Raw genomic sequence first — 115,343 nt, forward strand, 5'->3', positions numbered from 1 at the left:
CTTGAGTATTTAGCTGTTAGAAAGCTCAAAAAAGATAAAAAGGGTCCTATTTTGTGTCTTATTGGTCCTCCTGGGGTAGGGAAGACATCATTGGGGCGAAGTATTGCGCGTGCGCTGGGCCGTAAGTTTCATCGCATCTCTTTGGGAGGAGTGCATGATGAGGCTGCCATTCGAGGTCATCGCCGTACCTATGTGGGTGCTTTGCCCGGACAAATTATTCAGGGCATGAAAAAAGCCAGTACCATTAATCCCATCTTTATGTTGGATGAAGTAGATAAAATTGGACACGACTTCCGAGGGGATCCAGCTGCTGCTTTGCTAGAAGTGCTCGACCCAGAGCAGAACAATGTTTTTGCAGATCACTATCTAGAGATCCCTTATGATCTCTCTCATGTGATGTTTATCGCCACTGCTAATGTTGTTGATCCCATCCCTGCACCTCTGCGTGACCGAATGGAGATTTTAGAGATTCCAGGGTACACACGGCGGGAGAAATTAGCAATCGCGCAGCAACACCTGATTCCTAAGCAACTTGAAGAACATGGGATTACCCAAGAACAGCTTCAGTTAAAGGATTCAGCAATTGAGGTTATTATTGATGACTATACGAAAGAGGCAGGAGTTCGTGCGCTTGAGCGTCAAGTAGCCGCTGTGATTCGCAGTGTTGCTGTCAAAATTGCAGAAGGGGATCTAGCCCATCGCATTATCGAGACAGCAGATCAAGTCGCTGAATCGTTAGGGCCTCAGCGATATACAAGCGAAGTTGCAGAAAGAACGGAGGAAAGCGGTGTTGCGACAGGGCTCGCCTGGACAAGCGTAGGAAGTGAGATTCTATTCATTGAAGCGACGCGGATGTATGGAACTTCTAAGCTCCAGTTAACGGGTCAGTTGGGGGACGTTATGAAAGAATCTGCCCAGGCTGCTCTTTCTTACGTCCGCACCAATGCTGAAAAATACGGAATTTCTAGGGATTTCCTTGAAAAAAGCGATATCCATATCCATGTCCCTGCAGGAGCGATGCCGAAAGATGGTCCAAGTGCAGGCGTAACGATGTTCACGGCGCTTGTTTCCATGCTAACGGGTATAAGAGTCCGCCATGATGTTGGTATGACAGGAGAGATTACTCTCCGTGGTCGCGTGCTTCCTATTGGTGGTTTTAAGGAGAAGGTGCTTGCTGCTCACCGAGCTGGTATCAAACGAGTGATCGCTCCAGAGAGGAATAAAGCTGATCTCGAAGAAGTTCCTACTGAAGTTAAAAATGAACTTGAGTTCGTATTCGTCACGCATATGGATCAAGTGCTCGAGGCAGCTTTGGAAGAAAAACTTGTGCGTCATATCCATTCTGAGCCGGTTGAAAATAAAGATTCCTCTCTTCTTCCTTCCTCTTCTAACTGACAAAGAGCAGTAAATTCAGGGGAAAGAGGAGAGCTTGATATGTTCAGCGGCAGGGGCATCTTCTTGTAGGAAACGTGCCACAGTAGTGTTAAAAGCAGGAGTAATGTCGGTCGCAAAGATTTTAATTTTCCCTTTTTGGCCCCCATTCTTTTTTTTGAGGTTACAACGCATCAGCAGTTTGGATGCCTCATGAGCTACTGCGGTTGCGCTATCGATCACTTGCACGTGAGCACCGATCTGCTGTTGAGCAATTTGCTCAATCATGGGTTGGAGCAGAGGATAGTGGGTGCAGGCAAGAAGGATGACGTCTATCTGGGCTTGACGGAATGGCTTGAGGTATTCTTGTATTGTGAGCTCTGCGATCTTTCCATCTGTCCACCCTTCTTCTGCAAGCGCGACCAAGAGGGGGGCCGACTGATCGATCACCGTTACATGCGGGTTATAAGTGCTTATCATCCGAGGATACGCACCTGAACGGATTGTTGCTGCTGTCCCTAGTACTCCAATCCTGCCTGTCTTCGTAGCATAAACAGCTAGTCGAGCGGTCGATTCAATAACTCCAAGAATAGGAACATCAATTGCTCGTTTGAGCATATTTCCCGCTATCGCGCTAGCGGTATTACAGGCAATAATGATAGCTTTCGCGTTCTTGGAAACGAGACAACGAGCGCATGAGAGTGCATACTGCGCGATAGTTGTTTTGCTCTTTGTACCGTAAGGAACGTGTGCAGTATCTCCTAAATACAGGATGTCTTCTTCAGGGAGATAGGAGCGAAGCGCTCGTACCACAGTGAGTCCACCAAGGCCAGAATCGAAGACACCTAACCAGCTGTTGGATGGGAAGCGAAGAGAAGATGTAAAAAGATCGTTCATATCAGTGAACAGATAAGAGGCTCATTTCCTTCCGAGCATCTGCGACCATAGCGAGGACAGCCATGCGCACCCCTATCCCTGCTTTCGTCTGCTCTAGAATGACACTATGAGGTCCATGGATAACTTCTCTATCCAACTCGACACCAAATTGGACGGGGCCTGGATGCATTACAATCACATCTGGTTTTGCATGCTGAAGATGGAAAGGAGTAAGACAAAAAGCACGGCCATAATCTTGAAGAGAGAGAACCGCTTGATCCTGAATGCGTTCCGCTTGAACGCGGAGCATCATGATCACATCAGCACCTTGAATAGCGGACGTGAGGTTATCGTAGATTTCAATATGAGGACCAAGTCTATCTGCCTTTTTCGGTAGGAGATTTCGAGGACCACAAAGGCGCACCCTTACCCCCATACGGCTAAGCAACATCGCATCTGAACGTGCAACCCGTGAGTGAAGAATGTCTCCGCAAATAGCCACTGTGAGACCGTCTAATCTCCCTTTTTTGCGTCGAATGATGAAAGCATCGAGAAGAGCCTGCGTAGGATGTCCATGCATTCCGTCCCCCGCATTCACAATAGACATTTTTGTGTGAGAAGCGAGAAAATGAGGGGCCCCTTCTGATGGATGCCTTAGGATGATCATCTGTACATTCAGCGCCTCAAGGTTTTTGATCGTGTCGAGAAGGCTCTCCCCTTTTGTAAAGCTCGAAAATGAGCTGTTGAACGATAAAAAATGAGCTCCTAGCCCTTTTGCTGCAAGCTCAAATGAAATGCGTGTTCGCGTGGAAGCCTCAATAAAGAGAGCCATCACGGTCTTTCCCTGGAGTTTAAGCTGATGATCTTTCAATGGAATCGTGTGATCGCAATAAGACTCTGCGGTATCCAAAATACGCTGGATTTGGTCCTCAGAGAGATTCTCAATTCCCAAAAGATGATATCCGTTCCACATCGAAAAGCACCTACAAGAACAAATGTTAAGTCACGATAAGATGGTGTTTGTTTTCTAATTGAGAAAATATTTATCTTCTTTTTTTTGCTGAGGTACCCATATCGTTGCTTCCTTGTTCTTATCAGAGGCTGCTCTTTCAGAAAAAGGAGCTGCATGAAGCGTATAGACTTTTGAGGATGAAGTTTTTGCCTGTTTTTTTTTGGAGTGTCGTCTTAGAAGGAAAAGTTTTATTGATGAGAAAGGCGATCGAAGGGAAAAGGGAGAGCTATACAGAAAACCTATGAGCGCTCCTATTAGAGGAGATACAGGCCCTTCTGTTAATTCCAGAGGATAAATCAGATCAAGCAAGCTAACCCCAAGTATACACCACGCAAATTGGGCTCCTGTCATAGGGATGAAAAAGAAGAAGCGCAGAGGAGTTGTTTTATTTTCACAACCCCACGCTACAGCAGCCCCTGCCAGCGCTGCTCCTGGTCCAAAGAGAAGATCGGATGTGGAAGGGACGATAAGCCCCCAACCTATCGAAGCGGCATAACCTAAGACTAAAGTCAGCATAAGAAATCTAGCCAGTCGAAAGCTACCCCATCTTTTCTCCAGAGCAGGACAGAATAAATAGAAGCCAAATAAGGAAAAGGCAAAGTGATAGAAATGATAAGGATAAGTTAAAAAGCCTGCTGTCAATAATCTCCATAGCTCCCCATGGAGGACAGCATGTGGGCGACAGGCTAACTTCTCAAAAAAATGGTAGCCGTCTGGAAAACAACGGAAACAAAGCGTTCCCATAGGCCCAAGAATCCCTACACCAAGAAGGATAGTTTTGGTTGTAGGAAGAAGAGGAGGCAGAGTGTTCCTATCAAACATTGAATCGCTTGTACTCGGTTGGTGTTTTTTTGATTTTAGCATCATCTCATTACTTAATAATGATTAATGTGAAGAAGAAAGAGGAGAAAACGCAATGCAAGATGCAGGCACTTTCGTGTCTTTAGGATAGACAACTGAACAGGTTGTTGTACGACTTGCCTGAGCGGAAAAGTGAACAGAAGAGGGATCTTTCATCCAGGTTTCCTGCATGTGGTGTTGATCATAGTCAGACTTGGTGAACCCATCAAGACGAACAATGAGTTCTGGAGTAGATGGATTAAGATTTGTAAATATGGCATCTGCAAAGCAATCATACATACCGCTTGCGAGAAAGTTTTCTTGGGAGTCAAATACACGAACTAAATAGCGAAAAATTTGAGTCGGCTGGGTACCACATCCAACATGGGTAAAAAGAGATTCTGCCCGAATGACTATTGTTGGCTGAATTGGGGTTTCAAAGTAAGAGCGATCCCCACCCCCTCCACAGTGATTCGATAGAATAAGAGCTACCAAAAAAGACAAAGAAAAAGGTAGACGGGACCGTATTTTTTTTAAATAGAAACCAATCACATTTAAAAAAATGGATGCACTAACTTGAAAAGCGTGTTTTGGATACACGAATGAACACCGACCTGGACTTCTTAACAATGTTTTATCCATCCACTCTTTTCTCTGTTCTTTTTCTATGTTGAAAGCCGTAGGTGGTCTTCATGTTAATATCATCTCACTTTTCTCGTGACCCTCATCCCCTCGATCCTGTTGAACTTGTACTCCAAGCATCTCTCCCAGTGAAGGTGGTACTTCTCCTCCTCCTTCTTTTTTCACTATTATGTTGGTTTGTTATAGGGATGAAATCGTTTCAACTGCGTAAAATCCGATCCCAAACAGAAATGTTCATGAGTGTTGTGGATCAAACCCCCTCTCTTGTTGCGCTCAGTCATGGAGTTCATGCTCTTCCGATTTCTCCCTTTAGTCGAATTATCTCAGTCGCTGTAGAGGAATTAAAGCGGGTGAGTTCGGTGTCCACCAGTGACTGTCTTACAGAATCACAAATCGGACTCATTGAAGAGGCGATAAGAAGAGCCACTGCTCGCGAATTGGCCCATCTCGAATCGTGGATGGGACTCCTCGGAACAATCGGTTCGACTGCACCGTTCATTGGCCTTTTCGGCACTGTTTATGGGATTATGGATGCATTCTTAAGTATTGGAACAGAACAAAATGCTACGCTTGCTGTGGTCGCACCTAAGATTGCTGAAGCTTTGATTGCCACGGCAGTCGGTCTGGTTGCAGCTATCCCAAGCGTTATGGCTTTTAACTATTTTAGTCGAAAGATTCAGCTGTTGGGGGAACAGGTTGAAGATTTTACATTTGTTTTGATAGCGCACGCGTATGTAAAGGTGGACACGTGAAGGTAAAACATTCAAAAAATGGACGGCTCCATTCACGCATGCAAGCCATACATGAGATCAATGTAACTCCTTTGATTGATGTCATGCTTGTTCTTCTTGTGATTTTTATGGTGACAGCTCCTATGTTAACTGCAGGTGTTCGGGTAGACTTGCCCAAAACGAAGAGTGCACCTCTCCAAGCTGATCACACGAAAAGCATGATTACAGTGACACGCGATGAGCAAATCTATCTAGGTAAAGACGAGATTACAGATGCTTTAGAAGAAAAATTGACCACCAATTCCCGCATCCAAGAAGAAAAAGAATTATTCATTCAAGCAGATGAAGCTGTTCGCTATGGAGCTGTTTTGCGTGTCATGGCAGCAGCCCGCAGTGTAGGGGTTGAAAAGATAGGAATGGTCACCAATCCTACAAGCTCCCCCTAAGTAATGATGGATCCGCTTATTGAACAAACCTTAGAAAGACAGAAAGCAATCAAAGTAGGTATTTCTGTCACCCTGGGAATCCACGCTCTCCCTCTAGTTGGATGGCAAGTGCTTCACTTAATGCACGTGCCGCTTTCCCCTGTGCCTGATTATGTCTCTTCCTCAAAACCAAGTATTGCTGCAGCCTTGGTTCATATGGAGAGAGAACAAGCATCTCCATTAAAAGGAGAGCAGCCTGTACCTCAAACAGAACTACCTCCCGTATCTCCTTCTAATTCTGTGCTTCCCCCGGAGGAGATGGCTTCCATTCAAGCGCAAGACAATTTAAACAAAGAGCCATCGATTCATAAAATACCAGAGAAAATCATGGATGCAGGTGCTGTCAACCCCCGTGTTCTTGCAAGCCCTAAATCCACAAGTAAACCTGCACCCTCTTCTTTGCCTTCCTCTTCAGTCGCTTCTTCAGAAAAAGGGGTTACCTCTGACCTGACCAAGCTGATTGCTCACAGTAGTCTGTTCGCAGAGGAGCAAATGAAGGGGCAATGGCAGGGAGATGTCGATCGAATGGGAATTGCTCAAGGAGGAAAAGGAGGGGGAGACCCCAACGCCAAAAAACAAGGGGATGAATACTCAGCTCGACTCAGTCAGTTCTTTCATGAGCGATGGCAATATCCTATGTTGATCTCTCAAGAGCAGGCCAATCATCTATGTGTGATTTATCGCATAACCGTGAACCAGAAGATGCAAATCTCAAGGGTGGAGTCTGCTCCTATTCGGAAGAGTGGTCATGAACTTTTTGATGATTCCGCTTTGTCTATGTTAATGAAGCTGTTGGAAGGAAGGGTTGCTTTACCTGAACCTCCCTCTTCTATAGAAAATCTTTATAAGGGACGGGTAATTCAAATTGTACTTTCGGGTAACCTTCAAGGGGATACGTCATCATGCAAGTAATTCAAATTACTATTGAGAAAAAGGTGACATTAGCCATCTTCTCTCTTTTCTTTTTTGTGATGTCATTTCAATCAAAGTCTTTTGCTGCCTCAACGCCTTCATCTGCTTCGTCAAATGAGGTGCCTACCGTGATGGTAACTGGGGGGAATGCTGCACTTCTCAAAGTGGCTTTGCCACCTTTTGAAGGGGATCCCACCCTGGCGCGTAAAGCATATGATACTGTGGCTCGCGATTTGAGGTTCCTAAATTTATTTCAATTTCTTGATCCAAAGAGTTTTCTGACAACCACGATCAAAGAAGAGATCCAACCTGCTTCATGGCGTAATATAGGAGCAGAAGCGGTGGTCCACGGTATTGTATCGAAAGAAGAAAAAAGAATCCGAGTTCTATTCCGTCTGTTTCTTGTTTCTCGTGGAGGTCAGCCTATCTTTAAACAAGGATTATCTATCCCTCTCTCTGAATCTCAACTTTATATTACTACTCATGAATTTGCGAATGAAGTGGTTCGGGTGCTAACCGGGACACGTGGCTATTTTGAGACGCGCCTCGTGTATAACGAAGTTAAAGGAAAAGGGATTTCCACTGTAGCGATGCATGGGAAAATTAACAAAGAGAAGACAGTTAGTCTCGTTGCACTTATGCCTAGTTTTGGTCCAAGAGGTGCAATCTATCATATAGGTAGCATAGGAAAGGGAGCATACGCTGTCTTCCAAGTCGAAGATTTTTCAGCCAAATCACGCCCTAAGCTAGCTTTTAAGGTGGATGGCATGGTATTGGGCTTAGCGATGCACAATCGAAAGATGGCGGCTGTTACACTCACGCGACCATCCAATCAAGTACAATTGATTACAGCTGACTTTGATGGAACCATTCCATCAGGGATCACCAGAATGAAAGGACCTGTTGCGAATTATGCGCACCCTGCTTTTTCTGCTTCTGGAAAATTGGCTTATGTCTCCGATGAGCAAGGGACCCCTCAAATTTTTGTGGAAGGAAAGCGAATTAGTTGGCAGGGAACATATAATGTAGCTCCTGCATGGTGTAACTATCCCGGGGGAGAAAGAATCCTTTTTATGGGACGTGTAGAACGTGGCGTGTGGGATGTGTTTAGTGTATCTCCAGATGGAAAAGATTTAAAGCGCCTGACTCAAAATCAAGGATCGAATACTTATCCTGCCTGTTCACCAGATGGTCGGATGGTTGCATTTTTTTCAACCCGATCGGGAGGGGGTATTTTCCTAACCGATCTGGATGGAACAAATCCTCAGCTACTCTCCAAAGGAATGGGGGAGAGCTTGCGCTGGGAGCAAAAGAATTAGCCCTTGGCAAGAAGATTCTCAATCGTTCGGGTAGTCATACGCCCCTCTATGACTTCTTCCATCTCGAGAAGCCGTTGATGAAGCTCTATGTTGGTACGGATGCCACGAATGGAACACTCGCTGAGTGCTCGACGCATCCGAATAATCGCTTCCTGTCGAGTCGGCGCATGCACAATTAACTTAGCAAGAAGAGAATCGTAATAAGGAGGTACACGCCAACCCCCGCACACACCCGAATCGACACGGATTCCAATCCCTCCAGGTAGAAAGCATTCCTCAATAAAACCTGGAGAGGGCAGGAAGGTTTTAGGATCTTCAGCATTAATACGGCATTCAATTGCATGTCCCTGAAAAGAGGATGAAACAATCTCAGATAAGTTGAGCTTTTCACCGGCTGCAATTCGAATCTGTAAAGCAACCAAATCTAAACCTGTCACAAGCTCAGTGACTGGATGCTCTACTTGTAAGCGTGTATTCATTTCAAGAAAATAGAGCTTCTGATCCTCATCCATCACAAATTCTAATGTGCCAAGGGACTCATAAGATGTGCTGTTTAAAGCCTTTAAGATTTGGTTAGTCATTTGCTGGCGATTTTCAGATGTCATCACTGGGCTAGTAGCTTCTTCCATGACCTTTTGATGTCGACGCTGCAAAGAACATTCTCGCTCTCCAAGCACCCAAATTCCCTGATGTCGATCAGCAATGATCTGAAACTCAATGTGCTTGGGATATTCGATCAGTCTTTCGACATAAAGCGACGGGTTTTTAAATCCTATTTCCGCTTCTCTCGATGCGCTTGCAAAAGCATCTTCCATCTGAGCTGCAGTTCGTACGACGCGCATCCCACGCCCGCCCCCTCCTCCTGCAGCCTTGAGGAGAACAGGAAATCCAATGCGATTTGCTTCTTCAATCGCGTGATGAGCGCTCTCAAGCACTTGACTTCCAGGCAAAAGGGGGAGACCTAACCGTTCAGCATTTCTTCGTGCTGTTACTTTATCCCCCCAAGTATGCATTGCGTCTGGAGAAGGACCGATAAAAGTAACACCGCATTTTGCACAAATTTCTGCAAAGTGAGCATTCTCTGAGAGAAACCCATAGCCAGGATGAACAGCTTCAGCCCCTGTCACTTCTGCTGCGCTCATAATGCTTGGGATATTGAGGTAGCTTTGTGCAGCAGCACCAGGACCAATACATACAGCCTCATCAGCAAGGCGCACGTGAAGAGCATGAGCATCCGCTTCTGAATAGACTGCTACCGTCTTAATTCCTAACTCTCTGCAAGCCCCTAAGATACGGACTGCAACCTCACCTCGGTTTGCAATAAGAATTTTATAAAACATCCGGTTTATTCTACAGAAAGGGAATTATGCTTTGCGGATACTAAAAAGCTTCTGCCCGAATTCAACCATATGCCCATTCTTAATGCTGATCTCAGCAATTGTACCATCACATTCTGCCTCGATCTCATTCATCAATTTAAGTGCCTCAATGAAGCACAGCACTTGCCCCTTCTTGACTGCAGATCCAAGCTCTACAAAAGGAGGGGCATCGGGGCTTGGTGCTCGATAAAAGGTGCCGACTAGAGGACTTTTTACCTCTACAATTTCCTCCTGATTGAAATTCTTCTCTTTTTGAGTGCGCTTCGAAGAGGTCTCTTCGTGTCCAAGAAGAGGAGGAAGAGGAAGGGAAGGTGGAGGAGAAGACTCGGGACGACGAACAATGCGCGTACACGTGCCTTGCACCTTATATTCAAATTCAGCAATATCTTTTTGGATGAGCACATCGAGCAAACGCTCGAGCTCTTGTATATCAATTTTCATGAGCGGAGCAACTTTTTAGTTTAGCATTGGCTAAAGGAAAGAGGAACGTATATTCGACTCGATGTCCCGCATAGCGTTAACTCTCTGAGTCGAATCCACATTTTGTTAGTGTTCATAATCGCGAATCAACTTCTGAATTGAAGCCAATCCATTTTCAATAGATTCAAGCACAATGGTTTCCATAGTTGTAATTGAACCTTTCAGTGCTTCATAATATCTCTGCCTTTCTGTTGAATGGATAATAGCAGGAGGGTAACCGTTTCGTAAAAGCAATAGATTGAGAAAAAGGCGAGCCACCTTTCCGCTGTTTTGAGGGAAAGGAAAAACACGGAGAAGATCGTAGTGAGCCCGCACAGCCATCCGAAATGGACCGCGCTTTTTTAAAACGATAGGGTCGTTAACCCAATCGATGATCTGAGCCATTCTACTACTAATTTTATCAGGAGGGGCGTATTCGTGAAAATAGAGACGGTGCTGGGGTGTCTCTTTGCGGTATTTAATTGACTTTGCTTCCCCTGCCTCAGGATGAAGGGCTGCATAGATCCCTTTGATAATATCGGTAGTAACGGATAAATTGGGATCGACCACACACTGACGAATAAAATGAAGAGCAGCTCGATAATTTTTTATCTCTCCGTAGATCTGCTCCATATTTGCATCCATCGGATGGGAGGAAGATGAAGGATCGCAAGAGAAAGCTATCTCTAATTCTTCAAATGTATAAACAAAACCTTCAATAGCACTATCATGAGCTATCCAAGAAAGGTCCAAATTCCTGCTGTACTTGTGCTGCAGCTCTTTTGAGGCGTGCCGGAGCTTTGTTTCTAGATGAGTCGTTTGCTCCTGAATATGCTTGGGTGGCCTTACAAAGAAGTGACTCGACTGAGAAAAAAATCTGTTTTTTAGAGAAAGCTTAGAAGACATCTAGACTATACAAAAAAGAGAAATTGCAATCCTAGCCTGTCCGTGTTGGATACACGACCCTATGTATTGTCTGTTTGTTCGACGATTGCTATAAACAGAAACACTTATAAAAATAGGCAGACTCTAAAAGAAAAACACAGAAAAAACAAGAATGAAAATATAAATAGTCGAGTGTGCTACTAGCTGCAACAAAGAATGCTCCTTCAACTCATTATTCGAGATTTTGTACTCATTGAATACCTTGTTCTTGAGTTCCATCCTGCTTTCAACGTTATTACTGGAGAAACAGGTGCTGGGAAGTCCATAATTATTGGTGCATTAGAGCTGATCCGAGGAGGGCGTTTCCGTTCGAATATTGTACGTTCAGGAGCGCAAGCAGCAGAAGTAGAAGCGCTCTTCACAGTAGAGCCAAACTCTTCCATCACAGAACAACTTCGAGAAGCTGGGATTCCGTTAGATGAAGAGATTGTCATTCGACGTATCATTTCCAAAGAAGGCCGAAGCAAAGCCTACCTCAATGGACGCATGATTACCTTATTCCAGTTGTCAGAGATAGGATCTCAACTCTGCCATATTGCTTCTCAGCACGAGAGCATCACGCTTACAAATCCTTCTACGCATATTGAATATCTCGACGCTTTTGGAAAACTACAAACCTTGAGAGAAGATCTCGCTTTTCAAGTGGATTCTTTGAACGCTGTTTTTCATAAAATGAAATGTATTCAAGAAGCAGAAGCGAGACGGAATGAACAGCAAGGGAAACTTATTGTAGAACTTCAAGATATCCAACGCCTCCGCTTTCAATCTGGGGAGCAGCAACAACTTGAACAAGAACGGAAAAAGTTAAAAAACGCTAATAAACTGTCCGAAGTAACACAGCTCACGCTTGATCGCTTATACGAAAAGGAAAATGCCATCTGTGATGAACTCACACACCTTGGAACTATCCTCCAACAAGCTGGTTCTATCGACCCAGATCTGCTGTCTCTTGCGAGTACAATAGAAAATGCTCGCTCCGAGCTGATCGAAGTGGTTCATTCCATTCGCCGCTATCAGCAGATGATCGAAATTAACTCTATGTCTCTTGAAGACATTGAAGAACGTTTGTTTTCCATTCATCAAATAGCTCGCAAGTATGGGCTTCAACCAGACCAATTTGTAGAACGCCAACTCTTCCTTGAACAAGAACTCCAAGATTTGTCACAAGCGAATGATAAGCTTGTTGAACTAAAACATCAACAAGAAGAGCTCTACAAAAAAGCAGAAGAGACTGCCCGTATACTTTCCAACAAACGCGGATCGCTTACAAATCAACTTGCACACTCTATTACCCAAGAATTGCAGCAATTGGGTATGACAAAAGCTCAGTTTCTGATAGATATCCATCCTATTAAAGCGGGAAGTGAAGATCCGTGGCTGATTGATGGAGCAAAACTAACTCGAGCTGGTATCGATCAAGTGGAGTTTCTCATTGCACCCAATCAAGGGTCAGAGCCTAGGCCATTGCGACAAATCGCAAGCGGTGGAGAGTTATCCCGTTCTTTGCTCGCACTCAAGAGAATACTCATTATGGAAGAGACCCCTGTACTTCATGTATTCGATGAGATCGATACAGGAATAGGAGGAGGCATTGCAGAAAAACTGGGACGAGCGATCGCTGACATCTCCTTTTACAATCAGATCATCTGTATTACCCATCTCCCTCAAATCGCTTCTTTTGCAGATGCCCACTTTATGGTAACAAAAAAAGAAAAAGAAAATGCCACAATAACTCATGTAGAAAGATTGAGTGAATCGAGAAGAATAGAGGAACTCGCTCGAATGATTGGGGGCACTAAGATCACCGAGGCAACTAGAACAACTGCTGAAGAAATGCTCGACCGCAGCAGAAACCAGGGGTCAGAAAGATGGAAAGGAAAGAAAGCATAAATGTGAGAAATATTAATAAGCGGTGACCACTCCCTCGGATGAACAAAGGATTCGAGGACGGCGAGTTAATATTTCATATCCATCTACTTTTGCTACAAGCGTATGCTCGAATTGAGCGGACAGGCTCCCATCAGCGGTTCGAACCGTCCATTTATCTACTGGATCTAGAACGGTTTCAAATCGCCCTACATTGACCATAGGTTCAATCGTAAAGGTCATTCCTGCTTTAATTCTCTCACCTGTTCCATATTTTCCATAATGCTTCACTTGAGGCGCATCTTCGTGGAATTGTCGACCGATCCCGTGACCGACATAGTCCCTCACCACACTGCATCCCTGTGCTTCGACATATTCCTGAATAGCTGCTCCAATATCACCGAATCGAGCTCCCTCACGGACTTGTTCAATGCCGATCTGAAGAGCCTTTCGTGCGACCTCTGTCACATGCATCACTTCCCAACTAGGCATTCCGATATAAAATGTAGCAGACGTATCTCCGTGAAAATCTTTGTAGATTGTAGTTACATCAACATTAACAATATCCCCCTCTTTCAAAACATAGGAATTGGGGATCCCGTGACACACAACATCATTAACAGAAGTACAAACGCTTTTAGGAAATCCCCGATAATGAAGAGGTGCAGGTTCCCCTCCTCTCCGTAATGTATCTTCATGCACAATCGTATTAATTTCATCACAGGTCATCCCCGCTCGAATTTTATCTCCCACGAGACATAAGGTCTCCGCCGCCATCCGACCTACTACACGCATTGCTTCAATTTCTTTGGGGCTTTTAATTTCAATAGCCATTTGGGTTCGTACTCTCCATTGAGATGAATGCTTTCCTTGGGAAATCAATCGGTTATCAGTAAAAGAGAATCAATTGTCACCTTCGATATTGTCGCGGAGGCTGGAGATTTTTTTGAGAGTGGAGGGATGATCAGCGCCTAAATAAAAGTGAAACTCTTTTGAATTATCCAATTTTCTGTAATTTCGGATGAATGCAATAAAAGTCTTACCAACAAGCCGTCCTTGTAAACTATCCACGATTCCAAAGCCATTGTTCTTTCGGTCTATATTAAAAATAAATGCATTCATCGCAATGGGGAATCCAGCTATTCTATCGACTGGTTTTAAGACAAGCTGATACATCAGGGTGTTCCCCTTCCCGCGGCTGGTTAGCATGGTCACTTTGACTTTTACAATAGTGGAAGCTAATTGAGCGCGCTCTCGAAAGATAGCTTGTGTCTGAAGTGGATTTAGTGCGACACCAGCTTTAATATCCACTGCAAGTGGATCGATTGAATCATCAAAGAGAAGAGTATCAAAACCCTTATAGAAAGGGAGCGATTGAGACGGCGCTGGAATAGAAGAAACCGTTTTGGAGCACGATGATGAAGCCATCAGAATCATGAAGAACAGAATAGAAAAAAAATGCATCCATATCTTCCTTAGTGAAACCATGCTGTACCTAAGTTAAAAAAACAGATGCGGTTTACATTCAAATATCTTCACTGAAAGCCTTTACAATTTTATCGCATGTGCAGGCACACAATATCCTGTAGTGACACAAATCTTCACATTAGGAAATTTGTTTCTAAAGATAGGTTCAATAACGTACTGTCGAGTCCATGAGAAGCCTGGACAGCCTGCGCAATGATCGCTGAGTAAAAGATGAATAGCTTGTTCAGAAAAAGACAAGAGATAGAGAGAACCCCCATCTGACTCAATCAAGTGAGACAGCGACTGGCGACATAGCATTTGAATTTCTTTGATTGAAAACGTCATACAGAGTTACGTCGAAGGATAGATCTCAAAGAGAAGATGATCATTAAACCATTTAAAAAAAGTTTCTTAAAAAGAAAAAATGATTAGAGACCACAACAGATAGCTTCTTTAAGGATTGCACGAAATTCTTCATTTTCTACAGACATCAGCTCCCGATCAAAAGAATCTGGGAGCGGAGAACGCCTTTTTACCAGGTAAGGACGTAAACGAAAAGGAATACTCCAAGAGGGAGGGATAGGACCTACTAAAAATTTAATATCCCGCACTTTGATACCGTTTTTGTTCAACTCTTCAATCAAGAGGGGAGAGATAAAAGATAATTCGGTTGCCCAAGCATGACTTGTTACGCGTATCAACAGATTGTCGTGAAAGAGACCAATCGGGAGCGCATGGGGAGCGAATTGAGGGCCTATTACATTCTTCCAGATGTTATAAGCGTCGACAGGCAAAACAGAAGAAGGGGCCAATCGATTTTCTCCGGCTCTTTTAAGGAGAGAACCCAGTGACTCGGGAGAAAGACAAACAGGACGAGGAGAAAGAGAAGAAGGATACATCATTAAGGAAACAGCTCTGTTTTTTCTCTACCTTGTACGATCAAGTAGAGAGAATCATACGGAAGAGCCAATCAGCTTAAAATCAATTCGATGGTCAATAGATACATCTGGGGTACCGAAGGAGGGAATCGAACCCTCACGCCCTAACGGACGGCGGATTTTGAGTCCGCTGCGTCTACCAATTCCGCCACTTCGGCAAAAAATGTACTTTTCTTGTGCCCCACTAAAGCGCTCTTGGCAAGAGGAACGTGTTCAAACTTCCATAAATTTATCATTTGAGCTCGCTAACAAGCCCAAAACATCATTTAACCAATGCTCCAAAATTACACTACAGCTTTTTGAATCAGGCTACAGTTTTATCTTTTTTATCCTAAGCATAAATTATAGAAGAAAAGAGAAAGACGTCTCATAAGTAAAGCTAAAAAATGGTTTTTACTTATACGATGCTATAGAAAAAGATATTTAATATAAGATTATAGCTTGACCCTTATGTGTTAAGAGAGCATATGTCATATTGAAAGGGAGTTTATAAAATCATGTCTTCAAATCTACGCACTGCTATTGCAATGCTCGCTAGTTCTTTTGCCTCCAGTGTCTTGAATGTAATTCGTGGAGCATCTCTCCAAGAGATTCTCACAGAAACCAACGAAAACAGCAGTTTTTCAAAGCATGGGCCAGGCAGACCAAAGACGGGCGGAAAAGAAACCCATCATTTATCAAATGGAAAGAAATCCAAAATTGTCTTTTCCAAAAGACAGGCAAGCCGTCTAGGACGTCGCTCCGAAAATGATATTTGTCATTTGTTGGATCGGATTGTTGATTTGCTTAGCGCTCATCCAGAAGGACTACGTGCAGAACAGATTCGAGAACAATTAAAAGTAGAAGCAAAAGAACTACCGCGCCCTTTAGCAGAGGGCCTTGCAACTCATCAGCTTATCAAACAAGGACAGAAAAGAGCCACTACCTATTTCGTAAAGGGAAATAAGAAAGGTATAACTCGCAGCACTACAGTTAAGCGAGAACCTCATAAAAGGGTAGGTCGTCCCCATGACTTTCACCAAATTGAGGAGCAGGATCAGAGAACAGAGATGAACAGCAATCAAGAATCCAATGGATAAACGCTCATGATCGCGTTACTTGCTTACCTTCAGGAGGGATGTTCAATCCCCCTGAAAGGTAGTAATTAGTACCCTATTTATTATAATGGTAGCTTTAGGATAAAAAAGTGCTATTATGAATGCTATCTTGATCCGCCTAATGATTTATGGATAAATCGATGAAGGTTTATTCCTACAGTTTCGTAACGAAAAGATATCGTTTTAAGGAAGTATACATATGCCGAGTGATGCAATCCAATGTAAACCGCTTGAAGTCCCTGTTAATGAAAGGGGGCTGGAGAGAGCAATTAAGATGGTCAAAAGAAAGCTTGCGTCCGAAGGAGTTCTGCGTGAGTTAAAAATGCGCCGTCATTATATGAAGCCAAGTATTAAACGCCGCAATAAACAAGCAGAAGCAGCGCGAAGGCGACGTAAGCGGGCGAAGTTGGATGGGGGGCTTGCTCGATAAACTATCGGTGAAAAGCTATCAATCTAGTTTGGTTTCTTGTCTGCTCATCGTAGGCTCCTCTCATTTTTACACGTCAATCACGCATAGGATAGATGAGCCGTTTTAGAAAAGATATAGTGAAAGGATGAAACCTGATTCATGAAAATGCGGACACTGGCAAAAGAGGGAGACACTATTTTGCTCGCTTACACTGCTTGTAACACATGCAAAAAAGCCCTAAAGTGGTTGGATGCTCACGGTATTCACTATTCTGTTCGTTCAATTGTGCAAACACCTCCAACAGAAAAAGAATTGCAAGAATGGATACCTGCCAGTGGAATCAATATTCGTAAATGGCTCAATATCACCGGTCAAAGTTATCGCGCTTTAGGCAAAGAAAAAATAGATCAAGCAGATGATATGCAACTCATTAAATGGTTATCAAGTGATGGAAAACTAGTGAAGCGTCCTGTTCTCGTACAAGGGAACAAGGTGCTTGTTGGTTTTCAAGAAGATGATTATAATGTTCTCTTCTTTTCTTAAGCGAGACAAGCGGCTTCAACACTGAAGTAATTGGCACTGTTTTTTATTTTTTATAAAAGAGCTTGCGAAGCTATTTGTTTTAACGTGCTTTTTTTTGGTTTTCTTGATAAGTAGATATTTTTAAGAGTGTTCGGGGCGTGGCGCAGTCTGGCTAGCGCACTAGACTGGGGGTCTAGGGGTCGTGGGTTCGAATCCCGCCGCCCCGACTCATCTTTGATAAAGATTCTATTTTTCTTTTTTGCTTGTTTTGTTCTTCAAGATGAACGCGGGCAGCATGGCTTCCCATGATGAATCCAAGGATAAGTCCAAGAAGAAAAATAGCAGGAATAAAAATAAAATGTTCAGGTCCAGGCACATTCATGAGCGACCGGAAAGCGTATTTTCCTTTAAATTTTCCTGGAGTGCTCGTTCAATGAGTGCAATTCTTTGCTTCAAATGATTCTGCTTTTTCCAAAGCAAGAGCAGCCATGCCATCAGAATCAACCAAAGTGTGACATAAGCTTCTACGAGGAGAAGGGAACCATTTTTGGTTTCTGTCCCTCCTTCTATTGCGTGAAAAGCAGTTGAGCGTTCTTCAGGGAGATTCTTGTTTTCTTCTGGAGGGGGAAGGAGTGCTCTCATGGTTCCGTTCCATTCTATTCACTTAAACCTAAGTACATCATTATTTTTTCTTCCAGTTGTTTGCATTCACTTTTTAACTGTTCCACGCGAAGACGTATCCATAGAATCAGAAAAGCGAGCAGTGTGAAAGCGAGAAAACTGATAGAAAGAGCCAGTTTCATAGATGGATGGTGAAGACCACCTCCTGTGGAAGTAATGACAGTAGGATGCTGACCACTCCATTTTCTGACGCTAAAATGAATAATAGGGATATTAGCAGCTCCTAAAATACCCAGAGCAGCTGCGAATCGACGTTCTATTTCACTCTCTTCCACTAAAGAACGAAACCCTAAATAAGTGACGTAGATAAGCATGCTGAGGAGAGAAGTTGTCAATCGAGGATCCCACGTCCAGTAATATCCCCATGCTTTTGCGGCCCATAAGGGGCCTGTAACAAGCACAATTGAGCCAAAAACGACTGATATTTCTGCTCCTGTTTGTCCAAGAGCATCCCAGTGCTGATGGGGTTGGAGAAAGTAACCAATCGAGCCCAACAAACAAAAAAAAGCTCCTAAGTACATGCAGTAGGCACTGGGAACATGAAAATAGAAAATCTTCTGAACGATTCCCATCGTACGTTCTGTTGGAGCACTTAGAAAAACCAGATGGATCGCGCTTAGGAAAGATAGGATGGTTGCTCCAACAAGAACATACAAGAAGAGCTCTTGTTTTTGTCCAGTTCGTGACGAAGAAGAGAAAAGCATAGGATGATATCTACTGATCCTATCTCTGAACTGCAAGGAAGTTGATTCCGTTTTTTCTTTTTTAGGCTGATTCGTTGCTTTTTTGTAGAGAAGGATCAAGGCTGTGAATGACTTCATCAGACCATCGCCCTACAGGTGGTGGGGAAGGGTTACATCCATCCATAACTACCCCCTTGAAACACGAAACAATCGATCTCGACAGTGGCATAGCTCTAGGTATGCCATGCACTTCTACTTTTGTTCGGATGGTTTCAACGTAGGCTTCCCATTCTATTATAGCTCTTCCATAGATTAAGAACATAAGAAAGATAAGAAATAAATATAAAAAGTCCATCCAGAGGCCACCCATTTCTTGACGTTGACGTAAATGGAAGAGGTCACTTTTGAAAAGAAAACGGCCTGGGGCAGAGAGCAAGTCCCACGCGCCTGGAACCCACAGAATTCCGAAAAACACCGTATAATAATGTGTAAGATAAGCTTTTTGACGGCCTTCAACGCTAAGATACTGACTATAAGATACTGACTAACAGATGAATTAGCTTTTGTAGCTTACTTTCTTCTTTGTAACTGATTCGAAAGGAAGGAATTCTTGTTAGAGCTCTGCGAGGAGATGTCCAGACATCTCACGTGCAGCCTGATGATGTTCCGCGTTGATTAAGATTGATAAGAACGCAAAGCGCGAAGGCGTGATCGAACAAACCAGCCTGCAAGGGCAATGCAAATAACTACAATAACCAGATCGAACTTATGAAGCATGCGCCTCAAAAAAGACCGTTCATCGAGAAGATGAATGCCTAGTTCCTGGCCACACCAAGCTAACCCTACACACCATGGTACCGACCCTAAGAAGGTATATAGATGAAATTTAAAGCGATTCATTTTGACAACGCCCGCAGGGAAAGCAATAAACGTTCGGATAATGGGCAGAAGCCTTGCAACCAAAATGATGACTTCACCCCATCGCCGGAACCACCGCTCACTGAGAGCGATTTCATGCTTATCAATCAATACATATCGACCATATTTTTCAATAGCACGGCGACCTCCAGATGCACCTACCCAGTAGGCTACTTCACTGCCTAAATTACATCCTATTGCACCTACCAATCCTGCCAGGATTAAATTAAAAAGAGGTAAATTGATATGAAACTGGTTCGATAACTCTGCGCGGACATCCGGATGAGAGAGCGCTCCTGCGTAAGGCATAATTAACTCGCTTGGCAGGGGTACACACGCGCTCTCAATACCCATTAGGATAACAACACCAAGGTAACCTAGAGCACCCATGGTATAGAGACAGAAAGCACTAAGTACAGCAAAAATTGATTTAACCACGCTCTACTCCATATGATTATTTGGAAGCACAAAAAATCTCCTTAACACCACGCGACCACCTTCTTTTTATCCTATCGTTAATTACAGAACAATATCATTCGATGTGAATAACAATTACAGTGATATTGTCTGTGCCTCCTCGTTCGTTAGCACGTTGGACAAGCTGCTGACATGTATTTTGAATCGTCTGAGAATGAACAACGATCTGATGAATTTCTTGTTCGGACAACATACTGGACAATCCATCTGAACAGAGCAGATAAATATCGCCAGCGTGAGTGTTGTCATAGTTAAAATCTACAACCACTTGTTCCTGCATCCCAAGAGCGCGGGTAATTACATTTCTAGGCAATTCTTGCAATTGCTGTTCGGTTAAATTTGGCATGTCTACGAGATACTCGTTATAAAGAGAATGGTCGTTCGTGAGAAGCTGAATCGTACTCTTCCTTATGCGATAACAACGTGAATCTCCGACATGTCCAATCAACATACGATTTTGAATAGAATTGAACATCGCTCCCACAATTGTAGTTCCCATTCCATAGCATTGGTGAACTCGATTGCTTTTCTCAAAGATCTTCTTATTTGCGAAGTGAATACTTGCTAAAAAACGATTTTCTTTTTCAGACAATTGAGTATCAAAATAAAAAGGCCCAGTGATGTGTCCATGTGCAGTGGACTGAAAAAAAGTAGTGATTGCCTCGATCGCAAGTTGCGAAGCAACATCTCCAGCACGATGCCCTCCCATCCCATCAGCCACAATGAAGATGTCATGTTCGCGCATGATAAGAAAAGAATCTTCATTGTGATGGCGCTGAAGCCCTACATCACTTACACCAGCAGCTATGGCTCGCATGACCGCACTCATTTTATCGAAAAATGTTTAGTTTCTTCGTGTACAGGCAATAAACACTATCACTACAGAATCCTGAATCGATTGTTTTTTAATTCTAAACTTCAAGTATATCTTTCTCTTTTTTTACGACTATCACGTCGACTTCTTTGTTTGAGTCAGAAATTTTCTCCTCTACTTTTTTCTTTAATCGCCCTGCTTCATCTTCGCTTAAGACCCCATCTGTCTGCAATTGTTGCAGTTTATTTAATGCATCATGTCTAGCTTTACGAATGGATATTTTACATTCCTCTCCGTACTTTCTAACGATTTTGATTAGTTCTTTTCGGCGTTGTTCTGTGACCGGGGGGATGCGGACACGAATACAATCCGCTTCCACTTGATGATCCAATCCGAGACTAGCCTCACAGATTGCCTTTTCTATTCCTTTAATTTGGCTCCGATCAAATGGTTTAATGAGGATGGTGCGAGCTTCAGGGATGGTTAGATGAACGATTTGAACCAGTGGAGTTAATACTCCATAATAGTTCACTCTGATTCGTTCAAGAAGGCTAGCCTGAGCACGTCCCCCCTGCAGTTCCCCAAGTTCTCTTCTGAAAGCTTCATAGGCCTTTGCAATCGCCCTGCTTAATTCCTCATGGATAGTATGGCTCATTCGCGATCTCCCTGCCTCCATTTCATAATGACAAGGTCACAAAGTTGACCTTCATTCTTATTCTCTTGAATAAATAGAATGCTCTTTTCGAGTTCACAAGATAATTACGAGATCCAACGCTTTTAAATAGCATTATTAAGCAATAAAACATGAAGAAATTCAATGCTTTTAGCTTTTGAGAACCATTCTGATCCAGATATGATTCAGGGTACCCCTTAAAAGAAGCAATTCAGAGCATTCCTGGGGGGTAGCTAAACAACATCCTTGTCTCTCTCAATAAGAAGTCTCATAGAATCAAACAACCGTCTTGAAAGAAACAAGAGAATAGCATCTTTGTCAGAGACCTCGGAAGAAAAAAATGATTTCACACACAAAACAAAATGAACGCTCAAAAGAAACTGTTTTGATCACAGGGTTCCCTTCTTTTAATACCTACCGATTGTGTCAGGAAATTCTCTCTTCCCCTTATGAATTCCAAGGGAGGATTTATTTCCTCGTACACCCTAAAAAGTTGGAAGAAGCTCAAAAGATAATCAATCGCTTCTCCTCCGAAAAACAGAGTTATCTGTATCTTCTGGAGGGGGATACAACAGCAATTGATCTAGGTTTATCAGCAGCTGAGTTTGAAACGCTAACTCGTGAAATTAATCGCATTCATCACTGGAGTGAGATTCAAGATCCGCCTCACCAAGCTTCTATTGAACGCATTTGTATTGAAGGAACTCACGAGATTCTTGAATTCGCTCGGGCCTGTACCCGATTAAGATGTCTGATCTACCATTCGAGTACAGCGGTTTCAGGAGATAAAGAAGGTATTGTGTTTGAAACAGATCTTAAGATGGGACAGCGATTTCAAAACATAATGCAACAGATGCATGCAAGAGCTGAAAAAAAAGTGCGCCAAGCTATGAGCTATCTCCCAATTGCAGTCATACGTCCAAATTGGATTGTGGGGGATTCCATCCATGGCGAAGTTGATATGCAAAGTGGTCCTGGCCTGTTCATACAACAGGTCATTTCCCATCCTTTTATTTCTCCTCCTTACTTTCAAAAGGATGCTTTATTTCCAGTAGTCCCAATCGACTATGTAACACGCGCAGCAAACCAAATCGGATGTCATGATCAGGCTTATGGTCATACTTTCCACCTTATTGATCCCCAGCCTCTTCGCGCGGAACAAGCCTTTCAATTAATTGCTGAACTTGCTGGCTACCCCTCCACTAAAGCCACTGGAGAATCTCATTTCTCTCCAGTACGAATTTTGCAAAGGGAGAGCTTATGGGAAAGAACACCTCTTTTAAGGTTTTTTTTGGATTCCATGACTATTCATGTCCGTTATGATTCTACAGAAGCTGATCAATTGCTTGCGGGAAGCGGACTTCATTGCGCACCGTTTGAAAGTTATGTATCTCGCCTTGTTCATTCTATTCAACACAAAAACAGAGAAAGTCAGGAGGGAAATGCTTAGCCGTGCTTAGATTACAGAAAGAAAATTACTCCTTGGTTATTTATCATGTGACAATGTACGCTGAGAAAGTTGTATTTTTCAAAGGTATTGTCGAAGCGTCTGAAGGATTGACTCAAGCACATAGCGAAGGGGGATGGGATTTACAGATTGCATCTCCTTCTGATCGGGTAGAAGAGTTAACTCAGTGGATGCAGAAATTAAAGAAAGAACTCTGTTTTTTTGAGGCTTCTTCTCACCTTCAAGCAAAAGGAGAGAAAGAAAAAGAACATCAGCCTAAAACCTTAGTGATCACGTAGGCAGCTGGCATGGAGAGTTCAGGGGTTAGGCTTTTAATGATCTCTTCTGAAGTGAGATTGTTTGCTCAAACAGGGGGATTGGGCGATGCAGTCCTAGGACTTTCAAAGGCCCTTGCTGAATTGGGAGTTGAGGTCGCTCTTGTTACTCCTCGCTATCGGATGACGAAAATACCTATGAATGGTTCTTGGTGGCCAGACCCTTTATCGCTATCTCTCTACCATCGAAGCAATAATCAAGAGGTGGGTGTTTTTGAAGCACCTTTCCTCTCTTCTTTATCGAAAGGATCCTTACGGATTTATTTATTGGACATACCTCATCTTTTTGATCGAGAAGGGATCTATGGAGACCTGCACGGCAACTATGAAGATAATGACGTAAGATTTGCAACCCTATCCCAAGGTGCACTTGCAGTAGGTGAGCGTATATGGAATCCCTCTCTCTTAAAGGCGGATCAACCTATCTTCATTCATGCGCACGATTGGCATGCTGCTCCTGCTCTTCTCTATGCTCGTTTAGATGATAACCATTCTAAATGGCAGCAAACACCTCTCTGTTTCACCATTCACAATCTCGCCTTCCAAGGGATTTTTGAACAACATCAATATCAAAATTTAAATCTTCCGATGGCTGCCCTCAAAGAAGGAACTGTTCTCTATCACGAGAAAATTAACCTTATGAAAGGTGCTATTCTTTTGGCCAATGCGGTAACCACAGTAAGTACCACTTACGCCAAGGAAATCATGCACCCTCAGCAAGGTTGCGGTCTGGATCCTTTATTGTGTGAATACAGAAGTAAAATCACTGGCATTGTCAATGGGATTGATACTGCCTCTTTCAACCCAGAAATAGACACTTCTTTAGTCGTCCCTTACAATAGCTCGTCCGCATCCAAGGCTAAGCAGATCTGTAAAGCATCTTTTTATCAAGAGAATAGTTTTGAAGGGGAACCCGAAGAGATCCCTCTCTTTGTGTTTATTGCACGTATCGATTGGCAAAAGGGGATCGACCTCTTGCTTTCAATGGTTCCTTCTCTGCTAGCATTTCCTATAAGGCTTTTTATTACAGGGAGTGGGGATCCACATCTTGAGAATTTAGTGCTCTCCCGTGTCAAAGAGTTTCCTGGAAAGGTTGTTAGTCAGATCCCTTTTAATGAAACCCTGGCAAGGCGAGCACTCTCAGCAGCGGATTTTATTATTCTCCCTTCTCGCTACGAACCCTGTGGCCTCACTCAACTTTACGCCATGCGGTATGGAGCTATCCCCCTGGTTACTCCGACAGGAGGGCTTTACGACACAGTCGATCCCATCGACATACAAAGAGAGCAGGGAACAGGAATCATTTTTTCCAACTGTGATACAGAAGCCATCCAAAGAGGATGCATGCAGGCTATCGACCTCTTTCACTCTAAGAAATTGATGGGCACAATCAGAAAGCGGATCATGCAGCGGGATAGTTCTTGGGAGAAACCTGCTCGCGAATATATCGCACTGTACAAGAGTCTTCTAAAGTCTCATGCATAGCCTTCCATCAGATCCACCGAGGAGTTATTCCGTTGAGATATCGTGAGTTTGATGTTCCATGCGTAACTTCCTACGCCGTTCTCCCGCCTCCTGAGATGCGCGGCTTTCAGGAGTGTCCAGTTCGAGGAGAGGTACCTGAACAGGTTTTCCTGCCGCATCAGTCGCAACAAAAGTGAGGTATGTGTTAACACACGGCCACGTTCGTCTCGAGCGAGCATCTTCGCCCCTCACCACAACTTCAACCTCCATAGAAGTACAGAAGATAGCAGTTACATGAGCACGTAAAAGAACAACTTCCCCCACTTTGACTGGTGCTGTAAACCTGAGATTGTCCACAAACGCAGTGACACATTCATAACCCGAATGACGTTGCGCACAAATGGCTCCACAGAGATCGATCCAAGCCATCATCTGACCACCAAAGACTGTTCCAAATGCATTGGTATGCTGAGGAAGAACATACTCAGTCATTTCAGTCACTGAACTAGAAGAAGCACGAGTTAAACAAGCAAGAGGATCCATCATTCATTCCAAATAGGATGAGACTCATTAAGCCAATCACAGAAAAGCCTTTGTTCTTCTTTTGATGCATCCGAACGAGCAACAAGCTCGACTGACGGATTACAGCCAACCTGAATAGAAGAGATGTGAATACATCCATCGCGGCTAGTGATGAGTTCGACTTGGTCACCAGGCTGACAGGGGGCAAGAGCTCCCTCGAAGATTGCTTCCTGTTCTACTCGCTTCCCATTCAGTGCAACGATTTCATCACCTGCACTGATTCCCACTCGCTGCGCTTCACTCCCTCGTATCACATGCTTGACATAAAGCTTTTTGTTGTTGAAAGAAAGGCTCATACCGAGAATCCAATCACGTGCCTGGGCTTTTTCAACCGGAACGAGCATAAGCCCTACTTGAGCGAATGAATTCTCTACATCAAGATCCCCAGGGTTCCGAATCCACTTTTGAAACAAGTCTTTTAAAGGTACCTGTGCTTTCGATTCAAAAAACGCACAAAGCCCATCTTCAGGGACTGCAATATTCTTTTCCCCATATTCTCGCCATAAGGCAAGCAACAAAGAGTCAAGAGAACAACGCCCTTTGGTTCTTATACGTAGCTCCAGATCGAGTAAGGCACAGATAATCTCCCCCTTCTGATAGTAATTGACACTGCTATTGATACTATCTTCTGTAGAGCGATAAAATTTGATCCACGCATCCCATGAAGCCTCCTCAACCGATTGAACAAGCCTTCCAGGATTCATCAGGAGTTGACTGATCTGCATTCCAAGATGACTGATGTACTCTTGAACGGTACATAGTTTCGCCAACCGAAGCACACGCCATTCATAATAGCTTGTAGCTCCCTCAAACCACCATAAAAGCTTCGTGTAATTTTCTTCCTCGTAGCGGTAAGGAGTAAGGCCTTGCGGACGAATTCGTTTCACGTTCCAGAGATGAAACACTTCATGAGCCACAAGAGATAGAATCTCCATGTACCCCTCTTGGGTTTTAAACTGAATGGGGTCAATGAGGATCGTACTGCAGCAACGGTGCTCAAGACCTCCTTGCCGTTGAGGAGACAGATGGAATAAAAAGAGGTATTCTTCGTAGGGAAGTGTATTTCCAAAGAGACTGGCCTCAACATCCACAATGCGAGAGATATCTTCAACTAATTGATTTACAGGAACTGCATTGATCTGTTCTGCCGGCCAGATAGCTAACCGATGAAGTTTCCCTAAGATCTGAAAGCTCTCTTCACCATGAGTTCCTATCTCCAAAGGAGAGTCAACCAAAGTATCAAAATTAGTAACCTCAAATTGATTCTTCTGCTTTTGATGGAAGGGGAGGATTGTAGAAACTTGCCATCCCTCAGGAGCAACAATTTCAACAGTAGAAGAAACAGAAAGCGCATTCATGACTGTTAAAAATGTAGCTGCTCCATTTAGAAAAGCATGTGTCGAGTCCACATGATTTGTCCGCACAGTCAGTTCATGGCAATAAATGCGGTATTCCACAAGCAGGTTGCGAGCCCCTTTCGTATCTACTTCCCACGCATTTTTTCGAATCTTACGCGTCTCGATTGAGGCGTCTTCTACCTTACACGTAAGCCCTTCTACAAAGCGGGCATATTCCTGAATTAAATAAGATCCAGGAGTCCACACGGGCATCCATAGAACCAAAGGGGAAGGGAGAGTGTGGTTGGCTTGGAGATGCATCTGTACGGTCACAAGATGCGCTTCAGGTGCCTCGATAAGTACACGGTAATGGGTTTTCAGATCAACCATCATAGGCCTTTTCAACCAAAAAGCACTAGGGAGATTCAAGCAACTGAAAAATGACCTCATCTTGACGGATGAGTCCAAGCTGCTCACGCGCAACGCGCTCGATTGTAATAGGATCGTGATTGAGGCTGTTAACTTCATCCTGGAGTCTTTGGATATCTCTCCTCAAAACATCATTTTGTGCCTTAACATGAGCAAGTTCATGCTGAAGTGCATGCAAACGCGGCAAACCACTAGGAGCAAACACAAAAAGAAGGACTGACACAAATGTTACAATGAGCATTGTGATTGGCAAGACACGCGACAGAAAAGAGTGAAAAGAAAACACAATAGGATTGGTCTCTCTTGTCATACTCATGGAAAAAAAGCTAGTAATTCAGAAGGATTGTTTAAGGAACAAGCATGACTATCTCAAATTCGGATTATGAGACTACCATTGGACTTGAAGTCCACGCTCAACTTTTGACTCAAAGCAAGGCTTTTTGTTCTTGTTCTACCGCATTTGGGGCTCCGTGTAACACCCATGCTTGCCCTGTATGCTTGGGTTTGCCTGGAGCTTTGCCCATTCTCAACCAAGAGGCTGTCCATTTTGCTATACGTGCAGCGCTTGCACTTCATTGTAAAGTTCATTTGCAAAGCCGATTTTCTCGTAAGAACTACTTCTATCCCGATCTTCCAAAAGGCTATCAAATCAGCCAACACGACAAGCCGATCAGTGAACACGGTTGGATCGATCTAGAAATTCCTAAATCAGATGAAGGAAGCGCTTCCTCTCCTTCTTTTTATACGAAAAGAGCGAGAATCAATCGACTCCATATGGAAGAAGATGCAGGTAAAAATGTACACGATCGGGGAATTTACTCATGGGTAGATCTGAATCGCGCAGGCGTTCCTCTGATTGAAATTGTGAGTGAACCCGATATGCAAAGTAGTGTAGAAGCTGTTGAATATCTTCGAAGCTTAAGAGAACTGTTGATGTTTTTAGGGATTAACGATGGGAATCTAGAGGAAGGTTCTTTTCGATGTGATGTGAACATCTCACTCAGAAAAAGAGGGGACACCAAACTGGGCACCCGCGTGGAGCTCAAAAATATCAACTCATTTCGGTTTGTTCAAAAAGCGATCGAATATGAGGTAGAAAGACAAAAGGAGATACTTGAAAGCAGAGAAGCCGTTATTCAAGAGACTCGGGGATGGGATGAGAAAAAAGGTCTCACTTTCTCTATGAGAAAGAAAGAAGAGACTCAAGATTATCGCTATTTCCCTGATCCCGATCTCCCTCCTCTCTTGATTGAAGAATCAACGATTGAAGAGATCCGGGCCCATCTCCCTGAGCTCCCTTCAACCAAACGTACACGTTTTGTCAACGACTTAGGCTTAACTCCTTATGCAGCCAAAGTCCTTACCCAGCATCCCCAACTGGCTTCCTTCTTTGAAGAGGCCATCTGTCACTATCAAGAGCCAGTCAAAATAGGCAATTTTATTCAAACTGAAGTTCTCCGCGATGTGGTGACGAAAGGTCTTGAGATGAAAATTCCGATCTCAGCTACCCAAGTAGCGGAATTAATTCAACTTGTAGAGCAGAATACAATCAGTGGCAAACAGGCCAAAGAGCTCTATTCGCTTCTCCAAAATCAAACCAAAATGCCTTCAGAGCTAGTTAAAAAGTTGGGGATGAGCCAGGTATCTGATGAAAAAGCCCTGACTGAGGTGATGGAACGTCTCATCGAACAGAATCCCAAACAAGCAGCAGCCATTCGCAACGGAAAACATAGGATCATAGGCTTTTTTGTGGGGGCTGTGATGAAGGAAACCAATGGTCGAGCCAATCCTCTCATCGTGCAGCAGGTGATCAAAAAGCTACTCTATCTCTGATTCATCCAACCAAGAGCAAAGGGAATGGACTACGACTTGCTCCATCCCTTTTTTGATGTTCCATAGCTCAATCAAATTACAACAGTTAGCGACCTGGAGGCTTTAAAGGGAGAATGCCCATCGAAGAAGGAGGAGGGGGGAAAATAGGAGAGCTCTTGATTCCCCCTAAAGGGGCAGAAAGCGGTGCGCTTTCGTTAATCCCATCAAGTGCATACAATGCGTTTAAAATGCGTTCAAAACCACATGCTTGAGCAGGCTCTTTGAAAAAGAGAGAAGCAATCCGAACAAGGCGCAAAGAAGTTGTCTTCCCCAGACTGACTTCTCTTTCTAAAAAAGATTCGAAGGTTCCATATCCCTTTGCAGCGTATAACTTCCTCGATTGAATATCTTTTAAGATGGAACCGATCTCCCAAAATCGTTTCGAAAGATTCTTTCTCAGTTTCTTGATATTAATAACAGCGGTGTGAAGATCAGCGATGGTCGCTTTAAGATCCTCAGTCTGCTGAGGAGCTCGAAGAGTCGAACGCGCACTTCCTGGAAATGACAACTCATTTGCCTTGGCTTTTTCTTTTTGCTTTGCAGCATGATGAGTGATCCAAGGGGCTCCACTGCCAACCCTTGTTTTTCTCTTTTTCTTCTCCTGCCTCGGTCTCTCCTCCCTGCGAGTTGCCTTACTGGTAGCTTTGGTTTTAGAGAGCATAGTAGATTTTGCGCTCGGAGTCTGTTTGGTCTCTCCGCTTTTGGCTATCCCCATCTCGTTTACGCCTAATGGTTAGAAAGGCCCTTCATTCTTTTATAGAATTCATCTATTGGATGGAAAACTACAGAAGGAATAAGGCCTTTATTTTTAAGAAAGAATACAATAAGAAATACAAACTGCTTAGCAAAAACTATCGATGTAAGTCTATCTTCATTTTTCTTTAGCAACTCAAGCTTTAGACTTTTTCATCGAGTCATTATTTTGGGAAGAAAGCATTCTCTTCGCTGCTTATGCACAGCCTTTCGAACACCTTATCGACATGTCCTTCTACTTTGACATGGTAAAAAGCTTCTTCTATTTTTTTGTCTGGTCGGATGAGAAAAGTGCTGCGAATGACCCCTTCTGTTATCTTTCCGTACAAATTTTTCTCTCCATAAGCTCCAAAAAGTTTATGCACCGTTAAATCAGGATCGCTGGCAAGAGGGATCTCCAAACGACAGCTGACTCGAAAGCGGTGATGGCTTTCTGTGGAATCTTTGGAAACACCGAGGATAGAGGCGTGATGTTGTTCAAAGTCAGCGATTCGTGCAGAGAAGGCTTGAGCTTCTCGAGTACACCCAGGGGTTTGATCTTTAGGATAAAAGTAAAGGATCAGAAAACGATCGGAAAAATCCGATAATGTTACTGTTTCTCCTTCATCTGTAAGAAGAGTAAAAGAAGGTGCCCTATCTCCTTTTTTGAGTCTGATCGATTCCATAAAATAAACTCCTCTCCACCATCCATAAATTAGTAAGAAGATGAAAAAACATCCTTTCCACCATCCAGAGAGCTCTTTAAATATAAGAAAAACAAGTGAAAAAGAAAAGATTGCTTTTTTAATCAGTCAGTTTAAGATGCCGTTTCCAGATGATGTTCTTCTTGGCATAGGAGACGATGCGGCGATTTTGGCTCCAATCCCAGGATTTAAGCTGGTGTGGACCATTGATGAGCAAGTAGAGGGGCAGCACTTTTTGCGAGAATACCTCTCATGCCGAGATATAGGATGGCGTGCTTACATGACAGCAGCAAGCGATCTCGCTGCGATGGGTGCGCGAGGCTGGTGCGCTCTTTCATCTATAGTCCTTCCACACTTTGTATCTGATTCAGATTGGCAGGAACTTATAGCGGGGCTGCGTGAAGCTGCATATTCTTTGCACATACCGATTGTAGGAGGGAATTTATCCCAAGGTAGCGCACTCAGCCTCGCAACAACTTTTCTAGGATATACTTCTCGAGCCATTTCGAGAGGAGGGGGAGGGGCAGGAGATAAATTGTGGTTAGCTGGCCCCGTGGGGTTAGCTGCAGCAGGCTTTCGAGCGTTACAAGCAGGAAGAGGAATGGAGCCTTCCCTCCAACCAGCTGTAGCAGCATGGCAGAGGCCACAGGCACGCCTAGATACAGTTGAAGAGTTGGACAAAAAGGCTCAGGCAGCAATTGATGTGTCGGATGGCCTAGCTCAAGATGTATTTTCTATGGCAGAGGCTAGCCAATGTCAGGCCCTCCTGGATCTCGATTCGATTCTTGAATATGGAGGGAATCCACTTGCCCAAGCTGCTGAGGCATTGATGGCTGATCCCCTAGAACTCGCCCTCTACGGAGGGGAAGACTACGCCATTGTGGCAGCTTCTTCTCAGCCTCTCACTGGTTTTTCCTGCATTGGTGAACTGCAGGAAGGGGAGGGGCTTTATGGAAAAAAACAGGGAAAGAAACTTCCTCTCACCGTAAGAGGATTTGATCATTTTATATAATAAGCTGTTTATATCTGATCCAAGATAAGAGCCAAAAAATTTTTTAAGGATGAGTGGTACTTTGAGAACGATTGACTATCATATGTTAGCGTTAGCAAATAGAAATTAAAAATGCTACACACACCTTCTCATTATAAAATACTATTCCAAAATAAATTAATAGCAAAAATTTACATTTATTTGGAGTGATTGATGGCATTATCTTGTCAAAAAAATGCTTTATTTTGTTTCCTCTTTTCCCTGTTGAGCAGCTGCGAAACAACTTCTTCTGTCTCAACAGGCCCTGATGAAGAATCTAAGCAAGGTAATATACTATGGAATGACAGAAGAAACGGAAAGCAAATAGAAAATGATATTTGTAAATCAACTCTCGATTTTTCATACAATCAACTTTCTTGGAATTCAGAGAAAAGAGGCCCTTTAAAAGATCATCTCAAGAAATTCGAGAAATGCATCCAAAAGATGTATCTCAATATCGAAGGAAGAGATGATCTGGAGAAAGAAGATTGTAAAGTCATTGCCGAGTCACCCATTAATGGCATCAACCTGAAAGAAACCAATGCCGACATGGCTTGTCTTACAGAATTAGCGAAGTCCCCCTCTCTTACTCAAATCAAACTAGGATATGAACGCCATTTTAAAGGAAACCGACTTTTATCAGACACAGCAGTTCAACAGCTCGCTCCTCTCCAACTGGAGACATTTGAACTTACCGATCATTTAGAAATATTCACGGATGCAGCGATCACACCGCTCAATTTAAAAAAAGCCACTTCCGTTGTTCTCAATGCAAACAATCTGACGGGAAATGCACTCGCGAATAGTCACGAATGGAATTCATTAAAAAAGCTGCAGCTGTGGGGAAGCAAATTTGATTCTAACTCCTTACAATACGCTTCTTCATGGGGGCAGTTAACTCATCTGAACCTCTACGGTAAAAATCTCACCGAAGCACTTGCACAACACGGAGAGCAGCTTTCTTCACTTGAAGAAGTCTCTTTACACAATATGAAAGACATAGCCCTCGTTGGCTCTCACAAATGGAAACAACTCAAAGTACTTCAACTCTATTCAGAGGAATTCACATTTGAAGCGCTAAAGTTTATAGACGCGCCTCTAAAGGTTCTTAAACTGCACGGAAACAAATTTGACAGCAATCAACTGGCTATTATCCCCGCTCTTGATCTTAAGAAAAGATGCAGCCAACTCGAAAAAATAGAACTTTCTGGTGATCATTTCACTGATCAACTATTGCAATACGCAGAAGAAGCAAAAATTATAGAATTAGAGCTCTGGGGTAAACAATTTACCGATCAGGTGCTAAGATATGGTAAGAAATGGAAGTTACAAAGTTTAAGTCTTCATGGAGATAATTTTACAGAAAACGCGGTCAAAATTGCTAACCAGCAATGGCCCGCTCTTCGTTTTTTCTACACATCCGGTGCTCAATTTAAAAAGGATGGCTTTCGAATCTAAGTTGCTCTATCCAGATCAATTATCTCCATTTAAAGAATGTAAATCATGAGGTAAGTTTGCAGCGAAATCTGATTTCCTTTTGTTTGTGGGAATGATTAAGAACAACTCATTGCATTACAGCAGTTGAGGCATTTGTAGTAAGCACGGGAGGTCCGCCCATGAGGGCATCCATCCGCGCAGCAAGCCCTACGCTACAAGCGGTGTGCCCTTTAGGTATGTCCTCCTCCTAACTCTGTGACTGAAGAAGCAGGGGAACTCTCTAAAGCTTCTTGAGGAATGCGGTCAGATGATCCGCGCTATGTATCCTTCAGGCTGAATATATACAAGGTCATAGCGACACAGGTATTCAATCCTTAAGATGTGGAAGAGGTAATCGACCACAGAAGTGGCAAATTTAATATGTGGATGATCTTCCTCAACTCCTTGAAGCTCAAAACGGGTAAAGGTAAACTGATGGACATATGTCTCAAGAAGGACTCCGTACTGAAGGTCAATCAAGACTGACATTACAAAACAGTTCATCAAGAGGTGGAATGCAGCCCTCTTTATGCAATGCATATCGATGAAGATTTCTCCTCAACAACCGTCTTCATGTTGTCTTATACGCAAGAAGATTTTATGCTCTCTCACTCTCGCTTCCCGGGTGAATCCCATCCGTTTTTTGGGAAGCCTCACCCGAACCCAAATAGGAGTGCTGGAGATGGACATCTTTCGATCCGGGAGAAGTAACGTAGATAGGCGATTCTTAGGCAGAGGAACCACTACCTGGACTCGAAAGGGAGTGAGAAGCTTCGCACAATCCTTGTAAATGGCAATCGCCTTTAACCCTAGCCTCCATCCTTCTTCATAGATGTGAAGCACGTCCTCAACGGTAGCTTTGTGGGGCAGATTCACTGTTTTCAATATCGCCCCGCTGAGGAAAAGCTGACAGGAAGCCATCATCACACATGACTGCTGGGCGCAAGAAACCGTTTACCGTGTTTGCCATACTGGTTGGAGCAACCAAACACGGAATAATGCTCAGGCTTAAGGTAACGATTAAGTGGTGTAACAAGACAAATCCACCAGAATCTCCTACGCCAGGAAGAAGATGAGATATGCTTGGCGATACTCATCCAGATCAAAAGGGAAGGAAGGATCGCCATTCTCTTGAAGCAACTTGGTCAGATTGAGAGAGGCTAGATTCAAGCAGAATCATCTAAAATACATACTCCGGCGAGGATTGGAAGTACGGATAAGCTCTGATTGAGAGCAAGTGTGCCCCCAATTAATGGTCGTATCGCACTACACACCGGGCAGCACACTGCCATGCGGATTCAGCAATCTGATTCCACAGGTCTCTTGCTTCTACACGTATCTACAATTTCCCCTCTTGGTAGACTACTTCCACCTTTCTCGATAGCTCGCATAAAATTCATCAGTGATTGGAACAGAATTTTTGAATTCTGCCCGCTGACGGTGTAATAAGCAAGCCCAAAGCAACTCACACGCATCCTGCGTTTTGATCACTTTCGACCGTTCAAAATGCCAAGCTCAGTGCCCCCCCCTCAATCCCATGCTCATGCCATAGGCCACAATTAATACAGGAGAATTAAAAGCACCGTACTGATGCACCATTAAAAAGGATAGCTCTGCCTGAAAAGCACAACCGGGAGGGGTTGCGAAATATCCTCCAAGCTTTTTCCCTGCTCCTCGAATGGTACGCGCAATATGAGGAACTACTTGACGAATACTTGTCTCTCCACAGGTTTCCCTCTTTCTTCCCCAAATGGGAACGGAACCCACCCTTAGGAAGGTATTTAGAAATCACAATACCCGTGGCTAACTGGCTTCAGCTAACAGGCACTTTCACGTGCTCTTGCTTAAAAACAACCGAACTATCAGGACTGGTAATGACACAAGATCGTTGCTCATGAGTCACTTCGTCCAAAGGATGCTTCCCAGGCGAAGTGTACTTACGAAGAATCATCAACCCTATTGCCTCCTGGGACTCCGACTGCACTGAAAGGCTCTCTTTTTGTCTGTTGTTCACATGGGACTAGTTCTGTGGTGGAAAATCTTAATTGAAAGCGTAAATCATAGGATCTAATGAGAACAGACAGCTAGCCTATTTCGCTGTAAAAAAATGGATGCAGATTACTTGCTTTTATCTCTTTTAAAAGATCGAAAGCCAACCAAAGCAATTTTTTTTAACTCTACAAGCTGCAATATGCGAATTGAATTTAAAGCTTGGGGGCCTCTAGGCTTGAAGCAGCAGGCTGTGCAGCACAAGCAGGCAACGTTTTGCGTTTTTTAAAGGAATTAGAAGGGTCTAAGATGACTACTTCTCCAAAAGGACATAACGATTCCGCAATAGAAGCTGCATCTCCTACAACTGTGATCACCATGGTAGAAGGCTCGAAGAGAGATTGAGCAAGAGTAGAGATCTGATTAGGCTCTACTTGCTCAAGTTCTTGACGATAGTGATCCCAATATCCATCCGGCAAACCCAAGATCTCCTGTTCCGTAATTAAATTCGCAATAGAATCGATAGAACCAATTCCCACCAGAAAAGAACCGTTTAACCATCGAGAAGCAGATCGCACTTCTTCAAGAGGAACGGGGGTCAAACGCAACGATTTGAGATTCTCAAGAATCGCAGCAACTGCCGAAGCAGTTTTAGGAGTCTGTGTCCCTACCGAAATCCAGAGAGGTTGAACACCGTGAGCATAGACATCAAGGTAAGCTCCTGCAGCATAAGCTAATGACTTGTTCTCTCGGACATCTCTAAACAGCCTCCCATTCTGACCACCCAAAGCCTGGGCAGTTATTTTTAACACCGGCCAAAGGGCAGAATTGCGCTCAGGCGCTGGAAGAGCCAACACAATCTCGCTCTGTGTGCTACCAAGACGATCTACAAGCAAGATGCGAGCTGGTCTCGGAACAGAAGGTGAGGAGGCAAACGCAACCTTCCTTTTCTCTTTTTGATTCGCTTTCCAGCTTCCAAAAGAACGCTGAGCCTGTTGAACAACCGCTTGGCCCTCACAATCCCCTACAACCACCAACACCGCCTGCGAAGGAGAATAAAAAGAACAATAAAACGCCTTGATTCCATTTAAATTGGTAGCTTCCACATCGGAAGGCAGCATCAGATTACGGTAAGGACTTTGCGGCGGATAGAAAGCCTGCAATGCTGCATAAGTAGCCATAAAATGGCTGTTGGAATGCATCTCTTCGTTTGCGATATCTTTTGCTCGAGCTTGAATCTTTTTAAACTCCGTTTCATCAAAACGAGGGGACTGGATCATCTCCCCGAGCAAAGCAAATCCATCTGCGAGGTACTCGCTTGGAAGTCTGAGACTAAATATGGTTTTATCGTTGCCAACTACTTCCGAAAATTCAGCACCTATCGATTCAATCTTATCCATCCACTGCTGCCCTGGCATTGAACGCGTCCCCCCCTCTTTAAGGAGAAGGGCAGTTAAACGAGCCTGAGCTGCCCCACTGCCATATCCATATCCAGCCCGCACCACAAGGCGAATCTCCACAAACGGGATCCGTTGAATACGCACACTATCTATTTGGAGACCATTAGGCAAAACAGTGCGTGAAATTGATGGAAAAGAAAAGGGTCTAGGCTGACTAGCAGGAGGGGGAGATTGAAAAATAGGATCATCCTTCTCTTGAGCAGATCCTTTTTGATCCTGATTAAGAGCTGTCAAAAGTGACGTGTTTGATGAAAGAAGAGAAGATCCCAAAGAGGAACTACATCCCTGTAAGAAAACCATAACGAACATTGCTAAGAAAACATAGTACATGGGCATATCACTTTTTCTCAATGGAGACCCCTCATTAGGAGGAGTTAACATTGATGCATCCACCTTCAAATCGTTTGGAGGGATTCACTATCTTCAGAAGGCTTAGGACCTGGTTGAATTTCCACCCGTGTTCTTCGACGCAAAGTTAAATAATTCACAACAGCCTTTTGAATGTCAGAAGGGGTAACCGCTTCTAATTGCTCAAGCTCTTTCATCGGGTTTGGATCATTCCAAAGGGTCTTCAAGTCACCAACCCGAACTGCTCTCTTGAGATCCAATTGCAACGGGAGCAAAATGCTCGAGCGAGCGCGAAGACGCAATTTGTTCATCTCTACATCCGCTGGAAGAAAGCGGGCAAGAGAGATCATCTCTTCTTGAAAGATCTCTTCTACCTCTTCCAGAGTGCCTTTCTCGGATATTTTACTCCACAGAGCAAAAAGGCTAGCCCCTCGATGAGGCTCTACCCACGCATCCACTTCGACAGCAATACCCTTTTCGCGCACTAACCTTCGATACAATCGAGAGCTCTCCCCATCTGCTAGAAGACGAGCAGCCATATTCAACGCAGCATAATCAGGTGTTCTTCCAGTGGGAATCGACCAACCCCACCATATGCCTGGTAGAGTGGCATGAAGATCCGCAATAATCTCCCCTCGAGGCTCTTTTTGACTGAGAAGAGGGAGCGAAGGTGATTCAGGAGGGGAAGGATGTGCAGAGATTGGATCAAAATAGCGATGGATAAGTTCTAGGACGTCCTTCTCATCAAATCCCCCTGAAATGGAGAGGACAGCATGAGAAGGATTGTAATAAGTCCGATGAAACTTCTGCACTTCTTCAAAAGGAGCGTTGTCCAAATCCTGCATCGATCCAATCGTGGGATGCGCATAAGGCCAGCAGTCTCCAAAAGCCAGTTCAATACCACGCATAATACCTTTGATATAAGGGGAATTCTCAACCCGCATACGATATTCTTCTTTAACGACGGCGCGTTGATTCTCAAAATTCTCAAGAGACGCGTTGAGGGCCCTCATGCGATCCGCTTCAAGCCATAACATCAGAGGCAGTTCATCGCGTGGCATCACTTGAAAGTAGTTGGTCCGCTCCTCATTGGTAGTTCCGTTTAAAATCCCGCCTCGCTGAGTAATGAGCTGAAAATGTCCTCCTCGAGGTACATGTTGGGAGCCCTGAAACATCATATGCTCAAAGAGATGGGCAAAACCTGAGAGTCCACGCCTCTCATTGCGAGAACCCACGTCATAGGTCACAGCAACACCCACTGTGGGCGAGTTAGCATCAGGCAATAAAACCACCCGCAAACCATTTCTTAAAGTCTCCTCCCGAATCGGAAAGGTAAAAGAAGGAGTAGAGGAGACAGGAGAGACAGAGATGGCTGAAGAAGAGGGTGATTCTGCCAAAGCCTCAGAGATAATCACTGCAAACAAAAGGAACGAAAGGAGCCAAGAAAACCGCATCCCTTAGATGAAATCATACCTTTTTTGTTCAGGCAACATTTACTTAAACTTTTTCTATCTGCGCTTTTTCCCTCTTATTAAGACAAACTTTCAAGCAGTTTTATTTCTTGACCTGATCTCTCAAAAGAGGCGAGCAGCTGTATCATCCGCCCACAACCAAGCCTCCCGAGGGATCCAAAGACGATCCCCCTCTCGTTTAAGTCTTCTCTGATCGATCAACCATTGAACTTGCTGTTCTCTCTCTTCCGTCCACGGTTGAATTCCAAGAGCATCTGCGTGATATGCAACGTCTATCCCTTCCGCTAATCGGAGCCCCAGCATCAAACGTTCTTTAAAAAGGGTCAGTGCATCGAGTTCCTCAGCCCATATGTCCAGGGGGTTATTTTCCCTTGACGGATCCTCTCGATAAAGAGTCATTTGAAAATAAGAACGCGGTTGGAGAGGATTCCGATAGCGCACACCGCGTATGGGCGACGAGTCGAAAAGATAAAAACCGACTGCTCCACAACCAACACCGAGATATTCCCACCCTCTCCAATAGGCTAAGTTATGCTGTGCCTCTTCCCCAGGAACAGCAAAGTTCGAAATTTCGTAAGGGGAAAGGCCAGCCTGATCGAGGACGCGCTGAAGCGAAAGAAATGTTTCCGCCACTTGACTCTCCTCTGCAAGGGGGAGCTTCCCCTGTCTAGCGAGTTGACCGAATCGAGTCCCTGACTCAACGGTCAATTGATAGCAAGAGAGGTGTTTGAGCCCCAAATGACACAAACGAAGCGCTTGTTCACAGGCATCATCGGGGGGTTGTCCCGACAAGCCAACGATTAAGTCCGCTGAGACCTTAGCTCCAGAGAGCAGAGCCCCTTGAACAGCCTCTTCCGCTGCACGAACGCCATGAGTTCGACCCAAGAATTGAAGTTGCTCAGCCTTTAAAGCCTGAACCCCTATCGAAAACCGATTAATACCAGCGCCCACCCATTGCTTAGCGTGATCCAATGAAAATGAGGTCGGATTGCATTCCAATGTAATCTCCATATCCGTCATGCACTCACAATGTGATTTAATAAATGCAAGCACTCGCCCCGCCTCCTCGGGCTCCCAAAGGCTGGGCGTACCCCCTCCTAAAAAGATAGAATGAAGAATCCGCCCCCGTCCTCGCTCGAATCGATTGGTTAGGTAGAAGCTTAGCTCTTTTATCACTGCTTCTGCATATTCAACATGCGGAATAGAAGAAGAATCCGTGGGGTACGAGGTAAAATCACAGTAAGGGCATTTGGTTAAACAGTAGGGAAAATGAATATAAAGGGAAAATGGACGTAAAACATCGCCTGGAAGCAAACTAAGGCTTGAGGTATCAATAACAGGAGGAAAAGGGAAAGAAAGATGCATCAAAAAGGAGAGGGAAAGGGAATTGATGAAGGAGAAAGTTGATGTTAAATAAAAAACAAAGGGATTCCTACTCTTGCAAATGATTGGAGTCGAACAAATTATTGAACAGGTTAAAGGATATCAGCCGAATCTTGATATAGATCTTATTCGGCGTGCCTACCATTTTAGCCACAGAGTACACCAAGGACAGGTTCGCAGATCAGGAGAGCCTTATATCGTCCATCCAGTAGGGGTTGCAGCGATGATCGCAGAACTCAAATTGGATAGTGGGAGTGTATGTGCAGCTCTCCTTCACGACGTTGTAGAAGATACTCTCACCACGATGGAGGAGATCGAACGAGAATTTAACACGGAGATCGCTTCCTTGGTGGACGGTGTAACCAAATTATCAAAAATTAATTTCACTTCCAAGCAAGACAGGGAAGCAGAAAATTTCAGGAAGATGGTCGTAGCGATGTCGCGAGACATTCGTGTCCTGTTGATCAAACTGTGCGATCGAATGGATAATATGCGCACTCTTCAATACATGCAGCGTTCTGCTCAGGAACGAATTGCACGGGAAACGCTTGATATTTATGCTCCTCTTGCACACAGGTTGGGTATTCAATCGTTTAAAAACGAACTAGAGGACCTCGCGTTCAAGTACCTGGAGCCCGAGATCTATGAAACGATCAACACCGCATTCGGGAAGACGAAAGAAGACCGCGATCGCTACATTGCACGCGTGTGCGAGACCTTCTCTACCCATCTCAAAACTCACGGACTCAAGATTGAGGTAAGTGGGAGAGCGAAAAATCCTTACTCCATCTGGCGGAAAATGCAGATGAGGAAAGTAGGGTTCGATCAAATTAACGATCTTATCGCATTCCGTGTCATTACTGAAAATACAGGCAATTGTTATGCCGCATTGGGGATGATTCACGCGAAGTGGACACCTCTTCCAGGCCGTTTTAAAGATCACATCGCCATTCCCAAATCCAATATGTACCAATCCCTCCACACGACGGTGATTGGTCCAGGAGGTCAACGGATCGAAGTGCAAATCCGAACCCAAGAGATGCACCATATCGCAGAGCACGGGATTGCTTCTCATTGGCTCTATAAAGATGGCCATACCGGAGGAAACCATCAACAAGATATTCAACGGTTTGAATGGCTCCGCCAGTTGGTTGAACTACAGAAGGATCTCAAGGATCCCGCTGAATTTTTAGAGGGATTAAAATTTGATCTGTTTCAGGACGAAGTCTACGTGTTCACTCCAAAAGGAGATGTGCGTGTCTTTCCAATGGGGGCAACTCCAATCGATTTTGCTTATGGAATTCACTCAGAGATAGGGAATCACCTGATCGGTGCGAAAATCGATGGCAAGCTCAACTCACTCCGTTACAAACTGAGGAATGGAGACGTCGTTGAAATTATTACCTCACCTCATCAGCAGCCATCCCGAGACTGGCTTGACTACGTAGTAACCACACGCGCTCGATCCAAAATCCGCAGTTCTCTCCGACAAGGAGAACGGGAGCGATCTCGCAAGCTTGGACAAGGGCTCCTAGAAAAGGAATTTCAAAAGTCAGAGCTCTCTTTTCATAAATTATTGAAGAGCTCTAATGAATTACAAAAACTCTTCAATGAACTGAAAGTCCAGTCGATCAATGAAGTGTTTATTGGGATTGGATATGGGAAAATTGATCCCACAGACATCGTCAGGTTTTTTGAGGCTCCAGCGAACTATGCAGAAGGGGTGCCCTTATCGGACAAATTTCGAGAGGATCAGCTTTCGGCTTTTATTCGCAAAGTTGTTAAAAAAGAGGATGGTGGAATTCAACTCAACGGGATCGATGACATTTTGGTACGGTATGCAAAATGTTGTTCTCCGCTGCCTGGCGACGAGATCTTAGGATTCATTACCAGAGGTCGTGGAGTGACTGTACATCGACAGAGCTGCTCTAAGGCTTTCGATACGGATCCAGAGCGGCGGGTTGAAGTGCAATGGGGAGCCAATCCTAAGATCAACTGTTTGGTTCACATCCGGATCATTGCTGTCGATCAATCAGGCATCTTAGCGCATGTAGGAAGAGTCTTTTTAGATGAAAGAATCAACATCACTGAAGCCAATTGCCGAACCCACAACGATGAAAAATCGATCAACATCATCAGTTTTCATTGCTCCAGCCTCGAACAGCTCAAACGGATCATAAGAGCTGTTCAGAAAATTAAAGGGGTTCTCTGTGTCGAGCGGATTTAAATCCCGATCGACCACTGATCCAGAATAGAAAGATTCGCTGCTCTACAAGTATGGATAATTGCATATTCAGGAAGTCGATTTTCCCACAAAAGGGAAGATATCCTAAGGAGAGCTTTGTATCCCCATGATTCGATTTCTCTGCTCACTGATTAAAAAGCGGCGATTTGAGTTTGGAATCGGAGCTCCCCCTATAGTAGCAGCGATCGCCTCATGGTTTGGATTGCATGGCTCGCCCGTGAGCATTCAGGTAGGTGGATACGGTCTGTTTGCTATCCTCAGTGGAACAGCGTGCACGCTTGCTGTGATGTTCTATGAGCACCGCGATCCACGCCTTGCTGAGATTATTCGCATAGCCACATTAGGCCTTCTGCTGAGCAACGCATATGCTATACCGATGTACTGGATTGCAGCTCATGGAGGTCCATTTGTCGATCCAATCCTTACACAGATAGACGCATCATGCGGCATCCATGTGGCTTCTTGGGTGCTCACTGTACGCTCACAACCAGCTCTTGATGTTCTCTCCACGTGGTTCTACCATTCGCTACCTTATGAGTTACTCGGAGCGCTTTTGATTCCACCGCTCTTAGGTCATGTGGAACGCGCTCGTGAATTTCTTCTCGCGCTATTGTATGCAAGCATTCTCTCCTTAGGACTCTTTGTTTGGATACAAGGAATAGGCCCATGGACAAATGGTCACTTTGAACCCACTGAGCAACAAGCTGCAACCGAGGTTTTACTCAAGGCTTTGCACAGCAAGCAACCTGTTCAGCTAGCTCTGAGCTCTCCAGGTCCCCTCATCGCTTTTCCTTCGTGGCATACTATTTTTGCTATCCTCGCAGCCTTTGCCTTCCGTTACCATCGAGGACTCAGCATTGTAACAACCCTATGGAGTGGAGCTATTATCGCGGCAACTGCTGTGTCTGGTTGGCACTATATGGTCGATGTGGCAGGTGGGATTGGTATTGCTTGGTTCGCGATTGGAGCCACACGCGCCACCTCTCGGTTGTACCCTCTCTACAGACAACTGCCTGTTCAAACAAGCGAACAGAGTGAATAGCGCTAAGGTGATTGCTGCATTGTCTGAAGCTTGAATGAAATTCCAGCATTACGCAACCGCTGACATACCGTGTCGATCGCGATTGGACTGCTGTCACATCCGACAAATGATCGTCCCAGTCTTGCTGCTACGTACAGTGTAGTCCCTGAACCACAGAAAGGATCGATGATCAAAGCCCCTTGATGAGTAGAAGCACGGATAATCCGCTCCATTAATTTTTCAGGCTTCTGCGTAGGATATCCTGTCCTCTCCCTGAAGAGGGGAGCATTCGCCACCATAGCGGGGCAATCTGTCCAGACACTTCCAATCGCGCGTCCTTCATCTGCATAATAGCGGTATCGTTTCTGTCCCACAACGCGCTCACGATAGCGACGGCCTGCTGAATCCTGAGAGGAAAAATGCATTGTTAAACTAGTCCGTGCATAAGATTCTCGCAGACAAGGATCTCGATAATTCCATATCCACGTTTTTCCTTTCCGGTAAAGAAGAAGTGTCTGATGAGTCATCGAAGGCCTAAGCACAGATCGACCTCCGTTTCCAGGGGTCCAGATTACCTCTCCTAGAAAATGAGTCCTTCCAAAAATGTGATCGCAGAGCAGCTTTGCTTCATGAATCGCACGGTAATCCAGATGGAGCCAAAGTGTCCCCTCCGATGAAAGAATCTCTCGAGCAACAATGATGCGAGGCTTCATCCATTCCAAATAGGACTCAATCGAAGGCCAGCAATCTGCAAATGCAAAGGACGCGAAAGAGGATACATCCTTTTCTTTATCCCTTTTTTTTCTCCGCACCCGAAAACGGATCCCTACAGAAAAGGGGGGGTCCAGATAAGCTAAATCCGCTCGTCTAGGAGCAATCCACCGATCCAGATGGAGTGCATCGCCATGGATTACTTGACGAGGAAGCCTCTCTGATTGCTTCATCGAACAGGGGCCATCGCCACCCATCTCATCTTTCTCACCTTTCAACAGAGCCATCCTGCTAAGCAAGTCTATCCGCAAAATCGAATTATAAATATCAATGTTCTCCTTCCTTACCCATTTCAAAAGAGGCAATTCGTTGTTCCACCGTTCGAATTGTTTCCAAGGAGGCATATGATTGAGCGAGCGTCAGATCGTCTTTATCACGGACGATGTACCCTTCATCCAAGAAAGCTGAATATGCATTCTCAAAGATAGAGCGGTGAATGGCTTCGCGGTATGTAATTTCTCCAGCGTGAAACATCTTCTCACCGATGCTGATAGCCCGCTTTACCAATTCTTGTGAAGTGAGCGGAGTGCGGAGAAGAAAAGTCAAGCTGCGCGCAGCGACACGATATCCTTCCAGAAAGTTAAGGATCAATTTAGTATACATCACAAGTTTCTCTCGCGCGTCAGAAGAGGCTAACCATAAGCTCCCTTCTTTTTCACGAAGATTCCCCTCACGAATAAAGTGATCTTTTTCTCGTACGATAAGTGCTTCATAAGAAATCCCACGGGAAGGCTGAAATTCATAGTTGAATAAATGCAAGAGGCTCTGCACTCGCTCACTTACTACATCGACTTCCATTTTCTGATCGGATTGAGGCGCGGTTAAAAGCGCAGTCGCAAAGAGCGCTCGTGGGATAAAGAAATGAAGAATAAAATTTTTCGATAAATCCAGTGCGATTCGAGCTGTCGAAGGAACGATATAGACCGGGCCTTGCGATGAGAGAGAAGCGTTTGAAGGAGAAGAAGAAGCGCGATCCAATTCGAGATGACCTGCGCGAATAAAAAGATCACAAGCTTCCTGGATAGCACTGGAACGGATCGTACGAAAGCCTTCTTCATAGACAAGATTAGGGGAGAAGCGTGATCCTAAATCCTGAAGGACCTCTCCAAAGAATTCACAGCGAGATAGGATGGATTGATGCGTGACAATCCCTTTGCTATCCAACAGAAGAGAAATAGCAACAAGTGCTGCTGGCGTTACAGCAGTGACCCGATTGATTTCGTCCATCACCCGGTAGGAAAGCCTGTTGACGATTGCTCGTCGACGTGTGGGGGTCATTTCCATTAGGGAAGGAGATGCTCCATTGGGATCAATTTCTTTTGAAATGCAATCCAGCGTGAGCACTTCACCAAATTGTACATTGATCTTCCCATACCTTCGGAGCAGAAGATTTAGCGACGTGAGAATGCCGTGAATGGATTCTTTGGTCTTATCTCCACCCAGAATCTCATGAATAAAGGAACGCTCTTCGACCAGACGTTCATAACCGATCGAAATGGGACAAAAGTAAACAGATTGGGGTCGCGAAGCGAGAACAGCATCGACCACCATCGACAGGAGTCCTACTTTTGCTGGAAGCAGCTTACCTGTACGAGAGCGTCCCCCCTCTAAAAAGAAAGCCAACGACCATCCATCTTTAATAACACGTCTGATGTAAGCATCCACAACAGCGTGATATAATCGATCGCCACGGAAGGATCGCCTGATAAAAAAGGCCCCCGCACGGCGGAAAATAGAGCCCAGTGGGAAAAAGCGAAGGTTATCTCCAGAAGCGATAAGCGGGAGTGGAAGATGATTTTGATAAAAGATGTACATCAAAATAAAATAATCAAAATGAGACTTATGGCTTGGAAGCACAACAAGAGCTCCTTCTCTTGTCGCTTGACGGATTCGTTCGATCCCCTCTCGATCCACTTCAAGATTTGAATACATATGAAATCCAATATGTTCAAATATATCTCGAAGGACAGAGATCAAATGAATGTTTGGAGTTGCTTCCATTCCGCGCAGAATTGAACGGACACGCCCGATCATAACCCTTCTCGGTTCTTCTCCTCCTCCTGCCATATCGCGTATAATTTTTTGAAGCTTAGGACTTCGGATCACTTCCTCGTGGAGCCGATCTTGAGGCTTTTGCATAGGTCCAATGACCGCTTTACGTTCTCTCTCAAGACGCCTCAAAAGAGAATATGTGATCCTTCGGATTAACACCTCATCCGCAATGGATCGATCCTGAAGACCTCCCCCTTCTTGGGCGAGGAAAGCTTGAATATCGATAGGTTCACCAGCTCGAAGAACCACATCCCGATGGCGATAGTTGTACAGAAATTGCGCAACGGTGCGAATATTCCCAGGCCATTCACGCGTCCCTAACAAAGCGTCAAGCAGATTGAGCTGGCTTTTGTCATGATGCTTAGACCATATAAAGACTTGGGGGATCAGCAAGATAGGTCGGCTTATCGATCGCTGAGTTTCGAGAATAGTGTGAAGATAGAGATCCCCCTCTGTCTTGCCTCGCGATTTGGATTCAAGAAGATAAGCAGGACGTTTTAGGAAAAGGGCAGCTGAGCTCCCCATCTCAAGGGTTTGACGAAGGTCTCGAACATCATCCGCTGGAGTGCGAGACCGAAGTGCCAACAACCACCCTCGCCCCATCGGTTCGAGAAGCCACAAGCCTAAATCATTAGCAAACCGGACTTGAGGAAGCTGTAATTTTTTCGTCAGATAATCGAGCGCGAGAAAGTCAATCACCGATAGATTACGAAGCGTGTACACCACAGTCCCTCGCGCCTCTGCAGCTCGCACCGCATAAACCCACCCTTCATCCACAGAAATATGATCGAAAAAATGACGATATAACCAGCTGAGGAAAGGGTTTGGTTGATAGGAAATGAGAGGACGATGCTGAGTTACCATGGCACTTTAAATAGAACAGTAGAGGCCATTGGTAAAACGATACTTTGAAGGATTCTACAGGAGGTTAACCACAAATGAGAAAAGGGTGCGCTAGTATAAAAAAGAAAAAGCATGGTAACATGCATGGAAAACAAGAAAAAGGGTTCTTCTTTAAACGAATTGAGCAAAAGCATGACATGGAGAAATCAAAAAAAGACAATGGGCGATAAGCTTCGCCGATTCGTAGGGATTTCTTTGATAACATGTCACTTTTCGCATACTTCAAACGCCTTCGCTCAGCCTCCATCAGCCCCTGCTGCAGGTTTGCTTCCTCCGGTTGCCCCGTCATCATTCCCCTCTTCCCCTGAAAATGGAAAAAAAGAGGATAAACAACTTCTCTCCGATGCTAAAGAAAAGTTACTTCCCATTCCTCTCCCAACACATACCTCCGATTCGCCATCTGTACCTTTGAATCCTACCGCTAATCCCTCTCTTAAACCTTCTTCACAGAATCTTTCACCCAATTATTCACCCGCCCACATTGCGTGTGGATTTGCAGTCTTAGGAAGCATAGGTACCATTTCTGGGATTAAAGCAACTGGAAAGCAAAAAGAATTCAACCTTAACCCTCAATTATTGTAAAGCGAGGTGAAGCGGATGCAGTGATTGCTGATATGGTTTTTGGAATCGCCTTTACCCTCGCTATCATTACGGTGACTCTTCTGCTTCCCTCTCATAATCCCCTTCCTCACTCTATCCCCCCACAGCCTTATTGCGCACAGAGAAGTCCTCATTCTCATCCTTTCCATTCTGAACTGACTAGTGCAAAGGCCCTATGATACTGTCAATTCCTAGTCTCCAAGCAACAAAATAGTGGGTTTACTTTTCTTAGCTTATGATTTTGATTTTGCTGAACAATTGTGAACTCACTCTCGAATTCGATCGATCGAAGATAGAGGGAGGCACAGAGACAAGAGGTCAAGCGAGTCATGAAACATTGGATGCATCTCATCAACAAGACAGAACTGAAGCGGACGGAACAGCCAATCAAGAAGATCCTGCAAATACTGGAATCATTGAGGCAAATGCTTTCTAAATTAGAACACTGAGGATGAAATGGAACATCATCATCACCACAGTGAAGTAACGGAAGGAATTAAAAAAGGGCAAGCCTTCGCTATCGGAATTGCTCTCAACACTTTATTTATCGGGATCGAGTTTACCTACGGGCTCATCTCTCGATCAGTTTCTCTGGTGGCAGATGCAGCCCATAATTTAGGAGACGTACTCGGTTTAGCACTCGCATGGGGGGCAACCGTATTAGCGCGCCAAAAACCGTCCCACCGACGGACCTACGGGTTTCAAAAGACAACCATTATCGCTGCCTTAGTCAATGCACTGCTGATCCTTGTAGCAACAGGAGGTGTTGCCTGGGAGGCAATTAAGCGCTTACTCGCTCCACGTTCTGTTCAGGGAGAGATTGTCACAGAAATTGCGTTGCTAGGTGTGATTATCAATGGAGGGACAGCACTTTTATTCCTACAAGGCAAAAAAAGAGATGCCAACATGCGGGGGGTATTCTTACATTTAATGGCAGATACAGGGATATCTTTAGGGGTCATGATGGGAGGACTGCTGATTTCCAAAACAGGGTGGTTATGGATTGATCCAGTTGTGAGTTTAGGCGTTTCTGTTGCAATCTGGGTTAGTACATGGTCTCTCTTGAGAGAAGCGATCGATCTGTCATTGGATGCAGTACCTGGTCATATCGATTTTAAAAAAGTCCAGCATTACCTCACCTCTCTTCCCGGAGTGTGTGATGTGCACGATCTCCACATTTGGTCTATGAGCACCACAGAGGTGGCACTCACCGCGCATTTGGTGATGTGTTCTATAGAGGATCCTAGATTTTTAGCTAAGGTCTCCTCGTCGCTGCATGATCGTTTTTCAATTGAGCACACCACCCTCCAGGTTGAATCGGTTGATTCCCCAACCCCTTGCATCTTTTCGTGTCATTCTCTTGCACGATTTAACTAAACCATGCGAACAGTCAATGCTTAGAATGATGCCGCTAAAGTCATCGCTTCAAATCGCCAGATAGGAATTTCTCCTCAGAAGGCAAATTGTAGCAGCAACAATCTGCCATCCCACTTGGGTTGCATAAAGGAGGAATACATATGCAGCACCCGCTTGCGTGATCATCGAAACGGGGAAGTACATTGTCATGCCTGCATAGATCCCAGCTTGAAAAACTCCAAGCAATCCCGGTGGCCCTGGGATCAACACAGTAACGCCGAGCATTCCCATCAAAGCGCAAGATTCTCCGAACATGATCGGGGTACCATCTTCATGCATAATGCCACAACCCCATCCCAACAGCCACATGCCAAGGGCATTCAACCCCCAATAACATGTGGTTTCGAGTAAGAAAGGGAGAACATCCTCGACACGTCGGAAGCAATGAAGACCACTAGCCAATTTTGCAGCTACACCGCTGATTTTGTGACCAAGCGTCGGAGAAAGCCAACTGAACACGCGGTGTGTTGTCGATTGAGCCCACTCATTTAAAAAGTAGAAGACAGCCAATGCCGTAAAAGCAACCGCAAAGATAGCCAGCATCAGAAAGCCAGATTCCCGAACATAGGCTACCGAAACAGGGAAACCGACAACATGTTCAGGAAGCGGATGTAACGTCGGTACAAGAAGAAGGGCTACCGCTAAAACAAGGCTTAGACAGAGTCCATCCGCAATTCTCTCCGCAAGCACCGTGGCTGTAGCTGCTGTGATAGAAACATTCCCTTTTGAACGAATCAGCAGGGGTCGAACCATTTCTCCGATGCGAAAGGGGAAGAGGATTGTTGCTGCAAACCCAATATAAGAGACCGACAGAATCCGTCGTAGGGGAAGGTGAACCAATGGACGCAACAAGTAGCGCCATCGAATCGCCCGAAAATAGTTCATCACTGTAAGAAGAGCTAGGTAAGCGATAAGAGTCCACCACCGAACTTGATGAAAACAAGAAGGATCGGGCCATATCTGAAATCCCCCCTTTTGAAGCACATAAACAAGACAAATGGTGAGAAATCCAGAGAGAATCAACTTGTGATAATGGCGCTTTAGAAACGAAAGATTCTGGATTGTTTGAACATTCTCATCATTAAGCGAAGAATCAGAGCACACTTCTCCTTGTTGGAGAGACGAATGGGATGGGAGTTCAGACTCATAGGTCATGTTAGTTCGACTTAACACAAAACCGTCTTTTTGTGCTATCTCCTTTAAGAACATAGATTAGGCTGACGTACCTTCCCCCAAACAGATGATTCTTCCTCGACTTTGATTCCGGTAAGGTCTGGTGGCATCCCGCGTATCAACGATAAGCTTTGCTTCCTTCACCATACGCTCCAGTGCCAAACGGGTATGATTCGTAACGATAATCACCATGTCGTACTCACCAAAGTTTGTTTCCGGATCGACACTCTTCATGTTAAGCCCCTCTTCATTAAAAGAGGGGACTTCTGGATCAAGATACCTCACGCGGGCCCCCTTTTGCTTGAGGGTATGAATGATCTCTAATGCAGGAGACTCACGGACATCACCGATATCAGCTTTGTAAGCTACTCCAGCCACCAGAATGGAGGCACTATGAACCGATTTTTTCTCTTGATTAAGACCATCTACAACCAATTGGATCACATGGTGAGGCATAGCGCCATTCACAGAATCAGCTAACTCAATGAAATGAGTTTTTCTGCGGAGAGTACGCATCTTCCAGTTTAAATACAGAGGATCGATCGGGATACAATGTCCTCCCAACCCTGGACCCGGATAAAAGGGCATATACCCAAATGGTTTCGTCGAAGCTGCACGGATGATTTCCCATATATCGAGGTTAAGGCTTTCGCACAAGAGAGCAAACTCGTTAACCAGACCAATGTTGACAGCACGAAACGTATTTTCAACAATTTTGATCATTTCTGCAGCATCAGGACTGGATACTGGCACAATAGTATCAATTGCGTGGGAATAAAGAGCCTGAGCAAGCGTCATACACGCAGGAGTAACCGCTCCGATCACTTTTGGCGTATTCGCTATTTTGAAACGGGAATTGCCAGGATCAACACGCTCGGGAGAAAAAGCAATAAACAGATCTTGACCAACGGTATATTTCCCATTCTGGATCAGCTTATGGACGAGATGCTCACGTGTCGTCCCCGGGTAACTGGTCGATTCCAATACAACCAACATTCCCGCCTGCTGAAATGGGAGAATAGCTTCCACTGCCTGGTCTAAATGACTTAGATCAGGATCTTTATTCTTCTTAAGAGGAGTAGGGATACAAAGGATAATACAGTCTGCTGTTCCCAATACTTCTTCTGAAGTCGATGCACCCAATAATCCTTTCTCTCGAACTGTCTGAATATCCTGAGTGCATACATCTTCAATGTACGAATGACCTTCCTGAATAGCTTCCATTTTGTGAGCGTCGTGATCCAAGATGGTCACCCGAAATCCGGCCAAGGCAAACCCTACAGCAAGAGGCAATCCCACATAGCCCCCTCCTACAATAACGAGATGAATTTTTTTTTGATGAATCTTATGAAGAAGCGAGTTAAGCATGATGGAGATCCTGATCGTCGGAGGAGAAAGACAATCCTAAAATAGAAGAAGGACCACGAATCAACAGCTCTTCCATCCTTCGAGCACCTACGATGGATTCAAGTTTCTCAAGCGAGCAAGCTACTTGCTCAACATCAGAAGGCCGATGTGCATCGGAACAAGCAGCATGGTAGGCTCCTTTCTTAAGCAATCGCTCTGCAGAACGCTGAGCAAAGCGACCATACTTACCACTTAATGCACACACATCTAATAATAAAAAAGCTCCTGCTTGCAAAAAGACGTCCAAACACTCAAGATTCTGCCAAACAGGGGTATAGCGCTCCGGATGAGCAATCACAGGGAGAATCCCTCCCCTTCTGAGATCAAAGAGTCTATAAGAAAGCGAAGCAGGTAAAAAATCAGGATAAAATTCAATAAGTGCAGCCTGATTTCCTGGATAGGGGAGCCCCTTTCCATCCATTAACCGACGGAACACCACATCATCAAAAAAATGCTCGCTAGCTAGGAATAGCGTTGGGCAGGGGTTTAGTTCTGCTTTTAAGGCATGAACGGCCTCTTCAAAAACAAGCCGTAAACGAGATGGAGAGGAGTCAAACAGAGGAGGACGAATATGAGGAGTGGCAACAATTGTGCCAAACCCAAGCCGGCTCAATCCTTGTAGAAGAGCTATACTTTCCTCCAGCGAGCGGCTCCCATCATCCACTTGAGGCAGCCAGTGACAATGTAAGTCAATCCATCCCTTCATATCATGCGAAAAACAGAGAATCCAATTAACAGAAAAGAAAGAACCTAGTAATTCAATTTGAAAAAAGCCATTGTAAAGAAATCACTTTGATTAAGTAAATTCATTGCACCTCATTGGTCAACATGTCCTATTCATCTTCCGATCCTACTTTATCCCCTTATCTCCCTTCCATCATCGAGCCTAAGTGGCAGCAATATTGGGAAACACACCAGACTTTTAAAGCAAAAAGGCGACCTAATAAGCCAAAGTTTTATGTTTTGGACATGTTCCCCTATCCGTCAGGGACGGGATTGCACGTAGGGCATCCAGAAGGGTATACGGCCAGCGATATCCTAGCCCGCTACAGAAGAATGTGTGATGTTGATGTACTCCATCCGATGGGATGGGACGCCTTCGGCTTGCCCGCAGAACAATACGCAATCCAGACAGGGACTCATCCTAAAGAGACCACTCAAAAAAATATTCAGGTATTTAAAAGGCAGCTGAAAAGTTTAGGGCTTAGCTTCGATTGGAGTCGAGAAGTCAATACCACAGAAGCTGAATATGTACGCTGGACGCAATGGATCTTCCTTCAGCTCGTCAAGCGTGGGCTGGCCTATCAAGACCAAGTGCCAGTGAATTGGTGCCCTGCTTTAGGGACTGTCCTCGCTAACGAAGAAGTTATTCAAGGTCGCAGCGAGCGAGGGGGTCATCCTGTCGAATCGATCAAGCTCCGTCAGTGGATGCTTCGTATTACTGCCTATGCCGATCAACTCGATGAAGCCCTGGACGCACTGGATTGGCCTGATACCAAATTGAAGCAGAGACACTGGATTGGACGCAGCCAAGGAGTCACAATCACCTTTCAGGTAGAAGGCTATCCAATGCCTCTCACCGTTTTTACTACCCGTCCTGAGACGTTACCGGGAGTAACCTATCTCGCGATTGCTCCAGACCACCCTTTTGCTTCTACTCTAGCAGGCGCATTCGCTATCCATCCTCTGGATGGAGCTCGTATCCCTATTACCGTGGCTGACTATGTAATCGGTTCTTACGGGAGCGGAGCTGTCATGGGAGTCCCTGCCCATGATGAGCGGGATCACGCTTTCGCACAAAAGCATGGGTGGCCAATACGTCAAGTCATCGCTCCGCTTACAGGAGAATCGGTTGATGTTTTTCAAGCACCGTTCTGTGAGGGCGGAGTTGTTTACCATTTCCCACCCCAACTTGAGAAACTGAATGGAATTCCAGTCCTTCAAGCACGTGAGCAGATTACCCAGTGGCTCATCAACCATGGTTTTGGAAAGCAATACACCTCTTATCGGATGCGGGATTGGATCTTTTCACGACAACGATATTGGGGAGAACCTATTCCTATTTACTTTCCCGTCACATGTGACGGAGATCCACGTCAAGAGGGGAACGAGTACCGCATCGATTTCAACATTCCAATCCCCGTTCAAAAAGAAGATCTACCTGTCTTACTTCCTGATTTAGATGACTTCCGTCCAAGCCGTGATCCTGCAGGCCCTTTAGCTCGAGCGCTAAACTGGAGATTTTTTCAAAAAGACGGTGCTTGGTTTGCGAGGGAGACGAATACCATGCCCCAATGGGCTGGTTCTTGTTGGTATTACCTCCGTTTTCTCGATCCTTCTAACCGACACAAGCCTTTTGATCAACAAGCTTACGACGCGTGGATGCCAGTGGATCTCTATATTGGAGGTTCTGAGCACGCGGTTCTACATCTTTTGTACGCTAGGTTCTGGCACAAAGTTTTATACGACATAGGCCTGGTACACCATCCAGAGCCCTTTCTCAAGTTGGTCCATCAAGGGACTATCCTCGGAGAAAATGGCGAAAAAATGAGCAAATCTAGAGGGAATGTTATTAACCCTGACGATATTATCGCAGCGTACGGAGCGGACACCCTCCGAATGCATGAAATGTTCATGGGGCCCTTAGAACAAGTAAAGCCGTGGCAAACAGGAAGTATCGAAGGGATCCGCCGTTTCCTAGAAAGAATTTGGACAGTCTGTACAGGTCCCCTATCCGATGATCCTATCCACCAACATCAAGCACTGGAAAAACAGATCCATAAAACAATCCACAAGGTGACCCATGATCTTGAGGCCTTGCGATTTAACACCGCTATCAGTGCATTGATGATCCTAGTAAAGTCCATCTACCATCTGCCTACTGTCCCCAAAGAAGCAGCGAGAATTCTCACTCTCCTGATTTCTCCATTTGCACCGCACCTTGGAGAAGAACTTTGGGAACGTCTAGGCGGAACCACCACCTTATCCTATGAGCCTTGGCCAACGTATGATCCAGCTCTTATCCAAGAGGATACCCTTTCGATTGGAGTTCAGATCAATGGCCGCCTGCGAGGATCGATTCAGATCCCCGTTTCCGCCAGTGAAGAGGAGGCTAGAGAGATGGCACTCTTAGAACCCAAAATACGTGGCTATGTGGAAGGGAAATCGATTCAAAGGCTCGTATATATCCCAGGGAAGATCATCAACCTGATTGTCCCTTAACAGCATTCAATCTCGTCTCTCTCTTGGACTACTAGGGAAAACGAGGCAAAGGGCCCCTACGTTTCCACAAGACAGCTGCTAGAGTCAGGACAGAAATCATATACCACGGGACGTCTCCCAGTCGCTCATAAAGAGTCGACATCGAGAACCAATGCACTGTTGCTTTGATAGAATTAGGTTCAAATGGTTGACTGAAAGCGATAAGACGACCCACAGGATCGACCACACTAGTGATCCCACTGTTAGTGCCACGAAGAAGATAGCGCCGATGTTCTACTGACCGAAATTGTGCAAGGGCAAGATGCTCCCATGGCGCTACCGTATTGCCAAACCAAATGTCATTGGTAAGATTGACCAGTAATTCTGGATGGGCGTGACGTACCAACCGATTCGCAAAGGAAGGAACGATATCTTCATAGCAGAGCAGAGGAGTGATTGCATGCGTCTTGCCATGGGTTTCCAGCAGAAGAGGTTCTTGAGAAATTCCAGGAGTGAATCGATCTGTATTAGGGGACCACTGATATAAAACAGGGAACAGATCTCCAAAGGGGATATATTCACCAAACATAAGCAGTTTTTGTTTGTCATAACGCCCTCGTATAATCCCTTGCTGATCCGCAATAAGGACACTATTAAACCATTGCGCATCATCGCGAGAGGCCCCTTTCCGCACGAGAACAACCCCAAAAATAAGGGGTACATGAATGTCTAGAAAGATATATCTTTCCAACAATGAAAACGCACCTGACTCAACCAAAGGGGGGATTGCCCAAGCCTCACTCCACACAACAAGATCTACTTTCTCCTCACGTAGCTGTTCCGTCATTCGCTGATGACGCTGCAGGTTTTCATTGGCCTCTGTGTGTCTCTCAAAAAAACCCACGTTGGCTTGCACAAGACCCACTTGAAGAGGTTCAGCGTCTTGCAATTTTCGTTCGATCGTGTGAATACGAGCCCATCCAAATCCAAGAGCAGCAACCACAACGGCGGAACAGGCCCCTATCAAACAGAAAGAGGGGGAACGCTTATCCACAAGTGAAAGGAAACATTCAGCTATCCCGATATTCACAAAAACAAGCACACAGCCAACAAGGATAGGTCCCCCTAGTTCAGCAGTTTGCATTAAAATGGGCTGGGTATGTGTAACGGCTCCAAAATAGTATGGAAATAAAAGAGGATAGCACTGCTCCGTGATAACAAAAGCCCCCATCCACGCAAGCGCAGGCGCATACTTCTGTTCCTGGAGGCGCTGGCAAAACCAGGCCATCACAGCATGTCGACCCCCTTGAAACACGCACACGATCACCATTAATACGGCACACAGAAAAGGAGGAAATGGAGTGAATTCCCGTAAGCAATGAAAAATCCAGTAAAAGCCGGCAATGTTTACAACGGTTCCTCCCCACAGTCCTATCCAAAAAGCAGAACGGGTGGATTGACGGTAAATAGCCAACCAGAAAGGGACGAAAGCAACTGCCGCAAATAGCCAGAACCCCAATTTGGCCCATACGAAAGCCAACCAATGAAAGAGGACATAGAATAAAATCGTCCCCAATGCATACAGAGGAGGGAGAGGAAAGAAAGAAGTAAAACGATTTGCTTCCGAACAATTGGGCGCCATGAGACAAAAGTAGTCGAATATGAACCAAAAATCACCACAACCCTTACAGTTTTCTAATTCTCCGCAATGGATGAAAACATCTTACCGACTCGCTGCTCCTATTTACCTCGATTGGAATGCGACTGCCCCTTTGCTACCCGAAGCAGTAGAAGCAATGATACACGCAGCTCAGGTTGGTTGGGCAAACCCTTCCAGCGTACATGCCTTTGGGCGAGCTGCAAGGGGGATGGTTGAGCAAGCCCGCGTCGCCGTAGCGGAGTTGACTGGCGCAGATCCGCGCGATATCATTTTTACTTCAGGTGGAACTGAAGCGAATAACCTCGCTCTCCGTTCTCTGTTTACACAAGAGAATCAGGGGATTCTTGCGCTCAGCCGGCTCGAGCATCCTTCTGTTCTCCGAGTCGCAGAGCAGCTTGAACGAGAACGAAAAGCGCGACTGCGTTGGCTGAAGATCCGCCCAACGGGGGAAATCGATCTATCCGATTTGGCTCATGCTCTTAAGCAGCAGTCGATTCGGATGGTTACTCTTCAAGCGATTAATCACGAAACGGGGGTGATTCAACCGATCGAAGAAGCGCTCCAACTGATCCAAAACCATCCTCATACCCACCTGCACTGTGATGCGATCCAAGCTTTTGGAAAATACCATAAGCCTGCCCTCGGAGCAGACTCTCGCAGCATCGCCTCGCATAAAATAAGAGGTCCTAAAGGAATCGGAGCGCTGATTTTAAAGCCAGGAATATCGATCTCCCCCCTCCTTTTGGGAGGTTCTCAGGAGAGAGGCATGAGACCAGGAACGCTCGATCCGGTCGCCGCAGCTGGATTCGCTGCAGCTGCTCGCTATGCACTAGGCCTTCCTGAGCGGTATGCCCGTCTATCACAGCTCCGCGATCAATTGGAAAGAGAGCTGCTCGCGATAGCAGTAGATGCTCGCGTCAACGGAAAAACAGGACCAAGAGCTCCACACATCACCAGCATTACCTGGCCTCATTGGAAAGGAGATGAACTCGCAGCTGCTCTCGACCTCGAAGGAATATGCATCTCCAGCGGAAGCGCATGCAGTGCAGGGACAATCGATCCATCTCCAGTGATAGAAGCCATGTACGACCGTGAACGCGCTCTTGCCAGCACACGTATCTCTCTAGGAGACACAACCACGGCGCGCGAGATCCAAGAAGTACTTCAAGGATTTCGTCGAGTTCTAACTCGCAGATAAGCTGCTTCTCCTCTTCCTTTCCAAACGCTCAAGAGCAACATTCCATCTACTCCTTTCCTGAAATGCGGAACGGAACCCAAAATGCCTTAAGGTACTCCCTCTGTGTACTCTTCTGATATCCCACAAGTCCAAAGAGCATGTTCCACCAATGCCCTTGAGGGGACGCACCGCATGAGAACAAGGGAAGGAAATGAAACTGCCAATCCAATCCCCCCGACACCCGTTTTTGAAGATAAAGCGTATTCAACACGACCTGCGTAACAGATTGGGAAGAGACGCTTTCGAATCTCCAGAGCCCAGGAAATCCTATGGTTGTTCGCCCTTTCGCACTTGCATAATCCCAAAAGAGAGGGACTACTACTGTATGGGAAGCGGCTATCCCCCGACGTACATAAAGGAGAGGGTAGAGATTGGCTTCCCACCCTTCGCGATCGCGACCCACAATCCACGTAGGCAAGAACCACCACCGCTGATAGATGCCATAGCTTTCGAATCGGCCCACAAGAGGAGTGAGAAAATCTCGCCCTGTAGGGCTTGAGGAAGCATAAAAAAGAGGGAAAAATCCATAAGAACGACTCGCTAAATCCGTATCGTGATGGCTCCAGTAGAGCGGTAGAATAGGCCCCATGGCAGTCAACACAGCAGATTGTCCACGAGTGTATGCGCGGGAATAAAAAGGGGTGATCAGCGTATCTGATGTAGGGGTTTTATGTCTGAGGTATCCAGGTAACACTAGCAAAGACTCCCTCTCTGTATGGCCAGTATGAAACAAGGGGAGAAGCGTAGTGTGCGTTTCCCGTTCCCCTCCTGTCTTTGGATTCCCATGAATATGAAAAAAGAGTGGCACAACATGAAAATAAGAGCGATTAGGGGTAGATTTCATAATGATCGGGCCAGCCACAGTGAGCGAGCTCGATTCTAGGGCATCGAATTGGGAATAAAAAAGTAAGGGAGGAATAGCAAGATAGCGCTTCTTTTCTTCCTCTAAAGCCCCTTTCTCCCCCCACATATAAAAGGGAAAAAGACCGCTCGAAATATCCTGCTTCTGCCTCGATCTGAAATAGAGAATACTCCACGTGAAGGCAGACGACGTATCCCAATAGGAGAATGTTAAAAAGGGTGGGATACCGAAATATCCACCCTCTTTTCGACTCCCCGTGAAAAGAAGCGGGACAAGCCATCGATCGGCCGCATCGGGTACATAACGAGAAACCCAAGGGCCCACGACAAGGGTATGGTTTTCTTGTTCTCGCATCTTCCAAAATAAAGGGAAAAACACATCCGCATCGTGTGAAACAGAGCGCCGGCGATAGTACAACAAGCAATAAAGAGATTGCTCATCGAATGGAAATAACTTTTCATTGGCATCCCATGCGCGACGCTGATATCCAACATAAAAAGGGGGGAAAAAAGACGTCCGGGGTTTATCCATTTTGAACGGCTCCGGTTCTTGATCGCTTCCGATTTGCGCTGCAATTGCAGGGGAGATTGCAAGAGGATCAGGGGCACCAGAGGAGTCGGTGGAAAAGGGCTCTTGTCCCTGTGCTTCGACACACAAAGGTAGCAAAAACAACGACAAACTGAGAAATACAATGGTATAAAAGGAATTCACTAGTTTCTATTCACAACCGACTGTTGATATCTCTATTAAGCAGTTTTATCCTCTTGATAAGGGGCCTAGGTCAAGTGATTCGAAACGAAACACAAGAATAGCTGATTTGACAGCAAGGTGGCATTCATGAAGGGTAGAACGTGCGCTCTCGACATAAGCCGCACGCGTGTTGGTGTAGCCGTAGACGACGAGCTGCGTCTATTCGCTCATCCTCGCGGTACGCTCAATGGACGTAATCAGACGCTGCTGCTCCGCCAACTTCAAGAGCTAGTCACACGGGAAGGGATCACACGCTTCGTGATCGGTCTACCACTTGATATGCACGGAGGGGAAGGGGACACCGCTCGTTGGGTTCGAAGATTAGCCCAGGCAATTCAACATGCAACCTCCACAGAAGTGGTACTATGGGATGAGCGGTGGACAACAGTAGAAGCCAAACGACGAATGCAACAAACAGAGACCCCTAAGCGTCAACACCACGCGCACACTTCTATCGACGAAGTGGCAGCAGTCATTATCCTTGAGGCTTGGCTCGAAGCGAACAAAGCTGTAGAGCAACTCTGATTTTCCCATGAAGCCCTTCTCCAAAAAGAAGTATCAAAAAAAAAACCGTGGAATTCCACTCGGTGGGAAGAAGCACAATGGCCGACGTCGCTTGCGAAAGCGCCACACACACTCACCTCTCCTCTATTGGGGCCAACGCATCTTTCTTGCGCTCATTGGAGTCTCTGCCATGGTGTTCTGTCCCGCTCTCCTTTTCTACAGCCAAGCCAAATACCAAGGAGAAGAGCGTGAAATCGAAATCTCTCTTGAGGAAGTCCCCTCCATTCACGCTCTCGCCCATCAATTGGTTGAGCTAGGTGCCGCACAAGGGCCTACACCTCTGCTTTCTCTGTATATAGCAGCCACAGGCGGCACTGGACGCATTATGAAAGGGCCTCACTTCTTCACCAATCGGTTATCCCCCTACGAGCTGCTCGGGCGCCTGCGACGCAGCACATGGCTTCACCGGGTCAAAATTACTATCCCAGAAGGATGGACTCGATTTGATATCGCCAGGCTTCTCCATGAGCACCGCGTCTGCTCAAGCCGCTCTTTTTTAGTTGCTACGCTCGATCAAGCATTGCTCAAAACGCTTCAAATTCCGGCAAAAAGTGCAGAGGGATATCTCTTTCCTGCGACGTATGAATTTCTTCCCAATAGCACCCCTCAACAGCTCATCATGAGAATGAAAGAAGAATTCAACTTTCGTTACCGTGCTCTCGAAGCTCACCGCGCTCCTTCAGAAGAATCATCCCATCCATCAGGATGGGGGATGCACGCAATCGTCACACTCGCTTCCATCATTGAAAAAGAGGCCGCTGTGGACGAAGAGAGAGGTCTTATCGCAAGCGTTTTCCTCAATCGCCTCGTGTCCCCTTCGTTTCAGCCGAAGCTCCTTCAATCGGACGCCACAGCAGGTTACGGCTGTTTGACTTCTCCCCAACTCGATTCATGTACAGGATACAAAGGGAAAATAAAACGTAGCATTTTAGTCGATCCGATCAACCCTTACAATACCTACAAACATGAAGGGCTCCCTCCCGGCCCGATCAGTAATCCAGGAGCGAAATCACTTGAAGCAACGCTTTTTCCCCCTTCTAGCCCTTTTTTTTACTTCGTCAGCCGAGGAGAAGGGAGGCACACATTTTCAACGACATACGCAGAGCATATCGATGCTATCCGTCAAAAAAACAATGGGAAAAATCATATTCCCTCTTCAGCGCATCCATAGTAATTACTGACGGGTGATTCTTGCAGGAGATATCGGAGGTACCAATTCGAGGCTAGCTCTTTACACACCTGATGGGCGCCGCAGTCTACGCGCAGAAAGTTTTCAAAGCCGAGATTACCCAAGTCTTGAAAAAATTATCCGAAAATTCTTAGGAATCCATCCGCCTCCGATTAGCGTTGCGTGTATTGGAATCGCAGGGCCTATTGTGCGGCAGCGGTGTAAAGCGACAAACCTGCCTTGGACGATAGATGCTCACATCCTCGCGCATAAGCTCAACATCAAACGAGTTGTGCTGATCAATGACTTGGTTGCTCTCGCCTTTGGAGCGCTCAGCATCTCCCGAAATCACATAAAACTCTTGCAGGGAGAGGGCTTCCCCAAGAAAAAAGGTGCGAATCTCATCATGGTAGCAGCAGGAACAGGGTTAGGAGAAGCATTGCTGATTTGGGATGGGCTTCGATTCATCCCATGCGCGACAGAAGGGGGTCATGTCGATTTTGCGCCGCGCAATGCGCTCGAATGGAGGCTTTACAATTATTTACAATCCCTCTACGGACATGTCAGTTATGAAAGGATTCTCTCGGGTCCTGGACTCACCAAACTGTACGATTTTTTTAAGAATGGCGAAGGGATCGCTGAAACCCCTTCAATTCTTAAGCTCTTACAGAACACACCTGCTCAGCAGCATCCTGCGATGATCACTCAACTGGCTTCTGACAAGAGGAGCCCCCCTGCGATCAGCGCAGTTAAATTATTTCTCAGCATTTATGGGGCTGAAGCGGGCAATATGGCCCTTAAAACCCTCTCATTAGGAGGCGTGTTCATCGCGGGCAACATTGCCTCCCAAATCTTTAAAACATGGGATCCTGCTCCTTTCCTCTCTTCTTTTGTGGATAAAGGACGTTTCCGCAAGTTTCTACAGCAAATCCCCGTGGCTGTTGTTCAAAACACGGACATTGGTCTAGCAGGAAGCGCTTACTACGCGACCCATCCTTAAAACAGACGCTCCTTCAATCGATTAGTCGGAACCGCTTGAAAGTAGATGAGAGACACACCATAATCGCTTTTCTTGATAAGAGTCGCAAAGCAATAAAACACGATTACTGAGAGAAAAGGAACGATCATGGCAGCATCTCAAGAACCTATCGTCCAGCAATGTGTCAACACCATTAAAGCGCTTGCGATGGATGCCGTAGAGAAAGCAAAAAGTGGCCATCCAGGAACCCCTATGGGACTTTCCTCCATTGCTTTTGAGCTTTGGACCAATTACTTGCGACACGATCCCCACGATCCTCATTGGATAGGGAGGGATCGGTTTGTGTTATCTGCCGGTCACGCTTCCATGCTGCTCTATGCTCTTTTGCACTTGTCAGGATACGATCTGCCTTTGTCTGAACTCGAGTCCTTTCGCCAGTGGGGCTCCAAAACGCCTGGTCACCCTGAACATGATCTAACTCCAGGCGTAGAAACAACAACAGGCCCGCTTGGACAGGGAGTTGGCAATGCAGTGGGCTTTGCACTCGCTGTGAAGATTCACGCAGCCCGCTTCGGTCAGCCCTTTGCTCCGATTCGCGTATTTGTCATCGCATCTGATGGCGATATCATGGAAGGAGTTAGCGGAGAGGCCTCCAGTCTCGCAGGCCACCTGGAGCTCGATAACCTCATCATGATCTACGATGACAATCACATCACTATCGATGGGAATACATCTATTGCTTTCTCAGAAGATGTAGCAAAGCGATATGAAGCATATGGATGGTTTGTACAGTCGATCGATGGACATGATCACGCCCAGATCCGAACGGCTCTCGATCGAGCTATCGCGGAAAAAGATCGCCCTTCTTTTATCCGAGCGCGTACGCATATTGCGCAAGGAGCTCCCCATGCTGTCGATACACCTGAAGCCCATGGCGCACCTCTCGGAGAGCAAGAGATCCAACTGACCAAAAAGAACATGGGATGGGATCCTAAGCGTCACTTCCACATCCCACAAGAGGTGAAAGACTTTTTCAAAGAGCACGGCCGAAAACTAGCGAAACAGCGTGAGGTCTACAATCAGCAATGGAATGAATGGAGAGTCAACCATCCCAAGCTTGCTGCAGAATTCAACGATTTTCAGACGAAGAAAATCCCTGCCGATCTTTATGAACAGCTTCTCCAAGCCCTCGGCTCTGAAGAAGAAGCAACTCGCATTTTGTCCTACAAAGCGCAACAAATTGTGGGGAAGTTGGTCCCTTCACTGATAGGTGGAGCAGCTGATCTTGCAGCTTCAACCAAGACCCTCCTTAAAGGAGAAGGGGATATAGCGCGCGGTCAATTTCAAGGGCGCAATATCCACTTCGGCATTCGAGAACACGCGATGGGGGCTATCTGCAACGGGTTAGCTCTCTTCGGAGGCATTATCCCCTACGGGTCAACCTTCTTGATATTCAGCGATTACATGCGTCCATCCGTTCGTTTGAGCGCATTGATGAAACTGCAATGCCTCTGGATCTACACCCATGATTCCCTTTTCCTAGGAGAAGATGGCCCTACGCATCAACCGATCGAGCACCTTTCCTCCTTGCACTTGATTCCTGATTTACAGATTGTACGACCTGCAGACGGAATGGAGATCGCTGCTGCATGGGTGCTTGCGCTAGCCTACCGAAAGGGACCCACTGCTTTCGCGCTCGCTCGCCAGAAATTACCGCGCATTCTCCGCGATTCAACGGTTAAGAACAATGACCTGCTAAAAGGATTTTATATTGTTCAAGAAGCAAAGGGGGGAGCTCCCAACTTAGTCCTTATCGCTACGGGCAGTGAACTTCATCTCGCTGTGGGTGCCAAAGTGAAGCTAGAACAGCAAGGACATCGTGTTCGTGTAGTCAGCGCTTTGTCTTGGGAGCAATTTGCAAAGCAAGATGTATCGTATCAGCAGGCGGTCTTACCTCCCTCCACCCAAAAGGTATCTATCGAAGCGGGCCGAACAGCTTTGTGGCGTAAATGGGTCGGAGAGCAAGGGCTCTGCATTGGGCTCGATCACTTTGGAGCAAGTGCACCCGCTCATGTACTTGCTGAAAAGTTCGGATTTACCGTAGATGCCGTTTCAACCTCCATTCAAAGATGGTTGAGGGGCCAAACCTAATCGAGGATCAAAACTTCAGCGGCAAGGGATCATCGATGATCTCATACAGCTTTTTGATCAACGATCCAAGTGACAAACCCTTGAGCACCTCGCAAAATGCGAGCCGGCGTCTCTTCAAGCGAACCTTCGCACGCCCACGCGCGCTCAAGAGATTTCGCCTTTGATTCCCCGACAGCAAGGACGAAAATCCGTTTGGCAGCCTGAATGAGAAGAGGGGAGAGTGTCATCCGCGCACGCCTTTTTTCTGTTGCGGGCACATACAAAACGAATTGATTCCGTTCATGAAGAGACGGAGAATGAGGAAAGAGAGAAGCTGTATGGCCATCTTCTCCGATTCCAAGCACCACAACATCCAACATCGGCACACCAGAAGCATTGCGCTGCACACGCTCTAGAATACACGACTCGTACAGCCGAGCGGCTTTCTCGAGATCTTCCTCCTCTGCTGCCATACGATGAATACGCCAGCAAATCGAGATCGGAAGAACGTCCAGTAGCGTTTCTCTGACGAGACGAAAATTGCTCTCTTCAGAAGTGGGGTGCACCGCACGCTCATCCACCCAGAACCACTCCACCAATTCCCACTGCACTTGTTGCTCACGCCCAAGGGCAGTATAGGTCGCTCGTGGTGTGGACCCCCCACTTAACGCGAGGGTAATCCGTTCATTCTCTCTGGCTGCTTCTCGTATCGCATTGGCGATCCGCTTCGACGCTTCTTGAGCGACCATCTCCTCACTAGAAAGCACGACAAGCTCGCCCGGAATCGCAATTTTCATGGTGACTTCACCTTAATAGAGGAGAGATAGAAAAGAAGAATGTTGAAGCCAATGCAATACCATTACCAAATGAGGATCAGAATATTGACCATGAAGCGCTTTTTCTAAGCAATAGATCTCTTCACTGGATCGCAGTCGAAGGGACTGTTCTCTTTCTGTATGAGAACCAACTTTAAGATGCCAGACAAGTCGAGCCCCAAGCGCTCCATCCTGTTGATTTGAAACGCGCAGGATCCTCCCTTGAGCCATAGTCCATTGGTCCTCTGCTTTGAAAGAAAAACATGAAAGTGGAAAAGGAGGGTGTAGAACTCCCCTTTCATTCGATCGATTCACATGCACATTTATCTCTTCTCCATGTTGCTGACGCAGCAGGAAGGAAGAGCTCGAACGAGATATCAAATCACATCCCCATTGAGAAGCGAACCATCCCAATAAGAGAAGCAATTCAGCATCTATCGTAGCGCTCTCTGGAGAATCCTGCGTCAGGGAAAGTTCTCTGATCCTGAATTGTTCGATATCGAGAGCAGAGGGTTCGAAAAAACGGGCACACATCTCTCGCCATGGAGAGAGCGCGTTCCACCCCAAATCAATCACAGAAACAGGACATGAACGTGCCTTAGCCCATTGGATCAAAGAAGAAATCCCTTGAAGAGAAGTCAAATGGCTGCTCACAACAACTCGCTGCGCCAGACGAGCAAGAGCGTACACAAGAGGTTCTGAGGAGGGGCTCCATTCTTCAACATCACAGAGCCACAAGAGAGTGGTAGGCATTTCGGAAATGAGTAGAGCCTCTAGCGCGCTTGACAGCCGCTGATTCTCTTCTTTCCCATTTCGCTCATCCCCTTGTAGCTTAATGATAATCTTGATCTGCTCTAAATAGAAGCTCTCTCCTCCTAAGCCACCTGCATCACAAATGGCAGTGACCTCCCCTTCGACCCCTTTTTGATCAGACAGCGGATCCAAAGTCAGCATAACAATACGCGCAGGACATCTTTGGAATAATTTTTCCATCATCTTCTGATACCTACGCATGCATTCAGAAGAAGAAGCAACCACAATCAAATTCATGGTACACACACGTGTTTTAAGACGCTTATCTCCAGAATCGGGCGGCGTCTTCCAGAGTAAATGCAGTTCGTTCTGAAGGTGGTCGACCAGCTTGCTTAAGGATTGAAAAGCGATCATTGAATTTAAGGACACCTCCATCGCCGTCCATCGCGTGCAATCAAATCATGTGAAGCCTCAGGGCCCCACGTCCCAGATGGATAAATGGGAGGCGGTGCATCCGCCTCATGCATCCACGCATCGAGGATTTGATTGATGTAGGCCCATTGCTCTTCTACTTCATCGCGGCGGGTAAACAGCGTTGCTTCCCCCCGCATCGCATCGAGCAAAAGGCGCTCATAGGCTTCTGGCGTATTGGAGCCGAAAGCTGTCCCATAACGGAAATCCATAGCTACATCTCGTAGGATCGTATGCTGCCCCGGTTCCTTTGAAATGAATCGAAGCGCGATCCCTTCATCAGGTTGAATCCGCATCGACAGCACATTCGGAGCAATCCCCCCATCTGGCGCACGAAAGAGAGTGTGAGGAACCTTCTTAAACTGAATGGCGATTTCAGTTGTCCTTCGCGCTAGTCTCTTCCCCGCACGAATATAAAAGGGAACACCGCTCCATCGCCAATTATTAATCCAAACCTTCATCGCGATGAAGGTTTCAACACGCGAATTGGAAGAGACATCCTTTTCTTCACGGTAAGCGATTACTTCATCCCCCCGAACAAATCCACGCCCATATTGCCCACGGACAATAGCAAGAGGAACTTGCGAGCGTTCAATAGGTTGAAGAGAACGAAGCACTTTGACCTTTTCATCGCGAACAGCATCAGGAGCTAAGGAGAGAGGAGGCTCCATTGCTGTCAAGCAGAGAAGTTGGAGAAGATGGTTTTGAACCACATCTCGAATGATCCCAGTTTCCTCATAGAATTTTCCTCGACCTTCAATGCCAATATCTTCAGCCACAGTGATCTGCACATGATCGACATGTTGACTATTCCAAAGAGGTTCAAAAAGACTGTTCGCAAATCGAAATACAAGAAGGTTCTGAACGGTCTCTTTTCCAAGGTAGTGATCAATGCGGTAGACTTGATCTTCTTTAAAAGCAGTCGTGATAATCTCATTAAGGCGATGTGCACTCGCAAGATCGTATCCAAAAGGTTTCTCAAAAACGACCCGCGCCCAGGGCATTCCTCCATTCGAAAAACCGCAAGGATGCACAAGACCAGCCTCACGCAACTGAACCACGATCGACATCAACTCGGAAGGAGGAACCGCGAGATAGAATAAGCGGTTCCCTTCTGTTCCTCGCCGTCGATCAACCTGCTCGAGATGTTCTTTCAATCGCGTATAGGTCTCTTTCTGATTAAAAGAACCTTGCACATAACTGATCCCCTGTTCGAAATCACTCCATAATGTTTCATCTTCGATCTTCCGCCTTGAAAATAGTGAGATCCCCTCTTTCATCTCATCTCGAAACAGGGATAACTCTTTTTCCTTTCTAGCCACACCCACCACTGCAAAGCGAAAGGGGAGCAGTTGTTCAACGGCAAGATTATAAAGAGCAGGCATCAGTTTTCTTCGCGTTAAATCACCCGATGCACCGAAAATAACAATCGAGCAGGTATCTGCTATTCGGTCTTCAGAGAGACCGCAGCACAAAGGATTTTTTGTCGTATTCATGTTCAAATGGCCCCTTTTTCATTTTTCTTCACTGCATGCCCGCCGAATTCATTGCGCAGCGCAGCAAGGAGACGCAAGGAAAATGCATCCTCCTCTCGAGAAGCAAATCGAGCAAACAAAGCGTTCGCAATGGTAGGTGCAGGAACCGATTCATGAATGGCCTCTTGAACTGTCCAGCGTCCCTCTCCTGAGTCTTCAACATAGCCTTTAACCAGATGGAGTTCAGGATCCTTGGCAAAGGCTGCATGGGCCAGCTCGAGCAACCAAGAACGTATCACGCTTCCTTGATTCCATAGATGCGCAATCGATTCCAGATCGAAACCGAATTCGCTCTTTTTTAAGATTTCAAATCCTTCTGCATAGGCCTGCATCATCGCATATTCAATCCCGTTATGAACCATTTTGACAAAATGGCCTGCTCCTGCTGGTCCCACATGAGCAAAACCCTCCGAAGGGGCGAGAGCAGCAAAGATAGGGATTAAATGCTGATACGCAGAAACTTCTCCTCCAACCATCAGGCAGTATCCATTCTGAAGCCCACAAATCCCCCCAGAGGTACCCGCATCCAGTAAATGAATCCCTCGTGATGAGAGCTCTCGAGCGCGTCGGATCGTATCGCGAAAATAAGAATTTCCTCCATCGATCACGATATCCGAAGCAGAAAGAGAAAGAGAAACGTCATGAATGGTCTTTTCCGTAGCTTCTCCGCTTGGAACCATCACCCAAACGCAACGAGGAAGGGTCAACTGAGCAACAACATCCTGAAGAGAAGTAGCAGCAATAGCCCCTTCTTTCTCACATAGTTGAATAGCGCTCGGCTGCTGATCGTACACAACCACCTGATAGCCCTTATTTAAGAGCCTACGCACCATATTAGCACCCATTTTTCCGAGCCCTATCATTCCAATACGCATGCTAAAATTCCTTTCTTTTGCTGCATGGACTTAAGAAATAAATCTAAGAAAGAAGAAGAATTTCTTCATCCTTATTTTCGAGGAAGCATACATGGCGAAAGCGAAAAGCAATATAGCCATTTGAGCTACCAAACAGAAAGCAAGACTTGCACAACCCAACACAGGCCTTACATTGAAGGAGTATTAAATATTAGTGATCTAGATAAAGAAATGAAATGAAATCGATCCGTATTGTTCCAGGCCAATTAGTAGGTTATATACAAGTTCATGTAGGCTCTCGAATGATAGCCTTACCTGTGCAAGCAGCTAGTCTTTCTCCAGACGAAATCGGGAGAACGCCAGGTGGATTTTTTATAGATGCAACTGGCCAATGTGGCATTTTGGTGGATCACGATGCTTCCGCTCCAGAAATAGAAGAGCAGATCGTACGCGCTTCATGCGATGCTGCACGCCATATTGCGAGAAAATTTCTTAACTAGAATGCGTCTGAGGTAATCTTGCCCAGCTCAGTTCCTGCAAAAATTCCTTGCAAAGGGAACATTCACCTTAGAGAAAGTCAAAAAGAAATCTGCAGGGGAAAGATTCATTTTAAGGGTTGACGTCCTGAATAAATAGGTTAATGATGATGGGTTGAACGTGAATTAGACTAATTTTGATAGGGAGGGAATGTGAAAGAGCTTTTAAGCTCTTCATCGTAGGGTATATTTAAAAAAGCTGGTTTTCTTCCAGCTCTTTGTAAATGCCTAAGGCACAAACCCACCTTCTATTATCATCCTGCACCCAGTTTCTACTGGCCAGGTAAAAGGGGAGCTGCCATCATGAACGAATATGAGAACACAGTAGATGCTATGGTAAAAATGGAATTTCCAGAGAATGTGAGCTACCTCTCAGGAGATCGGCAAGGACGCCAAGCCTCTAAAGCATCCTCGATGGCAAGAGGAATAAAGTCCGTCAAAGTTTCAAAGCCACGTGGATTTGCTGCTATGGATCGAAAATTGGTGAGCGAAATCGCTAAAAAAGGGGGACAAGCTGCTCATAAAGCAGGCACGGCACATGAATTTACAAGCGAAGAAGCTCGCATTGCTGGTCGAAAAGGTGGTCAAGTCACTCATCAACGGAGAGCAGCCCAGCTTCAAGCCACAGCTAAACATACTAACTAAGGTTAAAACCAACCATTTTCTTAAAAAGCTTTAAACCAAAAGAGTAAGGAGAGTGAAGGGGACGTCACCCAATTGATGCCCTTTCATCTCTCGGTCTGAGTATCTCTACGAGATGTTCCAAACTCTGGAGTATTTGTTGTTGTTCTTCACCAGAGAATTGAGCAAATACCATGTGCAGTTTCTTGCTGAAGCCTTCCTCGAAACGCAAGATGATCCGTGTCCCCCGAGGAGTGAGGTAGACTTCCGTCTGTCTCGCATCATTTTTTGCCTTTTTCCTCATCACATATCCCGCCCGCTCAAGACCAGCCAGGTTACGGCTAGCCGTAGAGGGATCAATGCCTATGTACATGGCGAGCATAGACGTGGAAAGAGCTCTATATGCGCTAATGGCCTGAAGGGCCTCCACTTGTTGGGGAGTCACGTGGTACATTCGAGCACATTCTCGACCCCAACAGTTTAATTCTCTTGTGAGTTTAGAAACCAGGTAAGCAAGCCGGTTACGAGCGACCATCCTAAATCAAAACCCTTCAGAAAGTTGTAATTATTAAGCAAGTTCAAACTAACCATAAAAAACAAAAAGGCATCCACTTGAAGAGCAAGAAAAAATTTTTTCTTGCATGCCGTTATCGTGTACTCCACGAGTTAGGGCGAGGTGGAATGGGAATAGTCTATTTGTGTTACGATGAAAAAACAGACAAACATGTAGCACTCAAACGGATAGAGAGCCAACGAAATAGCACAACAAAATATGAACAGCTGCTAATCCGTAACCGATTTGAGCAAGAAGTTCAGGCTCTTGCCCTCCTCAATCATCCTACGCTTGTGCGCGCGTTAGACTTCGGCCAGCTTGAAGATGGCTCTTTTTTCATTGTTATGGATGTAATTCCAGGAAAAAGCGTTTACGAGTGGATCATATCATCCACTCTTTCTTGGAAGACCATTTGGATGCTCGTAGACCAAGTGTTGGCAGGACTTGCGCATGCTCATGCTCGAGGGATTATCCATGCTGATCTCAAGCCCTCCAACATTTTGCTCGATCTATCTCACAATGATAAACTGCGAGCCTACGTGCTTGATTTGGGACTTGCGTGGCTTCGCTCATCAAAACCTATATCGAACACATCGACAACTCCGTTATTCCCTTCACTAGGTGGGGGCACAGTTGGTTGGTTAGCTCCTGAGCAAATTCGTGGCTCGTTTACTCTTGTAGGACCACCTACAGACATCTATGCCGTAGGCTGCATTGTCTATCGACTCCTCACAGGAAAAGAACTATTTGAAGGGGAAGCCAACAATGTCTTAAGAGCTCACAAACGAGAACCGATCCCATCTTTTGAGATACCCAAGGAGGTTCCTCATGAAGTGATTCCGCTGGTTAAGCGCATGCTTGCAAAAAAACCCTGGCATCGCTTCCAATTCGCGGCTGATGTCCGTCAGGAATGGAAGCAGATGATGCCGTCTGATGCAGTCCCTTTCGAAGTTTTGATCGCAAAAGACAAAAAAAGGATCCAAAGAAAGGAGCATGAGTTCGTTTCCCCCTCTCTTTCGGCTCTACTTCCAGCACCTCTTGTAGGAAAGAAGAGAAAACAAGACCAACTTCTCAAGATCGCAGAGCAAGTGAGAGAAAAAAGAGAATTTGGATCTTGTATGAGCCTACTCACTGCAAAAAAGGAGGGGGAAGAGAGTCGATTAGCAGAATGGCTCTGCGAACAAGTTTACGAACGAGGTTGGATGGAAACCCTGCGAGCTCATTACACGCAAGATTCTCACCTGACCCACGGGGTATCGGATGGACTTGTGAGAGCAGTCAACACGTACTTTCACCTCAATGGTGCTGATCGAGCACTTGTGGAGCAAACACTGATAGCGCGGTGGGAAGTGCAACCACAAGATCGAGAAACTTTAAATTGGATTGCAGCATTGGTTGAATGGCTGCGACCAACCCCCTCAGGAGAAGTAGCTCCTTTAACTCCAACCGCTTTCCAAACCCAGATTCAGCCACAAGATGATTGCTTCTACACTTATGTAGCATGTGAGGTGCTTCGCCGTTTGTCACAACAGCGACCACTTTTGGTGTGGATAGATCATCTTCATTTAGCCCCTCCCCATATTTTTGAAGTACTGGAAGCGTTAGCCAAACACACCACCTCTACGAGGCTACTGGTAGTTGGAACGCTCGACAATCGAACTCACAAATCAAATTCTGCTTTAAGCTTATTTTTGAAGAAAATAGAAAAGTTATGGAAAATTTACTGAATTTTAGTTGTTTAAAGCACTAATTCTGCATTATATTAAGAAATTATGTCAACTCCTCAAAATTCCAATGTTCGTAGGCGACAAAAGCAGCGTCGCACCAAGCAACTAACAGAATGGCGAGCAAAGCAAGAAGCGGCTGCTCAGTCCTCTTTTCCTGATGCAAAAAGACAAGAGCGTGCAGTTAAATATCAATAAGTTCGCGGGTTAGCTTTTTAAGGCCTAGCATGTGAGGAGTATAAAAGAACGTTTTTAGAGTTTAGAGCTAAAGCATCACTAGTTGGGCTTACTTCATTAAAGGGAAAGTTGAAAAAATTAAATGAGACATTGAAGAATTATATTCAAAGACTCAAGATATCCTTAAAAGAAAGAGACTCCGATAGAGAAGGCGGGATAACCAAAGCGCAAGACCAATGTAATATGGTCATTAAAGTGGTAGCGCCCTCCCACCTGCAATAACCAATCCGCAAATGTACCATCTCCCACAGCTAAATGGATTCCTGGCTCTCCAAACAAAGACCAATGGGTGGAGAGCCAGAAGTTCCAGTGCATGACAATGGGAATAAAAATGTACCGATCCGCATCGGGCAAATAATCCAGGCCAACTCCCAGACCCACGTTGTTGTTGATCCTCCTCACAAATCCGTTTTCGAGCAGATTAAAGGTCCCCCGAAAGCCGATGCCAAGGCCACTCCCATATTTACTAGATTGAGATTGACCAAACCGGATCAAAGCATGAGGTTCTGCTTCTAAAAAGTAATGCGGATGTTCTCCTGGGTTCTCAATGATCAGTTCTTCGCTGCGAGCAACGGGAGAGATGCTTAAAATAAAAACACAAGACAGGATAAGGCCACGCACCAAACAAAATATCATGCCAGGTATGTTAAGAGAAGAAGAGGAAAGGGAAAAGCTTTTTTTTAGATCGCATAAGGTATATTATGTAAACTAAATAGAAAAGTAGAAGATACCCTCTTCAACTCTTCAAAATGCGCCAGGCGAAAAGAATTCTTTCGGGATGAGCGGCGATGGAACTCCCACAGTTATACACCACAAAAGATAAGAAGTACGGGTTGCACCAATATAGAGGGCGCGGCGTGCTGCATACGAATCGGGATAACTAGCCTGGTTCACTTCGAGCAGGATCACTTCGTCGAATTCAAGCCCCTTGGTTTGAGAAACATCTGTAACATCAACACCAGGCTCCCAAGTAAAATCAAAGTCTTTAATGCGTCGCAAGAGAGGCACCTCAGCACGCAAAAGACCCTCATAATAGAGATCCGCCTGGGCTTCAAATCTAGCTATTAATGCGATATGAGCATATGGTGAATGTGAAAAAAGCTCTTTGAGCGCATCTGCGAGAAAAGAAATGGTTTCTCCTGCCGAATCAAAACCAAATACTTCTACAGGAGGACCAGGTTGCACAATGGTAGGCTCTACCTCATGAGCATATGGACCTAACACTTGTCTGGAAAAAGAGGTAACTTCAGCCGTACAGCGATAACTTACTTGAAGTGGCTTGACAGTTTTAAGAGAGAAAGAGAGTTCCTGAAGTAAGGCAGACCAGTCAAACCCTTCTTCCTCTTCCCCTGCTACCATCCTCTGGGCTGCATCCCCGGCGAGCGTAATACATTGACGTTTATCGCAGAGATCGATCAAGACACGGAGTGCAATAGGATTGGCATCCTGCACTTCGTCTACAAAAAGATGCGTTAGCCGAATGGGCTTCGATTCTTTACCCAACAAAGGCCCTCTTAACATCTGCCACAGGCGAAGCAGCAAAGCGTGATCCTGAAGATCAAGCGAAGAGGTTTCTCCCTCTCTCCCCCCTTCTGCACGGATGCGAGATTGACGCACACACCACTCATGGACTTGATCCAATTGGGCTTGGCTGAATTCGCTCTCCCTGAAAGCATGACCGAGCAGCGTTCGATCGGTCAAAATTTCTTCCCATACTTCAGAAACTCTCCGCACGAGAGGACGCAATTCCGCAACTTTATTTTCGAGCGCACCACGGGTAATTGGATGGAGCAAGGATAAAGAAGCATTATCATCGAATTCGCGCTCCCCTTTAAGCCATTGTACAAACCGACTCAAGCGCTCATCCAGACTCGCAACACCTTGTTGGCTTAATTTCCAAGCCGCACGAGCGTTCTCAGCCCCTTTAGGCCATTTCATAATTGTCTCTTGTATTTTGGTTTCTATCTTCTGACTGATCTCTTCGACCTTCCTATGAATGGTCCTTAGCATGACCAGATGACTTTTAACACGCGCAACCAGAAGCGGGGTCTCCCCATTGAGACGCAATGCAAGTTTTGGGAAATGAGACGCAATCAAGCGGCTGTTCAACCGAGCAAAAGTTAAAATCGGAACCCCTACTACCCCTAAAGAAGGTAAAACCCGACTGGTATAACGAACCAAACTACTGTGATGAACAATAACCATCATGCGCTCTGGACGGTATCGCTCGGGATTCAAATAATGCAAGTAAGCCATCCTGTGCAATCCCACCGTCGTCTTGCCACTTCCTGCAACCCCTTGAATCGCTATAAAGGCGGGGTCCAATTGAGAAACAATAGCAAACTGCTCCGGATCCAATTGAGAAGCCAACTCAGAAAGGTACTTGTCTTTCTGAAATGCCATACCTGTTTCTGCAACCAACGAACGACAGAATGCCCCTCTCTCTTTGCGAGAACTCTGTAGGTGAGAAGACTTCCTTTGGCTCCGCTGCCATGTGCCATCTTCTTGGCGGAGCCACATCCCTTGCTCTGAGGAAACTCGGATAAGAACGCCATCAACAATAGACACACTCCGGCGTGCAAGAACGATCCCATTCACTAATCGATCCCCCAGTTGTTCCTCGTATTCGTCCCCTTCTTTATAACAATAATAGATCTTGGTGATAGGCGCATTCCGCCAGTCGACGATACGGATACCTGCCTGCGTATTGAGATAAGAACAAGCCCCAATTAAAATATCACGCTTCCTTCCATTTTCTTCGAGCCGTATGTGAGCAAAATAAGGGCTAGAAAGGTTGATCTTCCCACTCACTCCACGCCCACGCTGGATATGGAGCGCCGCGAGATGATGCATTTGCTCAAATAGCATAGGGAGATCTTCTGGCTTAGCCATAGCGATCTCATCTCTCAGTTCAAGCAAGCGTTTCCCATCCATCTCTGCCCGCCCTCCTCTTTCCCGGCTTCGAACTTGCTCTCTTTGGATCGATTCCTTAACAACTTGAAGAAGCTTCTCTTCTTCTTGAACAACCTCTAAACGAACTCCATCTTTATCATAATTCGAATGAGATAGCTTTAATTCTGACATAGATACTTTTGTCGGTTCATTGCCTTCATCCTCTGCAGCTCAACTTCGAAAAACATAAAATGTATCAAAATAAAAAGGTGTCTCCTAAGGAAAGGACATCTAGATTAAGGCCACGAAGTTGGTTACATTCCTTTTCGATCTCCTGCTGAAAAGCAGGCTTAAGATGATATAAGAAAGTAGGTAGTTGGTGAGGTGAGTGATATTTTCGTAATTCCTTACTTAACGTACAAGGCGTGTGATGTCCACTCAAGGAAGCAAGCTCCTGCTTGCGGTTGGGAAAACTGACTTCCATGATAAGCGCTTTTAAATTAGGGATCTCATTGAGGACCTGCCAAAATCGCTCTGTAGGACCTGTATCTCCACTATATGCGATGGTCCCTGTCGGTCCATCAATAATAAATCCACTGGATTCAATGGTATGACTTACAAGCACAGATCGGATCCAATACCCTGCCAGCGGTACAGGGACCTCAGGAATCAACGGGTAATACTGAATGGTAGGACGGTTCTGATCAGGAAGAACAGAGAAATCAGGCCAAAGGCAGTTATTAAAAAAATGCTCCTTCAAGGTGGCCAGCGTCTTTTGTGTACCTGCAATAAGAAGAGGAGGTGCATCCCCCTGCAGCCTGTTATCAGCCAAGGTAGCTAGGTCCCGCACATGATCGAGATGAGCATGGCTAATCAGGCACGCCTCGAGAGCATACTGTTCTTCCAGCTCCATCCCACTTGTCAAAGAACCTGCATCAATTGCCAGACGACCATCTAGCACAAATGCGCTGGTTCGATGCTGAGGAGTTTCGCCACCATGACAGCCAAATACACGAAAGTTCATTGTTTTAACATGACTCCAAGGACTTCAGATACCAATGAAGGCTTTTTCTGGAGACATTGTACAGGAACAAACTATTGGAGTAATTCGATTGGATGAGCATTTTTCTACCGATCCATGGAGAGCAGCTCCCAATTTTATCAAAATTGATGCAAAAGGACATGATTACGAAGTATTGCAAGGAGCATATAAAATATTAGAAATGAGTTTACCCACATTAATGGTAGAAATGATGCAGAGCCTGTAACATTGCCCCATCTAAAAGGTCGAGAGATCAATCGATATCAAAATCACCAGCACCCATGCCCATGCCCCCCATGCCCGCATCATCCATATCCATGCCCTGTCTCTTTGGTTGTTCGGAAATTGCTGCCTCTGTTGTCAGCATCATCCCAGCCACACTAGCAGCAATCTCAAGCGATAGCCGCACTACTTTAACAGGATCAATAATACCAGCTGCTTCCATATCTTCATATTTTTCAGTCTGAGCATTAAAACCGATAGGAGCTTCTCTCCTCAAGACATGATCCACCACAACCGATCCATCCATACCTGCATTTGCAGCAATTTGCCGCAGTGGCTCTTCAAGCGCACGTTGCACAATCCTAACGCTATCTCGATGCTCTTCAGGAAAAGAGGCGGGATCAAGCGCCTTGCTGGCACGCAGAAGAGCAACTCCACCTCCTACGACCACCCCTTCCTCCACGGCAGCGCGGGTCGCATGAAGCGCGTCTTCCATTCTCGCTTTTTTCTCTTTCATCTCCGTCTCGGTATGTGAGCCTACCCGAATGACAGCAACTCCACCTGTCAGCTTTGCAAGACGCTCCTGAAGCTTTTCCCGATCATATTCGCTTGTCGTTGTATCGATCTGCTTTCGGATAGCTTCAATACGTCCTTTGAGCTGCTTTGGATCGCCCGCACCACCAATGATAGTCGTATTGTCTCTATCGATACAGACGCGTCGAGCTTGTCCTAAATGGTGAAGAGAAGCGTGCTCAAGCTTCATTCCAAGATCATCAGAAATCACTTCCCCTTTTGTAAGGATGGCAATATCTTTCAAAATTTCTTTACGGCGTTCTCCAAAACCAGGCGCTTTCACAACGGCCACCTGCAACCGTCCCCTCAACTTATTAATGATGAGCGTAGCCAATGCCTCCCCTTCCACATCCTCCGCTAGGATCAGAAGAGGCCGCTGCTGACTCACCACCTGTTCAAGCAGAGGAATCAACTCTTGCATTGCACTCATTTTCTTCTCGCTGATCAAAATGAAAGGGCTTTCCAATTCCACGCTCATTTTCTCAGCATTGGTGACAAAATAAGGAGATACGTATCCCCTATCAAACTGCATCCCTTCAACGACCTCAAGCCACGACTCCACACCACTCGCTTCTTCAACAGTAACCACCCCTTCCTTGCCTACTTTCTCCATCGCATCGGCAATTATTTCTCCGATAGCTTGATCCCCGTTTGCACTGATTGTACCTACTTGAGCAATGTGTTCTCTATCTCGTGTCGGGACTGCATTCTTCTTCATATTTGCTAATACAGCAGCTACCGCTGCATCGATTCCGCACTTAATATCCACCGGATTATGACCAGCTTCCACAAGCATAAGGCCCTGCGCATAAATCGCATGCGCCAATACTGTCGCAGTGGTTGTTCCATCGCCGGCTTTTTCGTTAATCTTAGAAGCCACTTCTCGGATCATCTGAGCACCCATATTCTGGAACTTATCTGCCAGCTCAACCTGCTTTACTACAGTAACCCCATCTTTTGTAATTTCAGGAGATCCAAACGGTTTCTCGATGACCACACAACGTCCTTTGGGGCCTAAAGTCACTCTGACAGCCTCTGCAAGAGACTGCACACCCCTTAAAATAGCTCTTCTTGCATGGCGATTGTAGGTGATTTGCTTTGCGCTCATTCCTGGATTCCCCTTTCTCTAAAGATGTTATTTGGTAAGGATAAGCTATGGCTTGTTGTCTTACGGATCCCCCATTTATTGAAGTGAGTCCAAACAAAATAGCAAATGACAAGAACAAAACAACGCAAAAAGCGCATGAGATGTCATAGCTTGACTGAATCTAAGCGTTAAGTGAAGTGGCAATAAAGAGCTGTCTGATTCTACATAATTTAAATCCCTACAATAGAACGTCAAGAGGGAAACAGCCAGAATCTGCTTTAAAGAAAATCGTATTTTCGATATAATGTCCTTCATTCATCTTTGTTAACAAGTTGCTTAATCATTGATAACTTGGTAAGGGTAGGAATTAATTTTTAATTGTCGTGTTTCTTATAGAGAAATGTGGCAGTATCTTTTTATAAGAGAAGTATAGCCGTAAGGGATTGGGGGATCGTCTAATGGCAGGACGGCGGATTCTGGCTCCGTCTATCAAGGTTCGAATCCTTGTCCCCCAGCTTCATGTAAGTATCTTTGGCCCCATCGTCTAGTGGTTAGGACATCGGCCTCTCACGCCGGTAACACGGGTTCAAGTCCCGTTGGGGTCGCAGAATTTTTCTGCCTTCTTGATCGAATGCCGATAATAGCCCATACTCTTCAACATTCTTCGAACCAAATGCCTGACCAATGGGTTATGATTCTCCATGGAATTTTGGGAGCAGGGATCAATTGGCGAAGCTTCTCCACACGGCTCACCCAGCTTTATCCTGAATGGGGAGTGGTCGTTGTTGATCTACGTTTACACGGACATTCCCAAGGTTTCCAACCTCCTCACACGTTGGCTCAAGCCGCCGCTGATCTCACTGCCCTTCAACAAACCCTTCCAGAATCCATCCAAGGAATGATCGGACATAGTTTTGGAGGTAAAGTCATTCTTCAATGGATTCAAGACTTCCACGCTCAGATTCCCATCGATTTCGCCTGGATCCTCGACTCTTGCCCTGGAAACACCCAACAGGTAGATAGAAGCGGGGTCAAGTCGATCCTTCCCCTTCTCGAAAAAAATCGCAACACTTCTTTTACAACTCGAGAGGACTTCGTGATAACCTTACAGCAAGAGGGGATTCGTGAATCCACAGCCCGATGGCTTGCAAGGAACTTGATTCAAACGGAGCAGAAGACCTATCAGCTCGGGCTCAATCTCCAAGGCATCCAAGCGCTGCTTGAAAGTTACGCGCAGTGCGATTTATGGCATGTGCTGGAATATGTACCGAACAATCTCTCCATCCATTTCGTCATTGCAGGCAAGGAATCCCTTCTTGATGAAGAAGATCAGACGCGCATTCATGCGCTCGCCCGGCATTATCCTGAACGGCTAAAGTGTCACACACTTGCAGATGCAGGCCATTGGGTCCACGTAGATGCTCCTCACGCTCTGCTCACGCTCCTCGCCCACTCTCTTTCCATTCCCAAATCATTCAAGAAGATGCTATTCTAGCCTTTTCGGCATAATGAAAGCCTAGGGAACACTATGACCCACCAAGAGACCAAACGCGCCGTAGCATTGGCTGCCCTTAAAGAGCTCCCAAAAGAAGGGACGATCGGATTGGGTTCCGGCTCAACCGCAGCTTTATTTATAGAAGCGCTAGGACAGCTTATTCAGCAAGGGCGTTCTTTTGTAGGTGTCCCCACTTCACAGGCAAGTCGAGAGCTCGCAGAGAAATTCAAGATCCCGACCCTGCCGGACAGTGGACCATGGAATATCGCAGTCACCGTAGACAGTGCAGATGAAGTCAGTCAAACTTGTCATTCGATGATCAAGGGAGGCGGAGGTGCCCATACCCGAGAAAAAATTGTTTACACCGCTTCTCAGCGCACCATCATCATCATTGAAGAACGCAAGTTATCTCCTCATTTAGGAGAAAAGGCAAGCGTGCCTGTGGAAGTGCTTACTTTTGGTCACGCCCAGACAGCCGAACGCTTACGTATGTTTGGAAAAGTAACCTTAAGGATGAAAGACGGAGCCCCCTGGCTAACAGATTCCAACCATTTGATTTACGATGTCTCCATCAAAAAGATCATCAATCCCGCAGCACTCGACCGCGCTCTTAGCAATATCTCTGGCGTCGTTGAAACAGGTCTTTTCTGTAAAAAACCAGATATGCTCTTAATCGGGAGAGGCTCAGAAGTGAAACGGCTTTTCACTCCTCCCTCGTTCAAATAACATTTACGTATCTAAGGAGAAAGCACTCTATGCTTTTTTCTCCATCCTTCTATAAACAGAATTCCTTTTCCCACCGATTTTATTTAACGATAGAGCAAGATAGAGTTGTAGAAGAGACTCGTCTTTGATTCAATCCTCAGCCAACAGTGGTGAATGTGAGCTATCTCGTTCTTGCCCGTAAATACCGCCCTCAATGTTTTGAAGACCTCGTCGGCCAAGATACCGTCGTACGGACGCTTACCCACGCGATTCAGAGGGGTCGAATTGCACATGCTTTCCTTTTCACAGGAGTACGAGGGATAGGAAAAACAACAAGCGCACGTCTGCTCGCTCGGTGTCTAAATTGCATAGGGGAGAACGGAGATATCCAAGCAGCTGTGACACGCCCTTGCCAGACATGCCCCCCCTGTCAAGAGATTGCAAAAGGAACAGATCTCGATGTACAGGAAATCGATGGGGCAAGTTACAATGGAGTGGAAGAAGTGCGCAGGCTTCAAGAAGGGGTCCCGTTTCAACCCGCTCGCGATCGCTTCAAAATTTACATCGTAGATGAGGCGCATATGCTTTCCACTGCTGCGTGGAACGCGTTGCTTAAAACCTTAGAAGAACCCCCTCCTCACGTAAAATTTATCTTTGCGACGACAGAGGCGCACAAGATCCCCTTCACGATCCTGAGCCGATGCCAGCGACACGATTTTAAGTTGATTCCCACTCGAACGATCGCAAGTCAACTGCACCACCTTCTGAAAGAGGAACACCTGCAAGCGGACGATGCTGCAATCGCCATCTTGGCGCAAGAGGCTGTGGGATCGATGCGCGACGCGCTCAGTCTTTTAGAACAAGTAATCGCTTTTGGAGAAGGGGAAGTATTTGGCAAGCTGCAACAAGAAGAAGAGGGCGACTGCGAGAACAGTCTGCACGTGGTTCGCATTACAGCAGAACATGTTGCCCAGGCTCTTGGAATCGTCGAACGCAAATCGCTTCACGCTCTAACCAAAGCGACTCTAGAGGGGGATGCCGCTTCTGTGCTCCACATCCTCTCCTGTTTAATGAAACGAGGAGTAGATCTAATCCACCTGGCGAAAGATATCCTTCAAGCTTTCCGGAACTTGGTTGTCAGTAAAGTATGTAATCCATCCGAAAGAGATCTGCTCGATCTTCCAGATGAAGAGATACAAGCAGTAGCAACTCTCGTAGCCTGCGCTGATCTAGATGATCTCTCCCGTCTTTTTCATGGCTTTTCACATGCTTTTGAAGATATTGTCCGAAGCGGCCAACCTCAAGCCGCTCTCGAGATGGCCCTTGTCCGATTAGCCAAACGCCCCCCTCTTATCCCGCTAGAAAACCTGATACAACGCCTGACGGAACTTGAGAAACGGCTTCACTCCAATCCACCATCCCCCCCTTCTTCCCTCTCCTCTCCTTCTTCTTGCTCCTCTTCCTACACTTCTCCAGAATCCATACCCAAGCGGATAGATCCGCTGCCCGGACTTGCTTCCCCCTTCAATCATCCAGAAGTGAAACCAAATTCTTCCAACGATATCCCTCCCGAAATAGCGTCCAGCCAAAGCATCTTATCCCTGCCCGACGATCCCCTACTTGCAGAGGATGCACTCTCCGGTTGGCGCTCCATTCTATCTTGCATGCACAAGATCAATCCTTTTCTTACAGCAATTTATGAGCACGCATCTCCCCTTCACATTACAAAGGAACGGATCGAGATTGCCTTCAAAAAAAACTCTCTGTTTATGAGTCAAGCGTCCGAGCCAACTGCCATCGCTTTATTGAAGCAGAGCATCGAATCTCATTTCGGATGCCCGGTGCCGTTCAAACTTCAATCCATCAAAAAAGAAGCTCTTTCGCCACCTCCATCAATCGCCTCTCTTGATGCAGAACAAAAACGGAAAGAAGAAACAGAAAGGCGACATGCAGTCGAAAAGCACCCACTAATTCAAAAACTCCAGAAGCAGTTTGATGCTAAGATTCACACCATCCGTTTCCTTAAGAAATCGGCTGAAGCTTTCGAAAAAGCATGAACACACGTCTGCAACGCTTGATTAAATGCTTAACCCGGTTTCCAGGAATAGGAGAAAAGACTGCTCAGCGCTATGCTTTGCACCTTCTGATGAAGGATAGTCGCCTCGCTCAAGAACTCGGCACAGAATTGATAGAACTGCACACCTATCTGGGATCCTGTCCACGTTGTGGATACATTACTGAAAAAGAAGAAGGCAAAAAAACACTTTGCTCCATTTGCCTTGATCCAAAGCGAGAACCTACCCTCTTATGCATCGTAGCTCGTGTGCAAGATCTGCTTGCCATTGAACGCACCGGTTCGATGCGGGGACGCTATTTTATTCTAGGCGCTTTGCTCTCCCCTTTGGAAGGAATCGGCCCTGAACATCTGCATCTCAACCAGCTCTTTTCCATCTTGCGAGAAAAAACAGTACAAGAAATTATCCTCGCCACTCCTCCCAGTGTAGAAGGAGAAGCAACTGCCCTCTTCCTCAAAAAAGAGTTAGAGCCTTTTGCAATCCCCCTCACTCGCATCGCGAGCGGCTTGCCCCACGGCGGAGAACTTGAATTCGCAGATCCGATTACCATGAACCGAGCCCTTGTAGGTCGACAGCGATTTTAATAAATACTGCCTATGCCTCTCTTCTCTCCATCTATCCCATCCTCTCAAGCAAATCCAAATTTATGGATCACCTTGCAAAACGTCTATGAGACCTTTGCCATCTGTTGGCCCACCACGTGGGAAGGGATGCGGAATCAAGTCGATCAAGAACTCTGCAATCAACGGCTCGGGCAGTGGTCCCATCGCGTCGTCAGTCGCTGTAAGGCTACTGTTGAGATCAGAGGGCGAGAACACATGCAACCACGGACTGTCTACCTGGTGATGAGCAATCACGAATCTTATTACGATATCCCTTTCTTGTTCTATGCAGTAGGTCCCCGTCTTCGAATGCTTGCTAAAAAAGAGCTTTTTCGTATCCCCTTTTTTGGTTCTGCCATGCGTGGAGCAGGATTTATAGCGATCGATCGCCAACATCGCAAAAAGGCTTTGGACTCGCTTCAAATAGCCCAGCAGATGCTTGAGCGAGGTGTGCATGTTTGGATTTCTCCAGAAGGGACTCGCAATCACGGTTCTCTTCTCCCTTTTAAACAAGGGGGGTTTCATTTAGCTATGCAGTCCAAGATCCCGATCCTGCCGATTACGCTCCAAGGCACGCGCGATATCCTCCCACGTCGACATGTCCGATCGAGAGGTGGAATAGGGGTAGATATCACCATCCATCCGCCGATCAATCCACTCGATTACGGGAGCCAAGCTCCTAAGAAAAGCGCACGTCAACTCGCAGAAGCAGTGCGCCAACGAATCGAAGCCCCCCTCCTCTAATAACACCCGTATCCATGAAGCTTAAAGAACAGCAAAAAAGAGAGAAACCTGCTGGAGCTGGTTTTGCCATCTTGGTGAATGCGAATGCGAAACGGGGTGGGAAGCGGTTCACGGATCAACTGCGTGCAGCCCTCCCTGCCGCTCATGTCTGCCTCACCAATCATCCTGAAGAAATAGAGCAATGGATTTGCTCTCTTCCACCCTGTTCATGCATCTTTTCAGCGGGAGGGGATGGCTCGATCATCGCTCTCCTCAATGTCCTGCATCACTTGACTCCCCCTGAAGATCCACTCCCCCCCGTCGGCATTATCCCATTAGGAACAGGCAATGCCTGGGGACATGTGACCGGAGCACCCTCTCTTCGCGTTGCCCTTTCTATCCTTTCTCAAATCACTGTTCCCCTCTTCTTTCAACCATTCGGCTTGATCGAATGGAACGGTCAGTTGACCCATTTCGCAGGCTCTGGATGGGATGCTCAGATCTTACAAGATTTCCAGTCTCAACTAGCCATCTCTCGTGGCTTCTCTCGCCACCTCTCACAAACCGTTGTTGGATACCTGAGCGCCACCCTGTTCCGCACCTTCCCCAAGGTGGTTTTGTTTGAGCAACCCCACGGCATTCTGGAAAATACGGGGAACGAAGTATACACTATTCAAAAAAACGGAGGCATGATACCTCTTAAAGGGATCAAGGAAGGGAGCATCCTCTACGAAGGACCTATCAGCGTGGCTGGAGCTGCCACTTGTCCTGAATTAGGATATCACTTTAGAGCCTATCCCTTCGCAAACCGCATAAAAGGGCTAATGAATGTACGTATCTACAATCAATCACCCGTACGGGCTTTGCTCCACCTCCCTCATCTATGGCGGGGTACTTTCCCCCTCGCTGGCATTCACGATTGGTTTGTCAAATCCGTCCGTTTCACTTTTTCTCGCCCTGTTCCCTTCCAAATTGCGGGAGATCCGCTAGGAAACCAAAAGACAGTGGAGTACCACTGTTCTTCTCGGACCGCCCCTTTACTGGATTGGCGTCCATTTCTTAGAAGAACAAAATAGACCTAATAAATTCTTTAAGAAAAGTGCAACTTTTTTTCTTAAAAATAATAGTTAAGGCTTGGGCTACACAGCCCTGCAGTGTCCATTTCCAAAGACAATCCACTCGTAGCTCAGGGCATCTATTCCCATCGGCACACGCGCATGCAGTTTTTGCGTGCTGATACCGACTTCAGCCCTATGCCAAATTCACCCCATCCGTAAACGCTGTCGACGCATTCACATGAAGGACAGTCACATCGACCTGATTTAAGAGATTTAAGTTCGAGAGAGGAAACGATTTTAATGGACATCTTGTAATCCAAAAACTCTTTCCCCAACTCCCGAGGAGTCGCAGCACACAGCAAGGGCTCTGAATAATATCTATGCAGACGCTCAAAACTGAGAGAATCTGCAAAGAGCTCGACACGTTTAGCCATCAGGGGCGCGGCGCATACATCATCCAACCACGCTGATGTACTATCAGGGTGTCAAGAGCGTTACAAACGCTCACTCTCCGCGTTTTGGCATTCTTAATCAGCGCAGCCCTTTCTTCAAATCTTCGCTCTAATCAAAATAGAGCATGCACACTGCCCCCTGTCTCTATGACAGGGATCTTGGCATGCTCGCAGAACAGCCATACTCCCGAGAAAATGCTCGCAGAACAGCCATACTCCCGAGAAAATAAAGTGCGCGTGAGCTTCCTCCCACACCCCACCGCCCCCGAACTGACCAAGATCACCTGGTGACCAGCACATTACAATCTTACGATCTGCTCTACGAGATCCAGCATCGTGCTTTCCATGGAAGTCCCGTCCCCTGCCAAAATCGCCTGAGTGCCTACCTGAACAAGGATCCTCACGATCCAACTTCCGCATTTAACGTCCTAAGCCCTAAAGAAGGATGAATGTAAACCATATTAGGCTCTTCTAAAATTTGATCGTGAGAAGAAATTTTCTCCCGATTTACATTAAACAAATCACATCTTAATTGGTTTAAGAAGGAGAAACATTTCCTGTCCTGAATGGATTCAGAATACTGAGACACTTCGATCATAAATACAGTAAGGTCCTCTTCCAATTTAATAAAATTAATATTTTCCTCCAAAGAAGAAATTAATCATTTAATCGAATCATCTCAACACGAATTTCCTCTATATTTACGTTAGGATTAAAAGAATTACCAATCACTTGCTGACGATGCTTAAAATCAAATAAAAAAAACCATTACGCCGCTCAGATCTTCGACAAAAAAGACAAATTTCCATTCTTTCTTTTCTCCAGTACCTTTTGGAACAATCAAAGTATTTCTAAGAAAATCTTTGTTTTTATAAAGGTGAAATGTAACCGGTATGAGCATCTATATCAAACATACAATCTCCAAGAATAATTAAGGATTTACAAAAAGACATACTCTTTTTTCCCGTCTCTTTCCAGCGTATCAATACCCTTTATGAAGGTAAGAATGTAGATAAAGATCTTCCTTCGTTTATTAATATTTAATTACAATATTTATTCCTTTTTTGAACTTTTGAACCAATGTGACAACAAAATATCGAATAGAATGTACAAAATGAGATAGTAAATTCATTACTTTCATTATCCTTTCAAAAATCAAAAACTCTTAAAAATGCAATTTCTTTCCTCTTTTTAAAGTAGCGTCTATTGCCCCATGCATTGTTTTAGATACGGCTGGTTCCAATGCTTTAAGGGCAGCCTCTGTAACACCGCCAGGACTGGCCACCTGCTGGATCATATGAGTGAATTGTTTATGTTTGCTTGCAAGCGCAGCGCTTCCGACAAGGGCCTGGATAATTAGTTCGCGGGTGATCCCTTCTTCCAACCCGACACTGACTGCCTGCTGGGCCAGGAGCTCCGCCAACAAGAAAAAGTAAGCCGGGCCTAAGTCAGAAACAAGAGTCGGCAGATCCAAGGCCTCTTTCTTCTTCACCCAAAAGAGAGGGCCTGCGACGCGGAATATGGCTTCCATCCATGATCAATAGTGAGCCTCCTAATCAGGAGAGGAATAGATCAAATTGACGCTCTCCCCTATCTGTATCGTAAGATTGGGCATTAGCCGGATAACAGGCTGGTGTTCCCCCAAGTGATCACGCAGAGGTTGCAGAGAAACTCCAGTCAGGAGGGAAACCACCACCTCTTTTTTTAAATATGCCTCGCAACCGGACAGGCCTGTCTTAAACTGTTTCGGTTTAACTGCAAGTACGATGACTTCGGGTTCGAAATTGTACGGGAGATCATGGATGGATTTTTTAAAAACGATTTCAGGAATTTCAGAGAATTGTTCTGCGGAAGATAAACTGGGCTGCACCCGCGATGCAATGATCAATCTCCTGATCATGGCGATGCCGCTCAAGGAACAACCTGTGAAGTAACACACAACCTAATCAACCGCATCACTATCAACAGCAATTTCATCGCACCCCTCTTTCAGAGTTTGTCAAGCCAAGGCGGAAGGGGGGAATCTGAGAAGCATAAAGCTTCTCTATTTTTTCCCGATACACTTCCCATATCTTCTGCCTCTTTAACTTTTGACTAGGGGTTAGCATCCCATTTTCAACGGTGAAATCATCGCGAATAAGCGCAAAATCCACAATGGACTCGAATTTTTTAAACCGATGGAATAACCGGTCGATTTCCTCTCGTAGGAAAGAGCGAAGTTCCACATGTTCGAGCAATTCCTCTGGAAATGCGGTACAGGAAAGACCCTGTCTTTTAAGCGCTGTCAGAACGGCATTCACATCTACGACGATCAAGGCCACATTGTAGGGCCGATTGATACCGTAGACCATAGCGTTTAGAATAAAGCGAGATAGCTTGAGCTTTTCTTCTAAGAGAGTCGGGACAATGTATTTGCCGTTTTCCAATTTATACTGCTCTTTGATTCTCCCTGTAACAAACAGAAATCCATCTTTGTCCAGGTATCCTCTGTCCCCCGTCCGCAATCCACCATCACCTGTCAATGCCTGGGCTGTCTCTACAGGGCGGAGAGCGTACCCCTTCATGACATTCTGGCCATAGACAATGACTTCCCCTTCCAAGTATACATTGTTGGATCGGACGGAGACACTGTTTTCAAACACCCCTTCCTCATAGAGCGCTTGGGGATCGATCACCACACGGACTCCTGGCAGCAGACGCCCCACTGACCCAGGCTGACACCCCAAGGGAGAATTGACAGAAACAACAGGAGAGGCTTCAGTAAGCCCATACCCTTCATAAATAGGGATTCCAACACTTTCCATGAAGCGGGCAATATCTTGATTGAGGGTAGCCCCCCCGCAGAACACATATCGGATCCGACGGCCAAACCGCGCGCGTATTTTAGAAAACAGGAGGCGATCGATAAGCGCTTCAACCACCTGGTCCAGCAAATTGATGGAATTGCCATTACGGCGCTTCTCTCTGCTCTGCAGGGCGCGTTGAACCATTTGTTGAAACAGAGGAGACTTCGAGGAGATTTTATCCTGAACGGAAGTATACATTTTATTAAGAAGGCGCGGAACGATGAACAGGACTGTCGGTTGAATCTCCTCCAAATCCTGAAGGAGCCTTTCTTTTGGTCCTGCGATAGCAATACTCGCACCCAGCGAAAAAAGAGAATGCAACTCTGCCGTTTGACCAAAAGAGTGGGCCCATGGCAGAAAAGCTAAGGAACAATCCTCAGAGCTCATAGGAAGCATCTGACGGACCGCATTCACATTGGCCGTGATGTTTTGATGGGTCAACATCACCCCTTTTGGATTGCCTGTTGTCCCGCTCGTGTAAATCAGAGTTGCCACGACATCAGGGTCTACCTTTTCAGGAATATCCACCCCAGCCTTTTGACCTAACTCCAACAGATCGGAATACAGGATCAGATGAACCGGACCAGCCCATGAGGACACTTCTTCGTATTGATGAGGAGCTGACCGCGCATCATTCACATGTCCGATCAATGTATCATGCTCGAGAAGAACAATATGCTTGAGATCCGGTAGACGAGGGATCAGCACGCGGATCGTTTTCAAAAGTGCAGTAGAACCAAGAAAAAGAACGTGAGCACGGCAATCCTGAAGGATATATTCCAACTCTTGCTCCGCTTGCGCTTCATACATGGGGACAAAGCGAGCCCCCAGCCCATAGCTGGCATAGGCTGCAATGGCCCACTCAGGATGATTATTCGAGATAATCGCAACCGCATCCTCCATTTTTACTCCGAGGGAACGCAACCCCGACCGCATACGCTCCACACAAGTGGCAAACTCTGCATAGGTCATCCATTTCCAAGTTGTATGACACTTGACTCCAAAAAGCTTGAGAGGGCCAAAGGATTGAATACTCCTTTGATAAATATCAAGTAATGTGTAGAAAGAAACAGGGGACATCACTCTCTAACTGTAGTCACTATGCTGAACACGAAACAAGAAAGAATCGAACTCAATAGCGGGCACTATATCATTCACACACTTGGTTGTCAGATGAATGTCTATGATTCAGACCGCATGGAAGAAATCCTTCAATCTCATCGATGGTCTCAAGCACAAACCGATGAAGAGGCCGATTTGATCATTTTTAATACCTGCAGCGTGCGCGAAAAGGCAGAGCAAAAACTGCGAAGCGCTGTAGGGAAACTGGCTGCACTAAAAAAAAAGAACCCGGAGCTTCTGATCGCTGTAACCGGCTGTATGGCCCAATCCGAAGGGGAAAGGCTTCTTCAGCAGCTTCGTCATGTCGATCTCCTCATCGGGCCAGACAACATTGCTGAGCTACCCTCTCTCCTCCTCGCTCAACAAGGAGGGGCCCCTCCTATAGCAAGAACAGTCCTCGGAGACAAGCAGAACCTCCCCTTTCTAACCACCATTCCTCAAAAAGGGATGGCTCCCGTCAGCGCTTTTGTAACAACCATGAAAGGATGCAATGAGCGCTGCTCCTTCTGTATTGTCCCTTATACAAGAGGGTCAGAGCGGTACCGACCTGCCCGAGAGATTCTCGAAGAGATCCACCGGTGGATGGAAGCAGGAGCCAAAGAGATCGTTCTTCTCGGACAGACTGTCAATAGCTATCGAGACCCCTCATTACCTCCTCCTCTCTCTTCCGATCCCGATGAGAGCCAATTCCCAGCTCTCCTCCGCTTAATCGCAAAAGAAGCGCCGGAGCTTGTGCGGCTCCGATATACAAGTCCCCATCCACGCCATGTGACGCCGTCGCTCATCCAAGCACACGCAGAATTGGAGGTGCTCGCTCACCATGTCCACCTGCCTGTTCAGTCCGGGAGCAATGCTGTCCTGCGCAGAATGATTCGACGGTACCACCGCGAAGAACTGATCGAGCGAGCAAAAGCCCTGAAAAATGCCCGTTCAGGGATGACCCTCTCGACAGACATCATCGTAGGCTTCCCTGGAGAGACAGAAGAAGACTTTGGACAGACCCTCTCGCTTGTCAAAGAAGTAGAGTTTACCACTCTGTTCGGTTTTAAATTTTCTCCTCGTCGCCTTACCCCTGCTCTCCGTCTCAAGGGTGAGGTCCCTGAATCGATCAAATCTGAACGGCTCACCCGGTTGCTGGAATTGATCGAAGAACAAGGCCAACATCATCTAAACTCGCTCGTGGGCTCTACCACCCAGGTGTTAATTGAAGGACTCAGCCCTACCTCTGCTCCCCCTAGAAATAGATCTCTTGATCTGCAAAAGCGCGAAGGAGAGAGGATGACCGATCTACTTTTTTATGGACGGAGTCATCGCAATGAACTTGTCCATATCCCCTTCCCCATACATCGAGACCCTATCGGCCATCTAGTCCCTGTCTCGATTACCCATGCGTATAAGCACGCTCTTCGCGGAACACTCCTTCCAGGCGCCCTTGATCTCCTCCCCTCAAGCAGCGTGAGAAACCACTCTCCCACTCTTTTCTAATAACCACTTCAATCCCGCATCTAGCGGCACACTAAAAAAGAAAGAGACTTTTGATTTCTTTTAAACTTCTTCATGCTTTCTCTTACACAGCACCTCCAACCTTCCAAATATTCCTTTTCCTTCTAATCGATGATAAGTTAATGAATTTTTGATCAGCGTTTTAATAACCATTTGACAAATACATCCTCATCTTTCATCGTTTATCTTGGAACAAGAACACATTTCTACAAAAGAGTTCGAAATAACCTGTTTAGAGACAAAAATCGCAAATTGTTTAAAGACCTTAGAAAACTCTTTCTTTAATCCAGGATCTGTTCCTTCTTTTTTAAAAAAGTTAAAATATCGCTTTCCTCCTTCATATTCGTCGCCTAGATGTTCTCCAAAGATTCCACCTCTTTCTGAATAAAGACTGAAAATTTAGAAAATTGATATTTCCTACAAAGCTGAAAAATAATTCGATCAAGCGCTTCATAATCGATAGTTTCTTTTGTAAAAATATTTTTTTTATATTTTTCGAACCAGTAGGTCTCTATTTAAAAATATAATTAGAGTGGTTTTTTAACTCAACAACGAGAGAGTGTACGATATGCATACGCTCGATACTAAATTTTCTCTTCAGCTCATTTCTTGTATCAAGGCTAGATTCAAAACTATCCACATCTACTGTGTTAGCGATCTCACTGATCTCACTCAGAAATGAGTTCTCTTCCTGCTTAGGAAAGGAAAGAATGGGTGATAGATCCGGACGTATCCCCTCTTGATGAACTTTAGTATCTTCCGTTGTTCGTTCATTCCCCATGTCCAATCCATTGGCTTCATGCTGATCCGTATCAACTTCTAAGCAAACCAGTAAATTCGTTAGGACAAGAAAGAAAATGGACAAGCAAGCAGGCAATGAACTCCACTTGAAACACACAGTCCCCCCTTCCTCTAAAATTTTGTTAACAGACACGAACCGTTCGTATGCAACATTTTCAGCTCTTCTTATATCGACTCTCTCCTTGTGTTCATATATGTTTCAAGGCTCTAGCAATATCTATCCAACAAGGATTCTACCACTAAAAAAAGGCTATACCCCGTCATACAATCACCAAAAGGAGCTGTTATGAAGCGTGAGGATATTGTCCGTCTCGATAAGCAATACATATGGCATCCCTACACCTGTATGTACCACTATCTCGAAGAAGGAGATCCGCTCGTGATCAAGCGAGCTCATGGTATCTGGTTAGAAGATGTCAACGGGCAGCGTTACATAGACGGAACAAGTTCATGGTGGATGGCCGCGCTCGGTCACAGTCATCCCCGTCTTCTTAAGGTACTGGAAACGCAGTCGAGTAAGCTCGCACACTGCCCCCTAGGAGGAGTAACCCACGAACCTGCCGCAGCCCTCGCAGCGGATTTAATTCATGTTGCCCCTCAAGGGCTGACGCGTGTTTTTTACACCGATAATGGATCCACTGCCATTGAGGCAGCAGTGAAAATGGCCATTCAAATGTGGCGGTATGAAGGGGCCCCTCAGAAAACCAGATTTGTCTCCCTCAGCAGTGCTTTTCATGGAGAAACCTTAGGAGCTACTAGCTTAGGAGGGTGTGAGCTATTCCGGAAACCTTTCGCCAACGTGCTCTTCGAATGCTTATACACCCCCCCCCCTGATGAACATAACTATGCACAAGCGTTCGATGTGCTTGAACAGCTGATTCAGCGAGAAGCTTCTACCCTTGCCGCTGTCGTCGTGGAACCAATTGTCCAAGGGGCGGCAGGCATGCGTATCTATTCCCCTTCTTATCTTCAAGCCCTCCGCACGCTATGCGATCGCTTTAATGTTCTCTTGATTGCTGACGAAGTATTCACGGGATACGGACGAACAGGTCCTATGTGGGCTTGCGAGCACGCCTCTATCTGTCCAGATATCATGTGCATTGGAAAACCTCTTGCAGGGCTGCTTCCGATGGGGGCTACCCTCGCCAACCACAGGGTCTTCCGTGCCTTCTCTCAAGAGAACGGTGAAACTTTGTATTATGGTCACACCTTCTGCGGACACCCGCTCGGAGCTGCACTAGCACGAGAAGTACTAGCCATCTTTCGAGACGAGAAGATTCTAGAACAAATCAAACAAAAAGAAACATTGATTGCAACAAGTATGCAGCGCCTTCAATCCCAAAAAGGGGTTAAACAGACACGGTCCATCGGAATGATCGGCGCAGCCGATCTAGAATCCACCCTCGAACAAGAAGAAAAAGGGTACTTAAGCCCTCTGGGAAAATCTGTACATCGAGAAGCACTGCAGCGCGGAGTTTATTTAAGACCGCTTGGAAGCACTGTCTTCATCTGCCCTCCTCTCATTATTTCCACTTCCGAGCTGACTACCTTACTAACCATTTTTGAGGACAGCATCGCAAGCACCATCGCTTCCCTTTAAAAAGGAAGATCGGATTAGCATACCGCAGTGTATGTTATCCCTTTTTGATCACCCCCTGTAGACAAAAAGAAAGACCGGCCGCTCCTGCAAGCCCTGCCTCCCCGCACAATCGCGCGTCTCCTTTAGAATCTTCTCACAAAGAGAAGGATATTCCCTCCCTTGCCTCTCCGCCATCCGACGGCGCCAAGAGTCTTGATTTAAAGAGGAGGCAAAATCGACTTGCAGGTACAAACTCATTCTCTCTTCAGGGGGAACCAAGAGACTGACCTGATAGGCCCCTGTACAACCAAGCGCATGGACTGCTCGCTCCGCAACTTTGTACACTCCTTGCCACCACGCCATAGGAAGCGCGAACCAACATGAACAACTCCCTTTGCCTCCGGATTCAGTTTCATTGCCCCTACTGCTCGACCTTTCACAAGGGCCACCCGAATTTCATGAGCATCTATCCATCGCTCGATCAGGACATGGTCAGCCTCTTCAAAAGCGCGAACCACCGCTTGCACAAGATGAGAACGGCAATCTACACGTACTGCTTCCACAGATCCTTTCCCGTTGCGCAGCCTGATCGTCACAGGGAAACCAAAGCTTGCATGGTGCTTTTCCAGTTCTCCGAGTTCCTTCTCTGTCAAGATATAATAAGGGAATGTCGGGACATTTTAGAAACAGAACAATTTTCTCGATTTCATTCTATCCATCGAAAGCGCAGAAGCCAAAACACTTCGAGAAACCCCTGAATCGCTCTGCTGCTCCTCCATCCCTTGATCGAGAGAGATTCTGCGAAGTAAGCGTTCCACACAGCTCAACGCTTCGTCCACAAAGAGAGGAACGACAGAATATGCATGTTTCCCGAGCGCCATCCGGACCTCCTCCCCTGTTTTACACCCGCCTTTTGGGTCGGGCGTTCTTCCCCCAGCAGAATTCATATGCGTGACCAATCCACCGATAAATTGCCTTTGCGTATATTACAGACTGAATGTGAGAAGGCATTTCAAGCAAACGCTTTTACTTGGAAGGAGATCTGGAGAAGAGGCATAGATGTCATGTGAATAAGAAAGGAATAGATTAAGCAGGGATCTATTGAATTGAGATTAGGTTAGTCCGGTAGCAAAAAAAGGGACTGCCAGCCAATTCCTACCTTATTCAACGATAACCACCCCCCCGGATCACTTTTTTAGGAGCCGATCCGCCACTCAAGAAAATGCGTTTGGCTTCACTTTCAAGAAGAGGATGAATTCGTTTTTGACCCAAAAACATGCCCACCAACTGGGGGCTAATTTTGGCCAATTTATTCAAGGTACGCTCAACCCCTTTTCTATCCTGCATCCCCGCATAAGCAAATGCCCGAGCTCTCCACATCTGAATCTTCATATCAGCAAACAGAGGGTCTTCTGGGTTAAAAAGCTCCAGTATGGCAACCGCTTTAGAAGCTTCTCCCGTCCGACTCCATGCTTCCCCTACCACCGTAGCAAACATTGCACGTATTTTAGGGTCCTGCTGTTTACCTAATTCTATTTCATCTACAAGCGCGCGCGCTTGCCGCGTCTCCCCGACCATCAAGTGGATCATCGCTCGCATAGAGCGGACCTGATCCGCAATCGGCCTCATTTGTTTATTGAGATCAATCGACTCAAGAGTCGACAGCGCTGCATAGGGATCCTGCTGCATTTCGAGATGAGCTTTTGCTAAAAGCGATTGTATGTCCTTCTTATGTGAGCTTCGTATCTCCTCAAGCGCCTGTCTTCTCCCCTCCTCTGTGTCCGCCTTTTGGAGAAGGGAGCTTAGCACCTGCGCACGAGCTATATATCGCACGACCCACAGAATCCCTCCTCCTCCCAACAGAGTAAAGACTCCTGCTACCCAGAGAGGGATTGTGGAATGCCAAAAAGAGAAAATACATAAGGCGATCATCCACAGAACAGCGAGGACAACTCCTCCGCGTGCCAACAGAGAACGAACCCCTAAAAGAGCCAAACTTGCACCTGAAGTTTTGGCCTGCGTTTGGAGTTGATGTCTTAATGCAGCCAATTCTTCTTTCTGTTTACTTGTCGGACCCATATTTATGTTTTCACCTTGTGGAGGCTTCCTCAGACTCAATAAGCTCATGAAAATAAGAAAACGTACTCAACAGGATAGACATGGTAGGAACGGCAAGCAGAACCCCTATCACACCGAAGAAATGCTCACCAACCAGTAGAGAGAAAACAATCAAAACAGGATGAATCTGAGCAGCATCCCCCATAATCTTGGGATTCAGGAAATTTGCCTCGAATTGATGAATAGCAAAAATCCAGAGAAGCACGAAGCATCCAATCGTGAGCGACTGGGTAAGGCCGACCACCACTGCGGGAATGGAACATAGGATCGCTCCGAAAATAGGGATCAAGGACCCTACCATTGCCATAATGGCTAGAAATAGCCAATACTTTAATTTGATAAATGCAAACCCAATGGCAGTCAAGACACCGTTTACCAAGCAGATCAACAGCTGCCCTCGCACGACTCCACCCAATCCCCGATCCACTTGATCAAGAAATCTCATGAAATGAGGGCGACTCGAAGGGCGCAAAAGAGAAGCAAAAAAGGAAAAGATGTGTTCTCGCGTCAGGACCAGATAAACGGCAAGCATCAGTGTAATGAAGAACCGAAGGATAGCGCCACTGATATTGACCACAACGAGACGGCCTAGCTGAGCAAGCTCAAAGGCATTTTGTTGAAGGTAAGAGATCGATTGCTCAAGAGCTAAATGGGTGAGATAAGTAAAATTAAGCGCACGCGAACCTTCAGCAAAAATTTCATAGCCTTTCTTAGTAGCCAAGATATGAAATCCACTCCCCATAAATACATCCATTGAACCATCCGGATTGGGACGTGCAATCAAAACAGGCTGTTCTTCTGACTTAGATCCAGAAGGCTCGAGAAAATGGCGATTCTGAGCTTCCTGAACCCATTGCTCAAGGGTGAGGCCCCAACGCTCCTTCGCTTGAGTTATTATTGCAGGGATGTCGACTTCCAACGCATGCAGATCGGTTTCAATATGAGAAGCTGCTACCCGTATGAATAGACCTACCCCCCCAAAAAAGAAGGCGTATACCATCAGCACACCCATTACACGGGAGATCCCTTTGCGCTCTAATTGCGCAACGAGCGGAGTCATAACATAAGCGATCACCAACGCCATTAAAAAAGGGCCCATCACCGCATGCGCGCTAAGCAGAATCCCAATGGCTAAGCACGCACTGATGCTCAGAAAAAGAGAGCGTTTCCAACGACAAGAAGGGGAACGTAGAGAGGATTCAGAAGACGAAAAAAGGGGCATTGCAATTTACTGTGCGGATTTAGGAAATTGACGGAATGATAAGAAAAGGGCAACCCCCAGAAAACAAGCAAGTACCCAATAGACACCTGCGGTAGCGAGGGCAACCCCTTTTAAACCCCATTGATGAACACATAGAAAGTCCAAGAGCAAGTTTGTCAATGCGCTGAGAAATCCAGCTTTAAAAAGAAGCTGGCTATTTTGAAGGGCAGAATGTACACGTGCGAGTACCAGCATGACTCCAAAGGGAGCAAGCCCAAGAAGAAAAAAACCGAGCAGTTGAGCCATCTGATCAACCCCCTCCCCTTCCATTACCCCTCTTAAAAAGAGAAAGCGCAAAAGAGGGATCCTCATAAGATAAATGACTCCACTGAGAACAGCTAGCCCCACAAAGACGATGCTAAGCGAAGAGTACGTCATCTTCTTCACTTGATGATAATCTTTATGAGCGACGTGTTCTGAAAGATGAGAGAGGAGCACTGGAAGCAAAGTGGCTTGAAGGAGTGAAGTGGGAACTAAAGCAACATCCCCCGCATATCGCAAAAGAGCACCCCCTCCAACAACCATTGTTAAATTTGCCATCAATTGATCCACCACTGGATTAATTCTGGTAATGGTCGATCCGCTCACTTCAAAAAAGGCCAGTTTACTGAACTGAATCATCGCTTGAGGTCGCTCAAAAGAGATAAAAAGAGGGGAATTACAATAAATAGCAACGGCCCACATCACAACCAAAAGCGCGACCAACTCACCCAACGCACTCGCAATGGGGATCGCAAGGACTCCAATGCCCGATTTAAGAAGAAAAAGACAAGCCAAATTGACCACAGTCCCAAAACCACCCGCCAAAGGGGGAAGCACATAATGATGTTCTGCATTCAAAACAGCTATTAAAAAGGATTTTAGACTGAGAAAAAGGAGATAGAGAAAAAGAGGCAGAATCATGCGCGCAGCAAATGAAAAAGAGTCAAGCGTATAGCGCAGCGAAAACCAGCCGAAAGCAATAAGTCCGATCACAAGCCCCAGCGCTACTGCCAAGACGAGCGTATACGTAAATAATGAAGCGATCATTTGTCGCAGATGCTGTGGCTCACTGCATCGGAGATTTGTCAGAATAGGGATAATGACAGAATCTGTATAGGCATAAGAAATAAAAGAGCCGACGAATGTAAACAAGGAAAATGAAAAATAGTAAATGTCCATCTGAGCGCTATGCCCAAACCATATGGCAAAGAGAAGCGGTAAGATAGCCTCCCACCCTCGCAGTAGAAGCTGCAGAGGAAGAAGGCGTAACACAATGTGTCCAACCGAAGATCGAGTCATCGCCATAGTTCCCTAACATCTGTTAAACCGATCATCGGAATCTGTTGGTAAGAAGCAAAACGAATAAGTTCTTCCAACCGTCTTAAGACTGCTTTCGCTTCTCTTTTGTTTTGCGCATATGGACTGGCCCCCGGAACAACCTCAACATTGTGAAACATCGCGTTCAATACGATCGGGCGAAGGGGAACAAGCGTTTGGTTGCGACGGATTACATCCTGTGCCAAGTGCGCAAGCCCTCTGATGCTGCTCCACGTAGGACGGAGCCAACGCGCTCTCAGTCGCGATTCTAAAATCGAACCGAGCCAAGGGATATGCATCAACGGGTGAGGCAAGATGGTTACGGGTACTTCCAGGATAGAGGCTTCTCCTTGAGGAGCAAGGAGCGCGTGATCAGGCGATTGGTAAGAGGGATAATAAGGTTGAGTGGGGGCGTTCTTGAATGTTCTGCCTCCAATAGAAGACCAATCGAGAAAAGGGGTTACGCTCGAATCGACCATGTACCCCAATCGCTCCAAAAAGCCAAGGCTATGCTTACCGATCCCGAACCGACCAGCGCGAAAGGAAGTCGGTCGATAACTAAATGTACTGGAAAAGAGAGAAGTTAAACCTTCCAATTTGAGATATTCTTCTTCAGGGGTGTATTCGCATTGAAGGGTGTCTGTCTCATTAGGCTCGAATGCATTCGGGTCTAGCCACTCACCGTGAAGATGAGTGCCGAGTTCAGCACGCTTTCCAAGGCTCATCAACATCTCTGCACTTTGCTCATCTTGAATCACTTCGGGAGAGAGTAGATAGGTAGGCTTTGCTCGGTAGTGTTCAAACAACGGTTGAAGGGAACTCTGAATCCCCTCCCAAATTCCTCGAAAAGAGATGGGTTTTTGCACTTGCCAGCGAAGGCCTTTGTCACACTCACAATCGATCGAGATACATAAAAAAAGCGAACAAGAGCGACTCGAGAGGGAACCAGAAGAGACTAGAACCATCGCACATGCTCACGCACAAGAGGAGTCTCGCGGTTACTGAATTGGCGTTTGAAGAACGCGATCTGTCGCCGCTTGGAATCAGGATCTTCAGCAAGGGGAACGCCGCCCAAGTCAAATGTAGTACATCCCCGATCGCGAGCCCAACACATCGCGTGAAAGAGCGGAAGCGCCATCTTCGTATAAGGTTTAGAGAGAGGAGTACTCGCCCCTCGTATAAAAGTAGATGTCGTGTTGTGCTGAACCACCACAATCACAGAAACCAGCTCTCTTTTCTCTTCCGCAACAAAGAGAGCTGTTGAAGAACGAAGAGCCATCACATGATAAAGCGCTTGAAACCAAGCTTTGGCTCGGGACTGTTTGCCTTGCAATCCCATCATAGAACAGTAGAAAGCATCGAGATGTTGAACATCCGATGGATCCCCCTGACGCACTGTAATCCCCATTCTCCGCGCCTGTTGAACCACTACACGCGCTTTCTTATTCATTCTCATCAGCATATCATCATCCGATTGGATCGCACTAATCGGAACATGCAACGTCCTGACATATGATCCATCATAAGTAAATCGATGGGAAAATCTGAAGGATCGGAGAGTTTCTTCCACTTTCTCAACATCCTCACCGAAACCATAGGGCATGAGCGAAAGATGCATGACTCCATGACGTTGCGTTGTAGCAATTAATGCATCAAGCACTGTTTTGAAATGTCCCCAGTCCTCTACAACAGGGCCGCGATGAATCCATGCCATGGGTAGCGGAATACCACCTATACACCTACGCAAGACCAGACCAGCACCAATGACCCCTCTCTCTTGATACACCATGAAGTGATAGACAGAAGTGAATCCATAACAAGTTGCCATACGGATCCACGTACGGCTTTGCGTATAGTGAGCATGTCGGGCCGTAGCAACAAACCTATCGTATGCTATCTCCTCCTCCTGAGATAGCGACTTTTTAAAAATGATTTTCATCTGCTTTCATCCATCGTTGGAGAGAGCAAGGAGGCATATACTTGAGCATAAGCTGCGCACATTTTCTCTACAGAAGCATGCTCTACCACAAACTTTCGTGCCGCAGTACCCAAACGAGCGCGCTCTTGAGCAGGGATTGCCATCATACGCTTCATCATTTGTTGCAAATGATCGACTGTAGAAGAATCTGCTAAATAGCCTGTTTTTTCATGCTCTACAATTTCGGGGATTCCCCCTACCCGCGGAGCGACAACAGGTCTTCCAAGAGCCATGACTTCAAGCAAACTTAAACCAAGACCTTCTTCAGAAGAAGACGACAATCCTACATGAGCCTGGGCAATCGCTGGACGAACATCCTGCTGAAATCCCCAGAAGACTACCCGCTCCTGCAAGCCAAGAGCTGTTGCTTGACGATATAGCGATTCTTTCTCTGGGCCATCCCCTACAATGTGCAAGCGCGCGCGAGGTAAACCCGCAATCGCTCGCAGGGCGCGATCAATCTGTTTGCGAGGCTCTAGACGAGCGACCAATACAAAAGAGAAAGACTCTTCACTAGCTTCAGTCCAATCGGGGAGAGGCACGGAAAAAAAATGATCGGTATTGATCCCATTGTGGATCACATGCATCGGAATGCGAAGCCAAGAGGCCCGCTCGAGTGTTTTTTGCTGGACTGCATGGCTTACAGAGACAAGCGCATGACAATAAGCAAGAGCCCAACGGGAGAACACCCAACAGGAAAGGTCTTGATACACACGCATCGAATGATCGGTGCGGATCATTTTGAGCCCTAAGTGGCGAGCAGCTCGGGCTCCGAGAACATGAGAGCCGAACGTGTGAAGATGGAGAATCTGCGCCTTCTCACGACGACACACATCCACAAGAAAAGCCATATCTTCTTTTCCCCACGCACGTTGAAGAAAATGGATAGGGCTCTCTTTGAGAATTCTCCCCTCGTAGATGTTGTTCTCTGCTTGCCTAAAAAAAGCATTCAGTGCAGGATGAGATGAAAAAAGAACGAGAGTATGTTGAATTTCTTTGGAGTTCGAATGAGTCATCAAGTCCAACAACATTCTCTCGGCTCCCCCTACAGTCCCCGCTCCTACCACATGAACAACGCGCAAGCTCATCGTCCCCATTTACCACACTTACCTTGATCCGTCGATGCAATCAATCAAAAGCCCCCAGAAGAAAATCAGAGTCCTCTTTCTCAACGACACAGCCCGCAATGGCGGGCCCGGTCGAAGCCTCGCAACCCTCCTCGGACGATTAGATACCGATCGCATTGAACGACTCGTGCTCCTCCCGCGTGAAGGGGTAATCGCCGATCATCTGCGTACCCGTCAAGTCGCCGACCAACTCATTTTTCTCCCGCAGTTTGTAGAAAATCCAATAGAACCTTGGAATCGCTCCATCGAACGCAGCGATTTCGATGCCCTGTGGTTTCAAAAAGCATACCGATTCGCTGGAAACATGGTAAGAGGAGCACTTTCAATCCAAAAAATCGCTGCGCTTGCAGAAGAAAAGAGATGTCACCTTCTCTACTGCAATGGAACGAGCGCCAATTTCGCTGGAGCATTGGCTAGCCTTCTCGATGCACGCCTCCCCGTCCTCTGGCATGCTCGCTACACGTCGATAGCGAAACCGCTCGCCCCTCTTCATCGAGCACTTACAAGTACCTCTATCGTACGAAAGATCGTATGTGTTTCAAGGGCAACCGCTGACCTTTTCGATTTTTGTAGAGAAAAGGTACGCGTGGTCCACAACGCGATCGAGACCGATGAATTTATGGGGCCTTCCCCAGTTCTGCGCTTGCGATCAGGACTTCATCTATCCGCTGAAACCTGTATCTTCGGAAGCCACGGGCGGATCCTCCCCTCCAAAGGATATAAGGCAATGATCGAAGCAGCGCATCTCGCTCTCCAAAAGATGTCCCCAGAGGAACAAAATCGATGTCATTTTGTGATCCTGGGAGACACCCCTGACGACTTTCGCATCAATCATCTCGCAGAGTGCCAATCGCTCGCTCATGAACTCGGGATCGCTCACAAAGTGAGTTTTCTGGGCTTTCAATCGGATATCAGGCCTTTCATTGGCGACATCGATGTGGCAGTCGTCCCTAGCCTGTATCCCGATCCTTTTCCGCGCTCTGTGCTCGAATCGATGGCTCTCGCTAAACCAGTGATCGCTTTCAATTTGGGAGGCATCGTTGAGATGATCGAAAACGGGAAGAACGGAACGCTTCTTGACAGTTCTTCCCTTCCTACACAATCTCTCGCAGCAGCCTACCTCATGTACTTACGCAATCCTCTTCTCAGAAAGGAACAGGGTGAAGCAGGACGGAAAAAAGTGTTGGAACAGTTCGATGCAAAGACACACGCAGAGATCATTCAGCAAGAAATCTTCCAGATCCTCATGTCATGACTTCGCATTAATTTGAATTAACTGGAATAAAGAGAAGGCTTAAACCTTCTCTTTTTCTGGATCATCCGAAAGACCGAACTTCTCCCCCAACTTCTGCTTGATCAACTCACCAATGCTTCCAGCAACAGCTGGCTTCTCTTCGGAAGCTTTTTTAGCGCGAGCTACCTTTTCATTTTTGTTAGAAGCTGTCGTTGCTCCTGGATTGGATTCCGAGAAGGAGGACTGAACATCTACCTCATTCCATCGCATAGAGAGAGTCAAACGGCGTTCTTGGGTATCAATGTTAGCCACCTGCGCTTCAATCTTATCCCCTTTCTGATACGATTGAAGTCTATTCTCTCCTTCCGTAATCAACTCACTCGAAGGGATATGCGCTTCGATCCCGTCCCGGATCTTGACAAATAAACCATGGTCTAGCACAGCGATCACTCTGGCTGAAGCATGCTGCCCCGATGCGAACTCATTCAGCAACGCAGGCCATGGATCGTCAAACAGCTGGCGAACACCGAGTGAAACTTTCTTCTCATCGTGATTGATAGAGAGAATGATCGCTTCTACATCTTCCCCTTTTTGATAAAAATCAGCAGGGTTGTTAATCTTGAGTGTCCAAGAGATGTCAGTGCGATGGATCATCCCATCGACCCCTTCTTCAATCCCAACAAAGACGCCATAGTCAGTCAAGGAGCGGACTTTGCCGACAACTTTATCCCCTGGATGATACTTTTCGATAAATAAATTCCAGGGATCTGGTTCAAGTTGCTTAATACCGAGAGAGATGCGTTTGTTCTTCGCATCAACCTCGAGCACTTGGCACTCCACTTCCTGCCCGATCTCGAGCAGTTTGGAAGGATGCTTGACTTTCTTGGTCCAACTCATCTCACTGACGTGAATCAACCCCTCCACACCGGGCTCAAGTTCAACGAAAGCACCATAGTCGGCAATCGACATGATCTTTCCTTGCACCTTTTTCCCTGGCGGATAAGCCTCTTCAGCATGATTCCACGGATTCTCTTGAACCTGCTTGAGACCGAGGCTCACGCGCTCGTTCTCTGCATTGTAATTGAGAACGACAAGCGTCACCTCATCTCCGAGTTGAAAAAGCTCATTGGGGTGGTTCACACGGCCCCAAGACATATCCGTGATATGGAGCAAGCCATCCACACCTCCCAAATCGACGAATGCGCCATATTCAGTGATATTCTTGATCACCCCCTTGACGATCTTATCTTTCTCAAGAGCCCCAAGCGTCTTGGCTTTGACTTCATCTCGCTCTTTCTCAAGTAACGCGCGGCGAGAAAGGACAATATTACCCCTCTTTTTATTAAATTTGATCACGGTAAACTGATAGGTTTGACCGATCAATTTATCGAGGTTGCGAATCGGGCGGAGATCGACCTGACTCCCTGGAAGAAAGGCTTGGACTCCGCCTCGAATCATAACTGACAAGCCACCTTTCACACGTTTGTTAATTGTTCCATCGATCAGCTGATCGCGCTCACAAGCGCTTAAAATTTCATCCCAAACCTTCATCGCATCCGCTTTTTCTTTGGAAAGCGTGATGAGACCATCATCGTTTTCACGATTCTGAATGTAAACATCGACTTGATCGCCGGGCTTAACCGTTACCTGCCCTTGCGCATCGGTAAATTCGCTAACCTGGATCATCCCCTCGCTTTTGCCACCGATATCGATGACAACATGACCGTGGCGAAGAGCGATCACCGTACCTTTGACAATATCCCCTTCTTTCCCTAATCCCTCTTGACGAAGACTCGCTTCAAACAATTCGGCAAACGTTCCTCTCTCTCTCGAAGAGAGAGAAGGAATCTTCGCAGGGTCAAAATGCACGGATCGAGAACGGTTGGACGATAGGACAGTGGCCATGTTATTTACTAAAATCTCGGGTTATATAAATATGTACTTTTTCACTCATTGTTGCAGCAAATGCAAGAACAATGCAATATCGATCTACATATCCAAGCACATTTTGAAGTCCGCTACAAACAGGAAGAGATTCTCTCCATCCAAAAAAATGAATCATTCACAAGCCATACATAATCAGACAAAAAATTTTAGAGCGCTATGGGCGTTGGATGTGGTGGATGAAGCAAGCTAATGTTTCTTCTTGGGTGAGCTCAGACGTGTCGATCACCACCGCATCTTCAGCGACACAGAGAGGAGCACAAGCGCGCGCGGCATCCTTCTCATCTCTATCTTTCATTTGCTGGAGTACGGATTCGAATGTAGTTTGGATTCCTTGTTGGGTCAATTCAGCAAATCGACGGGCAGCGCGGACTTCTAGTTGCGCGGTAAGAAAAAATTTCCAAGCGGCTTGCGAGAAGACAATCGTCCCTATATCGCGCCCTTCAGCCACAGCAGGCTCTCTTGCACCTAATTGGCGCTGAAGATCTAAAAGGGACTCACGCACGTGCGGGTGGACAGAAATAAAACTGGCTCCCTTTCCTATTAAGGGTGTCCGGATCGCATCCGTAATCTCTCGATCATAAAGAAAAACACGAACTTTAATGCGCGGGTCCTGATCCTGCACCAGCTGCAATGCATCCTCCGCAACTATCTTGCGAGCCAGCTCACTGACCGCCACCGCATTGTCCCAAGCAAGTTCAACCTCACAAGCATAAAAGGCAATCGCTCGGTAAAGAGCACCTGTGTCCAGAAAAAGAAATCCCAGTTGAGATGCAAGACACCACGCCACTGTACTTTTTCCTGCACCTGCTGGTCCATCGATAGCTACTATCTTTTGTTTTTCCTGAGGCACAGCAGCCAAGGCAACATGTGCATTCATCTTCTCTTCCTTCCTTTGACAAACCGTTCAATTCTCTTCTAACCGCATATCCGCTCCAACTTGACAGAAGGTAGAGACAAATTCAGGAAAGCTAGTCAAAATGCACTCTGCCCCTTTAATAGAGCTCGGTTGATCCCCAAACAATGCGAGGACAGCTGCTGCCATCGCAATGCGATGATCTCCCTTACTTTCTATCATGCCACCCCCTCGTAAAAACCCCTCTTTCCCCTCGATCTCAAGCCCATCTCTCATCTCTTCACAAACAACTCCAAAAGAGCGAAGGACATAGGCCATATTCGCAAGGCGATCGCTTTCTTTAACCCGAAGCTCTTGCGCATTCCGAATCGAAGTAAAACCCTGCGCGCGCGCGGCGAGCACGCAAACAAGCGGAATTTCATCAAGGGAGCGAAGGACCATCTCTCCGTTGATGGAAGAGCCGCGTAGCGGTGCGCTGCGCACTTCGAGATGAGCGGTAGGTTCCCCACTCCGGAACTCACGAGGCTCGAGAGCAATAGGACCTTCCATCTCTTTCAACACATCGAGAATACCTGTTCGCGTTGGATTAACCCCCACATCATGTATTTGCACACAGGATCCGGAGACTAATTGAGCAGCACCTATCAAAAAAGCGATCGAAGACAGATCGCCGGGGAGGCACCATTCAAACGAAGGGATTTTCCGATCCCATCCTGTAGGCTCCAGTGTGACCAGTGTTCCTGAAACTCTAAGAGGAATCCCAAGCAATTGCATCATTCTTTCTGTGTGATCCCTTGACTGCATCGGCTCTTGGAGGACGGTATCCCCTGCTGCATACAGACCAGAGAGCAAAAGAGCGCTCTTGACCTGAGCACTTGGAATGGAGGCGCAATAATGAATCATCCGAAGACTCTCCCCTGACAACAAGGGAGAAATATAAAGCGGAGCGGTTACTTCTCCTGATCTGTTGTCAAGTGGAGTCCCTCGGAGCATCGCCCCTCGTTGGACCAAAGGGTCCACTATTCTCGCCATCGGACGACGGGAAAGAAATCGATCCCCTACCAGACATGACGAAAAGGATTGGGCACTTAAAATCCCCGCAAGCAAACGCATCGTAGTCCCTGAATTAAGACAGTCAAGAGGAGAATCTGGTGAACGCAAACCATCCAATCCAACCCCCCGAACCATGCAACCATCAGAAGTTCCTGTGCATCGAGAGATCGTTACCCCCATCTTCTGCAACGCCTTCAACGTTGCAAAAAGGTCTCGACTCAGGCGATCTTCATCGAGCGCCAGATTGCGGATAAGGCTTGTCCCCTCTCCTAACGCAGCAAACAACAAAGCGCGATGGGCGATGCTTTTGTCCACAGGGGGCACCAAAACCCCTGCAAGAGGCCGTACCGCAGGATGCACAATCAGGATGGCCATGATCTCATCAAGGAGTCCGCGTAAGAAGCATCTGAGTACTCGAAGAAAGCAAATCGAAAGGGACAGAGACATGAGCTAACATAGGAAACGACTGCAGTAAAAGCTGAATAACTGCCTCTTCCACCTTAAGCTTGAAGAGCACCTGCTGTTGATGGAGCTCTATTTTAACGATTTCCAATTTAGGGAAGTTCTTTCTCCCTGCCATTAAAGCGACCAAGTCTGTGATTTGACGGATTCCAGCCGCACCCTCACTGGCGGCCGCTTCACTCGGATAGAGCAACCTGCCTGCAACCTCCCAATATCCTTTCTCCGATCCGATATCCAGCCATGCTGCTTGAAGATGCTGAAGCCGCAACAAAGAGAGCCACGCTTCCTTGCCAGGTTGAAGAGACCAATTAGGTGTTTGAAGATCAAAAGCACTCCGCAGAAGGTGCTGTTCCCCAAGCTGTCCCATTTGTCCTCTCACCCCTTCCAACCACGGAGAGAATGTGCCACGGATCGATGGATAAGCTTGAGATAGAAGACGAACTCTCGTTTCTGTCCCTATCACAAGCATTGTTGAATTAAAGGGAAGCCATCCAACTCCATGAGAGTGGGTGTACAGAATTCGCTCTAAGCCTCTAAATAGGATCTGGGCAGCAGTGAATCCCCCCCGACGAGCGATCTCGTGCACATCATACGATTCAAAGTTTCCTTTAACAACAACCGCTACATCGAGCGGCTGAAAAGAATAAAAAGCTACAAAAAGTTGCTGGGTGTGTTGGAGGAAAGAGAACTTTCCATTCTTCTGCTCCCCATCCTCAAAAGTAGAAAAGAGAGGAACGAATCGATTGACAGAAGGGTCCAAACGAGCCAACAAAGATGGAGGAAGACGAATGGCAGCCAATGCGATTGCATTGGAATCGACCAGAAGAGAGAAGGGATCGCGAACGATCGATGCCTCAAGAGTTTCTGTAGAAGAAGATGGATGGGCCATTTTTAAATCTTTCCGAGTAGTACATGCTCCTATCAAAAGAAAAATGAAGCCAGGAACCCCTTGATAAAATATCTTTTTGTTCATGATAGGAAGCTCTAGCTAAGCAATCAGATGGTTGTGCTGGAAAGGGGAAGTGGCAAAAGGGGGGGGCACTAGTTCTCCTTCACTGCCTTTCAAAGGTTCACTTTTCAAAAACACCAATCAATTTATCCCTTCACGGAAGCAGAAGTGGATGATGATGTAGCAGGAGGAGTTGATGAATTCGATGGCAAGGACGCTTCCCCTGCTTTCTTCAAAGGCTGTTGGGTATCTTTAGCAGTAGATTCTCCCTTTTTCTCTGAAGTCGAAGCAGGTTTAGGGCTGCTGTACAAGTCTGCGTACCACCCTCCACCCTTAAGAATAAAATTTCCTCCACTGACCTGCCGCTTTGCAGAATTGGCATTGCACCGAGGGCAAGCGTGCAAGGGAGCTTCCGTGATTTTCTGGATCTCTTCCCAGGCATATTGGCACTGGCTGCAAGTATACTCATAAGTTGGCATAGAAGTATTACAGCAAGTAGGACTCAGCACTTTAAATGTCAAGAGCTGCTTGTACAATTTCTTGCTCTTTTTTCTTTGACTACAGCCGTGGTCGCTGATTTTTTATTGGAAACCAGGCAAAAGCAGTTCGATGTTCTTCTCGCCATCAAGAAAAAGAACTTCTGATACCCTGACTTAGAAATACAAAGGGCATTTCTCAGATAGATGTCCCTAATACAAGCATCCATTGAGTTCGATGGAAGATATTTCTCTCTTTATTTATCGATGAGTAACTTAGATGAAAATCAAAAAACTCGAGTTGGTCGGGTTCAAATCTTTTGTCGATCGTACCGTACTTCAATTTGATCATGACGTCATTGGAATCGTAGGACCCAATGGCTGTGGTAAATCCAATATTGTCGATGCCATTCGGTGGTGCATGGGGGAACAATCGGCTAAACATCTGCGCGGTCGCTGGATGGAAGATGTCATCTTCAATGGCTCAGAAAGTCGAAAACCTCACAGTGTTGCCGAAGTAACGTTGATCTTCGAAAACACAACTCAAAGTTCCGAGCTTCCTATTGAGTATCGTGAGTATCCCGAGATTGCAGTGACGCGTAGGCTCTACCGCACAGGAGAAAGCGAGTACTTTATCAATAAGACCATTGTGCGGCTGAGAGATATTACCGATTTATTCCTAGGTACAGGTGTCGGGACCAAGGCGTATGCGATTGTAGAGCAAGGAAAAATTGGATTCATTATCAGCGCGAAACCCGAAGATAGACGCATCCTGATAGAGGAAGCAGCCGGCATCACCAAATTCAAATCCAGGAAAAAGGAGGCCGAGCGAAAAATAGAGTTAACCGAGCAGAATCTTTTGCGCGTCGGCGATATCCTCTTCGAGATCACACGAAGCCTCGATACCCTACAACGACAAGCGAAAAAGGCGGAGCGCTACCGCGCTTATCGCGATGAGTTAGAAGATCTCCAGCTGTACGAAGCCTCCCACCGATATCTTGAGCTTGCAGGTTGGATAAAATACATCCGTTCAGAGGTAGAGCGCTACACGGAGAGAGCGGAACACTCCTCTTCTGAGGTCCAGAAACTAGAACTAGAACTAGAAGCTCATAAAACCAAAGTTCACGCAGGAGAAAAAACACTTGAATCAGCTCAAAAAGAGTTTTTTCTTTGTGAGACTAAAATTAGGGAAGAAGAAGCTACACTCACTCATGCACAAGAGCGATTAAAAGAATTAACTGATCAACAGCAACAAACAGTACAGGAACGCGAAGTGCTGCAAGAGACAGCTTGCAAGATTGCTGAAGAAAAAGAAGGTCTCATCCACGAACACAAACAACTGCTGCAGAAAGAAGAGGAACTTGCACAACAGCTCATTCAGGAAGAACGAAGCCTCCAAGAGGTATTTCAAGACCAAGAGCAAGTTCGAAAGCAACTCGAAAGAGTACAGCAATCGATGGCTCGTGTCCAAGCTATCAAAGCAGGAGCAGAAAGCAAGCTCAATGCGCTCGAGCTGTATCAAAAAGAGAATGCCCATCGGTTGGAACGCCTGCACTTAGAAAAAGCAAACCTCGTTAAGCTCCAAGAAGAAGAAGCAAAATATTTCGCATCGAGCACCGAATCCTTCGCTCAGCTCCAGAAAAAGAAAAGGGAAAGCCAAAAGGCACAGCAAGAAATACAAGTTCGAATGACAGATTGTAAACAGGCGCTCGCATCTGCTGAAAAAGAATTTGAACAGATCAAAACGAAGCTGACTCATCAGCAGGCACGTCTTCACACGCTTCTCGAAGTACAAGCGCGACTCGAAGGGATCGATGCAGGTGTCAAAGTCCTGATGACGAGCAAAAATCCTACCATTGTAGGGCTTGTTGCTGATCGGCTGGAAGCGCCTGCTAACTTGACGCAAGCACTCGCTGCTTTGTTGGGATCACGCTTGCAAGAGATACTCGTACGCGATCGACAGGCCGGCCTTCAATTGCTGCATGAACTCATTCGTATTCCTAGGGGACGCGCTACGCTTTTACCCATCATCCCCTTTTCGTCCCCCAAAGAACCGCTTCCTGATGACTTACTCCCCTATCGTCTTCTCGATCGCACCCACTTTGCAGTTGAAGATACCTCTTGGGTCGAAGCGCTCTTAGGAAATACGCTCCTCGCAGAAACCACCTCTCAAGCAGAAGAGTTTCAACAGCGTGCCCCTCATGCGACAGTTGTCACAGTAGAAGGATTCGTGTTTTATCCTGACGGAAGAATCGCAGGCGGTCACGACACAGCAGAAAGATTGCTCGAATCCAAACGAAAAATCAGAGAGCTTAAAGAAGAAGTGCAAGCGCTTGAACAGCTTGTTCGACGACGTAGAGAGGAACAACAAACAGCGCGTCAAAACCTCACTCAGATTGACAAGGAGTTTGAACAAATCAAAAAAGAAGCGCATCTCGATGAATTGAACGTTGTAGGAACAGAAAAAGACTTACACCGCATCCAATCTCAGATTACACGCAACACAGCCCATTTGGCCAGACTTGAAGAAGAGGAACTGAGTCTTGTTGCACGTCTCAAAGAAATTCATCAAGAACTTGAAGAAGTACAAATGAGCTCCGAAAAAGCAGTTGATGAACTGACAATCTTCATGGACCAAATCCAGCGTCAAGAAGCAAACATCGAGGTGTATCGAGAACGCATGAGCAGAAGACGCCGTTCAGTCACTGCAAAGAAAGTTGACTTGGCAAGTCTTAAAGAAAAGCTTCATGCTTGTAAACAAACTCAATTCCGCTTAGAGTTAAGTGTGCAAGAGACTGACGAGCGAAAGAAAAAGTTAGATGCCCAGCATAATCAGCTGCTAACTCTTTCACAAGAAGCACAAGCATACTGTTCCCAGCATCAAGAGCAGCGCGCTCAAGCTGTTGTACACGCCCAAGAAGCATCTCACACACTCTCTCAAGCACGCGCTGTGATAGAAGCTCTCCGTCTGGAACAAAAAACAATAGAAGAGCATTTCAAAAAAGCACAAGCCAAAGCTTATGAAATCAGTCACACGCTGATGCAGTACAAGATGGAATTGCGCGCGAAAGAGATAGAGATGATCTATCTCATAGATGGAGTCACTGAGAAATTCCGAGGACTGTCGCTCAAAGAAGTGATTGTTCAATATCACCTCAGGCAACCTCCTACTGAAGCGATCCATCAGCGCATTCAGAGCCTTATTCAACAGATTGAACGAATGGGGAGTATCAATCTAGAAGCGACGAAAGAGTACACCGAAGCGCAAGAGAGGTATCAATTCTACAAAACACAAAAGGATGATTTAGAACAGGCGCTCGCGGATCTCCACACCGCGATCCAACAGATGGATACGCAATCCAAGCGCCTTTTCGAAGAGACCTTTCGCGCTATCAACGAACAATTTAAGAACCTCTTCCCAACCATTTTTCAAGGGGGGAGCGCTTCGCTTCGGCTCACGGCTCCAGAAGATCCACTGGAGACGGGAATTGATATTTTAGCGCAACCACCTGGCAAAAAACTTTCGACGATTGAATTGATGTCTGGAGGGGAGAAAGCATTGACAGCTATTTCCCTCCTCCTCGCCATTTTTCAGATTAAGCCTTCCCCCTTCTGCATTTTAGACGAGGTGGATGCCCCTCTCGACGAAGAGAATGTGGCACGTTATCTTGAAGTTGTACGCGCCATGACGAATCATTCCCAGTTTATTCTTGTCACCCATAGCAAGCGCACAATGCAAATGGTGGACGTCCTCTATGGGGTTACCATGGCAGAACCCGGCGTATCCAAAATGGTGGGGGTTAAGATCCACGAGGATACGAAATCCAGCGGATGATTATGACAGAAATTGAACCATGAATTTGGATCAAGCGCCAGTCAAAGAGGACGCAGCTCCCCTCTCTCCACTCCTTGTCTTAAGGATAAAGCGCTTAGAAACAATCTGCAAGAAATGAGATCTGTTCTCGTCTGCTATTCAGGAGGAGTTGACAGCGCATTGGTACTCGCAATAGCGCATCAAGTCCTCAAAGATAAAGTGATAGGGGTCACTGCAATCAGTCCTAGTCTTGCCTCTTTTGAAAGAAAAGCAGCTATTGAAACAGCTCAAAAGATTGGCACACACCATGAGTTGATCTTCACTAAAGAAATCAATCAAGAAGATTATCGCAAGAATCATCCCGATCGCTGCTTTCACTGCAGGTCAGAGCTGCATCAGTTAACTAAGAAAAAATTGGGAGAATGGGGTCCCAATTACATTATCAACGGGACTTAACTCGACGATCTCCACGATAACCGCCCTGGCTTCAAAACTGCCCAAGAATAAGGAGTTCGAAGCCCACTTATCGAGGCCGAATTCTGTAAAACAGATATCCGCCTAGCTGCGCAAGCTATCGGGCTGTCTCTCTGGAATAAGCCTGCTGTCGCTTGCATCGCAAGCCGAATCCCTCACGGCACTTCTGTCACGGAAAAACGGCTAGCTCAGATCGGCGACTTCGAGCTCTCCTTACACCAACTCGGGGTTCTTCAAGTAAGAGTTCGGTGGCATCATTCCACCAACTCTTTTCAAGAAAAACCGATCGCCCGGATTGAGCTCGGTGCAGAGGAGATCAAACGAGCTGTTGATCTGCGAGAGGCAATTATTGAGGCAGGGAAACGCCACGGTTTCCATTTATATAGTCCTGGATCTAGAAGGATATCGTTCTTCTGGCCTCACACATCTCCCCTCCTCTTAATTCCCCCACACCTCTTCTGAGCTTTTCTAGAGTTTCTTCTCAAGCCCTCCCTAAGCACCCATCTTCTTCCAAAGAAGTCGGAAGAGCAGCAATAAAGGATCGCGCATCCTGAAGTCGATCCACTGGAGAAAAAGACATCGCTTGAGCAAGAAGACAGCGCCAAGCAGGCGGAACAGCACTTAAAATAGCCTTGCCATGACGGCCTTGCCAAAAAGTACTAGCCTGCTTTTCATCATTGAAGGAGCCAAAAAAAGAATGTAATGAAGGCACTCGCCCCGTCAGGCATTCATAGAGAACGACGCCTAAAGAAAACAGATCTGCGCGTAAGTCGACTCGGCTTCCAATAGCCTGCTCAGGGGCCATATAGCCTATTGTCCCTATCGGCGTATCAATGTTGGTGATCTGTTCCTCCTCCCCTTCCCTACGTGCGATCCCAAAATCGATAACTTTCAGGTCGATTGTTTGGTCATTGTGAGTTTCTTTCAGAAACAAATTGGAAGGCTTGAGATCGCGATGGATTACCCCCACTTCGTGAATCGCGGTCAAAGCGTCACAGGCTTGTCGAGCAATGGCAATGGTCTCCTCGGAGCTTAAGCACCCTTTGATGGACAGCCTTTCGCGGAGAGATTTCCCTGTGAGTAATTCCATGACGAGAAAGGAAACACCTTCAGGCAGAAGCCCGTGATCCAATATCTCAACGATATGAGGATGCTTACAGAGAACAAGGATTTCTGCTTCTCTTCGAAGCCGATTGACCGTAATCACATCATGAGACGAAGCTGTTCGCAGTAATTTGATCGCAACTGTGAGGTAGTCCGTCATCCGCACCGCTTTATAAATCACCCCACTGGCACCAACCGCAATCCGATTTTGAAGGAAATAATGGCCGATAAAACTGGTTTCTCCAAGTTCAGCAGGAACTCCCAGCGCGCGATTTTCGCAGAGCATCATGCTCCGTTCAAAAGCGCGAATCCGGATCGACTGAGCGCGATGTTGGGTCTGTTGCACGCGATAGTACTTCCACAGAAGACCACTCAACCCACCTAGGACAAGCCCTGCCCCAATGTACACAATTCCCAAAGGAGAGGGGAAACTCAAAGTCGCTGGGATGCAAGCCATGGTCACGCCGATCCCAGCCCCCAATTTACTCGCCGGTAGAGAGTAAGGTAAGGTCCACCGCACATCAAATTCATGGTAGACGTGTTCGCGTTCTTGGAGAGGAATCACGGGTTTACAACTCACAAACACGGCTCTTCCATATCCAAAGAGTGCTGGCACTGCTGATAAAAAAGCCAATCGATAGAAAGTAAGCAGTTGGTCCTGTTCAAGAGACAGATCATGTAAAATGTGCATTCGACCTTTCCATCGATTCGATTCCACCTCCACCGTTTCCCAATGTACTGTCCGTCCGTGCTCGCTTTCAAAGAGATCCAGTTGAGAAAACGCTTCTTCAGGAAGATGAGAGCGGCGTAATAACTGAGTCCATGCACCTAGTGTGTCAGCATCGATTAAATACTTCCACACCCGGGCGATCGCATGTCTAGAGGTCAGCTGGACAAAAAGAACAAGGGCTTCATGCAGTAAAGGGAGTGGAATAAAATAATTTTCGTTCGTGAAATCGTTTCGGATCATTCTGATCCCTTTAAGCCATCTCTCCGCAACCTCTGCACCCTTTTCCATTTCAAGATAGCGAAAAAGGGCTTTAAAAGCGACCGCTCTCGTTTGTCCAATTGCTGCACTGCGCCGTTCGAGAGAAGCCCACGCGGTCATCCTCAAGATTTCACCTCATCTACACAAATAAGTAGATAAGCCTGGCATATTGACCCTTGAAAAGAGAGCAAACAGGCATCATAAAAAGAATGATGAAAGAATAAAAAAAGCATGTTTTTCGCTTCTTTATGGAAAGAGTAAAAGGGAAGTACAGTATAACATTAAAATGGACTTTCCAGCATCGATGTCCATTCGCCCACATTATGCTTTTTCTCTTCCATCTAATTCAAGTGAAGTGGATTCTTATGGAAATTAAGCAACACCTGAAGCTCAGCCAACAATTGGTTATGACACCACAGTTACAGCAGGCTATCCGCTTGCTTCAGCTATCTCGCCTCGATCTGATCGATGAAATTAAAAAAGAGCTGGACGCCAACCCTATCCTCTCTGACGAAGAAACAGAATCTTACACCACTGATCTATATCATGTAGAGGGAAATGGTGTCTCGCTAGCAAGCATGGCAGAACGACTGGGTTCATCGAGCATTGAAAGACGGATTGAACACAAGCAAATTCAAGCAATTGACTGGGAACAACTTCTCGAGAATCAAACTCTCCAGAAAATACCAGAATACCGATCGAGGTTTGAGGACCCTCCCACTACTGAATTGCTCACCAACCCAGCGGATGCGCTAATCGACCACCTCCGCTTTCAATTGCAACTGAGCGATTTTATTGAAGAAGAACGTTATTTTGCCGAATTAGTCCTCGGCAATCTAGATGACGATGGATTCTTGGATTTAAAAGGGATCGAACGAGAAAATGGCGAGCGAACATCAGACTTAACCGTTGAAGACCTTGCGCAGGAGGCCGGACTGCATCCTGAAGATGCACATGAAGTGCTTGCCATCATGCAACGATGGGATCCTATAGGTTGTTGCACAAGCAGCTTAACAGAATACTTACAAGTGCAAGCAGAGGTGCTCGGATATGATGAAATTGAACAGGTCATTTTAAAAAAACATTTACATCACCTAGAGAAACATCATTATCAGGTCATTGCAAAAGATCTCAAGGTACCGATCGAAAGAATATACGAGGCTGTCAAAGAAATCCGAAAGCTTAACTTCCGCCCTGCACAAAATTTTACAAGGGAGGAACAAAAAAATATTACCTTGATTCCAGATGTCTATGTCATATCAGACGGAGGGAAGTGGATTGTTTTAGACAATGATCGAGGAATTCAGCGCCTTCATATCAACAATACCATGGTCAAGCAAATCCTCGATGATCCTCAACATCACCAGCAAGCACACACCAAAAATTTTATATGTGAAAAAGTGAGAAACGCTCAGTGGCTGATACGGTCTATCGAGCAACGAAGAAAAACTATCATCAAAGTCACCCAATGTATTGTAGAGAAGCAGCTCGATTTTTTTGAATATGGAATTGCTTATCTAAAGCCACTCGTATTAAGGGATATCGCTGAAGCAATTGGCATGCATGAATCTACTGTAAGTCGGGTGACTGCCAATAAGTATGTGCATACACCTCA

Annotated in this window: 104 protein-coding genes, 4 tRNA genes and 3 pseudogenes (2 of these 111 cut by a window edge); 46 read left to right on the forward strand and 65 right to left on the reverse strand. The window is 46.1% G+C overall.

Features of this window, described 5'->3' with window-relative positions; genetic code table 11:
* Positions 1-1,395: the 3' portion of an endopeptidase La gene (lon, locus tag BCY86_RS04625; protein WP_083604192.1), read on the forward strand. It extends 1,041 nt beyond the left edge of the window; the window shows 1,395 of its 2,436 coding nt (coding positions 1,042-2,436); the start codon falls outside the window, past its left edge; its stop codon occupies positions 1,393-1,395.
* Positions 1,396-1,410: 15 nt separating this feature from the next.
* On the opposite strand, the gene murI is transcribed toward lon, so the two are convergent.
* The 4 genes from murI to BCY86_RS04645 all read right to left on the reverse strand — a co-directional run bounded on the left by murI (position 1,411) and on the right by BCY86_RS04645 (position 4,741).
* Positions 1,411-2,268, reverse strand: coding sequence for a glutamate racemase (murI, locus tag BCY86_RS04630; RefSeq protein ID WP_075276693.1), 858 nt, complete (start codon positions 2,266-2,268; stop codon positions 1,411-1,413).
* Between the two features lies 1 nt (position 2,269).
* Positions 2,270-3,220 carry an aspartate carbamoyltransferase catalytic subunit gene (locus BCY86_RS04635; protein ID WP_075276694.1) on the reverse strand — a complete coding sequence of 317 codons (951 nt, stop codon included), beginning with the start codon at positions 3,218-3,220 and terminating at the stop codon, positions 2,270-2,272.
* Positions 3,221-3,274: 54 nt separating this feature from the next.
* The gene (locus BCY86_RS04640; protein ID WP_075276695.1) at positions 3,275-4,081 is read right to left on the reverse strand and encodes a rhomboid family intramembrane serine protease; all 807 of its coding nucleotides are present in this window, start codon (positions 4,079-4,081) and stop codon (positions 3,275-3,277) included.
* 63 nt (positions 4,082-4,144) lie between these two features.
* The gene (locus BCY86_RS04645) at positions 4,145-4,741 is read right to left on the reverse strand and encodes a hypothetical protein (protein ID WP_075276696.1); all 597 of its coding nucleotides are present in this window, start codon (positions 4,739-4,741) and stop codon (positions 4,145-4,147) included.
* Between the two features lie 236 nt (positions 4,742-4,977).
* Between BCY86_RS04645 and BCY86_RS04650 the strand changes: the two genes are divergently transcribed.
* Genes BCY86_RS04650 through BCY86_RS04665 form a run of 4 tightly spaced genes read left to right on the forward strand, consistent with a single transcriptional unit; the run spans position 4,978 to position 8,188 of the window.
* Positions 4,978-5,493 carry a MotA/TolQ/ExbB proton channel family protein gene (locus BCY86_RS04650; protein WP_172824800.1) on the forward strand — a complete coding sequence of 172 codons (516 nt, stop codon included), beginning with the start codon at positions 4,978-4,980 and terminating at the stop codon, positions 5,491-5,493.
* The gene (tolR, locus tag BCY86_RS04655; RefSeq protein WP_156865080.1) at positions 5,490-5,918 is read left to right on the forward strand and encodes a protein TolR; all 429 of its coding nucleotides are present in this window, start codon (positions 5,490-5,492) and stop codon (positions 5,916-5,918) included. Before BCY86_RS04650 ends, tolR begins: the two co-directional genes overlap by 4 nt.
* A 3-nt stretch (positions 5,919-5,921) precedes the next feature.
* On the forward strand, positions 5,922-6,869 hold the full coding sequence (locus BCY86_RS04660) for an energy transducer TonB (protein ID WP_075276698.1): 948 nt from the start codon (positions 5,922-5,924) through the stop codon (positions 6,867-6,869).
* Positions 6,860-8,188 carry a TolB-like translocation protein gene (locus BCY86_RS04665; protein ID WP_075276699.1) on the forward strand — a complete coding sequence of 443 codons (1,329 nt, stop codon included), beginning with the start codon at positions 6,860-6,862 and terminating at the stop codon, positions 8,186-8,188. The genes BCY86_RS04660 and BCY86_RS04665 overlap by 10 nt, the downstream gene beginning before the upstream one ends.
* On the opposite strand, the gene BCY86_RS04670 is transcribed toward BCY86_RS04665, so the two are convergent.
* The 3 genes from BCY86_RS04670 to BCY86_RS04680 form a co-directional block, all read right to left on the reverse strand.
* Positions 8,185-9,528: an acetyl-CoA carboxylase biotin carboxylase subunit gene (locus BCY86_RS04670; protein ID WP_075276700.1), complete on the reverse strand. Its 1,344-nt coding sequence runs from the start codon at positions 9,526-9,528 to the stop codon at positions 8,185-8,187. The two genes, BCY86_RS04665 and BCY86_RS04670, sit on opposite strands and share 4 nt — an antisense overlap.
* A 24-nt stretch (positions 9,529-9,552) precedes the next feature.
* Positions 9,553-10,008, reverse strand: a complete 456-nt coding sequence (gene accB / locus BCY86_RS04675) for an acetyl-CoA carboxylase biotin carboxyl carrier protein (protein WP_083604195.1) — start codon at positions 10,006-10,008, stop codon at positions 9,553-9,555.
* 105 nt (positions 10,009-10,113) lie between these two features.
* Entirely contained in the window at positions 10,114-10,779 is a 666-nt protein-coding gene (locus BCY86_RS04680; protein WP_172824801.1) for a Fic family protein, read from the reverse strand.
* A gap of 348 nt (positions 10,780-11,127) precedes the next feature.
* Here BCY86_RS04680 and recN point away from each other — a divergent pair, with 348 nt between their 5' ends.
* Positions 11,128-12,861, forward strand: coding sequence for a DNA repair protein RecN (gene recN, locus BCY86_RS04685; RefSeq protein WP_075276702.1), 1,734 nt, complete (start codon positions 11,128-11,130; stop codon positions 12,859-12,861).
* Between the two features lie 12 nt (positions 12,862-12,873).
* Here recN and map read toward each other — a convergent pair whose 3' ends face one another.
* From map to BCY86_RS04710, 5 genes are all read right to left on the reverse strand, one after another.
* Complete coding sequence (gene map / locus BCY86_RS04690) at positions 12,874-13,671, reverse strand: type I methionyl aminopeptidase (RefSeq protein ID WP_075276703.1); 798 nt, start codon at positions 13,669-13,671, stop codon at positions 12,874-12,876.
* Positions 13,672-13,740: 69 nt separating this feature from the next.
* Entirely contained in the window at positions 13,741-14,301 is a 561-nt protein-coding gene (locus BCY86_RS04695; protein ID WP_075276704.1) for a hypothetical protein, read from the reverse strand.
* 84 nt (positions 14,302-14,385) lie between these two features.
* Complete coding sequence (locus tag BCY86_RS10755) at positions 14,386-14,649, reverse strand: NifU family protein (RefSeq protein WP_083604196.1); 264 nt, start codon at positions 14,647-14,649, stop codon at positions 14,386-14,388.
* Positions 14,650-14,732: 83 nt separating this feature from the next.
* A complete protein-coding gene (locus BCY86_RS04705) occupies positions 14,733-15,206 on the reverse strand; it encodes a DciA family protein (protein WP_075276706.1) in 474 nt (157 codons plus the stop codon).
* A gap of 110 nt (positions 15,207-15,316) precedes the next feature.
* A tRNA-Leu gene (locus BCY86_RS04710) sits at positions 15,317-15,400 on the reverse strand.
* 339 nt (positions 15,401-15,739) lie between these two features.
* On the opposite strand from BCY86_RS04710, the gene BCY86_RS04715 reads away from it, so the two are divergent.
* The 4 genes from BCY86_RS04715 to BCY86_RS04730 all read left to right on the forward strand — a co-directional run bounded on the left by BCY86_RS04715 (position 15,740) and on the right by BCY86_RS04730 (position 17,497).
* Positions 15,740-16,321: a hypothetical protein gene (locus tag BCY86_RS04715; protein ID WP_075276707.1), complete on the forward strand. Its 582-nt coding sequence runs from the start codon at positions 15,740-15,742 to the stop codon at positions 16,319-16,321.
* A 217-nt stretch (positions 16,322-16,538) separates the two neighbouring features.
* Positions 16,539-16,769 (forward strand): 30S ribosomal protein S21, encoded by a 231-nt coding sequence (rpsU, locus tag BCY86_RS04720; RefSeq protein WP_075276708.1) that lies wholly within the window; start codon positions 16,539-16,541, stop codon positions 16,767-16,769.
* 144 nt (positions 16,770-16,913) lie between these two features.
* On the forward strand, positions 16,914-17,291 hold the full coding sequence (locus BCY86_RS04725) for a Spx/MgsR family RNA polymerase-binding regulatory protein (protein WP_075277585.1): 378 nt from the start codon (positions 16,914-16,916) through the stop codon (positions 17,289-17,291).
* A gap of 131 nt (positions 17,292-17,422) precedes the next feature.
* A tRNA-Pro gene (locus BCY86_RS04730) sits at positions 17,423-17,497 on the forward strand.
* On the opposite strand, the gene BCY86_RS04735 is transcribed toward BCY86_RS04730, so the two are convergent.
* The 6 genes from BCY86_RS04735 to frr all read right to left on the reverse strand — a co-directional run bounded on the left by BCY86_RS04735 (position 17,464) and on the right by frr (position 21,498).
* Entirely contained in the window at positions 17,464-17,646 is a 183-nt protein-coding gene (locus BCY86_RS04735) for a hypothetical protein (protein WP_156865081.1), read from the reverse strand. The genes BCY86_RS04730 and BCY86_RS04735 overlap by 34 nt on opposite strands.
* A 2-nt stretch (positions 17,647-17,648) precedes the next feature.
* Complete coding sequence (locus BCY86_RS04740; RefSeq protein ID WP_075276710.1) at positions 17,649-17,912, reverse strand: hypothetical protein; 264 nt, start codon at positions 17,910-17,912, stop codon at positions 17,649-17,651.
* 14 nt (positions 17,913-17,926) lie between these two features.
* Positions 17,927-18,772 carry a cytochrome c biogenesis protein gene (ccsA, locus tag BCY86_RS04745; RefSeq protein ID WP_083604197.1) on the reverse strand — a complete coding sequence of 282 codons (846 nt, stop codon included), beginning with the start codon at positions 18,770-18,772 and terminating at the stop codon, positions 17,927-17,929.
* Positions 18,773-19,309: 537 nt separating this feature from the next.
* The gene (locus BCY86_RS04755; RefSeq protein ID WP_075276712.1) at positions 19,310-19,990 is read right to left on the reverse strand and encodes a DedA family protein; all 681 of its coding nucleotides are present in this window, start codon (positions 19,988-19,990) and stop codon (positions 19,310-19,312) included.
* A gap of 94 nt (positions 19,991-20,084) precedes the next feature.
* The gene (locus BCY86_RS04760; RefSeq protein WP_083604335.1) at positions 20,085-20,846 is read right to left on the reverse strand and encodes a Stp1/IreP family PP2C-type Ser/Thr phosphatase; all 762 of its coding nucleotides are present in this window, start codon (positions 20,844-20,846) and stop codon (positions 20,085-20,087) included.
* 94 nt (positions 20,847-20,940) lie between these two features.
* A complete protein-coding gene (gene frr / locus BCY86_RS04765) occupies positions 20,941-21,498 on the reverse strand; it encodes a ribosome recycling factor (RefSeq protein ID WP_075277589.1) in 558 nt (185 codons plus the stop codon).
* Between the two features lie 358 nt (positions 21,499-21,856).
* On the opposite strand from frr, the gene BCY86_RS04770 reads away from it, so the two are divergent.
* Genes BCY86_RS04770 through BCY86_RS04780 form a run of 3 tightly spaced genes read left to right on the forward strand, consistent with a single transcriptional unit; the run spans position 21,857 to position 24,783 of the window.
* The gene (locus tag BCY86_RS04770; RefSeq protein ID WP_075276714.1) at positions 21,857-22,966 is read left to right on the forward strand and encodes an SDR family oxidoreductase; all 1,110 of its coding nucleotides are present in this window, start codon (positions 21,857-21,859) and stop codon (positions 22,964-22,966) included.
* A gap of 2 nt (positions 22,967-22,968) precedes the next feature.
* Positions 22,969-23,262, forward strand: a complete 294-nt coding sequence (locus BCY86_RS04775; protein WP_156865082.1) for a hypothetical protein — start codon at positions 22,969-22,971, stop codon at positions 23,260-23,262.
* Positions 23,263-23,298: 36 nt separating this feature from the next.
* The gene (locus BCY86_RS04780) at positions 23,299-24,783 is read left to right on the forward strand and encodes a glycogen synthase (protein ID WP_075276716.1); all 1,485 of its coding nucleotides are present in this window, start codon (positions 23,299-23,301) and stop codon (positions 24,781-24,783) included.
* Positions 24,784-24,807: 24 nt separating this feature from the next.
* Here the strand turns inward: BCY86_RS04780 and BCY86_RS04785 are convergent, their stop codons facing one another.
* Genes BCY86_RS04785 through BCY86_RS04795 form a run of 3 tightly spaced genes read right to left on the reverse strand, consistent with a single transcriptional unit; the run spans position 24,808 to position 27,396 of the window.
* Positions 24,808-25,308 carry an acyl-CoA thioesterase gene (locus tag BCY86_RS04785; protein WP_156865083.1) on the reverse strand — a complete coding sequence of 167 codons (501 nt, stop codon included), beginning with the start codon at positions 25,306-25,308 and terminating at the stop codon, positions 24,808-24,810.
* Positions 25,305-27,074: a M61 family metallopeptidase gene (locus BCY86_RS04790; RefSeq protein WP_172824803.1), complete on the reverse strand. Its 1,770-nt coding sequence runs from the start codon at positions 27,072-27,074 to the stop codon at positions 25,305-25,307. Before BCY86_RS04790 ends, BCY86_RS04785 begins: the two co-directional genes overlap by 4 nt.
* A 22-nt stretch (positions 27,075-27,096) precedes the next feature.
* Positions 27,097-27,396 (reverse strand): FtsB family cell division protein, encoded by a 300-nt coding sequence (locus BCY86_RS04795; RefSeq protein ID WP_172824804.1) that lies wholly within the window; start codon positions 27,394-27,396, stop codon positions 27,097-27,099.
* A 74-nt stretch (positions 27,397-27,470) separates the two neighbouring features.
* On the opposite strand from BCY86_RS04795, the gene gatB reads away from it, so the two are divergent.
* A complete protein-coding gene (gatB, locus tag BCY86_RS04800; RefSeq protein WP_075276719.1) occupies positions 27,471-28,943 on the forward strand; it encodes an Asp-tRNA(Asn)/Glu-tRNA(Gln) amidotransferase subunit GatB in 1,473 nt (490 codons plus the stop codon).
* Between the two features lie 85 nt (positions 28,944-29,028).
* On the opposite strand, the gene BCY86_RS04805 is transcribed toward gatB, so the two are convergent.
* On the reverse strand, positions 29,029-29,697 hold the full coding sequence (locus BCY86_RS04805; protein ID WP_075276720.1) for a hypothetical protein: 669 nt from the start codon (positions 29,695-29,697) through the stop codon (positions 29,029-29,031).
* Between the two features lie 202 nt (positions 29,698-29,899).
* Positions 29,900-30,400, reverse strand: coding sequence for a peroxiredoxin (locus BCY86_RS04810; protein WP_075276721.1), 501 nt, complete (start codon positions 30,398-30,400; stop codon positions 29,900-29,902).
* Between the two features lie 40 nt (positions 30,401-30,440).
* On the opposite strand from BCY86_RS04810, the gene thiL reads away from it, so the two are divergent.
* Positions 30,441-31,430, forward strand: a complete 990-nt coding sequence (gene thiL / locus BCY86_RS04815; RefSeq protein ID WP_075276722.1) for a thiamine-phosphate kinase — start codon at positions 30,441-30,443, stop codon at positions 31,428-31,430.
* 192 nt (positions 31,431-31,622) lie between these two features.
* Positions 31,623-32,906, forward strand: coding sequence for a hypothetical protein (locus tag BCY86_RS04820; RefSeq protein ID WP_075276723.1), 1,284 nt, complete (start codon positions 31,623-31,625; stop codon positions 32,904-32,906).
* Positions 32,907-33,188: 282 nt separating this feature from the next.
* Here BCY86_RS04820 and BCY86_RS04825 read toward each other — a convergent pair whose 3' ends face one another.
* The 6 genes from BCY86_RS04825 to hemW all read right to left on the reverse strand — a co-directional run bounded on the left by BCY86_RS04825 (position 33,189) and on the right by hemW (position 39,558).
* Complete coding sequence (locus BCY86_RS04825; protein ID WP_075276724.1) at positions 33,189-33,413, reverse strand: hypothetical protein; 225 nt, start codon at positions 33,411-33,413, stop codon at positions 33,189-33,191.
* 69 nt (positions 33,414-33,482) lie between these two features.
* Positions 33,483-33,848 (reverse strand): hypothetical protein, encoded by a 366-nt coding sequence (locus tag BCY86_RS04830; RefSeq protein WP_075276725.1) that lies wholly within the window; start codon positions 33,846-33,848, stop codon positions 33,483-33,485.
* A 591-nt stretch (positions 33,849-34,439) separates the two neighbouring features.
* Positions 34,440-34,691, reverse strand: a complete 252-nt coding sequence (locus tag BCY86_RS04835) for a hypothetical protein (RefSeq protein WP_075276726.1) — start codon at positions 34,689-34,691, stop codon at positions 34,440-34,442.
* A gap of 437 nt (positions 34,692-35,128) precedes the next feature.
* On the reverse strand, positions 35,129-36,673 hold the full coding sequence (locus BCY86_RS04840) for a M16 family metallopeptidase (RefSeq protein WP_172824805.1): 1,545 nt from the start codon (positions 36,671-36,673) through the stop codon (positions 35,129-35,131).
* 95 nt (positions 36,674-36,768) lie between these two features.
* A complete protein-coding gene (locus tag BCY86_RS04845; RefSeq protein ID WP_075276728.1) occupies positions 36,769-38,175 on the reverse strand; it encodes a M16 family metallopeptidase in 1,407 nt (468 codons plus the stop codon).
* 120 nt (positions 38,176-38,295) lie between these two features.
* Complete coding sequence (hemW, locus tag BCY86_RS04850; protein WP_083604203.1) at positions 38,296-39,558, reverse strand: radical SAM family heme chaperone HemW; 1,263 nt, start codon at positions 39,556-39,558, stop codon at positions 38,296-38,298.
* Between the two features lie 79 nt (positions 39,559-39,637).
* Here hemW and BCY86_RS04855 point away from each other — a divergent pair, with 79 nt between their 5' ends.
* Together BCY86_RS04855 and BCY86_RS04860 are read left to right on the forward strand one after the other, a co-directional pair.
* A complete protein-coding gene (locus BCY86_RS04855; RefSeq protein ID WP_075276729.1) occupies positions 39,638-41,803 on the forward strand; it encodes a RelA/SpoT family protein in 2,166 nt (721 codons plus the stop codon).
* A 124-nt stretch (positions 41,804-41,927) separates the two neighbouring features.
* Positions 41,928-42,863 (forward strand): phosphatase PAP2 family protein, encoded by a 936-nt coding sequence (locus BCY86_RS04860; protein WP_075276730.1) that lies wholly within the window; start codon positions 41,928-41,930, stop codon positions 42,861-42,863.
* A gap of 2 nt (positions 42,864-42,865) precedes the next feature.
* Here BCY86_RS04860 and BCY86_RS04865 read toward each other — a convergent pair whose 3' ends face one another.
* Both BCY86_RS04865 and BCY86_RS04870 read right to left on the reverse strand, forming a co-directional pair.
* The gene (locus tag BCY86_RS04865; RefSeq protein ID WP_172824806.1) at positions 42,866-43,840 is read right to left on the reverse strand and encodes a DNA-methyltransferase; all 975 of its coding nucleotides are present in this window, start codon (positions 43,838-43,840) and stop codon (positions 42,866-42,868) included.
* 40 nt (positions 43,841-43,880) lie between these two features.
* A complete protein-coding gene (locus tag BCY86_RS04870; RefSeq protein ID WP_075276731.1) occupies positions 43,881-46,529 on the reverse strand; it encodes a 1-acyl-sn-glycerol-3-phosphate acyltransferase in 2,649 nt (882 codons plus the stop codon).
* Between the two features lie 171 nt (positions 46,530-46,700).
* Between BCY86_RS04870 and BCY86_RS04875 the strand changes: the two genes are divergently transcribed.
* The 3 genes from BCY86_RS04875 (at position 46,701) to BCY86_RS04885 (ending at position 48,545) form a co-directional block, all read left to right on the forward strand.
* Entirely contained in the window at positions 46,701-47,150 is a 450-nt protein-coding gene (locus tag BCY86_RS04875; RefSeq protein WP_156865086.1) for a hypothetical protein, read from the forward strand.
* Between the two features lie 265 nt (positions 47,151-47,415).
* Positions 47,416-47,604 carry a hypothetical protein gene (locus BCY86_RS04880; RefSeq protein WP_156865087.1) on the forward strand — a complete coding sequence of 63 codons (189 nt, stop codon included), beginning with the start codon at positions 47,416-47,418 and terminating at the stop codon, positions 47,602-47,604.
* Between the two features lie 20 nt (positions 47,605-47,624).
* Complete coding sequence (locus BCY86_RS04885; RefSeq protein WP_075276734.1) at positions 47,625-48,545, forward strand: cation diffusion facilitator family transporter; 921 nt, start codon at positions 47,625-47,627, stop codon at positions 48,543-48,545.
* 48 nt (positions 48,546-48,593) lie between these two features.
* Here BCY86_RS04885 and BCY86_RS04890 read toward each other — a convergent pair whose 3' ends face one another.
* From BCY86_RS04890 to BCY86_RS04900, 3 genes are read right to left on the reverse strand one after another with little or no spacing between them, the layout of a single operon-like run.
* Positions 48,594-49,757, reverse strand: coding sequence for a lysylphosphatidylglycerol synthase transmembrane domain-containing protein (locus tag BCY86_RS04890; protein WP_172824807.1), 1,164 nt, complete (start codon positions 49,755-49,757; stop codon positions 48,594-48,596).
* Between the two features lie 39 nt (positions 49,758-49,796).
* Positions 49,797-51,125: a nucleotide sugar dehydrogenase gene (locus BCY86_RS04895; protein WP_075276736.1), complete on the reverse strand. Its 1,329-nt coding sequence runs from the start codon at positions 51,123-51,125 to the stop codon at positions 49,797-49,799.
* Complete coding sequence (locus tag BCY86_RS04900) at positions 51,118-51,870, reverse strand: tyrosine-protein phosphatase (protein ID WP_075276737.1); 753 nt, start codon at positions 51,868-51,870, stop codon at positions 51,118-51,120. The genes BCY86_RS04895 and BCY86_RS04900 overlap by 8 nt, the downstream gene beginning before the upstream one ends.
* 122 nt (positions 51,871-51,992) lie before the next feature.
* Here BCY86_RS04900 and BCY86_RS04905 point away from each other — a divergent pair, with 122 nt between their 5' ends.
* Positions 51,993-54,386: a leucine--tRNA ligase gene (locus tag BCY86_RS04905; protein ID WP_075277594.1), complete on the forward strand. Its 2,394-nt coding sequence runs from the start codon at positions 51,993-51,995 to the stop codon at positions 54,384-54,386.
* A 31-nt stretch (positions 54,387-54,417) separates the two neighbouring features.
* Here the strand turns inward: BCY86_RS04905 and lnt are convergent, their stop codons facing one another.
* On the reverse strand, positions 54,418-56,007 hold the full coding sequence (lnt, locus tag BCY86_RS04910) for an apolipoprotein N-acyltransferase (protein WP_075276738.1): 1,590 nt from the start codon (positions 56,005-56,007) through the stop codon (positions 54,418-54,420).
* Between the two features lie 70 nt (positions 56,008-56,077).
* Between lnt and BCY86_RS04915 the strand changes: the two genes are divergently transcribed.
* Positions 56,078-57,223: a cysteine desulfurase family protein gene (locus BCY86_RS04915; protein WP_075277595.1), complete on the forward strand. Its 1,146-nt coding sequence runs from the start codon at positions 56,078-56,080 to the stop codon at positions 57,221-57,223.
* A gap of 46 nt (positions 57,224-57,269) precedes the next feature.
* Here the strand turns inward: BCY86_RS04915 and BCY86_RS04920 are convergent, their stop codons facing one another.
* The gene (locus BCY86_RS04920) at positions 57,270-58,835 is read right to left on the reverse strand and encodes a hypothetical protein (RefSeq protein WP_075276739.1); all 1,566 of its coding nucleotides are present in this window, start codon (positions 58,833-58,835) and stop codon (positions 57,270-57,272) included.
* Between the two features lie 126 nt (positions 58,836-58,961).
* On the opposite strand from BCY86_RS04920, the gene ruvX reads away from it, so the two are divergent.
* The 4 genes from ruvX (at position 58,962) to tkt (ending at position 63,736) form a co-directional block, all read left to right on the forward strand.
* Entirely contained in the window at positions 58,962-59,399 is a 438-nt protein-coding gene (gene ruvX / locus BCY86_RS04925) for a Holliday junction resolvase RuvX (protein WP_075276740.1), read from the forward strand.
* Between the two features lie 7 nt (positions 59,400-59,406).
* Positions 59,407-60,609, forward strand: coding sequence for an endolytic transglycosylase MltG (gene mltG, locus BCY86_RS04930; protein ID WP_083604206.1), 1,203 nt, complete (start codon positions 59,407-59,409; stop codon positions 60,607-60,609).
* A 13-nt stretch (positions 60,610-60,622) separates the two neighbouring features.
* Complete coding sequence (gene glk / locus BCY86_RS04935) at positions 60,623-61,606, forward strand: glucokinase (protein WP_075276741.1); 984 nt, start codon at positions 60,623-60,625, stop codon at positions 61,604-61,606.
* 126 nt (positions 61,607-61,732) lie between these two features.
* Positions 61,733-63,736: a transketolase gene (tkt, locus tag BCY86_RS04940; RefSeq protein ID WP_075276742.1), complete on the forward strand. Its 2,004-nt coding sequence runs from the start codon at positions 61,733-61,735 to the stop codon at positions 63,734-63,736.
* A gap of 41 nt (positions 63,737-63,777) precedes the next feature.
* Here tkt and pgl read toward each other — a convergent pair whose 3' ends face one another.
* From pgl to gnd, 4 genes are read right to left on the reverse strand one after another with little or no spacing between them, the layout of a single operon-like run.
* On the reverse strand, positions 63,778-64,512 hold the full coding sequence (pgl, locus tag BCY86_RS04945) for a 6-phosphogluconolactonase (RefSeq protein WP_075276743.1): 735 nt from the start codon (positions 64,510-64,512) through the stop codon (positions 63,778-63,780).
* A gap of 12 nt (positions 64,513-64,524) precedes the next feature.
* On the reverse strand, positions 64,525-65,697 hold the full coding sequence (locus BCY86_RS04950) for an OpcA/G6PD domain-containing protein (RefSeq protein WP_172824808.1): 1,173 nt from the start codon (positions 65,695-65,697) through the stop codon (positions 64,525-64,527).
* A gap of 5 nt (positions 65,698-65,702) precedes the next feature.
* Positions 65,703-67,250 (reverse strand): glucose-6-phosphate dehydrogenase, encoded by a 1,548-nt coding sequence (zwf, locus tag BCY86_RS04955; protein WP_075276745.1) that lies wholly within the window; start codon positions 67,248-67,250, stop codon positions 65,703-65,705.
* A 2-nt stretch (positions 67,251-67,252) separates the two neighbouring features.
* Positions 67,253-68,164, reverse strand: coding sequence for a phosphogluconate dehydrogenase (NAD(+)-dependent, decarboxylating) (gene gnd / locus BCY86_RS04960; RefSeq protein ID WP_075276746.1), 912 nt, complete (start codon positions 68,162-68,164; stop codon positions 67,253-67,255).
* A gap of 215 nt (positions 68,165-68,379) precedes the next feature.
* On the opposite strand from gnd, the gene BCY86_RS04970 reads away from it, so the two are divergent.
* Together BCY86_RS04970 and BCY86_RS10760 are read left to right on the forward strand one after the other, a co-directional pair.
* Positions 68,380-68,643 carry a hypothetical protein gene (locus BCY86_RS04970; protein ID WP_075276748.1) on the forward strand — a complete coding sequence of 88 codons (264 nt, stop codon included), beginning with the start codon at positions 68,380-68,382 and terminating at the stop codon, positions 68,641-68,643.
* A gap of 450 nt (positions 68,644-69,093) precedes the next feature.
* Positions 69,094-69,285 (forward strand): annotated as a pseudogene (locus BCY86_RS10760) (KGG domain-containing protein); the annotation flags it as partial.
* 103 nt (positions 69,286-69,388) lie between these two features.
* Here BCY86_RS10760 and BCY86_RS04980 read toward each other — a convergent pair.
* The gene (locus tag BCY86_RS04980; protein WP_083604207.1) at positions 69,389-69,835 is read right to left on the reverse strand and encodes a MarR family winged helix-turn-helix transcriptional regulator; all 447 of its coding nucleotides are present in this window, start codon (positions 69,833-69,835) and stop codon (positions 69,389-69,391) included.
* A 77-nt stretch (positions 69,836-69,912) separates the two neighbouring features.
* Here BCY86_RS04980 and BCY86_RS04985 point away from each other — a divergent pair, with 77 nt between their 5' ends.
* Complete coding sequence (locus tag BCY86_RS04985) at positions 69,913-71,580, forward strand: serine/threonine-protein kinase (RefSeq protein ID WP_075276750.1); 1,668 nt, start codon at positions 69,913-69,915, stop codon at positions 71,578-71,580.
* A gap of 45 nt (positions 71,581-71,625) precedes the next feature.
* Positions 71,626-71,775: a hypothetical protein gene (locus BCY86_RS09755; RefSeq protein ID WP_156865088.1), complete on the forward strand. Its 150-nt coding sequence runs from the start codon at positions 71,626-71,628 to the stop codon at positions 71,773-71,775.
* Between the two features lie 162 nt (positions 71,776-71,937).
* Here BCY86_RS09755 and BCY86_RS04990 read toward each other — a convergent pair whose 3' ends face one another.
* The 3 genes from BCY86_RS04990 to BCY86_RS05000 all read right to left on the reverse strand — a co-directional run bounded on the left by BCY86_RS04990 (position 71,938) and on the right by BCY86_RS05000 (position 75,730).
* On the reverse strand, positions 71,938-72,450 hold the full coding sequence (locus BCY86_RS04990; RefSeq protein WP_156865089.1) for a hypothetical protein: 513 nt from the start codon (positions 72,448-72,450) through the stop codon (positions 71,938-71,940).
* 108 nt (positions 72,451-72,558) lie between these two features.
* Positions 72,559-74,898 (reverse strand): UvrD-helicase domain-containing protein, encoded by a 2,340-nt coding sequence (locus BCY86_RS04995; RefSeq protein ID WP_075276752.1) that lies wholly within the window; start codon positions 74,896-74,898, stop codon positions 72,559-72,561.
* Between the two features lie 64 nt (positions 74,899-74,962).
* A complete protein-coding gene (locus tag BCY86_RS05000) occupies positions 74,963-75,730 on the reverse strand; it encodes an MBL fold metallo-hydrolase (RefSeq protein ID WP_075276753.1) in 768 nt (255 codons plus the stop codon).
* A gap of 34 nt (positions 75,731-75,764) precedes the next feature.
* Here BCY86_RS05000 and BCY86_RS05005 point away from each other — a divergent pair, with 34 nt between their 5' ends.
* Positions 75,765-75,974 carry an FkbM family methyltransferase gene (locus BCY86_RS05005; protein WP_075276754.1) on the forward strand — a complete coding sequence of 70 codons (210 nt, stop codon included), beginning with the start codon at positions 75,765-75,767 and terminating at the stop codon, positions 75,972-75,974.
* Positions 75,975-76,001: 27 nt separating this feature from the next.
* Here BCY86_RS05005 and groL read toward each other — a convergent pair whose 3' ends face one another.
* Positions 76,002-77,651 (reverse strand): chaperonin GroEL, encoded by a 1,650-nt coding sequence (groL, locus tag BCY86_RS05010; protein ID WP_075276755.1) that lies wholly within the window; start codon positions 77,649-77,651, stop codon positions 76,002-76,004.
* 423 nt (positions 77,652-78,074) lie between these two features.
* Here groL and BCY86_RS05015 point away from each other — a divergent pair.
* The 8 genes from BCY86_RS05015 (at position 78,075) to BCY86_RS05050 (ending at position 84,306) form a co-directional block, all read left to right on the forward strand.
* Positions 78,075-78,145: transfer RNA gene (locus BCY86_RS05015), tRNA-Gln, on the forward strand.
* 18 nt (positions 78,146-78,163) lie between these two features.
* Positions 78,164-78,235, forward strand: a tRNA-Glu gene (locus tag BCY86_RS05020).
* A gap of 68 nt (positions 78,236-78,303) precedes the next feature.
* On the forward strand, positions 78,304-79,125 hold the full coding sequence (locus tag BCY86_RS05025; RefSeq protein ID WP_172824809.1) for an alpha/beta fold hydrolase: 822 nt from the start codon (positions 78,304-78,306) through the stop codon (positions 79,123-79,125).
* A gap of 33 nt (positions 79,126-79,158) precedes the next feature.
* Positions 79,159-79,851, forward strand: coding sequence for a ribose-5-phosphate isomerase RpiA (rpiA, locus tag BCY86_RS05030; protein ID WP_075276757.1), 693 nt, complete (start codon positions 79,159-79,161; stop codon positions 79,849-79,851).
* Positions 79,852-80,006: 155 nt separating this feature from the next.
* Positions 80,007-81,887, forward strand: coding sequence for a DNA polymerase III subunit gamma/tau (dnaX, locus tag BCY86_RS05035; RefSeq protein WP_083604336.1), 1,881 nt, complete (start codon positions 80,007-80,009; stop codon positions 81,885-81,887).
* Positions 81,884-82,489 carry a recombination mediator RecR gene (gene recR, locus BCY86_RS05040; protein WP_075276759.1) on the forward strand — a complete coding sequence of 202 codons (606 nt, stop codon included), beginning with the start codon at positions 81,884-81,886 and terminating at the stop codon, positions 82,487-82,489. Before dnaX ends, recR begins: the two co-directional genes overlap by 4 nt.
* A gap of 12 nt (positions 82,490-82,501) precedes the next feature.
* Positions 82,502-83,251, forward strand: a complete 750-nt coding sequence (locus tag BCY86_RS05045; protein WP_075276760.1) for a lysophospholipid acyltransferase family protein — start codon at positions 82,502-82,504, stop codon at positions 83,249-83,251.
* Positions 83,252-83,265: 14 nt separating this feature from the next.
* Positions 83,266-84,306: a diacylglycerol/lipid kinase family protein gene (locus tag BCY86_RS05050; RefSeq protein ID WP_075276761.1), complete on the forward strand. Its 1,041-nt coding sequence runs from the start codon at positions 83,266-83,268 to the stop codon at positions 84,304-84,306.
* Positions 84,307-84,369: 63 nt separating this feature from the next.
* Here BCY86_RS05050 and BCY86_RS10765 read toward each other — a convergent pair.
* The 4 genes and pseudogenes from BCY86_RS10765 to BCY86_RS05080 all read right to left on the reverse strand — a co-directional run.
* Positions 84,370-84,550, reverse strand: a pseudogene (locus BCY86_RS10765) (glutamate-5-semialdehyde dehydrogenase); the annotation flags it as partial.
* A gap of 1,355 nt (positions 84,551-85,905) precedes the next feature.
* The gene (locus tag BCY86_RS05070; protein ID WP_075276765.1) at positions 85,906-86,271 is read right to left on the reverse strand and encodes a pyrroline-5-carboxylate reductase family protein; all 366 of its coding nucleotides are present in this window, start codon (positions 86,269-86,271) and stop codon (positions 85,906-85,908) included.
* A 21-nt stretch (positions 86,272-86,292) separates the two neighbouring features.
* The gene (locus tag BCY86_RS05075; protein WP_075276766.1) at positions 86,293-86,640 is read right to left on the reverse strand and encodes a pyrroline-5-carboxylate reductase family protein; all 348 of its coding nucleotides are present in this window, start codon (positions 86,638-86,640) and stop codon (positions 86,293-86,295) included.
* A 73-nt stretch (positions 86,641-86,713) separates the two neighbouring features.
* Positions 86,714-88,666, reverse strand: a complete 1,953-nt coding sequence (locus tag BCY86_RS05080) for an AMP-dependent synthetase/ligase (protein ID WP_075276767.1) — start codon at positions 88,664-88,666, stop codon at positions 86,714-86,716.
* Between the two features lie 21 nt (positions 88,667-88,687).
* Here BCY86_RS05080 and miaB point away from each other — a divergent pair, with 21 nt between their 5' ends.
* On the forward strand, positions 88,688-90,193 hold the full coding sequence (miaB, locus tag BCY86_RS05085; protein ID WP_075276768.1) for a tRNA (N6-isopentenyl adenosine(37)-C2)-methylthiotransferase MiaB: 1,506 nt from the start codon (positions 88,688-88,690) through the stop codon (positions 90,191-90,193).
* Positions 90,194-90,722: 529 nt separating this feature from the next.
* On the opposite strand, the gene BCY86_RS05090 is transcribed toward miaB, so the two are convergent.
* Positions 90,723-91,145 carry a hypothetical protein gene (locus BCY86_RS05090; protein ID WP_075276769.1) on the reverse strand — a complete coding sequence of 141 codons (423 nt, stop codon included), beginning with the start codon at positions 91,143-91,145 and terminating at the stop codon, positions 90,723-90,725.
* Between the two features lie 153 nt (positions 91,146-91,298).
* Between BCY86_RS05090 and bioA the strand changes: the two genes are divergently transcribed.
* Positions 91,299-92,612 carry an adenosylmethionine--8-amino-7-oxononanoate transaminase gene (gene bioA / locus BCY86_RS05095; RefSeq protein WP_075276770.1) on the forward strand — a complete coding sequence of 438 codons (1,314 nt, stop codon included), beginning with the start codon at positions 91,299-91,301 and terminating at the stop codon, positions 92,610-92,612.
* A gap of 48 nt (positions 92,613-92,660) precedes the next feature.
* Here bioA and BCY86_RS05100 read toward each other — a convergent pair whose 3' ends face one another.
* From BCY86_RS05100 to BCY86_RS05140, 9 genes and pseudogenes are all read right to left on the reverse strand, one after another.
* On the reverse strand, positions 92,661-92,849 hold the full coding sequence (locus tag BCY86_RS05100) for a hypothetical protein (protein ID WP_075276771.1): 189 nt from the start codon (positions 92,847-92,849) through the stop codon (positions 92,661-92,663).
* A pseudogene (locus BCY86_RS05105) lies at positions 92,846-93,256 on the reverse strand (hypothetical protein); the annotation flags it as partial. The pseudogene BCY86_RS05105 and the gene BCY86_RS05100, both read right to left, overlap by 4 nt.
* Positions 93,257-93,271: 15 nt before the next feature.
* Positions 93,272-93,472, reverse strand: coding sequence for a hypothetical protein (locus BCY86_RS05110; RefSeq protein WP_156865090.1), 201 nt, complete (start codon positions 93,470-93,472; stop codon positions 93,272-93,274).
* A gap of 283 nt (positions 93,473-93,755) precedes the next feature.
* Entirely contained in the window at positions 93,756-94,670 is a 915-nt protein-coding gene (locus BCY86_RS05115; protein ID WP_075276774.1) for a hypothetical protein, read from the reverse strand.
* Positions 94,671-94,680: 10 nt separating this feature from the next.
* The gene (locus tag BCY86_RS05120; RefSeq protein ID WP_075276775.1) at positions 94,681-95,931 is read right to left on the reverse strand and encodes an AI-2E family transporter; all 1,251 of its coding nucleotides are present in this window, start codon (positions 95,929-95,931) and stop codon (positions 94,681-94,683) included.
* Between the two features lie 6 nt (positions 95,932-95,937).
* Complete coding sequence (locus BCY86_RS05125; RefSeq protein WP_172824810.1) at positions 95,938-97,251, reverse strand: lipid II flippase MurJ; 1,314 nt, start codon at positions 97,249-97,251, stop codon at positions 95,938-95,940.
* Positions 97,248-98,234 carry a polysaccharide deacetylase family protein gene (locus BCY86_RS05130; RefSeq protein ID WP_075276777.1) on the reverse strand — a complete coding sequence of 329 codons (987 nt, stop codon included), beginning with the start codon at positions 98,232-98,234 and terminating at the stop codon, positions 97,248-97,250. The genes BCY86_RS05125 and BCY86_RS05130 overlap by 4 nt, the downstream gene beginning before the upstream one ends.
* Complete coding sequence (locus BCY86_RS05135) at positions 98,225-99,208, reverse strand: lipid II:glycine glycyltransferase FemX (protein ID WP_075276778.1); 984 nt, start codon at positions 99,206-99,208, stop codon at positions 98,225-98,227. The genes BCY86_RS05130 and BCY86_RS05135 overlap by 10 nt, the downstream gene beginning before the upstream one ends.
* Positions 99,205-100,335 (reverse strand): glycosyltransferase, encoded by a 1,131-nt coding sequence (locus BCY86_RS05140; RefSeq protein WP_216636002.1) that lies wholly within the window; start codon positions 100,333-100,335, stop codon positions 99,205-99,207. The genes BCY86_RS05135 and BCY86_RS05140 overlap by 4 nt, the downstream gene beginning before the upstream one ends.
* 34 nt (positions 100,336-100,369) lie before the next feature.
* On the opposite strand from BCY86_RS05140, the gene BCY86_RS05145 reads away from it, so the two are divergent.
* The gene (locus BCY86_RS05145) at positions 100,370-101,629 is read left to right on the forward strand and encodes a glycosyltransferase family 4 protein (protein WP_075276780.1); all 1,260 of its coding nucleotides are present in this window, start codon (positions 100,370-100,372) and stop codon (positions 101,627-101,629) included.
* A 39-nt stretch (positions 101,630-101,668) separates the two neighbouring features.
* Here BCY86_RS05145 and BCY86_RS05150 read toward each other — a convergent pair whose 3' ends face one another.
* The 5 genes from BCY86_RS05150 to BCY86_RS10770 form a co-directional block, all read right to left on the reverse strand.
* Entirely contained in the window at positions 101,669-103,513 is a 1,845-nt protein-coding gene (locus BCY86_RS05150) for a 30S ribosomal protein S1 (RefSeq protein WP_083604210.1), read from the reverse strand.
* Between the two features lie 196 nt (positions 103,514-103,709).
* Positions 103,710-104,432 (reverse strand): (d)CMP kinase, encoded by a 723-nt coding sequence (cmk, locus tag BCY86_RS05155; RefSeq protein ID WP_075276781.1) that lies wholly within the window; start codon positions 104,430-104,432, stop codon positions 103,710-103,712.
* Between the two features lie 27 nt (positions 104,433-104,459).
* Positions 104,460-105,836, reverse strand: a complete 1,377-nt coding sequence (gene aroA / locus BCY86_RS05160) for a 3-phosphoshikimate 1-carboxyvinyltransferase (protein ID WP_075276782.1) — start codon at positions 105,834-105,836, stop codon at positions 104,460-104,462.
* A gap of 7 nt (positions 105,837-105,843) precedes the next feature.
* On the reverse strand, positions 105,844-106,896 hold the full coding sequence (locus BCY86_RS05165; protein WP_075276783.1) for a hypothetical protein: 1,053 nt from the start codon (positions 106,894-106,896) through the stop codon (positions 105,844-105,846).
* A 122-nt stretch (positions 106,897-107,018) separates the two neighbouring features.
* Complete coding sequence (locus BCY86_RS10770) at positions 107,019-107,351, reverse strand: FmdB family zinc ribbon protein (protein ID WP_075277599.1); 333 nt, start codon at positions 107,349-107,351, stop codon at positions 107,019-107,021.
* A 277-nt stretch (positions 107,352-107,628) separates the two neighbouring features.
* Between BCY86_RS10770 and smc the strand changes: the two genes are divergently transcribed.
* Positions 107,629-111,183 carry a chromosome segregation protein SMC gene (smc, locus tag BCY86_RS05175; protein ID WP_075276784.1) on the forward strand — a complete coding sequence of 1,185 codons (3,555 nt, stop codon included), beginning with the start codon at positions 107,629-107,631 and terminating at the stop codon, positions 111,181-111,183.
* 114 nt (positions 111,184-111,297) lie between these two features.
* Positions 111,298-111,618 (forward strand): asparagine synthase-related protein, encoded by a 321-nt coding sequence (locus tag BCY86_RS10345; protein WP_245776198.1) that lies wholly within the window; start codon positions 111,298-111,300, stop codon positions 111,616-111,618.
* A 499-nt stretch (positions 111,619-112,117) separates the two neighbouring features.
* On the opposite strand, the gene BCY86_RS05185 is transcribed toward BCY86_RS10345, so the two are convergent.
* A complete protein-coding gene (locus BCY86_RS05185) occupies positions 112,118-113,848 on the reverse strand; it encodes a serine/threonine protein kinase (protein ID WP_075276785.1) in 1,731 nt (576 codons plus the stop codon).
* A gap of 245 nt (positions 113,849-114,093) precedes the next feature.
* Here BCY86_RS05185 and rpoN point away from each other — a divergent pair, with 245 nt between their 5' ends.
* Positions 114,094-115,343: the 5' portion of an RNA polymerase factor sigma-54 gene (rpoN, locus tag BCY86_RS05190; protein WP_245776199.1), read on the forward strand. The gene runs 256 nt beyond the window's last position; the window shows 1,250 of its 1,506 coding nt (coding positions 1-1,250); its start codon is at positions 114,094-114,096; the stop codon falls past the right edge of the window.

The organism is Pajaroellobacter abortibovis, assembly GCF_001931505.1.
GTDB classification, from domain to species: Bacteria; Myxococcota_A; Polyangia; order Polyangiales; family Polyangiaceae; genus Pajaroellobacter; species Pajaroellobacter abortibovis.

Bases quoted from the DNA above. Each gene is read 5' to 3' on its own strand.
- murI (WP_075276693.1), bottom strand. From the start codon at position 2,268: ATGAACGATCTTTTTACATCTTCTCTTCGCTTCCCATCCAACAGCTGG.
- BCY86_RS04635 (WP_075276694.1), bottom strand. From the start codon at position 3,220: ATGTGGAACGGATATCATCTTTTGGGAATTGAGAATCTCTCTGAGGAC.
- BCY86_RS04640 (WP_075276695.1), bottom strand. From the start codon at position 4,081: ATGTTTGATAGGAACACTCTGCCTCCTCTTCTTCCTACAACCAAAACT.
- BCY86_RS04645 (WP_075276696.1), bottom strand. From the start codon at position 4,741: ATGGATAAAACATTGTTAAGAAGTCCAGGTCGGTGTTCATTCGTGTAT.
- BCY86_RS04650 (WP_172824800.1), top strand. From the start codon at position 4,978: ATGAGTGTTGTGGATCAAACCCCCTCTCTTGTTGCGCTCAGTCATGGA.
- BCY86_RS04660 (WP_075276698.1), top strand. From the start codon at position 5,922: ATGATGGATCCGCTTATTGAACAAACCTTAGAAAGACAGAAAGCAATC.
- BCY86_RS04665 (WP_075276699.1), top strand. From the start codon at position 6,860: ATGCAAGTAATTCAAATTACTATTGAGAAAAAGGTGACATTAGCCATC.
- BCY86_RS04670 (WP_075276700.1), bottom strand. From the start codon at position 9,528: ATGTTTTATAAAATTCTTATTGCAAACCGAGGTGAGGTTGCAGTCCGT.
- accB (WP_083604195.1), bottom strand. From the start codon at position 10,008: ATGAAAATTGATATACAAGAGCTCGAGCGTTTGCTCGATGTGCTCATC.
- recN (WP_075276702.1), top strand. From the start codon at position 11,128: ATGCTCCTTCAACTCATTATTCGAGATTTTGTACTCATTGAATACCTT.
- map (WP_075276703.1), bottom strand. From the start codon at position 13,671: ATGGCTATTGAAATTAAAAGCCCCAAAGAAATTGAAGCAATGCGTGTA.
- BCY86_RS04695 (WP_075276704.1), bottom strand. From the start codon at position 14,301: ATGCATTTTTTTTCTATTCTGTTCTTCATGATTCTGATGGCTTCATCA.
- BCY86_RS10755 (WP_083604196.1), bottom strand. From the start codon at position 14,649: ATGACGTTTTCAATCAAAGAAATTCAAATGCTATGTCGCCAGTCGCTG.
- BCY86_RS04705 (WP_075276706.1), bottom strand. From the start codon at position 15,206: ATGATGTATCCTTCTTCTCTTTCTCCTCGTCCTGTTTGTCTTTCTCCC.
- BCY86_RS04715 (WP_075276707.1), top strand. From the start codon at position 15,740: ATGTCTTCAAATCTACGCACTGCTATTGCAATGCTCGCTAGTTCTTTT.
- rpsU (WP_075276708.1), top strand. From the start codon at position 16,539: ATGCCGAGTGATGCAATCCAATGTAAACCGCTTGAAGTCCCTGTTAAT.
- BCY86_RS04725 (WP_075277585.1), top strand. From the start codon at position 16,914: ATGCGGACACTGGCAAAAGAGGGAGACACTATTTTGCTCGCTTACACT.
- BCY86_RS04740 (WP_075276710.1), bottom strand. From the start codon at position 17,912: ATGAGAGCACTCCTTCCCCCTCCAGAAGAAAACAAGAATCTCCCTGAA.
- ccsA (WP_083604197.1), bottom strand. From the start codon at position 18,772: ATGAAGTCATTCACAGCCTTGATCCTTCTCTACAAAAAAGCAACGAAT.
- BCY86_RS04760 (WP_083604335.1), bottom strand. From the start codon at position 20,846: ATGCGAGCCATAGCTGCTGGTGTAAGTGATGTAGGGCTTCAGCGCCAT.
- frr (WP_075277589.1), bottom strand. From the start codon at position 21,498: ATGAGCCATACTATCCATGAGGAATTAAGCAGGGCGATTGCAAAGGCC.
- BCY86_RS04770 (WP_075276714.1), top strand. From the start codon at position 21,857: ATGATTTCACACACAAAACAAAATGAACGCTCAAAAGAAACTGTTTTG.
- BCY86_RS04780 (WP_075276716.1), top strand. From the start codon at position 23,299: ATGATCTCTTCTGAAGTGAGATTGTTTGCTCAAACAGGGGGATTGGGC.
- BCY86_RS04785 (WP_156865083.1), bottom strand. From the start codon at position 25,308: ATGATGGATCCTCTTGCTTGTTTAACTCGTGCTTCTTCTAGTTCAGTG.
- BCY86_RS04790 (WP_172824803.1), bottom strand. From the start codon at position 27,074: ATGATGGTTGATCTGAAAACCCATTACCGTGTACTTATCGAGGCACCT.
- gatB (WP_075276719.1), top strand. From the start codon at position 27,471: ATGACTATCTCAAATTCGGATTATGAGACTACCATTGGACTTGAAGTC.
- BCY86_RS04805 (WP_075276720.1), bottom strand. From the start codon at position 29,697: ATGGGGATAGCCAAAAGCGGAGAGACCAAACAGACTCCGAGCGCAAAA.
- BCY86_RS04810 (WP_075276721.1), bottom strand. From the start codon at position 30,400: ATGGAATCGATCAGACTCAAAAAAGGAGATAGGGCACCTTCTTTTACT.
- thiL (WP_075276722.1), top strand. From the start codon at position 30,441: ATGAAAAAACATCCTTTCCACCATCCAGAGAGCTCTTTAAATATAAGA.
- BCY86_RS04820 (WP_075276723.1), top strand. From the start codon at position 31,623: ATGGCATTATCTTGTCAAAAAAATGCTTTATTTTGTTTCCTCTTTTCC.
- BCY86_RS04825 (WP_075276724.1), bottom strand. From the start codon at position 33,413: ATGTCAGTCTTGATTGACCTTCAGTACGGAGTCCTTCTTGAGACATAT.
- BCY86_RS04830 (WP_075276725.1), bottom strand. From the start codon at position 33,848: ATGATGGCTTCCTGTCAGCTTTTCCTCAGCGGGGCGATATTGAAAACA.
- BCY86_RS04840 (WP_172824805.1), bottom strand. From the start codon at position 36,673: ATGGTTTTCTTACAGGGATGTAGTTCCTCTTTGGGATCTTCTCTTCTT.
- BCY86_RS04845 (WP_075276728.1), bottom strand. From the start codon at position 38,175: ATGCGGTTTTCTTGGCTCCTTTCGTTCCTTTTGTTTGCAGTGATTATC.
- hemW (WP_083604203.1), bottom strand. From the start codon at position 39,558: ATGCATCTTTCTTTCCCTTTTCCTCCTGTTATTGATACCTCAAGCCTT.
- BCY86_RS04855 (WP_075276729.1), top strand. From the start codon at position 39,638: ATGATTGGAGTCGAACAAATTATTGAACAGGTTAAAGGATATCAGCCG.
- BCY86_RS04860 (WP_075276730.1), top strand. From the start codon at position 41,928: ATGATTCGATTTCTCTGCTCACTGATTAAAAAGCGGCGATTTGAGTTT.
- BCY86_RS04865 (WP_172824806.1), bottom strand. From the start codon at position 43,840: ATGGCTCTGTTGAAAGGTGAGAAAGATGAGATGGGTGGCGATGGCCCC.
- BCY86_RS04870 (WP_075276731.1), bottom strand. From the start codon at position 46,529: ATGGTAACTCAGCATCGTCCTCTCATTTCCTATCAACCAAACCCTTTC.
- BCY86_RS04875 (WP_156865086.1), top strand. From the start codon at position 46,701: ATGACATGGAGAAATCAAAAAAAGACAATGGGCGATAAGCTTCGCCGA.
- BCY86_RS04885 (WP_075276734.1), top strand. From the start codon at position 47,625: ATGGAACATCATCATCACCACAGTGAAGTAACGGAAGGAATTAAAAAA.
- BCY86_RS04895 (WP_075276736.1), bottom strand. From the start codon at position 51,125: ATGCTTAACTCGCTTCTTCATAAGATTCATCAAAAAAAAATTCATCTC.
- BCY86_RS04900 (WP_075276737.1), bottom strand. From the start codon at position 51,870: ATGAAGGGATGGATTGACTTACATTGTCACTGGCTGCCTCAAGTGGAT.
- BCY86_RS04905 (WP_075277594.1), top strand. From the start codon at position 51,993: ATGTCCTATTCATCTTCCGATCCTACTTTATCCCCTTATCTCCCTTCC.
- lnt (WP_075276738.1), bottom strand. From the start codon at position 56,007: ATGGCGCCCAATTGTTCGGAAGCAAATCGTTTTACTTCTTTCTTTCCT.
- BCY86_RS04915 (WP_075277595.1), top strand. From the start codon at position 56,078: ATGAAAACATCTTACCGACTCGCTGCTCCTATTTACCTCGATTGGAAT.
- ruvX (WP_075276740.1), top strand. From the start codon at position 58,962: ATGAAGGGTAGAACGTGCGCTCTCGACATAAGCCGCACGCGTGTTGGT.
- mltG (WP_083604206.1), top strand. From the start codon at position 59,407: ATGAAGCCCTTCTCCAAAAAGAAGTATCAAAAAAAAAACCGTGGAATT.
- tkt (WP_075276742.1), top strand. From the start codon at position 61,733: ATGGCAGCATCTCAAGAACCTATCGTCCAGCAATGTGTCAACACCATT.
- pgl (WP_075276743.1), bottom strand. From the start codon at position 64,512: ATGAAAATTGCGATTCCGGGCGAGCTTGTCGTGCTTTCTAGTGAGGAG.
- BCY86_RS04950 (WP_172824808.1), bottom strand. From the start codon at position 65,697: ATGATCGCTTTTCAATCCTTAAGCAAGCTGGTCGACCACCTTCAGAAC.
- zwf (WP_075276745.1), bottom strand. From the start codon at position 67,250: ATGAATACGACAAAAAATCCTTTGTGCTGCGGTCTCTCTGAAGACCGA.
- gnd (WP_075276746.1), bottom strand. From the start codon at position 68,164: ATGCGTATTGGAATGATAGGGCTCGGAAAAATGGGTGCTAATATGGTG.
- BCY86_RS04970 (WP_075276748.1), top strand. From the start codon at position 68,380: ATGAAATCGATCCGTATTGTTCCAGGCCAATTAGTAGGTTATATACAA.
- BCY86_RS04980 (WP_083604207.1), bottom strand. From the start codon at position 69,835: ATGGTCGCTCGTAACCGGCTTGCTTACCTGGTTTCTAAACTCACAAGA.
- BCY86_RS09755 (WP_156865088.1), top strand. From the start codon at position 71,626: ATGTCAACTCCTCAAAATTCCAATGTTCGTAGGCGACAAAAGCAGCGT.
- BCY86_RS04990 (WP_156865089.1), bottom strand. From the start codon at position 72,450: ATGATATTTTGTTTGGTGCGTGGCCTTATCCTGTCTTGTGTTTTTATT.
- BCY86_RS04995 (WP_075276752.1), bottom strand. From the start codon at position 74,898: ATGTCAGAATTAAAGCTATCTCATTCGAATTATGATAAAGATGGAGTT.
- BCY86_RS05000 (WP_075276753.1), bottom strand. From the start codon at position 75,730: ATGAACTTTCGTGTATTTGGCTGTCATGGTGGCGAAACTCCTCAGCAT.
- BCY86_RS05005 (WP_075276754.1), top strand. From the start codon at position 75,765: ATGAAGGCTTTTTCTGGAGACATTGTACAGGAACAAACTATTGGAGTA.
- groL (WP_075276755.1), bottom strand. From the start codon at position 77,651: ATGAGCGCAAAGCAAATCACCTACAATCGCCATGCAAGAAGAGCTATT.
- BCY86_RS05025 (WP_172824809.1), top strand. From the start codon at position 78,304: ATGCCTGACCAATGGGTTATGATTCTCCATGGAATTTTGGGAGCAGGG.
- rpiA (WP_075276757.1), top strand. From the start codon at position 79,159: ATGACCCACCAAGAGACCAAACGCGCCGTAGCATTGGCTGCCCTTAAA.
- recR (WP_075276759.1), top strand. From the start codon at position 81,884: ATGAACACACGTCTGCAACGCTTGATTAAATGCTTAACCCGGTTTCCA.
- BCY86_RS05045 (WP_075276760.1), top strand. From the start codon at position 82,502: ATGCCTCTCTTCTCTCCATCTATCCCATCCTCTCAAGCAAATCCAAAT.
- BCY86_RS05050 (WP_075276761.1), top strand. From the start codon at position 83,266: ATGAAGCTTAAAGAACAGCAAAAAAGAGAGAAACCTGCTGGAGCTGGT.
- BCY86_RS05070 (WP_075276765.1), bottom strand. From the start codon at position 86,271: ATGGAAGCCATATTCCGCGTCGCAGGCCCTCTCTTTTGGGTGAAGAAG.
- BCY86_RS05075 (WP_075276766.1), bottom strand. From the start codon at position 86,640: ATGATCAGGAGATTGATCATTGCATCGCGGGTGCAGCCCAGTTTATCT.
- BCY86_RS05080 (WP_075276767.1), bottom strand. From the start codon at position 88,666: ATGTCCCCTGTTTCTTTCTACACATTACTTGATATTTATCAAAGGAGT.
- miaB (WP_075276768.1), top strand. From the start codon at position 88,688: ATGCTGAACACGAAACAAGAAAGAATCGAACTCAATAGCGGGCACTAT.
- bioA (WP_075276770.1), top strand. From the start codon at position 91,299: ATGAAGCGTGAGGATATTGTCCGTCTCGATAAGCAATACATATGGCAT.
- BCY86_RS05100 (WP_075276771.1), bottom strand. From the start codon at position 92,849: ATGAGTTTGTACCTGCAAGTCGATTTTGCCTCCTCTTTAAATCAAGAC.
- BCY86_RS05110 (WP_156865090.1), bottom strand. From the start codon at position 93,472: ATGGCGCTCGGGAAACATGCATATTCTGTCGTTCCTCTCTTTGTGGAC.
- BCY86_RS05115 (WP_075276774.1), bottom strand. From the start codon at position 94,670: ATGGGTCCGACAAGTAAACAGAAAGAAGAATTGGCTGCATTAAGACAT.
- BCY86_RS05120 (WP_075276775.1), bottom strand. From the start codon at position 95,931: ATGCCCCTTTTTTCGTCTTCTGAATCCTCTCTACGTTCCCCTTCTTGT.
- BCY86_RS05125 (WP_172824810.1), bottom strand. From the start codon at position 97,251: ATGACTCGATCTTCGGTTGGACACATTGTGTTACGCCTTCTTCCTCTG.
- BCY86_RS05130 (WP_075276777.1), bottom strand. From the start codon at position 98,234: ATGGTTCTAGTCTCTTCTGGTTCCCTCTCGAGTCGCTCTTGTTCGCTT.
- BCY86_RS05135 (WP_075276778.1), bottom strand. From the start codon at position 99,208: ATGAAAATCATTTTTAAAAAGTCGCTATCTCAGGAGGAGGAGATAGCA.
- BCY86_RS05140 (WP_216636002.1), bottom strand. From the start codon at position 100,335: ATGAGCTTGCGCGTTGTTCATGTGGTAGGAGCGGGGACTGTAGGGGGA.
- BCY86_RS05145 (WP_075276780.1), top strand. From the start codon at position 100,370: ATGCAATCAATCAAAAGCCCCCAGAAGAAAATCAGAGTCCTCTTTCTC.
- BCY86_RS05150 (WP_083604210.1), bottom strand. From the start codon at position 103,513: ATGGCCACTGTCCTATCGTCCAACCGTTCTCGATCCGTGCATTTTGAC.
- cmk (WP_075276781.1), bottom strand. From the start codon at position 104,432: ATGAATGCACATGTTGCCTTGGCTGCTGTGCCTCAGGAAAAACAAAAG.
- aroA (WP_075276782.1), bottom strand. From the start codon at position 105,836: ATGGCCATCCTGATTGTGCATCCTGCGGTACGGCCTCTTGCAGGGGTT.
- BCY86_RS05165 (WP_075276783.1), bottom strand. From the start codon at position 106,896: ATGAACAAAAAGATATTTTATCAAGGGGTTCCTGGCTTCATTTTTCTT.
- BCY86_RS10770 (WP_075277599.1), bottom strand. From the start codon at position 107,351: ATGCCAACTTATGAGTATACTTGCAGCCAGTGCCAATATGCCTGGGAA.
- smc (WP_075276784.1), top strand. From the start codon at position 107,629: ATGAAAATCAAAAAACTCGAGTTGGTCGGGTTCAAATCTTTTGTCGAT.
- BCY86_RS10345 (WP_245776198.1), top strand. From the start codon at position 111,298: ATGAGATCTGTTCTCGTCTGCTATTCAGGAGGAGTTGACAGCGCATTG.
- BCY86_RS05185 (WP_075276785.1), bottom strand. From the start codon at position 113,848: ATGACCGCGTGGGCTTCTCTCGAACGGCGCAGTGCAGCAATTGGACAA.